Raw genomic sequence first — 114,171 nt, 5'->3', positions numbered from 1 at the left:
GTGGCGCTCTTCGCCGCCGCGGCGGTCCTCGTCGTGCGGCTGGTCGTGGTGTGGCTGGACCACGCCGGGGGCGCCGGGCCGTTCGTCGTGCTGTGCGCGGCGGCGGTGCTGCCGCTGCTCGTGCTGGCGGTGCAGCCGCCCGAGCATGTGCAGGTCCGGCTGCGGCGCGTGGCCGACCTGGTCGAATCCATCGGCGTGATCGGGCTCTTCCCGCTCGCGGTCGGGGCGTTCGGCGTGTACGGACAGCTGCTCAACAAGTTCTGATGCTCAACACGCTCCATCAAGTTCTGAGTTCGACGCGCAGGCGCTCCGGGCGGGGCAGCAGGGCGGAAAAGAAGGGCTGACATGCCGAACGGAGACAACTGGCAGGGCGATGTGCTGCGTGACCTGCGGGGCGGGGCCGCCCCCCAGGACGCACCGCAGCAGGCCGCACCTCAGCAGACCGGGCCACAGGCCGCGTCTCAGCAGGCCACGCCCCAGCAGGCCGCGCCTCACCAGAGCACCCCGCAGCCGAGCGCGCAGCCGCCCGCCGGGCCGCAGCAGTACCCGCAAGCAACCCCGCACCAGCACTCACCCCAGTACCAGCAGACCCCCCAGTACGACCAGCCCCAGCACTACCCGCAGCAGCATCAACAGCAGTACCAGCAGCAGCTCCCGCCCCAAGCCCCCTACGCCCCGGACGCCCGCCCCCACCGCACCCCCGACTCCCGCCCCGTCGTGGACAAGGGCCTCGCCCGCACCGGGCGCAAGCCGCGGCACGGTGAGTCGTTCGCCGCGCGGGCCACCCGCAACCTGCGCCGTACCGTCTCCTCCTCCGCCGCGCGCGAGGTCGCCGAGACCACCGCCACCGCCGAGGTCCTCCAGCAGCCGGTGACCACCGGCCGGCAGATCGCCGTGACCTCCATCCGGGGCGGCTCGGGCAAGTCGACGGTCGCGGCGCTGCTCGGCACGGCGTACGCGCACTACCGGCAGGACCCGGTCCTGTTCGTCGAGGCCGACCCGTCGCTCGGCTCGCTGCCGCTGCGCCTCGGCGCCGAGACGCTGCGCTGGACCACCGGCGACCTGGCGGGCATCGTCGAGCCGCAGATGTCGCTGCTGGACGTCACCGGGTACCTCGTCCAGCTCCCCAACAACGCCTGGCTGCTGCCCGGCAGCCAGGGCCAGATCGGCGCGATGCTGGAGACCAGGGCGTACGAGCGGGTCATGGTCTCGCTGCGCCGGTACTTCGGCGTCACCGTCGTGGACTGCGAGACGCTGCCCGCCGAGGTCGCCCGCGTGGCGCTCTCCGCCGCCCAGGCCCGCGTCCTGACCGCGCCCGCCACCCTGGAGGGCATCACCAGCACCCACTCGGTACTGCAGTGGATGCAGGGGCTGCCGCCGCACGTGATCGCGGGCACGGTCGTCATGCTCACCGAGCTCGTCCCGCACGGCGGACTCGACCTCGACGAGGCGGTCAAGTCGCTGCGGGCCACGGGGGCGAGCGTCCAGGTCCTGCCGTACGACCGGCATCTGGCGGCCGGCGGCACGATCCGTACCGAGCTCCTCGCGCACTCCACCAGGGAAGCCGCCACCCGCCTCGCCGCGGACGCGTTCCGGCTCTCCCAGCAGCGCCACTGACCCCATGCCGAGCCCGACCGTGAGTGACGGACGCCGATGAGTACCCGACTGATCCACCGCCCGGCCAGGACCGCGCGGCCCCAGGCCGCGCCCGAGGCACGCGTCATTGAAGCCCCGCCCAACCTCCCCGAGGGCAAGTCGGGCAACGTCGCGATGTCGCTGCTGCCCGTCGCGGGTGTCCTGTCGTCCGTCGTGATGATGACGGTCGTACGCAACAGCCAGTTCGCCGGGCTCGGCGCGATCATCGTCGTCGTCACCCTCATCGGCACCCTCGGCCTCGCCTTCTCGCAGCGCGGCAAGGCCCAGCGCACCCGTCGCACCCAGCGCGAGGCGTACCTCGCCTACCTGGAGGACCTGCGCGAGGAGCTGTCCCGCGAGGAGCGCGAGCGGCGCGAGCAGGCCGATGTGCTGAACCCGCCGCCGGACGCGCTGTACGACATCGTGCGCGACCCGGCCCGGCTGTGGGAGCGCCGCCGGCTGGACGGGGACTTCCTGCGGGTGCGCGTCGGCACGGGCGAGATGCCGGTCCGCGATCTCACGGTCGCCCAGCAGGGCTCTTCCGTCCTCACCCCGCCCGACCGCTTCATGCTCAACGAGGCGTCGGCGCTGATGGACCGCTTCCGCACCGGCACCGAACTCCCGCTCACCGTCCCGCTCGACCGGGTCGGCAACATCAGCGTCGTCGGCCCGCGCGAGGACTGCCTGCGCGTCGCCCGCGCCCTGCTCGTGCAGACCGCCGCGACCCACGCGCCGGACGACGTGGCGATGGCGCTGGCGGTACCGGGCGACCGGCTCCCCGAGTGGGAGTGGGCCAAGTGGCTGCCGCATCTGCTCGACACCGAGCAGTTCGACGGCCCGGTGGCGGCCCGCCGGATCGCCCCCTCCGCGCCCCAGCTCGCCCGGCAGATCGGCCCCGAGCTGCGCCGCCGCGCCTCGTACGCGGCCGAGGTGCGCCGCGGCCTGTCCAACAGGGACGCGCTGGCCATGACTTCCCGGCTGCTCGTGGTGTCCGACGGGCACGGCGAGGACGCCGTGGACCTGCCGCGTCCGGACGACGCGGTCGGCCTGCGCGACATGGGCGTCTCCGTCCTGCACCTGCTGGAGCACCGGGTCCAGGAGCCGGGGCAGGTCAGCGTCCGCATCACCGTGAACGGCGACCAGGTCGTCATCGAGGATCTGCGCGAGCAGGAGCCGATCAGCGCGCACGGCACGGTGGACGAGGTCAGCGTCCCGTTCGCCGAGGGCCTGGCGCGGATGCTCGCGCCGATGCGGCTCTCCGCCGAGTCGCTCGTGGACGCCCCGCTGTCCGGTCCCGTCGACTTCGCCGAGCTGCTCGGCATCGACGACGTGGCGCAACTGGACCTGTCGCGGCTGTGGGCACCGCGCGGCGAGCGTGCCTTCCTCCGCGTACCGATCGGCATCAGCGACTCCCACGAGCCGGTGCTGCTGGACCTCAAGGAGTCCTCCGAGCTGGGCATGGGCCCGCACGGCCTGTGCGTCGGCGCGACCGGTTCCGGCAAGTCGGAGCTGCTGCGGACGCTCGTACTGGCGCTGGTCGCCACGCATCCGCCGGAGGACCTGGCCATGGTCCTCGTCGACTACAAGGGCGGTGCGACCTTCGCCCCGTTCGCGGACCTGCCGCACGTCGCCGGTGTCATCACCAACCTGGAGAACCAGGCGGGCCTGGTCGAGCGCGTGCACGCCTCGCTGGCCGGCGAGGTCAAGCGCCGCCAGCAGGTGCTCAAGGACGCGGGCAACGTCGCCGACATCGGCGACTACGCCACGCTGCGCGCCGAGAAACGCCCCGACCTGGACCCGCTGCCGCACCTCTTCGTCGTCATCGACGAGTTCGGCGAACTGCTCACCGCCAAGCCGGACTTCATCGACCTCTTCCTGTCCATCGGCCGCATCGGCCGCTCCATCGGCGTACACCTGCTGCTCTCCAGCCAGCGCATCGAGGGCGGCAAGCTCAAGGGCCTGGACACCTACCTCTCGTACCGGCTCGGCCTGCGCACCTTCTCCGCCGACGAGTCCCGTACGGTCCTGGACACCACCGACGCCTTCCACCTCCCGCCGCTGCCCGGCTTCGGCTACCTCAAGGTCGACACCAGCCACTACGAGCGCTTCAAGGCGAGCTACGTCTCCGGTGCCTACCGCGGCCCCGTGCAGCGCGCCGAGGAGGAGGACACCGGCCCGCTCGCCCTGGAGTACGAGGCGTACAACACCCTCGCCGAGCCGGACACCTCCGCCGAGCAGCAGCCGCAGATGCGCCGCCGCGAGACCGGCCCGACCGAGATGGGCGTCATGGTCGGCCAGTTGGAGGGCGCCGCCGACCCGGTACGCCGCATCTGGCTGCCGCCGCTGCCCGCCGCCATCGCCCTGGACAAGGCCGCGGGCCCGGTGGAGGTCGGCGCGCGCGGCATGCAACTCGCCGCGCGCCGCGGCCCGTTGCAGATCCCGCTCGGCCTCCTCGACGACCCGACGAAGCAGTGGCAGGGCCAGTACGTCCTCGACCTCACGGTCGCCGGCGGTCACGCCGCGATCATCGGCGGCCCGGCCTCCGGCAAGACGACCCTGCTGCGCACCCTCGCCCTCTCGGTCGCGCTGACCCACACGCCCCAGGAAGTCGGCATCTACGGCCTGGACCTGGTCGGCGGCGGCCTCCAGGCGCTGTCGGGCCTGCCGCACGTGGGCGGCGTCGCGGGCCGCGCCGACCGCGAGCGCGCGGGCCGCACGGTCGAAGAAGTACGCAACATGCTGGCCCTGCGCGAGGAACTCTTCCGCCAACACGGCATCGACTCCGTCGACCAGCTCCGCACGCTGCACGCCGCGGGCCGCCTCCCGCAGCTCGCCTCCGCCGAGATCGTCCTCGTCATCGACGGCTTCGGCGCGCTGCGCGACGACTTCGAGGAGCTGGACGAGGCCGTCGTCGACATCCTCAAGCGGGGCAGCGGTTACGGCATCCACGTCGTCGCGGGCATGACCCGCTGGAACGACGTCCGCATCGCCACGCAGTCGCACTTCGGCACCCGTGTCGAGCTGCGGCTGAACGACCCCAGCGAGTCCAGCATCGACCGCAAGCTCGCCGAGACCCTCTCCCCCGACGAGCCCGGCCGCGTCCTGACCGACGGCAAGCTCTTCGCCCAGATCGCGCTGCCGCGTACGGACGGGACGGCCGACACCTCGGAGCTGGGCGCGGTCCTGGAGCGTACGGCCCGTACGGTCCGGGCCACGTGGAGCGGCGAAGTGGCCCAGCCGGTACGGGTCCTGCCGCGCGTCCTGGAACCGCACGCGCTGCCCGGCCCGGCGGCCGAGCCCCAGCGGGTCCCGATCGGCCTGGACCAGACGGCCCTGGCGCCCGTCCTCCTCGACCTCTTCCAGCACGACCAGCACCTGCTGATCCTCGGCGACAGCGAGTGCGGCAAGACCAACCTCCTCAAGACCGTCGCGCAGGGCCTCATCGAGCGCTACGGCGAGGACGACCTGGTCTTCGCGGTCATGGACCCGCGGCGCGGGCTCCGCGGCGCGATCCCTGAGGAGTTCCGCGGCGGCTACGCGTACAACCCCAAGATGTGCGCGGGCCTCGCCCACGGCGTCGCCTCGCAGCTCGAGAAGCGGCTGCCGGGCGACGGCACGGACGTGGAGGACCTGGAGCCGGGAAGCTGGGGCGGCGGCCCGCGGATCGTCGTCCTCGTCGACGACTACGACGTGCTGACGACGGCCGGCCAGGCCCCCCTCGAACCCTTCCTGCCCTACATCCCCTCCGCGGCCGACATCGGCCTCCACTTCGTCCTGACGCGCCGCGTCGCGGGCGCCTCCCGCGGCATGTACGAGCCGCTGATGCTGAGCCTGCGCGAGTCGGGCGCCTCGGCGCTCCTGATGTCGGGCGACCGCAGCGAGGGCCAGCTCTTCCCGGGCACGTACGCCTCGCTGCAGCCGCCGGGGCGCGGCGTGTTCATGCAGCGGGGACGGCCGAACCGGCTGATCCAGACGGTGTACACGGAGGGGTGACAGGGCGCCCGCCCACCCTTCCCACCACCACGACGACTACGACCAGGAACCGGACGGCCACATGACCAAGGACGTCATCGCCCTCACCCAGAAGATGCCGGACCCGCTGACCGTGCTCGCGGGCCTGCTCTCCGGCGGCCCCGACAAGCTGGTCGGGACGACGGGCGAGGACGCCGTCGTGCAGCTCTGCGACGCCGAGGGCCGCCCCCTCGTCTCCATCGAGGCCCCGGTCCTCGTACAGGTCGAGGGCGAGGCCGAGCGGCTGCTCGGGGCCACGCCGCCGCCCGTCCCCTTCTGGTGGACGGAGGCCCGCGCCACGACCGGCGTCGGGGAGGCCGAGCGGCTCGCCGGTACCTTCTCCGCGCGGCTCGCCTCCTTGTCCGGCGGCTCCGCCTGGCCGCCGGAGGCCGCGCGCTCGCTCGCCGTCGTGGACACCGACGGGGTGAGCGTCGCGCCCACGCCCGCCGCCGCGCAGCCCGCCGTCGACGTGCTCACCGACAAGGTCGCCGTCATCATCCAGGACCGCCCGGTGGTCGCCATGACGGCCTGGCTCTCGGACGCGTTCCGGGCTGCCGCCAACGCCGAACTGGGCCTCCAGATCGTCACCAACCCGGGCGCCACCCTCTCCCCCGCCGTACGCAACAGCCTCCCCGGCTGGCCCTCCCGCTGGGTCGTGCAGGACGAACGGGACGGTTACTACGACGGCCTGTCCGGCGCCGTACTCCGCTTCCAGAACGGCCTGTTCGCCCCGATCGAGGGCCCTGGCGCCACTCCCGAGGACGCCCGTACCCCGCTGGCCGCCACCTTCCAGGAGGTCGCCGACACCGGCGAACGCCAGCTCGCCGTCTCCTTCCGTACCGTCCACCCGGCCGACGACCGGCTGGTACTCGGCGGCGCCCTGGAATCGGTATGGCGCGAGCTGACCGGCGAGCCCCCGGCCGGCTGGGGCACCGCCGAACCCGCCAACCTCCCCTGGTCGCTGCGCGGGCTCACCGACCTCGCCCACGACCGCGCCCCCGACCCGACCTGGCTCGTGGTCGTCGGCACCCCGGCCCGCCCCGGCCTGGCCACGGTCCGCATCAACCGCACCACGGCCGGCATCGAGGAGGACATCACCCTCGCCTTCGGCTACGGCCCCGACGAGGAACTGCCGCTGGACGCCCTCCCCCGGGCCGCAGAGGTACTGGCCACCCGCCACCACCTCCAGTCCATGCTGGTCCAGCTCCGCAAGGCCCGCCGCGACCTGGCCGTACCGCCCCGCTTCGAGGGCCCCGGCGTCCCCCTGGCCTTCGTACTGGGCGCGGAGGAGGTCCGCGCGATGCCGGGCGACCGCGCCCGCCGCACCCCCCTCTCCGAGCCCCCCGTCCAGCTCGGCCCGAAAACCCGCCCGGCCCTCTACTACCCCCTCCCCGGCGACCCGTCCGACCTCTCCGGCTGGCAGGACTTCGAACGGCTGATGCGGCATTTGAAGGGGGCTTGAGGGGGGAGGCGTACCGGCCTGGCGAGCCTGGCGGCTCGTCAGCAGGCGCCTCGAAGGCGCGCGGCCTTGAAGACTCGCTGTGTTGAAGACACAGGTCAGACCTTGACCGCCGCGAGCTTCTCCGGGTTGCGGACGCAGTAAATGGCCGTCACGACACCGTCGCGTACCTCGACCGAGGTCACCTGATCGAGTGTGCCGTCAATGAGCACCACGACCGACTGCATCCCGTTGTAGGCACCGACGCGGATGTCGAGTTCGCCCTTGCGGGCGCCCTTGGCCAGCAGCCCGAGCAGCAGCCTGGCGACCTTGTCGGGCCCGACCACGGGGCGCCGCACCGCGTTCACGACCCCGCCGCCGTCGGCCAGGAACACCACATCGGGTGCGAGCAAATCCATGAGGCCCTGGACGTCACCGGTCGCGGCCGCCGCCAGAAACCGTTCGGCGACCGGCTCGGCCTCGGCGGGGGTGGCGACCGCGGTCTGCCGCCTCTCACGCACGCTGCTGCGCGCCCGCTGATTCAACTGCCGCACCGCGGCCTCGGACTTACCCACCGCCTCAGCAATCTCCGCGTACTCGAACCCGAACACCTCACGCAACACGAACACCGCCCGTTGACTGGGCGTCAGAGCCTCCAGCACCAGCAGCATCGCGGTGGTCACGGCCTCGCCGGTGAGTACATGGTCGATACCGTCGGGTGCACTGCCGGCGGCGTCGGTCACCAGCGGCTCGGGCAGCCACGGCCCGACGTACTGCTCCCGACGGCGCGCGGCCGACCGCAGCACGCCGAGCGCCTGCCGGGTGACGATCTGCGCCAGATAGGCCCGCGCGTTCTCCACGGAGGCGTGATCCACCGACCGCCACCGCAGGTAACTGTCCTGCAGCACATCTTCGGCATCGGCCACCGACCCGAGAATCTCGTAGGCAATCGAGAACAGCAGGGGCCTGTGCGCGGTGAACTCGTCCGCGGTGAACTCATCCGTCGTTTCGGGCTGGTCGGTCACTTCGCGCCCCGCAGCCAGGCGTAAGTGGCGGTACGAGCACCGAACTTCGCGAACCGACAGATCCGCTCCTTGACCACGGCCGCGGCGCGCCCCGCGAAGTAGGCCCGCCGTACGGTGTCGTCCCTGCGGCTGGCCTGCAGCACTCCGTCCTGCCGGCCCAGGCTCAACGCCTGTCCGGTGTACCCCATGGAGTACGGCTTCGGCTGACGGCCTTGAATCATCCGCGCCAGCGTATCCGCCGCGTGCGCCCCCTGCGGCATGGCCGTCGCACAGGCCGCCCGAGCCCCAGGAACCGCAGCACAGTCACCCACAACGAAAATCCGCGGATCACTCACACTCCGCAAATACTCATCGACCACCGCCCGCCCGTCACCCTCCACCTCAAGCCCACTCCGAGCGGCCAGATCGGGCACGCTCCCAATAACCCCCCACAGCGTGAGGTCGGAGACAACCGCCGAACCCGACCGCAGAAACACCTCTCCAGGGCCGACCCGCTCGACGGAATCCTCAACGACCTCCACACCCAAGCGATCCAGACCAGCGCGCACCCGCTTCCGTGCTCCCGCCGACAGACTCTCGGCGATCGCCGTCCCCACAATCCGCACACGAAGATCGGGCCGCCCAAAGGCAACCTCGGCTGCCGTCTCGACCCCCGTCAGCCCGCCCCCGATGACGGTGACCACCCTCCCACCACCCAGCCCGGCCAGCGCGATCCGCGCCTCCTCCGCCCCCTCCCAGGTCCCCACGGGAACGGCCCCCGCCAACGGCGCGACCGTACTGCCCACCGCAAGGATCAGGTGGTCGAAGTCCACACTCGCCCCGTCGCCACCAAGGATGACCTCCCCATCCCCGACCTTCTCCACGGCACCCACCCGCACGTCGACCCCGTCCCTCAACATCGACGCCAATGGAGTCGCCGCGCCCCCGGTCCCGGCCACCTGCTCATGCAGCCGCACCCGCTCCACAAACTCCGCCCGGGGATTGATCACCGTAACCCGTGCCCCCGCCACCTTCCCGGCCACCCGATTAGCCGCAATAACCCCCGCATACCCGGCCCCCACCACGACGACCTTCATGTGCACCTCCCATTGCGGATTCAGTCCACACACGAGATGCACCCCACCTCACCCCTGTGACGGCCACGCCGAGTGACCTGCATCACTCGCAAAAAGGCCGTCCGACCCGCGGCAGAGCGGATCGGACGGCCTTTTGCCAAGCGGATCAGACGTTGAAGCGGAACTCCACCACGTCGCCGTCCTGCATGACGTAGTCCTTGCCTTCCATGCGGGCCTTGCCGGCGGAGCGGGCCTCGGCTACCGAGCCCGTCTCGACCAGGTCGTCGAAGGAGATGACCTCGGCCTTGATGAAGCCCTTTTGGAAGTCGGTGTGGATGACGCCGGCGGCTTCGGGGGCGGTGGCGTTCTTCTTGATCGTCCAGGCGCGGGATTCCTTGGGGCCTGCCGTGAGGTAGGTCTGCAGGCCGAGGGTGCGGAAGCCGACGTGGGCGAGGGTCGCCAGGCCCGGCTCCTCCTGGCCGACGGACTGCAGGAGCTCCAGGGCCTCGTCCTCGTCGAGCTCGGCGAGGTCCGCCTCCAGCTTGGCGTTGAGGAAGATCGCCTCGGCGGGGGCGACGAGCGCGCGCTGCTCGTTCTTGAAGTCCTCGTCGGTCAGCTCGTCCTCGTCGACGTTGAAGACGTAGAGGAAGGGCTTCGTGGTGAGGAGGTGCAGGTCGTGGAGGAGCTCCTCGTTGCCCGAGCCCTGGACGATGCCGGCGGAGAAGAGGGTGCGGCCCTCCTCCAGGATGGCCTTGGCCTCTTCGACGGCCTTGACCTTGGGCTGGATGTCCTTCTTGATGCGCGACTCCTTCTGGAGGCGCGGGAGGACCTTCTCGATGGTCTGCAGGTCGGCGAGGATCAGCTCGGTGTTGATCGTCTCGATGTCGTCCTTGGGCGAGACCTTGCCGTCGACGTGCACGACGTTCTCGTCCTTGAAGGCACGGATGACCTGGCAGATCGCGTCGGACTCACGGATGTTCGCGAGGAACTTGTTGCCCAGGCCCTCGCCCTCGGAGGCGCCGCGCACGATGCCGGCGATGTCGACGAAGTCGACGGTGGCCGGGAGGATCTTCTCGGACGAGAAGATCTCGGCGAGCTTGGCCAGGCGGGGGTCGGGGACGCCCACGACGCCGACGTTGGGCTCGATGGTGGCGAACGGGTAGTTGGCCGCCAGTACGTCGTTCTTGGTCAGGGCGTTGAACATGGTCGACTTGCCGACATTCGGCAGACCGACGATTCCGATCGTGAGCGACACGTTGGCGACTCGACTTCCGACGGGAGGTGGGGTGGGCGGGCAGCGGCCCGGGGAGGCCAGCGCCCGGACGGCCAGTGGCCTCGGTGGGCACGGGCCCGGACGGGCGGTGGCCCAGGTGGGCCGATCCACCAGTCTACGGGGAGGGACGGGCGGGCCGTGCGCCGTACCGGTGGCCCTGCCGCCGCTGTGACCGGCGGGGCGCTCCGGAACGGGGGCGGCGGGCGTTCCGGGCCGGGGGCGCCGGACGCTCCGGACCAGGGACCGCTGCGCGCTCCAGACCGGGAGCCGCCGCGCACTCCGGCCCCGGGGGGGGCGCCGCGCGCCGGACCAGGGCGCCGCACGCTCCGGGCCGGGGGGCACCGAGCGCTCCGCTCCGGGGCACCCCAGGCCCCCGTACGTACCCGCTTCCGTACCGGATCCGTACCGCTGTCCAGCGCCATCGTCGTGGAATCCGAGGTCATCGTCGGGGAAAGCGCGTGTCCTACGGGCTATTAATCCCACTTAGCGGCCTACCGTTGGCGAGTGGAGCAACACGAAGCGCGCGCACCTCAGCACACCCCGTCCCGGACCGGGCGGCCGCCCGCGGGGCGGGCCGCCGGGTCCCGCCCCGACGCGGCGCCGCCCACGGCCCGCGGCGGCCGGTCCGCCGCGCACGCCCCCGCGCAGGCCGCGGCGCAGGCCGCCGGTCCCGCCATCGCCGAGACCTCGACCGTCTACCGAGCGGGCGCCCGCCGCGTGCTGCCGGGCCCGCTCGCCGCGCTGGCCCGCAAGGTGCCGGCGCCGAAGCTGACCGGGCTGGGCTGTGCGCTGCTGACCACCCTCGCGCTGCTGGTCCTGGCCTGCCTGGACCGGCTGCTGGCGGGCGGCTCACCGACCGTGTACGGCGTCAGCTTCGTGCTGGCGGGGGCCGCCGGAGCGCTGTGGGTACGCCCGTACGACCTGGTCGTCGCGCCCGTCACGCTGCCGATCTCGTACACCGTCGGCAGCCTGCCCGTCGCGCGCGGCGGGGACGGCGCGGGCAGCCTGCTGATGGGCGTCTTCACCCTGCTCGCGGTCAACGCGGGCTGGCTCTACCTCGGCACGGCCCTCAGCGTGCTGATCGTCCTCGTACGGAAGGGCCTGCTCATCCTCCGGCGGCGGGCGCAGCGTCACGAGGTCCACCGGGGCGGGGGTCGGCGGCCCCGAGACCGGCGTCCTGACCAGGAGCGGGAGCGGCAGCGGCCGGGTGGGAAGCCCGCCGGGCGGCCATTGCGGCCCCCACGATCCCCGCGTTGTTCTGAAGCTGCGCAGGCACGATCTCGGCCCTGACGCCCTCGATCAGCGGCAGGAACTTGTGGGCCTTGCGGCTCACCCCGCCGCCGATCACGAACAGCTCGGGTGTGAAGAGCATCTCGACGTGCCGGAGGTACTTCTGCAGCCGGGGCGCCCACTCGTGCCAGCTCAGGCCCTCTTCGTCCTTGACCCGGGTCGAGGCGCGGGTCTCGGCGTCGTGACCGTCCAGTTCGAGGTGGCCGAGCTCGGTATTGGCGACGAGCTGCCCGTCGGTGAAGACGGCACTGCCGATGCCGGTGCCCAGGGTCAGCATGATGACCGTGCCCATCCGGCCGCGGGCCGCCCCGAAGTGCATCTCGGCGAGCCCGGCCGCGTCCGCGTCGTTCAGTACCGTGACCTCGCAGCCGCCGGCCTCGCCGCCGAGCCGGGAGGTCAGCAGGGAGACGGCGTCGGTACCGATCCAGGACTTGTGGACATTGGCGGCCGACCGGGTCACCCCGCCCATGACCACCCCCGGGAACGTCGCCCCCACCGGCCCCGACCAGTCGAAGTGCTCGACGACCTGCCGGACGCCGTCGGCGACCGCTTCCGGGGTGGCCGGGTGCGGGGTGAGCACCTTGAAGCGCTCCTCCGCGAGCTCGCCGCGTTCCAGGTCCACGGGGGCGCCCTTGATGCCCGAACCGCCGATGTCCACGCCGAATACGTTCATGGGGGAAAGGCTAGGCGGGGCGGGGCCGCTTCACCCCTCAAAAGGCGAACCGGCCGGGTCCACAAGGGAACCGGCCGGTGTGCCGTCGGGTCACTCCGCGGCGGACTCGCCGTCCGTCGCCGCCTTCGCCTCCGCGCGCAGGTCGCGGCGGAGCTCCTTGGGCAGCGAGAAGTGGATGGACTCGGTGGCGGAGGTGACCGTCTCCACGTCCTCGTACCCGCGCTGCGCCAGCCACTCCAGTACGCCCTCGACGAGGACCTCGGGGACGGAGGCACCGGAGGTGACACCGACCGTGCCGACGCCCTCCAGCCAGGCTTCGTCGATCTCTTCGGCGCCATCGACCAGGTGCGCGTCCTTGGCGCCGGCGCCAAGCGCGACCTCGACCAGGCGGACGGAGTTGGAGGAGTTCTTGGAGCCGACGACGATCACGAGGTCGGCCTGGGCGCCCATCTGCTTCACGGCCGTCTGGCGGTTCTGCGTGGCGTAGCAGATGTCGTCGCTGGGCGGCGAGAGGAGATTGGGGTAGCGGCCCTTCAGGGCGTCGACCGTCTCCATGGTCTCGTCGACCGACAGGGTGGTCTGGGAGAGCCAGACGACCTTGTCCGGGTCGCGGACCTCGACGTTCTGCACGTCCTCGGGGCCGTCGACCAGGGTGATGTGGTCGGGGGCCTCGCCGCTCGTACCGATGACCTCTTCGTGGCCCTCGTGGCCGATCAGGAGGATGTCGTAGTCCTCCTTGGCGTAGCGGACGGCTTCCTTGTGGACCTTGGTGACCAGCGGGCAGGTGGCGTCGATGGTGGCGAGCTTGCCGCGCTTGGCCTCGTCGTGGACGGTCGGCGCGACGCCGTGCGCGGAGAAGATGACGATGTTGCCCGGGGGCACTTCCTCCGTCTCGTCGACGAAGATCGCACCCTTCTTCTCCAGCGTCTTGACCACGTATTTGTTGTGGACGATCTCGTGGCGTACGTAGACGGGCGCGCCGTACTGCTGCAGGGCCTGCTCGACGGCGATGACGGCTCGGTCCACGCCGGCGCAGTATCCGCGGGGGGCTGCGAGGAGGACGCGGCGGGAAGTCGGGGTGGTCATGGTTCCCATCGTACGGGTCGGGGTGGCGGCGAACGGAAGGCATGGCCAGGGGTCGGAACACAGCGTTCTCAGGGGAGATGTCGGTACGGTCGCGGGGCGGATGCCTGTACGGCAGGGCGGCTTGCCCGAAACCGCGGTACGGCCGACGATCATGTGAGGCCGTCGATCGCCGGCGGCCCGTTCGTACTGCAGAGGTGTCCGCCATGTCCCCAACGGCCGAGCCGCAGCCCCCGTCCGGCGATGCCCCCGACCCCGGCGGCTCCACAGGCCCCGACGGCCACGCCGGTGCCACCCTGGCCGCCGGGGCCCGGCTGAAGCGGTCCCTGTCCTTCCGGGACCTCATCGTCTACGGCCTGCTCTTCATCGCCCCGATGGCGCCGGTCGGCATCTTTGGGACGCTGCAGGCCAAGTCGCACGGCGCGATCACCATCGTGTACGTCGTCGCGACGATCGCGATGGCCTTCACGGCGTACTCGTACGCGCAGATGGTGCGGGTCGCGCCGCAGGCCGGCTCGGTCTTCACCTATGCCCGGGTCGGCCTGGGCGAGGGCGCCGGCTTCATCGCGGGCTGGATGGCGATGCTGGACTACCTGCTGATCCCGGCGGTCGCGTACCTCTTCTCCGGCATCGCGCTGCACTCCCTGGTGCCGTCGGTGCACCAGTGGATCTGGACGGCGGTCGCGGTCGTCGTCACCACGCTGCTGAACCTGTGGGGCGTACGGACCGCGGCCGTGGTGGGCTTCCTGGTGCTGGCAATGGAGATCGCGGTGCTGGTGGTCTTCGTCGTGGCGGCGGTGTGGGTGCTGGCGACGGACGGCGCGCAGCGCGGCTGGACGGCGCCGTTCACGGGCGAGGGCGCGTTCTCGACGAGCGCGGTGCTGTCCGCGGTGTCGGTGGCAGTGCTCTCGTACCTGGGCTTCGACGCGATCGCCGCGTTCGCCGAGGAGGCGTCCGGGGGCGGGCACCGGGTGGCGCGGGCGGTGCTGACCTGCCTGGTGGTGGCGGGCGTGCTGTTCGCCGTGCAGACGTACCTGGCCGCGCTGCTCGCGCCGATGTCGGCGGCCGAGCTGGCGGCGAAGCCGGCCGAGCAGGGCGACGCCTTCTACGCGACGGCGAACGCGGCGGCCGGCGAGTGGCTGCAGAAGCTGGTCGCGGCGAGCAAGGCGATCGGCGCGGCGTTCGCGGCGCTGGCCGGGCAGGCGGCGGCCGGGCGGCTGCTGTTCGCGATGGCCCGGGACCGGCGGCTGCCGGGGGCGATGGCGAAGGTGGACGCGGGGAGCGGAGTACCGCGCCGGGCGCTGCTGGGCGCGGCGGTGGTCACGCTCGTCGCGGCCGTGTGGGCGGCGCGCCGGGACGACGGCCTGGATCACCTGTCCTCGATCGTGAACGTCGGCGCGCTGACCGCCTTCGGGCTGCTGCACGCGTCGGTGATCGGCTACTTCTGGCTGCGCAAGCGGGCCGCGGCACGGGGCCTGCTGGCCCATGTGATCGTCCCGCTGCTGGGCCTGGCGGTCGTGGTCGCGGTGATCGTCGAAGCGTCCCCGACGGCCCAGGTGGTCGGCGGGGCGTGGCTGGTGGTCGGGTTGGTTGTGCTGGCTGCGCAGTATGCGAAGCGGCGCGGGAACGAGCCCGCGGCACGGGGCTGAGCCGGCGGCACGGGCCGCGCTGTCAGTGCCCGCCGATACCCTCGGCGCATGGCTCTACAGACGTCCGCAGAGACCCCCATCCCGGTGGGCGAGGTATCTCGCCTGATCGGCGGGTGGATCGACCGGCTCGGCGCGGTGTGGGTCGAGGGGCAGATCACCCAGCTCTCCCGGCGGCCCGGCGCGGGAGTCGTCTTCATGACGCTGCGCGACCCGTCGCACGACATCTCGGTGAGCGTGACCTGTTACCGCCAGGTCTTCGACAAGGTCGCGGACGTGATCAGCGAGGGCGCCCGGGTCGTGGTGCACGCGAAGCCGGAGTGGTACGCGCCGCGCGGCCAGCTCTCGCTGCGGGCCGCCGAGATCAAGCCGGTGGGCGTCGGCGAGCTGCTGGCGCGGCTGGAGATGCTGAAGAAGGCGCTGGCCGCCGAGGGGCTGTTCGTGGCGGAGCGCAAGCGCCCGCTGCCGTTCCTGCCGCAGCTCATCGGGCTGGTCTGCGGCCGGGCCAGCGCGGCCGAGCGGGACGTGCTGGAGAACGCCCGGCACCGCTGGCCGGCCGTCCGCTTCGAGGTGCGGAACGTCGCGGTGCAGGGGGTGCACGCGGTCCCGCAGGTGATCGAGGCGGTGCGGGAGCTGGACGCCCGGCCGGACGTGGACGTGATCATCGTGGCGCGGGGCGGCGGCAGCGTGGAGGACCTGCTGCCGTTCTCCGACGAGCAGCTCGTACGGACCGTGGGCGAGGCGCGTACGCCCGTCGTGTCGGCGATCGGGCACGAGCCGGACAGCCCGCTGCTGGACCTGGTCGCCGACCTGCGCGCCTCGACGCCGACGGACGCGGCGAAGAAGGTCGTACCGGACGTGGGCGAGGAGCTGGTCCGCATCCAGCACCTGCGGGAGCGCGCGCTGCGCTCGGTCACCGGCTTCCTGGACCGCGAGGAGCGCGGCCTCGCGGGCGCGCTGAACCGCCCGTGCATACGGGAGCCGCACCGCATGGTGGAGGCCCGCGAGGAGCAGGTCACCGCACTGCTGGAGCGCGGCCGGCGCACGCTGGGCCATCTGCTGGACCGGGCCGACTCCGAGCTGTCGCACACCCTCGCGCGGGTGGTGGCGCTCTCCCCCAAGGCCACGCTGGAGCGCGGCTACGCGGTACTGCAGCGCTCCGACGGCAGCGCGGTCCGCTCGCCGGAGGAGGTCGGCGCGGACGAGGAGCTGCGGGCCCGGGTGGCCGAGGGCGATTTCACGGTCCGCCGCGTGGACGGCGCTGTCACACCCCCCGCTTAGGCTGGGGCGCATGGCCAAGGCGAAGACGGACACGGGCATGGACACGGACGGCGAAGCCGGTAGCGAGGCGGCGGGCGCGCCGGACGTGACGTCCACGCTCGGGTACGAGCAGGCGCGGGACGAGCTGATCGAGGTGGTCCGCGGCCTGGAGGCGGGCGGCACGACGCTGGAGGAGTCGCTCGCGCTGTGGGAGCGCGGCGAGGAGCTGGCGAAGGTGTGCCGGCGCTGGCTGGACGGCGCCCGGGCCCGGCTGGACGCGGCACTGGCGGAGGAGGAGCAGGCGGAGGAGTGACCGGGGCGCGGCCGGGCCCGCCCGAGTACGACCGGATTCCACCGCGTACGGCAGGACCCGCCCCCATCGACCGCCTATGTGAATCGGCTCACAACCGGCGCGTTTTAGTTGAAGGTTAACCTATCGGCGTTAAAGTTGAGGGTGTACGACCGGACCGTTCCCGGCCCGGAACCACCACGAATCACCGAGGTGCCCTCCATGACTCTCGCCCTTGACGCCGCCGCTGCTGACCTCCTCTTCCGTGAGGCCCAGACCGCCAACACGTTCACGGACGAGCCGGTCACCGACGAGCAGGTACAGGCCATCTACGACCTGGTGAAGTTCGCCCCGACCGCCTTCAACCAGTCGCCGCTGCGCCTGACCCTGGTCCGCTCCGAGGACGCCCGCAAGCGCCTCGTCGAGCACGCCATGGGCGCCAACGGCCCGAAGACGCTGTCGGCCCCGCTGACCGTCATCCTCTCCGTGGACCTGGACTTCCACGAGAAGCTGCCGGAGCTCTTCCCGCACGCCCCCGGCATCAAGGACACCTTCTTCGCCGAGGCCGCGGCCCGCGAGGTCGCCGGCACCCAGAACGCCACCCTGCAGGCCGGTTACTTCATCCTCGGCGTCCGCGCCGCGGGCCTGGCCGCCGGCCCGATGACCGGCTTCGACTTCACCGCCGTCGACAAGGAGTTCTTCGGCGACGGCAAGCAGAAGTCCTTCATGGTGATCAACATCGGCAAGCCGGGCGAGGACGCGTTCTTCCCGCGCTCGCCGCGCCTGTCCTTCGAGGACGCCGCCACCACGGTCTGAGCCCCTCGCGTACGACAAGAGGCCGCCGCACCCGCTCCGGGTGCGGCGGCCTCTGCCGTATGCCGTACGGCCGTTACTTCTCGTTCTTCGCCTTGAGCGCGCCCGCCAGCTCCGCGAGCCCGTCGTAGGAGGCGGTGCCGGTGACGACCGTGGTGTGGCCGGACTCCTTGCGCACGAGGGCCTTGTACGTGTCGCCCTTGTACTGGTCCCAGCGGGCGCCGTCGACCTGCTGGTGGCCGCCGGCGGGGGTGGCGTTCAGCGTGACCTTCTTGATGAACTCACGGGCCGGCGCGTCGCTCTGCTCGACCGCCGCGTACTGGTCCTTCGGGTTGAGGAAGCCCAGGTGCCAGGCGCCGCCGCGGCCGTCGTCGCTCGCCTCGTACGAGACGGAGGTGGCGCGCCAGTCCTTGGACAGCCCCTCGGGCGCGGCGACCGGATACGGTGCCGCGCGCCGGGCGGTCGAGAGCTCGACGCGGTAGCCGACCGTCTTCACCGCGCTGTTCTCGGCGCCCTTGCTGTCGTCGTGCGGGATGAAGAAGTAAATCGCCGCGACGACCACGCCGATCACCGCCATCGACAGGACCATGTCCCGCACCGTCTGCTTGCCTCGCATACCAGCCACGCCCTCTATGGTCCCCCATGCCGGGGACGAGCCGGACAAGGCCCCCACCCGTCGCGTCCCGGCCACCGCCTCCGCCGTACCGCGGCCGGGTTGCGGTGCTCATCCGTGGACCCCTCTGCTCATTTTCTCGACATAGCGATAAGGTCGAGCGAACCCTCACCTACCCGGCCGTCGCCGTACAGAAAGGTGCGCTCCGATGACCGAGCATCATCTGCCGTCCCAGCTCGAGGTCAGCCCAGAGGCCCCCGATCGCAACCTCGCACTCGAACTGGTCCGGGTCACCGAGGCCGGTGCCATGGCCTCGGGCCGCTGGGTCGGCCGTGGCGACAAGAACGGCGCGGACGGCGCCGCGGTCAAGGCCATGCGTGCCCTGATTCACACCGTCTCCATGAACGGCGTGGTCGTCATCGGCGAAGGCGAGAAGGACCAGGCGCCGATGCTGTACAACGGCGAGCGCGTGGGCGACGGGACCGGCCCCGAGTGCGACGTGGCCGTGGATCCCGTGGACGGTACGACGCTGACGGCCAAGGGCATGGCCAACGCCGTCTCCGTCATGGCCGTCGCCGAGCGCGGCTCCATGTTCGACCCGTCCGCGGTTTTCTACATGGACAAGCTGGTCACGGGGCCGGACGCGGCCGACTACGTGGACATCAACGCGCCGGTCGGCGTGAACATCCGCCGGATCGCCAAGGCCAAGCGCTCCAGCCCCGAGGACGTCACCGTCGTCGTCCTGGACCGCCCCCGGCACGAGGGCATCGTCAAGGAGATCCGCGAGGCCGGCGCGCGCATCCGGTTCATCGCCGACGGCGACGTGGCCGGCGCGATCATGGCCGTACGCGAAGGCACCGGCGTGGACCTGCTGCTGGGCATCGGCGGTACGCCCGAGGGCATCATCACGGCCTGCGCGATCAAGTGCCTGGGCGGCACGATCCAGGCCAAGCTGTGGCCCAAGGACGCCGAGGAGCGGCAGCGGGCGATCGACGCGGGCCACGACCTGGACCGGGTGCTGCACACCGATGACCTGGTCAGCGGCGAGAACGTGTTCTTCGTCGCCACCGGCATCACCGACGGCGAGCTGCTGCGCGGCGTCCGCTACCGCGCGGAGACCGCCACCACCCAGTCGCTGGTGATGCGCTCCAAGTCCGGCACGATCCGGCAGATCGACTCCGAGCACCGGCTCTCCAAGCTGCGCGCCTACAGCTCGATCGACTTCGAGCGGCCGAGCTGAGACACCGCTCCGGACGCCCGACGGCCCGGTGCCCCGCCGCTCTCGCGGTGGGGCACCGGGCCGTCGCTGTGCGTCGTACGGACGTCAGCCCGCGGCCGGCATCCGGGCCGAGCGCTGGAGCTCGGCGTCCCGGCGCCGGCGGCGGGCCAGGACGACCCGGCGCTCGGCGGCGGTCAGGCCGCCCCAGACGCCGTACGGCTCGGGCTGGAGCAGGGCGTGCTCGCGGCACTCGATCATCACTGGGCAGCGGGCACAGACCCGCTTCGCGGCTTCCTCCCTGGCCAGCCGGGCGGCCGTCGGCTCCTTCGACGGCGCGAAAAAGAGTCCCGCCTCGTCCCGTCGGCACACCGCCTCGGAGTGCCAGGGTCCCGCCTCGTCCCTGGCGGGCACTCGCTGGGCGGGCACGACGGCGGCGTCCTGCAGGGGCTGATGCGGTAGCAGCACGGTCTACTCCTGACGACGGCTCGGCGATTTCAGTCACCACTTGCCCGTCTCGCTGCGCACGACGTTTCGCACACCCCGCAGCCGTACGAGAGACGATGCACCAGCCCTACCCGCTGTACGCGGCTCTATGCACACCGTGGCGTATACGTTGAAAGCAGCGTCGGATGTGGCGCCCCTTACAGGTGTGTATTACATGTGCCCGTGCTGCCGCCTTACATGTGCCCGTGCCGCCGTTCCCTGCGGTCCCGCGTCCGGCCGTGCATCCGGTCCTGCATACGGCCGTGCAGATCGCGTACCCACTTGCCGCGCTTGGGCTTGGCCTCGACGCTGCCGAGCACGGCGAAACCGTGCACCGTGATCACGGGAGCGGCCGGGTCGTCCGACTCGTACGACTCCGCCTCGAAGGCGCCGAGCACGCCGGAGCCCCCGCCGCGCAGCGTCACGTTCTCCGGCACCCGGATCTCGACGCTGCCGAGGACGGAGACGGCGTTGATGTGCAGGTGCTGACGCGTGAAGAGCGCCTCGGTCAGGTCGATCTCCACCGCGCCGAAGACCGCCACCGCGGTCAGCCTCGCCGACGCCCGCCAGCGGCCCTTGCGGACCGCCGAACTGAAGACGCCGACCAGACTGGTGGCCGACGAGTCGGCGGGCGGCTCCGGGGCGTACGCGGCCGCCGTCCTGTGCGCGCCGGCGCCCTCCCGCGCCGCGGGCAGGTCGCCGATCAGCGGCTCCAGTTCGCCCATGGCCTTGGCGCGGTAGACGCCGTCGATGCGCTCGGCGTGCTCCTCGGCGTCCAGCCGGCCCTCGGCCAGCGCCTCGCGCAGGATCGCGGCGATGCGGTCCCGGTCGGCGTCGGACGCCCGGATCGCGGCCTCGGCGGGCGGGGCCTGCGCGGGCTTGGTGAGGTCCACGGGTGCGGGGCGCTGTCCCCCGTTGTCAGATGCGTCCACATCCGTAGCGTAGCGAAACGCGATAGATCGCGAACAGGGCGCGCGGCCCCGGATCTCAGGGGTTGCCGATCTCAGCCCTCCGGGCAGAACCGCTGCGGTCCGTCCAGCCCGCGGCCGGTCGCCCGGACGCAGCCGCCCGGCAGACCGCGGTACGCCGTGCTGCCGAAGTTGGCGGTGATCTTCAGGCCGCCGCGGCCACCGAACGTGGTCCGCTGGACCTGGTGATCGGCGGTGAGCACGCGGAAGTCCGTCATGGCCTCCGTCCCCGCGGCCTTCTGGACACCGGCGAAGAAGCGCTGCATGGCGGCGATCTCCTTGCCGTGCTCGTCCAGCACCTTGCCGTCGAGTGCCAGGTTGACCGGGGTGTTGTAGAGCATGGCGAGCAGCGCGCGGTCCTTCTTCTGCTCCGGCAGCTTGTAGAGGGAGAGCTCCCAGCGGTCGGTGCTGACCACCGAGTCGTGCAGCACCGTCTCGTACAGCGGCACCCGGTACGCGGGGCCGAACATGGCACGGGCGACGGACGTGTCCAGCGTCGCGGGCTTGAAGAACATGCCGGGCCGCCCCTTGGGCCAGTAGCCGCCCCACGTCTTCTTGTCGCGCTCGGCCTTCCACAGGCCGTCGTGGACCGGCGTGCTGGAGCCGTGGCTGAAGTCGATCACCTGGTTCGCCCAGGAGCCGGCCGACTCCGAGCCGAGGACGTACGGGCGACCGCCGACGAGGGCGCCCCCGGACACCCCGCGCATCCGCTGCAGGCGGTTCTTGCGGTCCCCGGCCTGCGTCATCGGGTGGCCCGGCGTGTGGTCCCGGAAGAGCTCGCCGGTGGCGTCGACGTCGAGGAAGTAGCTGTTCACGCCGTTGGCGGTCATGTTCTTGGCGCGGTCGGCGAGGTAGTGGTGCTGGGGCTCGGCGTCGGCGAGCGCCTGCGAGCTGAGGTAGCAGCCGCGGCCGCCGAAGCCGCCCTCCGGCTTGCCGTCCGCGTCGTGCACACAGCCGTCGGGCCACAGCCGGTCCGGCCACTTCGCCACGCCGGTGTCGGCGTTCTTCGGGTCCTGCGCGTTGTCCCAGCTGTCGTACGGGCCGACGAGGTAGCCCGCCTTCTTGGCTGCGGCGACGGCCTCCTTCGACATGGGGTCGCCGTCGGCGTCGTAACCGAGCCACATGCGGGAGATGCCGAGCTTCTTCAGCCGCTCGACGGTCTTCGCGCTGCGGCCGTCGCCCCACACGTAGGCGTGCGGGGCACCGATCAACTTGGCGGCCTCGGGGTTCTTGCGGATCTTCTGCTTCAGGCTGCCGAGCTGCCCCTTGGCGGCGAGGTACCGGCGGTAGTCCTGGGCCGCCGCGACCGGCGAGCCGTCGGTCAGCGAGAAGGCCACCGTGTAGTCGTCCGTACCGTCCGCGCGGCTGAAGTCATGGCTCGCGGCGGTGTGCAGCCGCCCGCCGGTGGAGCGGAACCGCAGATGGGTGCCGAGGTCGGTGGGTACGAGGGTGCTCACTCCGTGGCCGCCCGCCGTGGTGCCCCAGAAGGGCATCGTCAGGTCCTTGAGGTCGATGCCCTCCTCGCCGGTGAGCCCGCCCTGCGCGGAGTTCCAGAACGGGTCGGCGACGGGGATGCGCAGGCCCTCGCCGCGCGGCAGCTCGATCGCGGCGCCCTTCGCGTCCCCGGTGGCGGCCTCGCCCGCCGACGGCCAGCCCAGGCTGCCGTCCTTCGTCGCGTGCAGGCCGACGACGAGCCGCCCGTCGCGGGCGGCCGCCGAGACGGTGAGCCCGCGGTCGGGGTAGGACCAGCTCGCCGAGGTGGCGCCGTGGCGGGAGACCGGGGTCGGGGTGCCCAGCGACTCCGCTGCCGCCGCGGAGAGCACGGACTCCGTACCGCTCGCCGTACGGGCGGTGATCCGCAGCGTGCGGGGGTCGATGTGCGCCTCGCCGCCCTTGATGCGCAGCGCGACCGTGCCCCCGCCGTCACCGGAGTCCGTGGGCCCGGCGTACGCCTGCAGTGCGGTGAAGGTGCTCGCGGTCAGCGCGGTCCCGGCCAGCGCGGCGAGCGCGGCCCGCCGCTTGCGGGTACCGGTCGCGGCTTTCAGGAAACGTGTCATGCGACGGGACCCTGCACACGACTTCTAAGGGAGTTGTGAGAACGGCTACTGAGCCTTACCTCACAGCGGCGGGCCGCACGCGGCGTTCTAGGCTGTTGAGGCTGCCGTTGATGACAGCGAAGTCACCGTCGAGTGAGGATTGGCCGCAATGCCGGAATTCGCCTATACCGACCTTCTGCCCACGGGCGAGGACAAGACCCCCTACCGCCTCATCACGAAGGAGGGTGTCAGCACCTTCGAGGCGGACGGCCGGACGTTCCTCAAGGTCGAGCCGGAGGCGCTGCGCAAGCTGGCGGAAGCGGCGATCCACGACATCCAGCACTACCTGCGGCCCGAGCACCTCGGCCAGCTCCGGAAGATCATCGACGACCCCGAGGCGTCCGGCAACGACAAGTTCGTCGCCCTGGACCTGCTGAAGAACGCGAACATCGCGGCGGCCGGCGTGCTCCCGATGTGCCAGGACACCGGCACCGCGATCGTCATGGGCAAGCGCGGCCAGAACGTGCTGACCCAGGGCCGCGACGAGGAAGCCCTGAGCCGCGGCATCTACGACGCGTACACGAAGCTGAACCTGCGGTACTCGCAGATGGCCCCGCTGACCATGTGGGACGAGAAGAACACCGGCTCGAACCTGCCGGCGCAGATCGAGCTGTACGCGAACGACGGTGACGCGTACAAGTTCCTCTTCATGGCCAAGGGCGGCGGCTCGGCCAACAAGTCCTTCCTCTTCCAGGAGACCAAGGCGGTCCTCAACGAGGGCTCCATGATGAAGTTCCTGGAGCAGAAGATCCGCTCGCTCGGCACGGCCGCCTGCCCGCCGTACCACCTGGCGATCGTCGTCGGCGGCACGAGCGCCGAGTACGCGCTGAAGACCGCGAAGTACGCCTCCGCGCACTACCTCGACGAGCTGCCCGCCGAGGGCTCCCCGACCGGCCACGGCTTCCGCGACAAGGAGCTGGAGGAGAAGGTCTTCGAGCTGACGCAGAAGATCGGGATCGGCGCGCAGTTCGGCGGCAAGTACTTCTGCCACGACGTGCGCGTGGTGCGCCTGCCGCGGCACGGCGCGTCCTGCCCGGTCGCCATCGCGGTGTCCTGCTCCGCCGACCGCCAGGCCGTCGCGAAGATCACCGCCGAGGGCGTCTTCCTGGAGCAGCTGGAGACCGACCCGGCGCGCTTCCTGCCGGAGACCACCGAGGACGAGCTGACCGAGGGCGCGGGCCCGGACCTCGACGCGGTCAAGATCGACCTGAACCGCCCGATGGACGAGATGCTGGCCGAGCTGACCAAGCACCCGGTCAAGACCCGCCTCTCGCTGACCGGCACCCTCGTCGTCGCCCGTGACATCGCGCACGCGAAGATCAAGGAGCGCCTCGACGCCGGTGAGGAGATGCCGGAGTACCTGAAGAACCACCCGGTGTACTACGCGGGCCCGGCCAAGACGCCCGAGGGCTACGCCTCCGGCTCGTTCGGCCCGACGACGGCGGGCCGGATGGACGCGTACGTCGAGCAGTTCCAGGCGGCCGGCGGCTCGAAGATCATGCTGGCCAAGGGCAACCGCTCGCAGCAGGTCACCGACGCCTGCCACGCGCACGGCGGCTTCTACCTCGGCTCCATCGGCGGCCCGGCGGCCCGTCTCGCCCAGGACTGCATCAAGAAGGTCGAGGTCCTGGAGTACGAGGAGCTCGGCATGGAGGCGGTCTGGAAGATCGAGGTCGAGGACTTCCCGGCGTTCATCGTGGTGGACGACAAGGGCAACGACTTCTTCCAGGACCCGGCTCCGGCGCCGACCTTCACGAGCATCCCGGTGCGACAGGGCGCGTAACTCCCTGGCCGATTCTCCGGGGCTCCAGATGTGGTGATCAGCGCTCCGGCGGCGCACTCTGAGAAGAGGGACCGCTGGAGGTGAGCCACCATGCAGACACACACGCTGGTCGGCTGGCACGTCGAAATGGAATTCACGGAGGACGGCAACCGGACCAGGGCCGCCGCCCTGCTGCGGCTCGGCGACGGCACCGAATGCCGCGGCCACGGCCGCGCCGACCGCCACCCCACCGACCCGGAACAGCTCCGGGTCGGTGAGGAGATCGCGGGCGCCCGGGCGCTCATGGACATCGCCGGACAGCTGATGGACAAGGCGCACACGGAGATCGACGAGATCGTGGGGCATCCGACGCACCCGCTGCGGTGGGCGGCGCTGGACGACTCGCGCGACGAGGCCCGCCGCGCCCGCCGCGAGTGGTGAAGCGCCGGAGCGGCGCCGCCGGACGGTGAAGCGCGCCGCATTCGCCGAATTGGATCAGTACCCGGGAACAGATGTCCGTCCCCGGGTACTGACATAGGCATGAGCGACAACGGCACATCCTTGAGCGCGTCGGGCGATTTCCGGATCGAACACGACTCCATGGGCGAGGTACGGGTCCCCGCCGGCGCGAAGTGGCGGGCGCAGACCCAGCGCGCGGTGGAGAACTTCCCCGTCTCGGGACAGCGGCTGGAGCGGGCGCACATCGAGGCGCTGGCCCGGATCAAGGCCGCGGCGGCGAAGGTCAACGCCGAGCTGGGGGTGGTGGACGCGGACGTCGCGCGGGCGATCCAGGAGGCCGCGGCGGAGGTCGCCGAGGGCCGCTGGGACGACCACTTCCCCGTCGACGTCTTCCAGACCGGCTCCGGCACGTCCTCCAACATGAACACCAACGAGGTGCTGGCCACCCTCGCGACCGAGCGGCTGGGCCGGGACGTGCACCCCAACGACCACGTCAACGCCAGCCAGTCCTCCAACGACGTCTTCCCCTCCTCGATCCACATCGCGGCCACCGCCGCCGTCACCGCCGACCTGATGCCGGCCCTGGAGCACCTCGCTGCCGCGCTGGAGCGCAAGGCCGAGGAGTTCAAGGAGGTCGTGAAGTCGGGGCGGACGCACCTGATGGACGCCACGCCCGTGACGCTGGGCCAGGAGTTCGGCGGCTACGCGGCACAGGTCCGGTACGGCGTGGAGCGGCTGACCGCCTCGCTGCCCCGGCTCGCCGAACTCCCGCTGGGCGGCACGGCGGTGGGGACCGGCATCAACACCCCGCCCGGCTTCGCCGCCGCCGTGATCGCGGAGGTGGCGCGGACCACCGGGCTGCCGCTGACCGAGGCCCGCAACCACTTCGAGGCGCAGGGCGCGCGGGACGGCATCGTGGAGACCAGCGGCCAGCTCCGCACCATCGCGACCGGCCTCACGAAGATCGCCAACGACCTGCGCTGGATGGCGTCCGGGCCGCGTACCGGCCTCGCGGAGATCACGTTGCCGGACCTCCAGCCCGGCTCGTCGATCATGCCGGGGAAGGTCAATCCGGTCATTCCCGAGGCGGTGCTGATGGTGGCCGCACAGGTGACGGGGAACGACGCGACGGTCGCGGCGGCGGGCGCGGCGGGCAATTTCGAACTGAACGTGATGCTGCCGGTGATCGCCAAAAACGTCCTGGAGTCGGTACGACTTCTGGCCAATGTCGCGCGGCTGCTGGCGGACCGTACGGTCGACGGGATCACCGCCAACGCCGAACGGGCCCGGGAATACGCCGAGTCCTCCCCTTCCGTCGTCACGCCGCTCAACAAGTACATCGGCTACGAGGAAGCCGCGAAGGTGGCCAAGAAGTCGCTGGCCGAGCGGAAGACCATCCGCGAGGTGGTGATCGAGTCCGGATACGTCGAACGCGGCGCGCTCACCGAGGCCCAACTGGACGAGGCACTGGACGTGCTGCGCATGACGCATCCGTGACGGTCGCTGCGGCCCACGTCACGGCGGTGCGGCGATTCCGCCCCTAAGATCTGCGCATGACAGCGGATACGGTGGAGACCAGGGACGGCCATACGTCCGGTACCGCGCGCTGGGCGCCGGGCGAACACATCCTGTGGCGCTATCGCGGCAATGCCACCGACCGCTTCCACATCTGCCGGCCCGTCACCGTCGTCCAGGACACCGACGAGCTGCTCGCCGTCTGGCTGGCACCGGGCACCAACTGCGTGAAGCCGGTGCTGGCGGACGGCACGCTCGTCCACCGCGAGCCGCTGGCCAGCCGGTACACCAAGCCGCGGCGCGTGGTGCGGGACCGCTGGTTCGGCACCGGCGTGCTCAAGCTCGCCCGACCCGGGGAGCCGTGGTCGGTGTGGCTGTTCTGGGAGCGCGGCTGGCGGTTCAAGAACTGGTACGTGAATCTGGAGGAGCCGCGCCGCCGCTGGTCCGGCGGCGTGGACTCCGAGGACCACTTCCTGGACATCGCGGTCTACCCGGACCGGCACTGGGAGTGGCGGGACGAGGACGAGTTCGCGCAGGCGCAGGCCGACGGGCTGATGCCGGCCGCGCAGGCCGAGGAGGTACGCGCCGCGGGCCGGGCCGCGGTCGAGCGGATCACCGCGTGGGACGCGCCGTTCACGGACGGCTGGGAGCACTGGCGGCCCGATCCGCAGTGGAGCCTGCCGGTGCTGCCGGACGACTGGGACCGGGCGCGGGAGCCGTCCCCTTCATGACACCGCCGCATGACCGGCCGCCAAAAAGCGGCCGCTTGTGCGAAATCCGCACTCGTAAGAGTGGCGAGTCCTGCCCCGGAGGCGACAGAACCGCCCGAAATGCAGCGACTTCGGGGAACATGCGTTCCCTTTGACACCATGCTCAGGGGCGAGCCCCCTTGCTGCACACCACTGGTTCAAACGTAGGATCGTCCTCCGCAAGAGGGCGCAAGAAGGCCGAGAAGGCACAGACGCAACTCCAGAACTGGAAACCGAACTTGACCGCGGTCGCAGGAGGGGCGGGGTCGTGAGCGACAGCTACGACGGGTACGAGGGCCTGAACCGGTTAGCACTGGACCGGGCCGGGCAGGCCGAGGCGTTCAACGCGATCGCCGGGACCTACGACAGCGCGTTCCCCCACAAGGAGGGACAGCGCGCCGCCGGTGCCTGGCTCGCGGCCGCGCTGCCGGACGGCTCCCGCGTACTGGACGTCGGCTGCGGTACGGGCCTGCCCACCGCCGCTCAACTGTCCGGCGCCGGCCACCGCGTCGTGGGCGTCGACCTCTCCGCCACCATGGTCAAGACGGCGCGGGAGAACGTTCCGTCCGCCGAGTTCCACCACCTCGACCTCGCGGACCTGCGGGACGGCCGGCTCGGCGGTCCCGGTTCCTTCGACGGTGCCGCCGCCTTCTTCTCCCTGCTGATGCTGCCGCGCGCGGAAATCCCGTACGCGCTGCGGATGCTGCACTGCTTGCTGCGACCGGAAGGGCTGCTCGCCCTGTCGATGGTCGAGTCCGACGTGGACGACTACCCGATTCCGTTCCTGGGTCACACGATCCGGGTATCGGGTTACCTGCGGGACGACTTGCGCCATGTCGTGCGCGACGCGGGTTTCGAAGTCACCGGGGAGGACTCGTATGCGTATGCCCCGGCCAGTACGGACGTGCCACCCGAAATCCAGCTCTTCCTGCACCTGCGACGCGCTTGAGACGCAGCGCGCCAGGCGCGCAGCCCCGGACGGATGGAATCCCACGCGTGACGGAGCACCCCACCTCCCACCAGCCGCGACCGGCACCCTTGCCGGCCGCGCCCCCGGCCATGCCGCCGCGGGGGCTGCCGGAGACGACGGCGCACGGCGCCGCCGATCCGCGCGACGCCCTGCGGCGGCCCGCCGGCCCCACCCCCGCCGATCTTCCCGGCTCCGGCCTGCCCGGTTCCGGCCTGCCCGGCTCCGTGGCCGCGGGACCGCCGGGGCGTACCGCCGGTGGTCCCGGTGAGCTGCCCGCGCCCCCGGGGCGCAGCGGGAAGAAGCGCCGGCGGCCCCGGGACCGGCGGACCGCCGACGCCGCCGACCGCAATGCCGCGCAGGGCGCCGGCGGCCACACCCAGGCCGGCGGCCCGGGCGGCGACGCCACCGGCCCCACGGGCGTCTCGGACGACGGCGCGGCGCACGGCGCGGCCGGCCGGGCCCGGTCCCGCGCCGAGGAGCCGGACGACGGGCCGGGCCCGCACGACGGCGGCGGCACGGCCGGCATCGGACGGCCGCGCGACGGCGAAGGCCGCGCCCGGCAGCGGCCCCAGGAGCCCGCGGTACCGCCTCCGGGACCGCGCCGCGGCCGCGGCCAGGGCGGCGGCAGCAGCCGGCGTCAGGCCGCGGAGCCGGCGCGCCCGGAGGCGCCGCCGGCCCGGTCGGCACATCCGGCCGAGGGGGGTGAGCCGATGCCGGTCCGGCAGCCCGGCGGCGACCGGCTGCGCTTCGTCGGCGCGGCCACACGGCGGATCGCGCGCGGCATCGACCTGGACGAGATCGTGCTGGGCCTGTGCCGGGCGACGGTCCCGACGTTCTCCGACGCGATCCTGGTGTACCTGCGTGACCCGCTGCCGGTGGGCGACGAGCGGCCGGCCGGCCCCGTCGTGCTGCGGCTGCGGCGCACCGACCGGATCCCCGAGGAGGCCGACACCAACGGCGGCCGGCTGCCCACCCTGCCCGCCCAGCCCGACCTGGGGCCGGCGATGGGCGGGACGGCGGCGGAGCTCGCCGAGGTCGTGCCCGGCGGGCCGCTGGCCGAGGTGCTGCGCGGGGTGCGCCCGCTCTTCGGCGAGGCGCAGGCCGCCCAGGCGGCCCTGCCCGAACTGCTCGGCACCGGCACGCGGATGCCGCAGGGCCAGCGCGTCATCCTGGCGCCGCTGCGCGGCCGCCGCCGGGTGATCGGCGCCGCGGTCTTCCTGCGCCGCCCGGACCGCCCGGCGTTCGAGCCGGACGACCTGCTGGTGGCGGCGCAGCTCGCGACCCACACGGCGCTGGGGGTGGACAAGGCGGTGCTGTACGGGCGCGAGGCGTACATCGCCGACGCGCTGCAGCGCACGATGCTGCCCGACTCCCTCCCGCAGCCCACGGGCGTGCGGCTGGCCAGCCGGTACCTCCCGGCCGCCGAGACCGCGCGGGTCGGCGGCGACTGGTACGACGCGATCCCGCTGCCGGGGTCCCGAGTCGCCCTGGTCGTCGGCGATGTGATGGGGCATTCGATGACCTCGGCGGCGATCATGGGCCAACTGCGCACGACCGCGCAGACCCTGGCCGGGCTCGACCTGCCGCCGCAGGAGGTCCTGCACCACCTCGATGAGCAGGCCCAGCGGCTCGGCTCGGACCGGATGGCGACCTGCCTGTACGCGGTCTACGACCCGGTCGCGCACCGCATCATCGTCGCCAACGCCGGTCATCCGCCGCCGGTCATGCTGCACCGCGGCGGCCGCGCCGAGGTCCTGCGCGTGCCGCCCGGCGCCCCGATCGGCGTCGGCGGCGTGGACTTCGAGGCGGTCGAGCTGGACGCGCCCGCCGGCGCGACGCTGGTCCTCTACGCCGACGGCCTGGTGGAGTCCCGGATACGGGACGTGTGGACCGGCATAGAGCAGCTCCGCGAGCGGCTGACGGAGACGGCCCGGCTGACCGGGCCGAATCCGCCGCCGCTGGAGCCGCTCTGCGACGAGGTGCTGGACATGCTCGGCCCGGGCGACCGGGACGACGACATCGCGCTGCTCGCGGCCCGCTTCGACGGGATCGCGCCGAGCGACGTGGCGTACTGGTACCTCGACCCGAAGGCGCAGACCGCCGGGCAGGCCCGCCGTCTCGCCCGCAGGGCGCTGCAGCGCTGGGACCTGGAAGAGCTGACGGACCAGGTCGAGCTGCTGGTCAGCGAGGTCGTCACCAACGCCGTGCGGTACGCGGAGCGGCCGATCACGCTGCGGCTGCTGCGGACGGACGTACTGCGCTGCGAGGTCGGCGACGACGTGCCGCAGCTCCCGCGACTGCGGCAGGCGCGCCCCTCCGACGAGGGCGGCCGGGGCCTGTACCTGGTCAACCGTCTCGCGCGGCGGTGGGGCGCGACCCGGCTGAGCACCGGCAAGGTCGTGTGGTTCGAGCTGTCGATGCCGCCGGTCGCACGGCGGCTGCCGGGCCGGGAGTAAGCGGTACGGACATGAACGGCGGGCCCGGGGCGTTTCGCGCCCCGGGCCCGCCGTCGTTCACTCCCCGAACATCGGGCGCTTGCCGTGCCCGGTGTCCTGCTCCTCCTCGTCCCCGCCGTCCGGCAGCGGGAGGTCCGAGGACTCGCTCGGCGACGGGGAGGCCGACTCCTCGGGCGGATCGCTGGTCTCCGATTCGCTGGGCGACGGGGACGGCGAGGGCGAGGCGGACTCGGAGGAGCTCTCCGACGGGCTCGGCGACGGGGACTCCGACTCCTCGGTCTCGGTCGGCGTCGGGGTGGGCGTCGGAGCGACCCCGGCACCGAGGTCGGTGTCCAGGTCGAAGCGGGCCGACAGCTCGCCGCCCAGGGCGTTCTGGGTGTAGGCGGCCCAGATCTCCGCGGGGTAGCCACCGCCGTTGACCCGGCCGCCGCCGCCCGCGCCGCGCAGGGTGACATGGCCGTGCGGGGCGTCCGCGTCCTCGCCGAACAGGCCGACCGCGGTGACCAGCCGGGGCGTGTAGCCCACGAACCAGGCGGACTTGTTGTCGTCGGAGGTACCGGTCTTGCCAGCGATGTCGTAGTCGGTGTTGCGGACGGCGGTGCCCGTGCCGTCCTGGACCACACCGGTCAGTACGGAGGTCACGGTGTCCGCGGTCGTGCGGGTCAGGACCTGCCCGCCGATCGGCTCCGGCAGGTCGACCGGCGCCTCCTCGCCGCGCTGCGCGGAGGTCACCAACTGAGGAGTGACCTTTTTGCCGTGGTTGTCGAGGGTGGCGTAGACGCCGGCCATCTGGAGCGGGCTGGCGCCCATCGAGCCGAGCGTCATGGCCGGGCGGGCCGACATCTTCTCCGCGTCCATGCCGAGCTGCCCGGCGGTCTGCCGTACCTTCTCCAGCCCCACGTCCACGCCCATCTGCGCGAAGACGGAGTTGACGGAGTTGTTCATGGCCGTCTGGACGCTGATCGGGCCGTAGTCCTTCTCGTCCTCGTTGGGCGGCGCGAAGCCGATGGCGCTGCCCTTGACGGGGCGGCGGCTGGTGCCGTCATAGACGGTGTCCGGGGTGATCGGCGTGCCGTCCTGGGTGGTGGAGTTCTTCTCCAGGGCAGTGGCGAGGATCAGCGGCTTGAAGGTGGAGGCGGGCTGATAGTCGTCGCGGGTGGCGTTGTTGACGAAGTGCTCCAGATAGCCCTTGCCCCCGTACAGCGCCACGATGTGGCCCGTCTTGGGGTCGACGGAGACCGCGCCGGCCTGGGCGTCGGCGTCCACGTCACGGGTCTTGGGGTCGAGCTTGCTGGTCAGCTTCTCCTTGACGGCCGACTCCAGCGCGCTCTGCCGCTTCTTCTCGACGCCGAGGCTGATCGTCCAGCCGCCGCGCGCGAGGTCGTCCTCGGTGACGCCCTGCTTCTTCAGCTCGTCGTCGGCGAGCTTGACCAGGTAACCCTTCTGGCCCTTCAGGCCGGAGCTGGGCTTGGGCTTGTCCGGCACCGGGAACTTCAGGCCCTGCCGCTTCCCCGGGTCGAGCCACTTCATCTCGACCATGTTGTCGAGGGTGTAGTTCCAGCGCTCCTGGACCCGCTTCCGGCCGGCGTCGGTGGCGACGGCCCAGTCGTACTGGCTCGGCGCCTGGAGCAGCGAGGCGAGGTAGGCGCCCTGCTGGACCGTCAGGTCCCGGGTGTGCACGCCGTAGTACGCCTGCGCCGCGGCCTCGATGCCGTACGCGCCGCGGCCGTAGTAACTGGTGTTGATGTAGCCGGCCAGGATCTCGTTCTTGCCGAGCTTCTGGTCGACCTTCAGGGAGATCACGATCTCCTTGAGCTTGCGGCTGACCGTCTGGTCCTGGGTCAGGTAGTAGTTCTTCACGAACTGCTGGGTGATGGTCGAGCCACCCTGCTTGCCCCGGCCGCGCAGGGTGTTGAGGATGCCGCGCGTGGTGCCCTTCAGGTCGACGCCGGAGTCCTGGTAGAACGTCTTGTTCTCGGCGGCGACGAAGGTGTGCTGGACGTCCTTGGGGATGTCGCTGATCGGCACGGACTCGCGGTTGAAGCCGGTGCGGGCCAGCACGGAGCCGTTGGCGTACTTGTAGACGTTGGCCTGCGCGGTGGCCTGGCCGTTGGCGTTGGCCGGCACGTCGACGACGAGGTACAGGCCGATGAAGCCGAGGATGCCCAGCAGGCAGACGGTGAAGAACGCGCCGAGCAGCTTCTTGAAGGTGAAGAGGCGTCCTATGCCGCCGCCTCTTTTGCGTTTCGCCCGGCGGCTGCCCCGCTTCCGCGCCCGTCTCGTCTCGGCTCGCCCCATCGCTCGTGTCACTCCAGTCGTTCCGCCCCCAAATAACCCAGCCTCCGAAGCTAACCCCCCGGTGTCATCACATAGGCATCGATCAAGCCTTTTTTGGACGTGACAATGAGCACCCCGTTCCTGTGCAACCGTTCGGGAGTTTCCGCGTCCGCCCTTGCGCCGCCTCGCCCGCTCGGCTTAAATAGCTATCACTTTGCTAGACCAGCGAAAGCACGCAAGTACGGCCCGACCGCCGTACGGAACGGGGGAACCCCATGTCCGACCACGCGCCCACTCCGACCACCAGCACCGAGCCCGACACCCCGGCCCTGCCCGCGCCGCAGGTCAGAGAGGTGACGGCGCACAGCATCCCGGGCGGCCTCGGCCTGCTGCTGACCGTCATCGGCGTCTTCGCCGGCATCGCGCTGGCGATCCTCGGCGCCGCCTCCGCCTCGAACGGCAACAAGGCGCTGGGCGGCACGATGATCGGCGTCGGCATCCTGCTGCTGCTCGTCTCCCTCTTCTGCATGGGCGGCGTGAAGATGGTCGCGCCCGGTGAGGCCCGGGTCATCCAGCTCTTCGGCCGGTACGTCGGCACGATCCGTACCGACGGCCTGCGCTGGATCAACCCGCTCACCAGCGCCACCAAGATCTCCACCCGGGTCCGCAACCACGAGACCGCGGTCCTGAAGGTCAACGACGCCTACGGCAACCCCATCGAGCTGGCCTCGATCGTCGTCTGGAAGGTCGAGGACACCGCGCAGGCGCTCTTCGAGGTGGACGACTTCCTGGAGTTCGTCGCCACCCAGACCGAGGCGGCCGTCCGGCACATCGCGATCGAGTACCCCTACGACGCGCACGACGAGGACGCGCTCTCGCTGCGCGGCAACGCCGAGGAGATCACCGAGAAGCTCGCCGCCGAGCTGACCGCGCGGGTCGAGGCGGCCGGCGTCCGGATCATCGAGGCGCGCTTCAGCCACCTCGCGTACGCCCCCGAGATCGCCTCCGCGATGCTCCAGCGGCAGCAGGCCGGCGCGGTCGTCGCGGCCCGCCAGCAGATCGTCGAGGGCGCGGTCGGCATGGTCGAGTCGGCCCTGGACCGGATCAGCGAGCAGGGCATCGTCGAGCTGGACGAGGAGCGCAAGGCGGCCATGGTCTCCAACCTCATGGTGGTGCTGTGCGGTGACCGCGCCGCGCAGCCCGTCCTGAACACGGGCTCGCTCTACCAGTGAGTCCGAAGAGCGAGGAGCCCGGGACGCCGGGACGGCGGCCGCAGCAGCGCAAGCAGATGCTGCTGCGGCTCGACCCGTCGGTGCACGACGCGCTGGTGCGCTGGGCCGGTGACGAACTGCGCAGCGCCAACGCGCAGATCGAGTTCCTGCTGCGCCGCGCGCTGGCGGAGGCGGGGCGGCTGCCCAAGGACGCCGGGGCGATGCGGCGCCGGGGGCGCCCGCCCAAGACCGACGCGCCGCCGCCCCCGGAAGACGAGTGACATCAGGCGAGTGACGCCTATTCACCCGACGTATACATGGCGTGGATAGCCGACGTAAGCTGCTCGCCATGTCTATCGGTCACACCCTGCTGGGCCTGCTGGAGTCCGGACCCCGCCACGGCTACGACCTCAAGCGGGCCTTCGACGAGCACTTCGGCCAGGACCGCCCGCTGCACTACGGCCAGGTCTACTCGACCATGTCCAGGCTCCTGAAGAACGGCCTGGTCGAGGTGGACGGCATCGAGGCCGGCGCCGGGCCCGAGCGCAAGCGGTACGCCATCACCGACGCGGGCGTGACCGACGTCGCCCAGTGGCTGCGGCGCCCGGAGAAGCCCGAGCCGTATCTGCACTCCACGCTCTACACCAAGGTGGTGCTCGCCCTGATGACCGGCCGGGACGCCGCCGAGCTGCTGGACACCCAGCGTGCCGAACACCTCCGGCTGATGCGCGGGCTGACCGAGCGCAAGCGCCAGGGCGACCTCGCCGACCAGCTCATCTGCGACCACGCTCTGTTCCACCTCGAAGCGGACCTGCGCTGGCTGGAACTCACCGCCGCGCGCCTCGACAAGCTCGCCCGGGCGGTACGCGGATGACGCCGGACGGGTCGATACTCGCCGGCGAAGGGCTGCACAAGACGTACGGGCGGACGACCGCGCTGGACGGCGCGGACTTCTCCGTCCACCCCGGCGAGGTCGTCGCCGTCATGGGCCCCTCCGGCTCCGGCAAGTCGACCCTGCTGCACTGCCTCGCGGGCATCGTCCGGCCCGACTCCGGCAGCGTCCGGTACGACGGCCGCGAGCTGACCACCCTGCCGGACGCGGAGCGCAGCGCCCTGCGCCGCACCGACTTCGGCTTCGTCTTCCAATTCGGCCAGCTCGTCCCCGAGTTGACCTGTCTGGAGAACGTCGCCCTGCCACTGCGGCTCAACGGCACGAAGCGGAAGATCGCCGAGGCCACCGCCCGCGAGTGGCTCGCCCGCCTGGAGGCCGATGACATCCACGGCAAGCGCCCCGGCGAGATCTCCGGCGGCCAGGGCCAGCGCGTGGCCGTCGCCCGCGCCCTCGCCGGGCGCCCGCGCGTCCTGTTCGCCGACGAACCGACCGGCGCCCTGGACTCCCTCAACGGCGAACGCGTCCTGACCCTGCTGACCGACGCGGCGCGCGACACCTCCGCCGCCGTCGTCCTGGTCACCCACGAGCCCCGCGTCGCCGCCTACTCCGACCGCGAGATCACCGTCCGCGACGGGCGGGTCAGGGAATCCCTGGCGGGCCTGTGACGACCCTGCACGCCGCGCGGTCCACCGGCTCCCGGTCCGGCCGCCCGCCGCACGGCTCCCCCGGCGGCCCCGCCGCCTGGCTGCGCGACCTCGCCATGGGCGCCCGGTTCGCGGTCACCGGCGGCCGCGAGGGCTGGTTCCGTACGGCACTGAGCGCCATCGGCGTGGGCATCGGCGTCGCCGTCCTGCTGCTCGCCTGCTCCGCGCCGACGGTGCTCGACGCCTGGCACGGCCGCGAGAAGGCCCGCGAGAACCTCGGTCAGATGCACGAGCCGCGCGCCTCGGACCGCACCGTGCGCTACGCCCAGGCCGACACCACCTTCCACGGCGAGCCCGTACGCGGCCGACTGGTGCGGCCCGACGGCGCCCACCCGCCCGTACCGCCCGGCATCGCACACCTCCCCGGGCCCGGCGAGATGGTGGTCTCCCCCGCGCTGCGCGCGCTGCTCGCCGCGCCGGACAGCGCGCCACTGCGCGCCCGCCTGGACTACAAGGTCGTCGGCACCATCGGTGACAGCGGGCTGCTCGGCCCGCAGGAGCTGACGTTCGTCGCGTGGCTGGACGACCGGTCGGCGGGCGAGGCGTACCGCATCAGCCGCTTCGGCAAGATCTTCGACCCGCAGCCGCCGAGCGCCCGGCTCGTACTGCTGACCGTCCTGGCCTGCGTGGTCCTGCTGATGCCGGTCGTGGTGTTCATCGGCACCGCCGTGCGCTTCGGCGGCGACCGCCGCGAGGCCCGGCTGGCCGCGCTGCGGCTGGTCGGCGCCGACATCCCCACCACCCGCCGGATCGCGGCCGGCGAGGCGGTGGTCGGCGCGGCGCTCGGCCTGGCGGCGGGACTGCTGATCTTCCTGGCCGGGCGGCAGGCGGTCGGCGCCGTCACCCTGTGGGGCGTCAACGTCTTCCCCGCCGACGTGGTGCCGTCCCCGGGCCTCGCCGCGCTGGTCGCCGTCCTCGTCCCCGCGGCATCCGTCCTGGTCACGCTGTTCGCGCAGCGTGCGGTGACCGCCGAGCCGCTGGGCGTGGTGCGCAATCGCCCGGTGCGGCGCCGCCGGCTCGGCTGGCGGCTCGCGCTGCCCCTGACGGGCCTCGCGCTGCTCCTCTCGTCGGCCTGGGCCCCGCAGGCGCCCGACGGCTGGTTCCCTGTCGTACGGCTCGCACTCGGCGCCGCGCTGCTGCTCCTCGGCGTGACCGCGCTGCTGCCCTGGCTCGTCGAGGCGGTCGTGGCCCGGCTGCGCGGCGGGCCCGTCGCCTGGCAACTGACAGTAAGGCGGCTCCAGTTGGACAGCGGCGCCGCGCATCGCGCGGTGAGCGGCATCACCGTCGCGGTCGCCGGCGCCCTCGCGCTCCACATGGTCTTCACCACCTACCAGGCCGGTTACGCGCAGGCGTACGAGGAGTCGGCGAGCCGCCCGGTGATCCAGCTCAGCGGCAGCACCGCCAGCTGGGGGCAGGCCCGGGACGCGCTGACGACGCTGCGCCGCACGTCCGGCGTGACCTGGGCGCACGGCACGGTCCGCGCGCCGGCGGGCCGTGAGGGCGACCGCGGCACCCGCGACGCCGACGGCTACCGCTCCGTCCAGACCGCCATGGTGACCGTCGGCGACTGCGCCGAGCTGCGGCGCAAGGCCCGGATCGGCTCCTGCCGGGACGGCGACGTCTTCGTGGCGAAGGACCGGGGCGGCCGCGCCACGGACCCCGCCTTCGTACGCCCCGGCGTACGGCTGAACCTGAACCCGCCGGAGGGGTACGAGGAGACCGGCCCGCCCCGGCCGTGGACCGTGCCGGACACCGCGCGCCGGGTGCAGACCGTCCGCCACCCCGGCGAGGACCTGCCCGGCGACGTCCTCGCCACCCCCGGCGCGCTCCCCACTGGCCGACTGCAGGCCCCCACGACGGAGCTGCTCGTCGGGTACGACAAGGCGCGCGAGTCGGACGCGGTGGAGCGCATCCGTACGGTGGCGTTCCGCGTGAACCCGGGGCTGCGGGAGCTGTCCGCGGTCGACAACCCGCACGACCGGCAGTACGACGGGCTGCGCACCGCGCTCTTCCTCGGCTCGGTGATCGTCCTGCTGCTCATCGGCGCCGGGCTGATCGTCTCCACCGTCGAGCAACTGCGCGAGCGCCGGCGGCTGCTGTCCGTACTGGACGCGTTCGGCACCCGCCGCGCCACGATGGGCTGGTCGCTGCTGTGGCAGACCGCGATCCCGGTGGCGCTGGGCCTCGCGCTCGCGGTGACCGCCGGCCTCGGCCTCGGGGCGGTACTGCTGACGCTGTCCGGCGCCGAAGTGCACCTGGACGGGGCCGTGATCGCCGGCGTCGCGGGCAGCGCCGGTGGCGTGGTCCTGCTGGTCACCCTGCTGAGCCTGCCGCCGCTGTGGCGCATGATGCGGCCGGACGGGCTGCGGACGGAGTGAGCCGCCGCGGCCGTACGCACTTCGTACGGCCGCGGCGGCTCAGTCCACGATCCTTACCGGCAGCGGCCGCAGCGCGGTCCGCAGCGCCTGGGCGAACTCCTCGAACTCGCGCTGCCGGGCCGCGCCCGTGCGCATGGCCAGCGCGATCCGCCGGGAGGGCGCCGGGTCGTCGAAGTACCCGGTGGTCAGCTCCTCGCTGCGGCCGGTCTCCACGCGCAGCGCGGTGCGCGGCAGCAGCGTGACGCCCATCCCGCCGGCCACGAGCTGGACGAGCGTGGAGAGCCCGGCCGCGCTGGTGGTCACCGCGGCCCCTTCCTCGCGCCCCGCCTCCCGGCAGATGTCGAGCGCCTGGTCGCGCAGGCAGTGCCCCTCGTCCAGGAGCAGCAGGTCCAGCTCCCGCAGCGCCTCGCGGGGTATGTCGCCGCGGCCGCCGAGCCAGTGCTCCTTGGGCGCGACGAGCACGAAGTCCTCGTCGAAGAGCGGCAGTTCGGTGACCCCGGCGACGCCGAGCGGCACCGCGAGCAGCAGCAGGTCCAGCCGCCCGTGCGCCAGGCCGTCCAGCAGCGAGGCGGTCTGCTCCTCGTGCACCTGGAGGTCGAGGTCCGGGTACCTGCCGTGCACGAGCTTCAGCACGGTCGGGAGCAGATAGGGCGCGACGGTCGGGATGACGCCGAGCCGCAGTACGCCGGTGAAGGGCGCGCGGGCCGCCTCGGCCTCCTCCATGAGGTCGCCGACCGCCTCCATCACTGTGCGTGCCCGGGCGGCCACCCGCTCCCCCGCGGGCGACAGCAGTACTTTTCGGGTCGTACGCTCCAGGAGCTGGACGCCGAGCGCGTCCTCCAGGGCGGAGACCGCACCGGAGAGCGCGGGCTGGCTCATGCCGATCTCGGCGGCCGCCTCGCGGAAGTGCAGGTGCTCGGCCACCGCGGCGAACGCGCGGAGCTGCGAGAGCGAGGGCTGCCGGGGACGTCCGGCGCCCGGAGCAGTGGGCTGAGCCACTGATAACCACCTCCGATCAACACCACCGAGTCTAGCTATTTCACTGATCAATGCACCCTGTGGCACTGTGGTGAACGTCCAACCCCCAGGAAAACCCCAAAAGGGATTTCCTACCTTGCAAGGAGTGCGTGTGCTCACTGTCGGTGACAAGTTCCCCGAGTTCGACCTGACTGCCTGTGTCTCGCTGGAGAAGGGCAAGGAGTTCGAGCAGATCAACCACAAGACCTACGAGGGCAAGTGGAAGATCGTCTTCGCGTGGCCCAAGGACTTCACCTTCGTGTGCCCGACGGAGATCGCGGCCTTCGGCAAGCTGAACGAGGAGTTCGCCGACCGTGACGCCCAGGTCCTCGGCTTCTCCGGCGACTCCGAGTTCGTCCACCACGCCTGGCGCAAGGACCACCCGGACCTGACCGACCTGCCCTTCCCGATGCTGGCCGACTCCAAGCACGAGCTCATGCGTGACCTGGGCATCGAGGGCGAGGACGGCTTCGCGCAGCGCGCCGTGTTCATCGTGGACCAGAACAACGAGATCCAGTTCACCATGGTGACCGCCGGCTCCGTCGGCCGTAACCCCAAGGAGGTCCTGCGGGTCCTGGACGCCCTGCAGACCGACGAGCTCTGCCCCTGCAACTGGTCCAAGGGCGACGAGACCCTGGACCCGGTCGCGCTCCTCTCGGGCGAGTGATCGAACATGGCACTCGATGAGCTGAAGTCCGCCGTTCCGGACTACGCCAAGGACCTGAAGCTGAACCTCGGTTCGGTGATCGGCAACAGTGACCTGCCGCAGCAGCAGCTCTGGGGCACCGTTCTGGCCTGCGCCATCGCGTCGCGCTCGCCGAAGGTGCTGAGCGAGCTGGAGCCGGAGGCCAAGGCCAACCTCTCCCCCGAGGCGTACACCGCCGCCAAGTCGGCCGCCGCCATCATGGCGATGAACAACGTCTTCTACCGGACCCGGCACCTGCTGTCGGACCCCGAGTACGGGACGATGCGCGCCGGCCTGCGGATGAACGTCATCGGCAACCCCGGTGTCGACAAGGTCGACTTCGAGCTGTGGTCGCTGGCCGTCTCCGCCATCAACGGCTGCGGCATGTGCCTGGACTCGCACGAGCAGGTGCTGCGCAAGGCCGGTGTCGAGCGCGAGACGATCCAGGAGGCCGTCAAGATCGCGGCCGTCCTGCAGGCGGTCGGCGCGACGCTGGACGCCGAGGCGACGCTGGCCGGCTGAACCGGCCGTACCCACGCGAAAGGCCCCCGCGGACATGATGTCCGCGGGGGCCTTCGGCCATCGCCGGCCTCCCGCCGTAGGGGCTCTGCCGGTGCCCGGGCGCGCCACCGTCGTGGCCGTTCGCGCCCACGCGGCGGAGCCGCATATCGACACGCCCCGTGCCCCTTTAGGGGCGCGGGGAACTGCGCGAACAACCAGCGCGGCGCGAGAGCCGGGTGACGGGGCCGGGCCCCACGGCGACTAGCCGTCGGCGTCGCGGGACGGCGCCACGTCGAGGGCCGTCGCACCGCGGGGCGCCGGGGACCTCCGCAGGGCCTGTTCGTGCGCGTACGACCGCAGGTACGACACCACGGTGTTGGTGACGGCCACCAGTGGCACAGCCACCACCGCGCCGCCGATGTCCGCGACCAGCCCGCCCGCGGCCACCGAGAGGATCACGGCCAGCGGGTGCACCCGCACCGCCCGGCCCAGGATGAAGGGCTGCAGGATGTGGCCCTCGATCTGCTGCACGGCCAGCACGACCACCAGCACCATCAGCGCCGTGAACACGCCCTGCGTCACCAGCGCGACCACGCACGCCAGCGCGCCCGAGACCACCGCGCCCACCAGCGGGATGAAGGCGAAGAGGAAGATGAACACCGCGAGCGGCACGGCGAGCGGCACGTTCAGGAAGTACAGCCCGATGCCGATGAAGATCGCGTCGATCAGCGCCACGATCACCGTGCCCCGCACATAGGCGGTCAGCGTCCGCCAGGCCCGCGGCCCGGCCCCCGCCACGCCCTCGCGCGCCGCGCTCGGCACGAGCTTGAGCAGCCACTCCCAGATGCGCCGCCCGTCGTAGAGCAGGAAGAGCGTGGTGAACATCGCCAGCAGGATGCCGGTGAGCATCTCGATGACGACCGTGACGCCTTCCAGGCCCGCGCTGGTGATCTCCTCGGTGTTCGAGCCGATCGCGTCCTGGAGGTTCTTCGCGATGTCGTTGATCTGGCCCTCGGTCACATGGAACGGGCTCTTCAGCAGCCAGTCCTTCAGCTCGCTGATGCCGTCCTGGACCCGGCTGGACACCGAGTCGATGTTGTCCATGACCTGCCAGACCACGAACCAGCCGACCAGGCCCATGATGACGAAGCCGGTGATGAACGTGATGGCCGTGGCCGGGCCCCTGGGCAGCCCGCGGTGCCTGAGCCAGGCCACGGTCGGCTGCAGCAGCGCGGTGATCAGCAGTGCCGCGACGAACGCCAGCACCACGAGCTGGATGCTGGTGATGGCCCGCGCGAGGACGTACACGGTCGCGGCCAGGACGAGCAGCCGCCAGCCCGCCTCGGCGGCGACCCGTATCCCCCACGGCACCGCGTCCACGGGCTCGGGCCTGTGCGGCACGGCGGGCGCGTACGCGGGCGGCGCGGGCACGGACGCCGGTACAGCGGCCGCGGCGGCCTCCTGAGGGGGCGTCGACGGCTTCGGGGATACCGAGGCGGCAGCAGCGGCTTCTGTGGCGTCAGAGGCGTCCGTGGCGCGCGTGGCGCCCCCGTCCTCGGAAGAGGTACCGGCGGCGCTCCCGTTCTCCGAAGGGGTGCCCCCCGGCACGACGGGCGGCTCCAGCGGCATGGGCGGCACCGGGTGGCCGTGCCCCGCGCCGTGCCCCAGCCGGCCGTCGCCGTCGGCTGCCGCGGCCTCCGTACGCCGGCGCCGTTCCTCCAGGCGCGCGGCGAGCCGCGTCAGGCCGGCCCCCGCGCCGCCGACCCACTGAGGCAGTCTGGACATGTCGCTTCCTCTTCCCCCCTCGGTCCCGATCACTGTCGGAACGACGTTACCTGTGCCGAAAGCGCGAAACCCCCGACCCTTGTGCGGTCGGGGGTTTCGCGTCGCTGTACGGCGAGCCGGTCTAGTACCAGCTGTTGGCCTGCCAGAACGACCAGGCGCCGCAGGGGCTGCCGTAGCGGTCGTTCATGTAGCCCAGGCCCCACTTGATCTGCGTGGCCGGGTTGGTCTGCCAGTCGGAGCCCGCCGAGGCCATCTTCGAGCCCGGCAGCGCCTGGACGAGGCCGTAGGCACCCGAGGAGGCGTTGGTGGCGCGGTAGTTCCAGCCGGACTCGTGGTCCACGATGTTGCTGAAGCACTGGAACTGGTCGGCCGGCATCATCTGCCGGGCCATCGCCTGGGTCTCTGCGATCGTGTACGAAGACTTGACGGCGATGTCACCCAGAGCGCCGCGCTCGGCGGAACGGCTGGCGGCCTGCTCCTTGGCCTCCGCGCGATCCTTGGCGGCCTGCTTCTCCGCCGCGAGCTGCTTCTCGGCCGCGTCCTTCTTGGCCTGTGCGCTCTCGGCTGCCGCCTTGCGGGCCGCCTCCTGGGCGGTCTTCAGGGCGGCGGCGTCCGCCTGGGTGGACTGGTCATCCGCCTGCTGCACGAGGGACGCCGTCTCCACCTGGGCCTGCTGGCCCGCGGGGATGTCGGCGATCGTCGCGTCGGCAGCGGTGGCCTCGGTGTTGGCGACCGAGCCCGGCTGAGCGCCCGACGCGACGCCGACAACGGCGCCGACTGTGGTGACCGCGGTGGCGGAGGCCACGGCGAATCCCCGGACCGAAATCCGGCTCACACGTTTTCCTTCCAGCGTCGTCCGCGTAGGTGACCATCGCGGACGCAATCGTGCCCCTGGCGCTGTCCTCCGTATTGCTCCGTCCCCGAAGTGCGGGTGGGGCCGGCTGGTCACAGGAGGCACTGGCCCGGTACGTCCCCCTCGGGGGTCCGCGTGGTGCTCGGGCGGCATACGGCGAACGCTTTTCAGTTCTGTGGTTCTACACCGCTGGGGGTGCCAATGTGCCGTATGCGGGGCCTGACAGGTCCCAGACTCTGCCCGAAGCGGACGCGCGGAATCAATTCTGAGCCGGGTGTGAAAGCTCACACCTCGTTTACGCCACTGAGTTTCCGGATATCTCCGCGCGCGACGACGCCGCCCGGCTAGGCTCTCTGGCTTCGCCGGACGGCGCAGGTCACACAACGGGTCGGAGCCGCGCCGACCTCCTCATTCGGGGCGCGGCCCCTATACAGGATCAGATACGCCCGTCCTCCAGCATTTCGGTCACCAGAGCCGCGATCGGCGACCGCTCCGAGCGGTTGAGTGTGATGTGCGCGAAGAGCGGATGGCCCTTCAGCTTCTCCACGACCGCGACCACGCCGTCGTACCGCCCGACCCGCAAGTTGTCGCGCTGCGCGACGTCATGCGTGAGCACGACGCGCGAATTGGCGCCAATTCGGGACAGAACGGTCAACAGGACGTTCCGCTCCAGGGACTGCGCCTCATCGACGATCACGAAGGCGTCGTGCAGCGACCGGCCGCGGATGTGCGTGAGCGGCAGCACTTCCAGCATCCCGCGCCCCACCACCTCCTCGATGACATCGGACGATGTCACCGAGGTGAGGGTGTCGAAGACGGCCTGCGCCCACGGGCCCATCTTCTCGGCCTCGGTGCCCGGGAGATACCCCAGGTCCTGCCCGCCGACGGCGTACAGCGGCCGGAAGACCATCACCTTTCTGTGCTGCCGGCGCTCCAGCACGGCCTCCAGGCCCGCGCAGAGCGCCAGCGCCGACTTGCCCGTGCCGGCCCGGCCGCCCATCGAGACGATCCCGACCTCCTGGTCGAGCAGCAGGTCCAGCGCGATCCGCTGCTCGGCGCTGCGGCCGTGGATGCCGAACGCCTCGCGGTCGCCGCGCACCAGCCGGACCCGGCCGTCGGCCGTGACCCGGCCGAGCGCCTTGCCGCGCTCGGACTGGAGCACAAGCCCCGTGTGCACGGGCATTTCCGCCGCCTCGGGGACGTACGCGCTCTCCACGGCGAAGAGGTCGTCGACCTGCTCTGCGGTGATCGTCAGCTCCGCCATGCCGGTCCAGCCGGAGTCGGTGATCGCCAGCTCGGCGCGGTACTCCTCCGCCAGCAGGCCGACCGAGGACGCCTTGATGCGCAGCGGCAGGTCCTTGGAGACGACCGTGACGTCGTACCCCTCGGCCTGGAGGTTGCGGGCCACCGCAAGGATCCGTGAGTCGTTGTCCCCCATCTGATAGCCGGCGGGGAGGACCCCCGGATCGGAGTGGTTCAGCTCGACCCTCAGTGTGCCGCCGACCTCCCCGATCGGGATGGGGGCGTCCAGGCGACCGAACCGCACGCGGTACTCGTCCAGCAGGCGCAGCGCCTGCCGGGCGAAGTAACCGAGCTCGGGATGGTGCCTCTTGGCTTCCAGCTCCGTGACCACTACTACCGGGAGCACGACTTCGTGCTCCTCGAAGCGGGCCATGGCGCCTGGATCCGCCAGCAGGACGCTGGTGTCGAGGACGTAGGTGCGCCGGTCGGCCTCACGGCGCTGCTTGCTGTTCACCACGGGTGGACGAACCCCCTCGGATGAGGTCGGGGTGCGACGGCGTCGCGGGGGATGGAGCCGGGCTCGGGCCGCGATGCGCGGGCCGTGCGCCGGCCCTCCGCGTCGGCCGTGCGGTCCGCACGATCGTCCGTGATGCGCAAAGGGCCTCCCGGGCGGACGGCCCCATGCCGTCCGCTGCAGAGCGGCACCCATCTGGATCAGGCTTTTCGGGTGCCGTCCTGGAAGGGATATTCCCGCGAACACCTGCTGCCATGCCCCGGCATATGACGCACGGCCAGTGAATTCGTGGTTACCGGTGAGCGGCAGGCCCCATGTGACGTGTCACGCCCCGGCCCTGACAGGCCGTCGTCGTCCCCGGAGGGGCGTCCTAGACGCCGTACCGCCGGTGCCGGTAGGCGTAGTCCCGCAGCGCACGCAAGAAATCCACCTTGCGGAACGCGGGCCAGAAGACCTCGCAGAAGTAGTACTCCGAGTGGGCGCTCTGCCACAGCATGAAGCCGGACAGCCGCTGCTCGCCGCTCGTGCGGATCACCAGGTCCGGATCGGGCTGGCCGCGGGTGTACAGGTGCTCGGAGATCTTCTCGACGTCGACGGTCTCGGCGATCTCCTCGACGGAGGCGCCGCGCCCTGCCTCGTCCAGCAGCAGCGAGCGGACCGCGTCCGCGATCTCCTGCCGGCCGCCGTAGCCGACCGCGACGTTGACGACGATGCCGCCGATGTGGTCCGTGGCCTCCTCGGCCTCCTTCAGGACCCGCTGCGTGCCGGCGGGGAGGAGGTCGCGGTTGCCGACGTGGTGCACCCGCCAGCGGCCGTCGGCCGCGAGCCGCCGCACGGTGTTCTCGATGATGCCGAGGAGCGGCTTCAGCTCCTTCTCCGGCCGGTCGAGGTTGTCCGTGGAGAGCATCCACAGGGTGACGACCTGGACGTCGGTCTCCTCGCACCAGCCGAGCATCTCTTCGATCTTCGCGGCGCCCGCCTGGTGCCCCTGCTCGGTGGTCAGACCATCGGCCCGGGCCCAGCGGCGGTTGCCGTCCAGGATGACGCCGATGTGCTTGGGCACCTGGGAGTGGTCCAGCCGGCGCTCCACCCGGCGCTCGTACAGCTTGTACACGAACTCCCGCACAACAGGGGGATACGGGATACCCATCCCGGAAGATCGCAGCATGTGTGGTCCAGCCCCTCCGTGCCTATTTGGCGGTCGCCCCCGTCGCCTCAAGTCCGCAACTTTACTTCTCGGGAGTGGCAATGACCCAATCAGGTGTGTCACAACTCCGTGATAAGGAGATGCTCATGACTGGCACCTCTGACTACCGCGCAGCCGATTCGCGCTACGACTCCATGGAGTACCGCCGCACCGGCCGCAGCGGCCTGAAACTCCCGGCGATCTCCCTCGGGCTCTGGCACAACTTCGGCGACGACCGCACGCTGGAGTCGCAGCGCGCGATCCTGCGGCGCGCCTTCGACCTGGGCGTCACCCACTTCGACCTGGCGAACAACTACGGCCCGCCGCCCGGCTCGGCGGAGCTGAACTTCGGCAAGATCTTCGCGCAGGACTTCCGGTCCTACCGGGACGAAATGATCCTTTCCACGAAGGCCGGATATCTGATGCACCCCGGTCCGTACGGAGAATGGGGTTCCCGGAAATACCTGCTCTCGTCGCTGGACGCGTCGCTTCGGCGGATGGGCGTCGATTACGTCGACATCTTCTACTCGCACCGATTCGACCCGGACACTCCGCTCGAGGAGACGATGGGCGCGCTGGCTTCCGCGGTACAGCAGGGCAAGGCCCTGTATGTGGGCGTTTCCTCCTACAACTCCGCGCAGACCCGCGAGGCGGCCCGCATTCTGCGGGAAATGGGCGTACCCGCGCTGATCCACCAGCCCTCGTACAGCATGATCAACCGCTGGACCGAGGACGACGGGCTGCTGGACACCCTGGAGGCGGCGGGCATGGGCTGCATCTCCTTCGCGCCGCTGGCGCAGGGGATGCTCACCGACAAGTACCTGCACGGCATCCCCGAGGGCTCGCGCGCCTCCCAGGGCAAGTCGCTCGACCCGGGCCTGCTCTCCGAGGACGTCGTGCGGCGGCTGCGCGGCCTGAACGAGATCGCCGAGCGTCGCGGCCAGTCGCTGGCGCAGCTCGCGCTGTCGTGGGTGCTGCGGGACGAGCGGATGACCTCGGCGCTGATCGGCGCGAGCAGCGTCGCGCAGCTCGAGGCGAATGTCGCGGCGCTCGGCGGCGACAAGCTGACCGACGCCGAGCTGGCCGAGATCGATGAATTCGCGACCTCGACGGAGGGCGTGAACATCTGGGCGCGGCGCTAGGGCGCACCGGAACAAAAAAGCGGGCCGGTCCGTGGGGGGGATACGGACCGGCCCGAGGGGGGGTTTCCACCATAACCCCGGACGGGGTGTGCTGCGCGCATCAGCGGCGGTCAGCCCGCGTGTCACGGAGTCGATCAAGGTGCGGCGGGGCGGCCGTGACGGTGGACGAATTCTCTTAATGATCTTGAATTCGCGGGCCGCCACCCGCTCCATACCGGGCCTGCGGCCTTAATGATCTCGTTCCGTACGGTGTCGGACCTGTCCCCCTCCGCCACATCGCCGGCGTGACGGACCTCTCGTCCCGCCGGTCACGGATACCCCGCAGGAGCGACACCCGTATGGTCGCCGGCTTGACGGACCCGCGGGCCGGCCGCGGAAGGCCCGCGGGAAAAGGGAAGCGCCCCGAGTGCGGCGCGGCGCACCCGGAGCGCGAGGCAATGACCGGACTTTTCCGGTCCTCGTAGCGGACTTCACCGGTCGTCGTGCGATCGTTCCGTCTCGGTCCTCCGCGGCCCCCAATCCTCACGGTCCTCGGTCCCAGTGGCGTCCGCCGCGCCGCACACCGGCTGGTGGCTCGTCACCCCGGGCCCTGCCGCCCCCGGCTGCGGGGTCGGGCGGCCCGGGTGATGCGCTTCCAGCCGATCGCCGCGGGCGGTGCGGAAACGACCATAGAGCACATACCGGTCAAGCAGCGCCGTATCCCCCGAGGAGCAGGCCGAGCAGCGCGCCGAGGACCATGAACGGCCCGAAAGGCATCGCGGACTTCCGGTCCGCGCGCCGCGCGATCATCATCCCGATCCCGTACACCGAGCCCAGTACGAAGCCGGCGAAGGCACCGAGGAAGAGCACGGCCCAGCCGTACCAGCCCAGCACGATCCCCAGCGTCAGCGCCAGCTTGACGTCGCCGAAGCCCAGCCCGTCCGGCCGGATCAGGAAGAGCACGAAGTACGCGGCGGCCAGCGCGAGGCCGCCCAGGAGCGCGCCGGTCCAGGACCCGCGGTGGCCCGGCAGCAGCGCGGCGGCCCCCAGGAGCGCGGCGGCGGCGCCGGCCGCCGGCAGGGTCAGCACGTCCGGCAGCCGGTGCACGGCCGCGTCGACCGTCGCGAGCAGCACCGCGACCGGAGCGAGCAGCAGCCAGACGCCCAGTTCGGGCCGGGGCCCGGCGGCCACGGCCAGCAGCGCGCAGGCCGCGGCGGTGACAAGGGGCGCGGTGGTGCGCGCGAGGCCGTAGGCCGGGCAGGGGGCGGGAGGTGAGGAGGGTGGTGCCGACGCGGGGACCGCGACGAGTGCGGCGGGCTCCATGGCCGGGCAGCGCGCACGGCCCAGCCAGCCGCGTGCCACGCCGGTGATCGGATGGCCCTGCGGGCACGCCGTACGCCGGCTCTCCTCGGGCTCGACGGCCAGACGGTAGGCGGCGCGCGGCACGAGCAGCCCGGCGGCGGCCCCGTACACGGCGGCGAGGGCGATCAGGAGCGGATGCACCCCTCGACGGTACGGGCGAGCGCCGCACCGGTCATGGGCCCGGGGGCCCAACAACGGGCCACGCGGCCCTCGTACGGACCGCGGCGGCGGTAACATCCCGGCGGCGTACGGGAGGGGACACCATGGGCAGATGGCAGGACGGCCGGGGGCGGCTCCGGATCGTGGACGACGAACGGACCGGGGGCGGGGACGCGTCCGTCCCCGTGGAGATCGCGGCGTCCTACCGCGCCAGGACCCGCGGGCTGCTGGGCCGGGACGGCATCGAGGGGGCCGTGCTGCTGACGCCCGCGAGCAGCATCCACACCTTCCGGATGCGCTTCACGATCGACGTCGCGTACCTGGACCGGCACCTGACCGTCCGCGCCGTCCGCACCATGCGGCCGAACCGGCTCGGCCGCCCCCGGCTGCGCGCCCGCCACGTCCTGGAGGCCGAGGCGGGCGCGATGGCCGGCTGGGGCCTCCGGCCGGGCACCCGTCTGACGGTCGAGACTCCGTAGGCGGTCAGCGCGTCACCGCGAGACCGCGTTCACCACTTCGCGCGGTCCATCGGGTACGGCAGTTCCTCCAGCGCACCGGCCTTGCGGAGCAGGCCGTTGACCGCGAGGACATGGTCGGCGTCCGGCGCCGTGCCGTCCGGCCTGCCGAGGTCGATGACCAGGCCGCCGTGCTCGGTGTGCGACCGGCGCCCCGGTACGTCCTCCGGGACCAGCGCCCGGCGGCCGCTGGAGAGGTACACCGCCCGGCCGCAGCGCGGCGTGGAGTTGTCGAGCTCGTACTCCTTCTCCAGCGCGCCGAGGAGGTCGTCGTCGGCGATGTCGCCCCAGTCCGCGTCCCACTCCTCCGCGATGGCGGTGAGGACCTCGGGGAGCCTGGTGACCAGCGGTGCGGAATCGTTCAGGTCGGCGGAGCGGACCGTGATGACGGCGGTCTGCGGTGCGAACGCCGGGGTTCCGCCGGCCCCCACGCTCAGGGTGATGATCGGCCGGCCGGGCCGGGCCGCGACCAGGACGGCGGAGTACCCGATCGTGGCGGCGTCGTCCTGGGGGTTGACGCGCGAGAGGTATGAGGCGAACCAGGCCGCGTCGACGTCCTCGGGCAGCTGCTCCGCCTGTCCGACCGCCTCGGCCCGCCAGCCCGCGAAGTCCTCCGGCGCGATCCTCGCCAGCCGCCGCAGGAGTCGCAGCCAGCGCTCGGCGAGCTGGTCCGGGCTCTCCTGCCGCGGGCCCCAGACACCGCCGACCGTCAGATCCAGTGTCACGTCAGCTCCCACTCCGGTGTTCCGTATATTGCCTTTCCTCGCCGCACCCGCGGGCTGTTGCCGCAGGTACGCCGGCCGGCGCGTACGGCAGCCCATCAGGCCGGCGCCCGCCCGGTCCGGATGCACGCTGTCATCCGTCCCCGGGCCGCGTCGAGTCCGGCCTGCGGCTTCTTCACCACCTTCACGGGGATATGTGGTGTCTCTTCACATCGAGGCGCCCGTCACGGACGCCGGGACGCTCACTCGGCCCGCGGGAAGGAGACCTCCACCCGGCGGTTCTTCTTGCGGCCGTCCTCGGTGTCGTTGCTCGCGACGGGCGCGTCCTCGCCGTAGCCGCGGATCTCGAAGGTGATGCCGCTGCCGTCGAGGTCCTCGTTCAACTCCCGCTGGACGGCGTCCGCGCGCCGCTTGGACAGCTTCAGACCGTGCGCGGAGGAGCCGAGGTCGTCGGTGAAGCCGGCCACGGTCACGGTCGTGGCGTGCTGCTTCTCGATCTCGTCGGCGATCTGCCCGATCCGGTCGTTCGCCACGTCCGACAGCTCCGCGCTGTCCTTGCCGAACAGCACCTCGGCCTGGAGCTGGAACTTCACATCGGAGTTGGAGTCCTCGCGCTGCTCCGTGCCGCGCTCGTCACCGACGACGGTCTTGATGTCCAGCACCTTGGGCGCGGCGAGGGTCTTGCCCTCGGGGAGCTTGAGGTCGGGGTCGTCGACGTCGATCCTGCCGCGGAAGACGGAGGGCGCCGCCGGCACGTCCTCGTCGGCGAGCGCGGCCGGCCCGCCGGCCAGTGTCAGGCCCGCCGCCAGCGCCGAGGACAGCAGCAGTACGGGCCCGCGCACGCGGTAGCGGTGAGGGGTCCTCATCGGATCACGCGTCCGTGAGCGTGAGGGAGACGGCCTGGAAGGTCGGGATCTGCAGGTCCACGTCGGTCGTGCTCTTGGGCGGCGCGGGGAACTGCATGAAGACCTTCTGGTCCGAGTTGGCCGCGACGATGCCGAGCCCGGTGGTGGCCAGCGGGCGGTTCTCCGTGTCGCGCAGCGTGTAGTACCGCTTCTTCTCGGCCTTGTCGACGAGGGTGGCGCCGCCGAGGGAGTCACCGGCGGCCCGCTTCATGGCCAGCTCGGGACCGGTCCACTGGGCGGTGTCGGTGAAGTCCTCGTCCGAGGAGTTCTTCAGATTGCCGTTGACGGTGACGAATCCGCTGGAGTCGCGCGTCGCGGACGTCACGTCCAGGGTGATGCCCTGCGGGCCTTGCAGCGTGGCGATCACCGTGTCGTCGGCCGGCTGCTCGGGTTGGCGCGCCCGCTCGCCGCCGCCCTGGTCACTGGTGTGCTGCTGGCTGGACGACGGTATCTGCGTCTCCGTCTTCGCCGGGTCGTCACCGCACGCGGACAGCGTTAAGGCGAGCGCCGCCGCGAGGGAAGCGGCGGCCACCGTCCGTCGCGCCGGGGTGATCTGCCACATACTCATGAACTCGTCCTCTACTCGTCTTCGCGCCGTCAGCCGTGAGAGGGCTTCAGTCGGCAAGCTTTACGGAGAACAGATCGGCCGCGCGCGGGAAGTCCGGGTGCGCGGGATCCGGTTCCTCGGGATCGATGGACCACTCCTGGCCGTCGCACATCAGGTTCAGGTGCCGGGAGTCGCGGTCCTTGTCCTTGTCGCCCGCACCGGGCTCCGGCTTCGGGTCGTCGCCCGCGCCGGGCTCCGGCTCCGGAGGCTCGTCGCCGGTACCGCCCCCGCCCGGCTCCTCGTCCGGCCGCAGGGCGCACTTCGGCTCGATGACCGCGGTGGCCCGCGCCTTGGCCTGCTCGTTCTCGGTGCCCGGGATGACCGAGGCGCCCATGCCGCCGGTGGTCCGCACCTGGACGGTGAAGCCCTGCCGGTCGTCGCTCAGTTGCCGGCAGCCGTCGCCCGCCACGGCGGCGTCGTTGCGCTGCGCGAAGCCGCCGGCCGCCAGACAGGCCCGCACCGCGTCGTAGCGCTGTCCCTCTAGGAGTACGGGCCAGTCGGCGGGCTCGTCGAGGGAGCCGAGCAGGGCCTCGCGCACCTGGTCGCGGGCATCCTGCGCGGCCGCCAGCGCCGCCGCGTCGGCCGCGGACTGGGCCCCGTTGCGGGCGGCGCCCGCCTGCCCGACCGCGAAGTACGCGAACGCGAGAAAGAGCAGGCCCGCCACCACCGTGATGTAGATGGGGAGGGCCTGCCCTGAATCGCGGCACGTCCGCAGCGCCGCGCGCGAAATGCGCGGCGCGGGCAGGTTCAGCCGGTCTTCACGCTGTTGATCGCGGCCTTGATCTTGTTCTTGATCGTGTCGCCGATGTCCGTGAAGCCCGCGATCGCCGCCATGATCGCCACGACCACCACGATCATGCCGATGTACTCCACCGCGGTCTGCCCCTTCGAGCGCTCCCGCCCGTACATCCGCTCGATGCAGGCGTCCCGCCAGGAGCCGATGCGCACCTGGGTGGCGGTCGTGGCCTTGAGCATCCGCTGGTTCATGATGGTGGTGTTCCCCTCCGGGTCCGGCCGGCCGGATTCGGGCCGGCGCGCAGGCTTCCACGCCGTACGTGGCACCTGCTTCCCCCCGGCCGGTACCGCCGGCGTCCCCGGAAACGTACGCCGGGGCCCAGGCGCCCGACATGGGTCCCCGGGCCCAATCCCGGGCCCAAACCTCCCCGCGGGCCCAAATTTTGGTGCGGACCGCGCCGGGCACCCGTCGGACCGGGCGGCCCGTCCCCCCTTCAGCCATGGCTCTGCGTTCCCCTTCGGGCGGTACCGAGCCAGACCGCGATGGCCTGGCTCCGGCTGGTGGCGTGCAGCTTGGTGAAGATCCGGTTGATGTGGTTCTTGACGGTCTTCTCGCTGATGAAGCAGGTGGCGGCGATCTGCGCGTTGGTCATGCCTGCCGCGATCAGTTCCATCACCTCCGCCTCGCGATGGCTCAGCCCGAACCGGTCCGTGCCGTTTCCCTGCTGCGCCCACCGGGCACCGTCCCGCTGTGCGGGGACGGCAGCGGCCGCTCGGTGCGGCCCAGTCGCAGACTGTGCCATATCGACTTGCGGTTGCGAAGTGCTTTGCACCGGACGCGATGAATTCGAGACCCACTCCACCCCGCAATACTGCGAACTCGCAGCAGCGGCGGCGCCATTCTGACCGGAATTGCCATTTGCAGCAGCAGCGCGTTCGTCCGGTGCGCCGTCGCGGTGGCCGGAAGGTGAAGCCCCGGCTCCTTGGCCGGTTCCGTACGGCGCGCCGCCCGCCGGCTCCGCCCCGTACGCCGTCCCCAGCCCCTCCGGGAGGGACTGTTGAGGGACGCCCGGAGCGGGCGGCGCCGAACGGACGTGGGCGAGCAGGGCGTTGCAGGCCGTCGCGGTGAAGCGGGCGCGGCCCGCCGTGATGTCGCGCACCGCGTCGGCCAGTTCGTCCGCGGTGAACTCGCCGTGCACGAGATAGCCGCCCGCGCCCAGCCGCAGCGATTCCCGTACGAGCTCGCTCTCCCGGCTGTACGTCAGCATCATGACGGGCGCGAGGCGGGCGAGGTGGGGCAGCGCCGAGATGCCGTCGACGCCGGGCATCCGGACGTCGAGCAGGACGACGTCGGGGCGGTGCTGCCGCGCCGCTTCGTACGCCTGGCGGCCGTCGGCGGCCTCCGCGACGACCTGGAGGTCCGGGCGCCCGGAGAGGAGGACGGTGAGCCCCGCGCGGACGACGGGGTTGTCGTCCGCGACGAGGACCCGCAGGGGCGCGCCCCGCTCGGGCAGCGGGCCGTCCGGGAAGACGGCCGGGGCGGCCGGGGCCTCCCCGAAGGGCGACGGCCCGTCCCCGAAGGCGAACGGGCCGTCGTCCAGGACGAACATCTCGTCGTCGAAGGGGAACATGTCGTCGAAGGCGAACGGGTCGGTGGCGGGCGCGCCGCCCGGTTTGCGGAACTCCGGCATGGTGCGGCCTCCTCTCACGGCCTGGCGGGGGGACGGGACGGCGGTACGGGGAGCGGCGCGAACGGCGCCTTCGGCAGGACGGCCGCCAGCGGCAGTTCCACCCGAACCTCCGTCCCCTTGGTGGCGCGGCCGCGGCCGATGCGGATGCGGGCGCCGATGCCGGCCGCCCGCTCCACCATGCCGACCAGGCCGAAGTGCCCGGCCCTGCGCAGGCCGTCCAGGGTAGTGCCGGGCGGCAGGCCGCGGCCGTCGTCGTACACGCTGATGCGCAGGCTGCTCTCGACCACGCCCGCCGTGACGTCCAGGCGGCTGGGTGCCGCGTGCCGGCGGGCGTTGTCCATCGCCTCGGTGACGATGGTGAGCAGCTGGCGGGCGATGGCCTGCGGTACGGGGGGCGCGGGGGCGTCGCCGAGCGGGCGGTAGCAGGCCGTGAAGCCGGTACGCCGGGCGAAGTCGGCGACGCGCGCGGACAGTTCGCCGAAGACGTCGACGCCGCCGTCCAGGCCGGTCTCGCGCCGCAGGTCGGAGAGGAGTTCGCGGGACTCGGCCGCGGCCCGGCGCGCCGCACGGGAGACCAGTTCGGCCCGGCGCTTGACCGTGGTGGGGTCGGTGCGGTCGGCGGAGCCGGCCAGGCCGTCGGCGGCCAGCGCCAGGCCGTGCAGGGTCTTGGCGACCGAGTCGTGCATCTCGCGGGCGAGCCGGGCCCGTTCGGACTCGACGGCCTCGTTGACGGCGAGCCGGGAGCGGGTCTCGGTGAGCGCCTGGCTGGCCGCGCCGAACCGCAGCATCAGATTGCGCAGGGTGACGCCGACCGCGCCGGCCAGGACGCAGACGCCGGGCAGCAGGGTGGAGCCGGCGAGCGTGACGTCGAGGTCCGCGTCGCCGATGTACGCCAGCAGGACGATGCAGACGGTCAGCGAGGCGAAGACGCCCGCGCCGCGCCAGCCGTAGGCCAGGCCCGCCAGCAGCGGCGTGCACATCGTGACGTAGCTGAGCGGGCTGGCGGGCGAGGCCGTGAAGAGGAGCAGGGCACCGAAGGCGGCGTCCAGGGCGAGCAGCCAGTGGTGGCGCAGCAGCAGCGGCCCGAAGCGTTCCCAGTCGCGGAAGAGCATGTAGGAGGCCATGAAGGTGAACAGCACGGCGGAGCAGACCAGGACGGTGGGCCAGCCGCGCTTGGTGCCGTAGATGGCGAACGGGGTGGCGAGAGCGATCATCGCCAGCCGGAAGCCGAAGACCTGCCGGCACAGCGCCTGGAGGGCGCTGAGCTGGAGGCGGAGGGTGGGCTCGGCAGTGGGCGCGGCCGGGTCCTCGGGGCCGTGCGGCGGCAGCGGTCCGCCCGCGGTGATGGGCGCGGCGGCGCGCCGCCGGAACATACCGTTCCGCCGGTCCCGCCGGTCCGCCGCGCCGCGCTTCACCCCAGCAGCCCCGATCCCAGGAACATCCCCGCGCCGATCAGCAGGATCGTGGCCGGGACCATGACCATCGTGATCGTCGTGGTGGCCTTCGGCACGGCCCTGGCCGCCTTGCGGCGGGCGTTCTGGGCGTCGGTGCGCCGCATGTCGTTGGCGATCGCGATGAGCGTGTCGACGATCGGCGCGCCCAGCTCCTCGCCCTGCTGGAGCGCGGTGACGAACATCGCGACCTGCTCGGAGTCGTTGCGCCGGCGCAGCTCCTCGAACGCCTGGCGGCGGCTGACGCCCATGTCCATCTGGCGCAGCGTGATGCGCAGTTCGTCAGACCAGGGGCCCTGGTACTTCTCGGCGGTACGGTCCAGGGCCTGGCGGAAGCCGAGGCCCGCCGAGACCACGACGGCGAGCACGTCGAGGAAGTCCGGGAGGGTGCGCTCGATGGCCTCCTTGCGCTGCCGGACGGCGGACCAGAGGGCGACCTCGACCCAGAAGAGGCCGAACGCGATCATCAGGAGCGCCAGGACCGGCTGGCCGTTCGCCGCCATCGCGAGGGCGCCGAGCGCGCCGGTGACGCCGTAGACGAAGCGGCGGGCCGCGTACCGGTCGACGGTGAGGCCGCCGGGATTGCCCGCCATGTCGATGCGCTTGCGCAGCCGGTCGACGCGCTGGGGGCCCATCATGCGCAGCACCATCGGCGCGTAGCGCATGCCGAGCCGGTCGATGGCCGAGCCCGCCGCGCTGGTGCGGGAGGAGCCGACCTCCAGCGCCACGACGAGGTCGCCGGGCAGCTTGGCCTCGGAGCGGTAGAGCCGCCAGCCGTACACCGCGCCGAGGACGGCGAGGCCGAGGAGGAGGGCGAAGAGGAGTCCCATGGTGCGCCTCTCAGACGTCGATCTTGCCGAGCCGGCGGACGAGGAAGAAGCCCAGCGCGTACAGGGCGAGCGAGACGAGGATCGTGCCCTGGCCCAGTACGCTGCCGGTGATCTTGTCCAGCGCGCCGGGCCAGATGCCGTTCATGACGAGCAGCGCGCCCAGGCCCAGCAGCGGGACGACGTACCCGGTGGCGGTGACCTGCGAGAGCTGCGTACGGACCTCGCGGCGGGTCTCCTTGCGCTCCTCCAGCGTCTCGGTGAGGTTGCGCAGCGAGCTGACGACCGTGCCGCCGGCCCGGTTGGCGAGTACGAGCGTGGTGACCAGGACGACCAGCTCGCGCGAGGGCAGCCGTTCGGCGAGCGCGCCGAGCGCGTCGTCGATGGAGTGGCCGATGGCGAGCTGGTCGGCGACCTTGCCCAGCTCCTCCCCGGCCGGGGCCTCCAGCTCCTCGGCGGCCATGGCCAGCGCGGTACGGAGCGCCAGGCCCGCCTGGGTGGCGTTGGCGAGGACCCGGGAGAGCTCGGGGAGCTGATTGATGAACCGCTCGGTGCGCTTCTGGCGCTGCCAGTTGAGGTACGCGAACGCGCCCCACAGGCCCGCGGCGCCGGCGATCGGTCCGAAGAACGGCGCGAGCAGCACACTGGCGAGCAGCCACAGGCCGAGCACCCCCGCGACCATGGCGGCGAAGAACGCGCCGGGCGTGAGGTCCAGGCCGGTCGCGGCGAGCCGGATCTCCAGCCGCTTGCCGAACCGCGTCCCGCGCAGCCGGCGGTCCAGGCCGTCGAAGCCGCGGCGGTGGCCCGGCGCCCGGAACTGCCCGGTCCGGTCGAGCCGGTCGACCAGCGCGGCGTGCTGGGCCCGGCCCGAGGCGACGGCGTACACGCCGAGCACGGCGAGCACGCAGCACAGCAGCGTGGCGCCGATCGTCAGGAGCGCGAGGTTGTCCATGGCGGCGGGGGTTTCCTCCGTGAGGGGGCGGGGTGGACGGGCGGAGGGTCAGGCGGGGTACTCGCCCTTGCGGACGACGAGCTGGCCGGCGTCGGAGGCGACGCCGAAGGCGGCCGGGAGCGGTTCGTTCTTCATGTAGAGGCGGTCAGCGACACGGCGCGGCAGCGGGTAGTACTCGAAGCTGCCGTGCACCGTGCCGTCCGCGCCCATCGGGCGGGGCAGGAACTTGGCGACCGAGACGAGCCGGTAGTCCTCGCGGCCGTAGGAGTCCACGATCGCGATCTCGCTGATCTTGCGGGTGCCGTCGGCGTGCCGGGTGAGCTGGACCAGCACGTCCAGCGCGCTGTTGATCTGGTCCTTGATCGCCACGAACGGGATCTCGACCTCGGACATCGACGCCAGGGTCTGCAGCCGCATCAGCGCGTCCTCCGCGCTGTTGGCGTGCACGGTGGCCAGCGAGCCGTCGTGGCCCGTGGACATCGCCTGCAGCATGTCCAGCGTCTCGCCGCCGCGCACCTCGCCGACGATGATCCGGTCCGGGCGCATGCGGAGGGAGTTGCGCACCAGGTCGCGGATGGTGATCCGGCCCTTGCCCTCGACGTTGGCAGGGCGGGCCTCCAGGGTGATGACGTGCGCCTGCTGGAGCTGGAGCTCGGCGGAGTCCTCGATGGTGATGATGCGCTCGCCCTCGGGGATCAGCCCGGAGAGCGCGTTGAGCAGCGTGGTCTTGCCGGAGCCGGTCGAGCCGGAGACGACGATGTTGAACTTCGCCCGGACCAGCCCCGAGAGCAGCATCAGCATGTGCTCGTCCAGCGAGCCGAGGCCGATCATCTCCTGCAGGGTGTAGGAGCGGGGGAAGCGGCGGATGGTGAGCGCGGCGCCGGACAGCGCCAGCGGCGGGATGATGACGTTGACCCGCTCGCCGGAGGGCAGCCGCGCGTCGACCATCGGATTGGTCTCGTCCACCCGGCGGTTGACCGTGGAGACGATGCGCTCGATGGTCTGCATGAGCTGCTCGTTGGAGGCGAACCGCAGCGGCAGCAGCTCGACCTTGCCGGCCCGCTCGACGAAGATCTGGTCGGGCCCGTTCACCATGATCTCGGTGATCGAGGCGTCCTCCAGGAGCGGTTCGAGGATGCCCAGGCCCAGCGCCTCGTCGACGACGCGCCGGATGAGCATGGCGCGCTCGTGGGTGGAGAGGACCGGGCCCTCGCGGCTGATGATGTGGCCCAGTACGCGCTCCAGCCGGGCCCGCCGCTCGGCGGCGGCCAGCGAGGACATCTCCGCGAGGTCGATCTCCTCCAGCAGCTTGCCGCGGTAGACGGCGACGAGGTGATTCTCCTCCTGCTGCCCGTTGGGGGCCTCGGGAGCGTTGATGCGCGCCCTCAGGCTCATGGTCCGGACTCCTTCGTACGCGGCATGGTGACGGTCTTCTCGGTGGCGCCGAGGTCGTCGACGAACGGGATGATCGAGGGGATGCGTACCGTGGCGGTCACCGTCACCGCGCCCGGCCCCCCGGAGCCCGGTGAGAAGGTGGCCCCCTTGGCGAGCCAGCCGCTCATCGCCGCCCGCCCGGCGGCGTCCGGGGTGATCTCCGGCTCGTCCAGCCCCGCGGTGCGGGCCGCGGCGCGCGCTCCCGTACCGGTCTGCTGGATCGCGTACGCGGCGATGCCGAACTGGACCAGCGCCAGCCCGACCAGGATCAGGACCGGCAGCATGCCGACGAACTCGACGGCCGTCTGGCCCCGGTCGGCCCGCCGCCGTGCGCCGGGGCGTGTCCGATGCGCCATGGCTCAGTCCTCCTTCACGGCGGCGGCCTCGCCGGTGACCCGGAAGGGGAAGGCGAGCGAGCCGGGGAAGAGGACGGGCACCTTGAGGGCGACCTCGGCCTTGACGAGGCCGGGCGCGGGCGTGCAGGAGACCGTGGCGCCCGCGCGCCAGCTCGCGCCCAGGTCCTCCGTACCGCCGCGCTCGCACGCCCCCGGGCCGCCGGAGCTGCCCGCGCGGGCCGCCCGGTCCGCGGCGTTTCCGGCCAGCGTGTACGTGAAACCGACCAGCGCGCACTGCCACAGCAGCACCAGGGTGGTCACGATGAGCGGCAGCATGCCGAGGAACTCCACCACGACCTGCCCCCGGTCCTCCCGCGTCCGCCGCGCGACACGTACCCGCCAGGGCGTCATCGGTCAGCCCTCCCCGCCCGGTCTGTCCGCGGCGGCCGCGCCGCCGCGGTCCGCACCGCGGCGGCGCCGGAAGCCGATCGAGCCCCGGTCGTTGCGGTACTTGCCGCGCCTGCTCCGGCCGTGCCCCACCGGCCCGTCCTCCGGCCCCCGGCCCAGGCCCAGTTCGCCGGCCAGCGCCCACATCGCCTGCTTGACCTGGCCCCGGTCGTCCAGGTCCTGCATCCGGCCCGCGTCGACCGCGGGCTGCAGCTCCTTGAAGCCCGCGGGCACGGCCGTACGGGCCACGCGGGTGCCGACGATCCGCTCGACCAGCGGCGGCTGGATCTCGGTGGTGCGGGTGTGCCGGTTGACCACCGCCAGGGTGTCCTCGGCCTTGCGCACCTGGAGGCGGTCCCACATCCGTACGGTGCGCTTGGCGGCCCGTACCGTGACCACGTCCGGGGTGACGACCAGCAGCGCGCCGTCGGCCATCTCCACCGCCGCCGCGTTCGCGCCGGTGAGCTGGGACCCGCAGTCGACGATCACCACGTGGTACCGGCTGCGCAGCGCGCCGATGACCTGCCGGGTGGTCCGCTCGTCCACCTCCTCGCCGCGCTCCCCCTCCCCGGGCGCGAGCAGCAGCCCGACGCCCGTCTCGTGGTGCAGCACCACGTCCTGCAGGACGCGCGGCGAGATGTCCTTGATGCCGGCCAGGTCGGCGATGGACCGGCGGAACTGCACGTCCAGGTAGGACGCGACGTCGCCGCTCTGGAGGTCCATGTCGACCAGCGCCACGTGTTGGCCCACCGCCCGGGCCGCCAGCGCGAGCTGTACGGAGAGCGTGGTGGTCCCGACGCCGCCCTTGGCGCCGCTGACCGTGATGACCGTGCCGCCGGGGCCGGTCGGCAGCCCGGAGTCCGCGCCCAGGTGGCGGCGCACCCCGGCCGCCCAGTTCCCCGCCGCGTGCACGCGCGCCGACAGCTCGTCGTACGACAGGGGCAGCCCGACGACGCCGCGGGCGCCGGAGTCCATGGCGGCGGCGTACACCCCGGAACCGGTGTCGGCGGTTATCAGAATCACCCCGACCGCCGGGAAACGGAGGGCGACCTCGCGGATCAGCTCCAGCGCCGGCACCGGGCCGACGCGCTCGTGGACGAGGACGACCTCCGGCAGGTCGGCGAGCGATTCCTCGGCGAGCTGCGCGAGGGTGTCGAGCAGCAGCGTCGAATTGCCGACGGGCGGCGCCGGCTCGGTGTCCGGAAGCTGGCTCAGCAGCGTCGTCACCGCGCGGGCCGCTTCGGCGTCGCCGACGGCCGGGAGGATTCGTGTGACCATCCGTTACCTCACTTGTCCCCGGCCAGGGTGTAGTCCCGCTGGTCGTCCGGGATAGCAGCGTCGCTGCCCGGCGCGACCAGCGCCAGGCGTACGTGGGTGGCGAAGGACTCCGCGTACGCGACGCGCTGCGCGTCCAGCGTCTTGAGCGCGAACGTGATCGGCACCGCCTCGCCGCCGTTGGCCGTCTCGCCCGGCCGGGGCTTGAGCGCGGTGAGCCGGCCGACGTCGATGACCTTGGCGTTGCTGACGATCACCTTGGAGCTGTTGGCGTCGCCGTCCTCCCCGGCGAAGGTGGCGTAGATGTTGACCGAGGAGCCGGGGGTGATCTTGCCGGCCACGCCGGTCGCCGCGTCGATCATGATCGCGATCTCCTGCTGGCCCGGCTTCAGGGCCGGCCGGTCGGCGACCATGTCGGACTGGAGCAGCGAGCCCTTCCGCAGCGGATTGACCGCGATCCTGCCCACCACCTGGTCCAGGTCCCGCACCGCGGTGCTCGGCAGCCAGCGCTCGGGCACCTGGACCTTGCGGAACTGCCCCTCGCTCAGGGTCTTGTACGCGGCGACATCGGTCCGCAGCTCGTACGCGGAGACCTCGGGCCCCACCTTGGACTGCACGTCGCTGATCACCGACAGGACGCCGGCGAAGGCGCCGAATGCGCACAGGACCGACAGGAGCAGCAGGACGATGCCGCGGCGCTGGCGTGAGTTCATGGTTGCGGACTACCTCGTTCAGGGCGATTACGGTGAGCGGGGCGGGGCATGACGCAGGGGTGGTGCGGGTGCGACGGGGCCGTGAGCGGGTCGTGTGCCGCCCCCGTCGCCGAGTAATCCGTCCATGTGCCCACTGTGACCGCCGCACCGGGTGGCCGCTACCGCGACCGGCCGGACGGTCCGGCTCCGCGGGTGGCGGCGGTGCCGGAGGGACTGGAGTGCTCCGCGGGGAGCACCGGGGCAGCACAGAACGCACAGCGGTCGCCGATCAGTTCCAGACCGCACCAGGGGCAGGGGAAGCGGTGCACGGAGGCCACGAGCCGGGCGAGTACGTCGGTGTCCGCGATGCCGGCCGCGAACTCGGTCAGCCGGCCGGTCCCCCACCAGCGAGCCGACTCGGCGGGCAGTTCGGCCTGCTGCACGGCCTGGACGGACCACTGACGGGCCAGGGACCGCGGCCACTCGGAGACGAACTGCCCCTGCGCCACCGTCAGGTGGGTGGGGAAGTCGGGGCCGGGCAGCCGGGCGCCGTCCGCGCCGAGCATGACCAGCTCCGGGGTCGGATGGGCCAGCACGGCGAACTGCGAGCCCGGCACCCAGGATCTGGCGTGCGCCTTGAGGCTGACGGGCACGGCGTCGAGGCGGGTCACGCTGTTCAGCAGCGCGCCCGCGTGGATGTAGTACGTGAGCAGCTTCGCGGCCGCGCCGAGCACGCCGGGGCCCACGTCGCACGCCGAGAGCTGGCGTAACTGACGGACCAGCAGGCCGGCGCCGAGCGGCGGCAATGCGCTACTGATCAACGCGATCCGGTCACTTTCCAGGACGGCACGGAGGGTCTGCAGACGGCGCACGTGCTCCTGCGGCGCCGCGTGGGAGTGGACCACCAGGACATGGCCGTGCTGCTCCAGGAGGAAATACATCTGGGAGAGCGCGTCGTCCAGCGACTGGCGTTCCGGAGGGCCGAGCACATGCGCGGGGGGCGTCACCCTGTCGGGCGGCGCCAGCACCAGATCAGGGCTGGTGACGGCTATCGCGGTCGGCATGTGTGTGTCCCCGTTTCACCACGTCAGTCGCTCCACAACTTCCCTCGCTGCGGTGTCTTGTCCTGCGCAGACTTTAGCCCCGTCCCGGGCAACAGAAAACACTCCGCCGCCTCCGGCGACCGCCACCACAACGCTCTCACGGTAGCCATTCCGGAGATCATTTACCGATCAACGGCGATCTATCCACAGCCGTTACTGTTGAATGCTCAAGTTTACAACTCGTCACGTGGTTGGATCCGGACAAGGGGCGCGATCCAGCCACAAGTACGGGCATATGACGCTCAGTTGCCGCGTATCCGCCCGCAACGACCCACCCACGACCCGCCATTCCGTACCGATCCGGGCAGCCCCGCGCCCTGTTCGCTCCCAGGGGAATTCCGCTCTCCGCAGCACACACCCGAACGGCGTTCGCCCGCCGGGGAATTCGGCCCCCTGTCCCGGAAATGACGCCCCGAAACGTGATCTGCGCCAATTCCCGTTCCGCTCGGACCCTTGACAGAATTATTGGTCTGGACCACGTTGTAGGGCAGCAACAGGGGCCCCTGAACACGCACTCCGTCACACCCCACACCCCCCACCGGAGGCTGCCGTGGTACGCCCACGCACCCGCACGTTCACGCTCACGAAGAGACTGCTCGGCACTCTCGCCGCCGCCGCGCTGACGGCCGCCGGACTGACGGCGGCCGGCGCCGTCCAGCCCGCCCAGGCCGCCCCACCTGCGCACGCGGTCACCGGCTACTGGCAGAACTTCGACAACGGCGCCACCGTCCAGAAGCTCGAGGACGTCCCCGACGCCTACGACATCATCGCCGTCGCGTTCGCCGACGCCACCGGCACACCGGGCCAGGTCGGCTTCACCCTCGACCCGGCGCTCGGCTATGCCTCGACGGACGACTTCAAAGCGGACATCAAGGCCAAAAAGGCGGCCGGTAAATCCGTCATCCTCTCGGTCGGCGGCGAGAAGGGCGCCGTCTCCGTCGCCGATGAGGCTTCCGCGAAGAACTTCGCCGATTCCGTCGGCCGGCTGATGGACGAATACGGCTTCGACGGCGTCGACATCGACCTGGAGAACGGCCTCAATTCCACGTATATGACCCAGGCGCTGAAGTCCCTGCACGCCGCGCACGGCGACCTCGTGGTCACCATGGCGCCGCAGACCGTCGACATGCAGTCGCCGGAGAACGAGTACTTCAAGACCGCGCTCGGCATCAAGGACTTCCTCACGGCGGTCAACATGCAGTACTACAACAGCGGCTCGATGAACGGCTGCGACGGCAAGGTCTACAGCCAGGGCTCGGTGGACTTCCTCACCGCACTGGCCTGTATTCAACTGGAGAACGGCCTGGACGCGTCGCAGGTCGGCATCGGCGTCCCGGCGTCCCCGAAGGCCGCCGGCAGCGGATACGTCGCACCGGACGTGGTCAACGCCGCCCTGGACTGCCTCACCAAGGGCACCGGCTGCGGCTCCTTCAAGCCGTCGAAGACCTACCCCGGGCTGCGCGGCGCCATGACCTGGTCGACCAACTGGGACGCGGCGAACGGCAACGCCTTCGCGAACGAGGTCGGCGGCCACGTCCACGGTCTGTGACCTCCTGAGCGCCACCCCCCCACGCGCGCGGGTCCATCCCACCGCTCGCGTACGGGCCCGCCGCCGGCTCTCCCCGGCGGCGGGCCCACGCCCGGTTACTCCCCGGCCGGCCTGGGCAGCGTGCACCCCTCCCTCGCCAGGTCGAGCTTGTTGCCCGTACCGAAGCACTTGGGGATGGTGTAGGTCTGCTGGGCGTAGTTGATGCCCTGCCGGACCGTCACGGTGCCGTTCTCGTCGACCTCGCACGGGTTGTTCACCGTGCACCGGCCGCCGTCCTCATTACCGGTGTTGTTGATCGCCGCGACCTTGCCGGTCGCCGTGTCGATCACCGGTGAACCGGACGTGCCGCCAATGGTGTTGCACGCGGAGGTGTAGCGGACCGAGTCCTTCCAGGTCCACTCCCCCTCCTTCAGCTCATGCACGAACCCGTCGATGCTGCACGAGTAGATCTTCTTCCAGTACCCGGAGACGACCTTGATGCCGGCTCCCTGCACGGGGTGCTCGGTCGCCAGCGGCAGCGCCTTGATGCCGTACTTCTTCTGGATGTCGGCGTAGGTGGAGGTGAGTTCGTACAGCGAGACGTCGGTGTCCGTCATCGTCGCGTACGCGATCTTGCTGGCCCGCACCGTGCCCTTGTTGCCGCCGGAGGAGCTGAGCACCGTGAAGCTGCGGCTGGACGGCTGGTCGACGAGGACCTCGCCGGCCCCCGGCATCCCCGACTCCACGCAGTGCCCGTTGGACATGACCAGTGCCTTGTCGGTGTCCGCCGAGTCCGGCATCCGCACCAGCGAGCCGGAGCAGTTGCTGAGCGCCACGGTCCCGGCGAAGTCCACTGCCTTGGCGCGCGGCGCATCGGCCGCGGCGGGCGCGGCGCCCGCCCCTATGAGAGCGGTGCTGCCGAGTACGGCGCTGGCGAGAGCGCCGACGAGAGGTCTGTGCATGTGGGGTCCTCTCCGATATGCGAACCAGAGATCTCACTCTCCGGCGTTGTCATGCACATAGTCGAGGCACCGGGGCGCCAAGGCAATGACCGTGCACGGCAATCACCGTGCACGGCCATGACCGCTTCAGACCACGAGGAGCACTGTCAGACCACGAGGCTCACCAGTGCCGCGACCACGAAGCCCGCGACGGAGAGCACGGACTCCAGGACCGTCCAGGTCTTGAGGGTGTCGCGTTCGGAGATCCCGAAGTACTTCGCGACCATCCAGAAGCCCCCGTCGTTCACATGCGAGGCGAAGATCGAGCCCGCCGAGATGGCCATGATGACCAGGGCCAGGTGCGGCTGGGAGAGGTGCTGGGACTCGACCAGGGGGAGCACGATGCCGGCGGTGGTGACGATGGCGACCGTGGCGGAGCCCTGCGCGACGCGGAGGACGACGGAGAGCAGCCAGGCCAGCACGATGACCGGCAGGCCGACGTTCTGGAAGGTGTCGGAGAGGGCGTCGGCCACGCCGCTGCCCTTGAGGACCGCGCCGAAGATCCCGCCCGCGCCGACGACCAGCAGGATGTTGCCGACCGGCTTCAGGGACGCGGTGGAGACCGTCTCCAGGGACTTGCGGGACCAGCCGCGGCGGATGCCGAGGAGGTAGTACGCCAGGATCAGCGCGATGGTCAGGGCCGTGAAGGGGTGGCCGAAGAACTCGATGACCGAGCGGCCGGAGGACGGTTGCAGCGCGATGGAGGAGAAGGTCGCGAGGAGGATGAGGACCAGCGGGGTGCCGATGATGGCGAGGACGGTGCCCAGCGGCACGGGCTTCTCGTCGGCGCCGGCGCCGGTCGCCGCCTTCTCCGCGGCGACCGCGGCCTTGGCCTCCTCGGCGGCCTCGACCATGTCGTGCGGGACGGGCACGAAGACGCGCTTGCCGATCCAGGCGGCGTAGGCCCAGGCCGCCAGCACGGCCGGGATGCCGCAGATCAGGCCCATCAGGATGATCCAGCCGAGGTCGACCTTGAAGAGTCCGGCCGCGGCGACCGGACCCGGGTGCGGCGGCAGGAAGGCGTGCGTCATCGACAGGCCGGCCAGCAGCGGCATGGCGTACAGGACGATCGACTTGCCGGACCGCTTGGCGGCCGCGTAGACGATCGGCGCGAGCACGAAGATGCCGACGTCGAAGAAGACCGGGATACCGAAGATCAGGCCGGTCAGGCCCATGGCGAGGGGCGCGCGCTTCTCACCGAAGAGACGGAGCAGACGGGCGCTGAGCACCTCGGCGCCGCCGGAGACTTCGAGTATCGCGCCGAGCATCGTGCCCAGCCCGATGATGATGGCGACGTGGCCGAGGATGCCGCCCATGCCGCTCTCGATCATCGAGACGACGTCGGACTTCTGGACGGTGCCGAAGAGTTCGGTGACGGAGAGCCCGGCGGCCAGGCCGACCACGATGGAGACGGAGAGCAGCGCGACGAAGGGCTGCAGCCTGACCTTGATGATCAGGACGAGGAGGAGGGCGATGCCGAGGGCCGCGACGGTGAGCAGGCCGGGCGTGCCCGGGATCAGGGCGAGCAGACCGCCGGTGTGCGGTGGTGGTGGCGGTGGGGTGGGGGCCGCGGCGAGGAGCTGGGGGGACATGGCGGGACTCCGTTGTCAGGCAGGGGGGTTCCAGGCAGGGGGGACCGCGGCACGGCGCCCCGTCGGCACGGGACGCCGCGCCGTGCGGCAGGTCGTGCGGGTGGGGAAGGACTCGCGCTAACGGCAAGGGGGCCGACGCCTCTTTCCGTGAAGTAGCGGGAGGGCGGGGGTACGGATCGGCGGGGGTGCGGCTCAGCCGAGGACGGCGAGCGCGTCGATCTCGATGAGCAGGCCCTTGGGCAGGCCGACGTACACGGTGGTACGGGCGGCCGGCGCCTCCTTCAGGCCCTGCTCCTCGAAGTACGCGTTGTAGATCTCGTTCATCTCGGCGAAGTGGTCGACGTCGGTGAGGTAGACGCGCATCATCATGACGTCGTCCCAGGTCGCGCCGCCCTCTTCGAGGATCGCCTGGACGTTGGCGAAGGTCTGCAGGGTCTGCTCGCGCAGGGTCGGGCCCGCGGGGGTGGGGGCCTTGCCCTCCTCGGCCGGGAGGAAGCCGACCTGGCCGGCGACCTGAAGGATGTTGCCCTTCTTGACGCCGTGGGAGAACTTCGCGGGCGGGGTGGTGTGGGTGGCCGGGGTGAGGGCGGTCTTCTCGGTCATGGTGGTTCTCAGGCTTCCTTGTGGTCCTGCGGGGTTCTTACCGGTGCGTTGCCGGAGTACTCCCGGCTGATGGCGTCCGCGGTACGGCGCACCAGCGGGAGCAGTGCGAGGAGTTCCTCGGCGGAGACGACGACGTTCGGCGCGGAGACCGACATCGCCGCGACCAGCCGGCCGTCCGCACCGCGGATGGGTGCCCCGATGCAGTTGATGGACTCCTCGTGGCCACCGAGGTCGGTGGCCCAGCCCTGTTCGCGCACCTTGGCCAGCTCGGCCAGGAAGGCCGTGGCGTCGGGGGTCGAACGGGCCGTGTACTGGGGATAGTCGAGCCGCTCGGCGACGGCGCGGCGCTCGGGCTCGGGGAGGTCGGCGAGCAGCAGCTTGGCGACCGCGGCGACGGTGATCGCGACGGGCTTGCCGATGCGCGAGTACATCCGGACCGGGTAGCGGCTCTCGACCTTGTCGATGTAGAGGACCTCGTTCTCCTCATACACCGCTAGGTGGACGGTGTGGCCGACCTTTTCGTTGAGCTCGGCGAGGTGGGGATGCGCGATCTCGCGCACGTCCAGGTTCTCGACGGCTTCCTGGGCGAGGGCGAAGAGCCGGGCGCCGAGGCGGTAGCGCTGGTCGGACTGGCGGTACACCATGCCGTGCTCGTGCAGGGTGCGCAGCAGCCGCAGGGCGGTGGACTTGTGCACGCCGAGCCGGTCGGCGACCTGCTCCAGGTTGGCAGGGCCCTGCGCGAGCAACGGCAGGATGCTCAAAGCGCGGTCGACTGTCTGACTCATGAGGGGACCTCCACCCGTACGTTCACGGCCCCGTCGTCCGTCCAGCCGGGGCCGAGTCGCAGTGTCTCCCAGGCGGCCGCGTCGAGTGCGACGAGGTGGTCGGTGAGCTCGCGGGCCGGTGGGGTGCCGAGGTCGCCGGGGACGGTGAGGGAGGCGGCGGCCATGAGGTGGCCGTGCCGGATGCGGTCGAAGACGGGCAGGCCGCGCAGGGTCGCGGAGAGGAAGCCGGCGGCGAAGGCGTCGCCGGCGCCGACCGGGGCCGCCACCTCGACCTTGAGCGCGGGCGCGAAGGTCATAGTGTCGGTGCCGTCGGGCTGTCGTTCGTACACCGTGGCGCCTTCGCCGCCCTGCTTGACGACGAGGACGCCGGGCTCGGGGAGCGCCGCGCGTACGGCGGCGGGGCCGTGCACGTCCCAGGCGGCCGCGGCCTCGTCCTCGCCGACGAAGACCAGGTCGCAGCCGCGGGCGAGACCGAGGAGGATGCCGGGCGCCTGCTCGGCGCGGTCCTGCCAGAGGCCGACGCGGTAGTTGAGGTCGAAGGAGACGAGCGGGCGGCCCGGGCGGCGCTCCGTGATCGTCTTCAGGACGTCGAGGCAGCCGTCGGAGAGGGCGGCGGTGATGCCGGTGACGTGGACGACGCGGGCGTCCCAGAGGGCCTGTTCGTCGAGGAGGGCGGGGGTCATCGCGGAGGCGGCGGAGCCGGCGCGGTAGTAGACGACCTCGGCGAGGTCCTGCCCGTCCTCCCCCGACTCGGCACCGGTGGCGCGCTCGCCCGCGGTACGGAAGTAGATGCCGGTCGGGCGCTTGGGGTCGCGCTGGACATGGGTGACGTCGACGCCGTGGGCGGCGATCGCCTCCAGGAGGTGGTCGCCGAAGCCGTCGGTGCCGACCCGGGAGATCCACCGGGCGGTGTGCCCGATGGCGGCCAGCGCGCAGGCGACGTTGGACTCGGCGCCGCCTATACCGCGGTCGAAGGAGGGCACGTCGGCGAGTCTGCCGGGGCGTGCGGGCAGGAAGGTGACCATGGACTCGCCCAGGCAGACGACGTCGGCGGTGACGTGCGGTGGCGTGGTCGCTGTGGTCACGGTGTTTCCCTGCTCCTTGCGGTGGGTGGGGCGGGGCCGTGGTGGTGGTGCGGGGGCGTGTTCAGCTCCCTGTTTCCCACCATTGACCCGACGATGAAACGGATGCTAGACAGCATTCAGCGATATGCGCAATGGGCGTTGCAGATGATGCAACAGGAAATTTGAGGAGACATCCCATGGCCGCCGATCCCCAGTCCGACCACCCCATCGGACAGCTCGCGGACGAACGGGTGGACCACCGCTTCAAGGCCCTCCCCCCGGACGCGGAAGGACTCACGGTCGGCGCCCTGGCGGCCCAGCGCCGCAACCTCTTCACCGGCGGCTTCACCACCCCTGTCCTGGCCCTGTCCGCCGAGTCGGTCGAGCACAACCTCGCCCTGATGGAGGACTACTCCACCCGGCACGGCCTGGCCTTCGCGCCGCACGGCAAGACCTCGATGTCCCCGCAGCTCTTCGCGCGCCAGGTGGCGCACGGCGCCTGGGGCATCACCGTCGCCGTGCCGCACCAGGCCCGCGTCTGCCGTGCCTTCGGCATCCAGCGGATCTTCCTCGCGAATGAGCTGGTGGACGCCGCCGCGCTGCGCTGGCTGGCGGGCGAGCTGGCCGCCGACCCGGACTTCCGCTTCGTCTGTTACGTCGACTCGCTGCGCGGCATCGAGCTGATGGACGCCGCGCTGCGCGAGGCCGGCGCCAACCGCCCGGTGGACGTCGTCATCGAGCTGGCCGCGGGCGACGCGGCCCGTACCGGCGTCCGTGACGAGGCCACCTGCCTGGACCTGGCCAACGCGATCGCCGCCGCCGACACCCTTCGGCTGGTCGGCATCGCCGGGTACGAGGGCGAGGTACCGGACGCGAACGCCGAGCGGGTCGCCGCCTGGCTGCGCCGCCTCGTGGCGCTCGTCGTCGACTTCGACAAGGCGGGCCGCTTCGCCGACCTGGACGAGATCGTGCTGAGCGCGGGCGGCAGCGCGTGGTTCGACACGGTCGCCGAGGTCTTCGCCGAGGTACCGGAGCTGTCCCGGCCGGTACTGAAGCTGCTGCGCTCCGGCGCGTACGTCTCGCACGACGACGGCCACTACCGCCACCTCACCCCCTTCAACCGCCACCCCGACGAGGGCGCCCTGCAGCCCGCCTTCCGGCTGTGGGCCCAGGTCGTCTCGCGCCCCAACGGCACGCAGGCGTTCGCCAACGCGGGCAAGCGGGACGCGGCGTACGACCTGGACCTGCCCGAGGCGCAGGTCGTCCGGTCCGCGCGGGACGGCTCGGTGCGCCCCGCCGACGGCATCGCCGTGACCGGCCTCTCCGACCAGCACGCCTGGATCAGCACCGAGCCGGGCACCGAGCTGGAGGTCGGCGACTGGGTCGGGATGGGCCTGTCCCACCCGTGCACGTCCTTCGACAAGTGGCAGCTCATCCCGCTGGTCGAGGCCGACGGCACGGTGTCGGACTTCGTCCGTACGTTCTTCTGAGGAGACCGGCCATGGATCTCGTCCTCCGCGACGTACGCGTCATCGACGGCACCGGCGGTGCCTCGTACCGGGCCGACGTGGCCCTGGACGGCGGCCGCATCGCCGCCATCGTGCGGGAGGGCGCGGGCGACCGTCCGACGGCCGCGCGCGTGATCGACGCGCACGGTCTCGCCCTCTCCCCCGGATTCATCGACATGCACGCCCACAGCGACCTCGCCCTGCTGCGCGACCCGTCGCACGAGGCGAAGGCCGCACAAGGCGTCACCCTCGAAGTGATCGGCCAGGACGGCCTGTCGTACGCACCCGTCGACGACCGCACGCTCGCCGAGGTCCGCGCCCAGATCGCGGGCTGGAACGGCGGTGCGCCCGGGGATACGGCCATCGACTTCACCTGGCGCTCGGTCGGCGAGTACCTCGACCGGCTGGACCACGGCTTCGACGGCCACGGCATCGCGGTCAACGCCGCGTACCTGATCCCGCAGGGCACGGTCCGGATGCTGGCGATGGGCTGGGACGACCGCCCGGCGACCGACGCCGAGCTGGCCCGCATGAAGCGGCTGGTCGCCGAGGGCCTGGAGCAGGGCGCCGTCGGCCTCTCCTCGGGCCTCACTTACACACCCGGCATGTACGCCTCGGACTCCGAGCTGGCCGAGCTGTGCCGGGTGGTGGCCCGGTACGAGGGGTACTACTGCCCGCACCACCGCTCGTACGGCGCGGGCGCGCTCCAGGCGTACGAGGAGATGGTCGGCCTCACGCGCGAGGCGGGCTGTGCGCTGCACCTCGCGCACGCCACCATGAACTTCGGCGTGAACAAGGGCCGCGCCCCCGAGCTGCTGGCCCTGCTCGACAAGGCCCTGGCCGACGGCGCGGACATCAGCCTGGACACCTATCCGTACACCCCCGGCTGTACGACGCTGGTCGCGATGCTGCCGAGCTGGGTGAGCGAGGGCGGCCCGGAGGCGATACTCGCGCGGCTGCGGGACGACGCCGAGGCGGCCCGCATCCGGCACGTCGTGGAGGTCGAGGGCGCGGACGGCTGCCACGGCGTCCCGATGGAGTGGGACACGATCGAGATCTCCGGCGTCTCGAACCCGGACCTCGCGGAGTACGTCGGGAAGACGGTCGCGCAGAGCGCGGCCGAGCGCGGCGAGGAGCCGTGGGTCACGGCCCGCCGGCTGCTCATCGAGGACCGGCTCGGCTCGACGATCCTGCAGCACGTCGGGCACGAGGAGAACGTCCGGCAGATCATGCGGCACCGTGTGCACACGGGCGGCAGCGACGGCATCCTGCAGGGCGCCAAGCCGCACCCGCGCGCGTACGGCACGTTCCCCCAGTACCTGGGCAAGTACGTCCGTGAGCTGGGCATTCTCTCGCTGGAGGAGTGCGTCGCGCACCTCACCGGGCGGGCCGCCGCCCGGCTGCGGCTGCCGGACCGGGGACTCGTCCGCGAGGGGTACCGCGCCGACCTGGTGCTGTTCGATCCGGAGACGGTGGCCGCGGGGGCGACCTTCGAGGTGCCGCGCACGCTCCCGACGGGCATCCCGCACGTGCTGATCGACGGGCGCTTCGTGATCGAGGACGGCAAGCGGACGGACGTCCTCGCGGGCCGGTCAGTGCGGCGCACCCCCGCGGCGCGCGGCTGACCAGCACCGCGGCGGGCGCATCGGCGGGCATGTCTGCGTGCACGGCTGCGTGCACGGCTGCGGACATACCCGCGGGCATGTCGAAGCTCACACCCGCCCGGGTGCCGCTCCGCACCGTCCTGCGGATTCCGTTGCCGGGCTTCGATGACGAAGCACTCGATGGTGACGACTTGCGAAAAATCGGTGGCAAGTCGCCGAGGGCTTGGAATGCACAACGAAGGGGCGGAGCGCCGGCCGGGCGCGCCGCCCCGCACCGCCTCCCACGTGCGCAATAACACCGCGCGCCCCCTGTTACGCCCCCGTAAGGTGGCGGACATGCAGGTGATCCAGTCAACCAAGCTCGCCAATGTCTGCTACGAGATCCGTGGCCCGGTTCTTGAGGAGGCGATGCGGCTGGAGGCGGCAGGTCATCGCATACTCAAGCTCAACACCGGCAACCCCGCCGCGTTCGGCTTCGAGTGCCCGCCGGAGATCCTGGAGGACATCCTCCGCAGCGTCGGCACGGCGCACGGCTACGGCGACGCGAAGGGCCTGCTCTCCGCGCGGCGCGCGGTCATGCAGCACTACCAGACCCGCGGCATCGAGCTGTCCGTCGAGGACATCTACCTCGGCAACGGCGTCTCCGAGCTGATCCAGATGTCGATGCAGGCGCTGCTCGACGACGGCGACGAGGTGCTGGTCCCGGCCCCGGACTATCCGCTGTGGACGGCGTCGGTCTCACTCTCCGGCGGCACGGCCGTGCACTACCGCTGCGACGAGCAGGCGGACTGGATGCCGGACCTGGCCGACATCGAGCGCAAGGTCACCGACCGCACCAAGGCCATCGTCGTCATCAACCCGAACAACCCCACGGGTGCGGTGTACGACGAGGAGCTGCTGCGCGGCATCGCGGAGATCGCCCGCCGGCACAACCTGATCGTCTGCGCCGACGAGATCTACGACAAGATCCTCTACGACGGCGTGACGCACACCCCGTTCGCGTCCCTCGCCCCCGACCTGCTGACGCTGACGTTCAACGGCCTGTCCAAGGCGTACCGGGTGGCGGGCTACCGCAGCGGCTGGCTCGCGGTGTGCGGCCCGAAGGCGCATGCCACCTCGTACATCGAGGGGCTGACGATCCTCGCGAACATGCGGCTGTGCGCCAACATGCCGGCCCAGCACGCGGTGGCCACCGCGCTCGGCGGCCGCCAGTCGATCAACGACCTGGTGCTGCCGGGCGGCCGGCTGCTGGAGCAGCGGGACGCCGCGTTCGACCTGCTCTCCCAGATCCCGGGCGTGAGCTGCGTGAAGCCCAAGGGCGCGCTGTACGCGTTCCCGCGGCTGGATCCGAAGGTGTACAAGATCAAGGACGACCGGCAGATGGTGCTGGACCTGCTGCGCGCCGAGAAGATCATGATCGTGCACGGCACGGGCTTCAACTGGCCGGAGCCGGACCACTTCCGCCTCGTCACGCTGCCGAACAAGGACGATCTGACGGACGCGGTGACCCGGATCGGCACCTTCCTGGACGGTTACGGTCAGTACTGAACGGATCCTTTTTCTGTACGTGGGACAACTTTAGACTCAGTCCAAGGTAGGATGGTCTCCTGACGTTGCCAGGAGGCCATTCCATGTACGAGCCGATCCGCACCAAGTCGGTCCACACCATGGCCGAGCAGGATGACTTTCCGCACCGCTCCCGCGAGGAGGAGCTGGACATCCGGCTCGCCGGGCATCTGACCGCACTGCTGACCACCCTCGACGAGCTGCGCGCGCTGACGCCGGACGGCTCGCTCGACGACGCCGCCGACCGGCTCGCCGAGCAGGTCGCTCGGCTCCGCGGCGGCGACTTCCCGCTGCGCGCCCGGCCGTCCGGCGGCGACCCGGAGCGGGCTCCCTCGCTCCACCGCCGCGCCCACACCCTCGCGGGGCACGCCCTGGTCGTGGCGAATTCCCGGTCCGACAAGGCGGCCGCGGAGCTGGCCGCCGAGCTGCTGCGACGCCACGCCGACGCGGGGAAGCTGGCCACGGCCTGACCCCCGCCCCCATTCCTCCGGGGGCGGCCGTGGTGCTCATCCCGTCCGCCCCTGGAGCTCCACCACGCGGAAGGGCCCCGTCACCCACCGGTGACGGGGCCCTTCCGTGAACCGTTCCTGCCGGCTGTGCCGGCCGGCCGCTCCCGCTAGCCCAGGCGCTTGACCAGCGCGCGGTACTCGTCCCACATCTCCTTCGGCGTGTGGTCACCGAAGGTGTTGAGGTGCTCGGGGACCAGCGAAGCCTCGTCGCGCCAGACGTCCGCATCGACGCTGAGCAGGAAGTCCAGGTCCGCCTCGGGCAGGTCCAGACCCTCGGTGTCCAGGGACTCCTTGGTCGGCAGGATGCCGATGGGGGTCTCGACGCCCTCGGCCTTGCCCTCCAGGCGCTCCACGATCCACTTCAGGACGCGGCTGTTCTCACCGAAGCCGGGCCAGACGAACTTGCCCGCGTCGTTCTTGCGGAACCAGTTGACGTAGTAGATCTTGGGCAGCTTGGCCGCGTCGGCGTTCTTGCCGACCTTGACCCAGTGACCCATGTAGTCGCCCATGTTGTAGCCGCAGAACGGCAGCATGGCGAACGGGTCGCGGCGCAGCTCGCCGACCTTGCCCTCGGCGGCGGCGGTCTTCTCGGAGGCGACGTTGGCACCGAGGAAGACGCCGTGCTGCCAGTCGAAGGACTCGGTGACCAGCGGTACCGCGCTGGCGCGGCGGCCGCCGAAGAGGATCGCCGAGATCGGCACGCCCTTGGGGTCTTCCCACTCGGGCGCGATGATCGGGCACTGGCCGGCCGGGGTGGTGAACCGGGCGTTGGGGTGCGCCGCCGGCGTCTCCGACTCCGGCGTCCAGTCGTTGCCCTTCCAGTCGGTCAGGTGGGCGGGGGTCTCCTCCGTCATGCCCTCCCACCAGACGTCGCCGTCGTCGGTGAGCGCGACGTTGGTGAAGACGGAGTTGCCCCACAGGGTCTTCATGGCGTTGGCGTTGGTGTGCTCGCCGGTGCCGGGCGCGACGCCGAAGAAGCCGGCCTCGGGGTTGATCGCGTACAGCCGGCCGTCCTCGCCGAACCGCATCCAGGCGATGTCGTCGCCGATCGTCTCGACCGTCCAGCCGGAGATCGTGGGCTCCAGCATCGCGAGGTTGGTCTTGCCGCAGGCGCTCGGGAACGCGGCCGCGACGTACTTCGGCTCGCCCTGCGGCGGGGTGAGCTTGAGGATCAGCATGTGCTCGGCGAGCCAGCCCTCGTCGCGCGCCATGACGGAGGCGATGCGCAGCGCGTAGCACTTCTTGCCGAGCAGGGCGTTGCCGCCGTACCCCGAGCCGTAGGACCAGATCTCGCGGTCCTCGGGGAAGTGCGAGATGTACTTCGTGGAGTTGCAGGGCCACGGCACGTCCTGCTCGCCCTCCGCGAGCGGGGCGCCGAGGGTGTGCACGGCCTTGACGAAGAAGCCGTCGGAGCCCAGCTCGTCCAGGACCGGCTGGCCCATCCGGGTCATGGTGCGCATCGAGACGGCGACGTATGCCGAGTCGGTGATCTCCACGCCGAGTGCGGAGAGCGGCGAGCCCAGCGGGCCCATGCAGAACGGGACGACGTACATCGTCCGGCCGCGCATCGCGCCCCGGAAGATGCCCTGCTCACCGGAGAAGCTGTTTCCTTTTTCCCCGGTAAAGATGGCGCGCATCTCGGCGGGAGCTTTCCAGTGGTTCGTGGGGCCCGCGTCCTCCTCCTTCTCGGAGCAGATGAAGGTGCGGTCCTCGACACGGGCGACGTCCCTCGGGTCGGAGGCCGCGTAGTAGGAGTTGGGACGCTTGATCGGGTCGAGCTTCTTGAACGTTCCCTTGGCGACCAGTTCCTCACACAGGCGGTCGTACTCCGCCTCCGAGCCGTCGCACCACACGATGCGGTCCGGCTGGGTGATCGACGCGATCTCATCGACCCAGGCGATGAGCTCCTGGTGGTTGGTCGGTCGCTTGAGGGAGGGAGCCGCGTTGTCGCGCGCCACGATCGCTCCTAGATGAGGGGTTTTTACGAACATCAGCACAATGTCCGCTTTTGAAGATGTTGGCCCCTTGGGGGCTGCGACCCGGATGCTTCGTGACCGCTCATCCGGTGCCGACCGCACTCATATGATCATCCGTCCCCGACCGGATTCTGTCCAGAGGGCCCCCTCGTGACCGTCACCACTCAGCGGACTGATCCGTAACTTACGGTGGCGTAGATAGGGTGGCGCCCATGTCTTCCGCGCCCGAAGCCGCCGACAGCCGCACTGCCGAAAGCCCTGCTCAGGCCGTGACCTCCGCGGTCTCCGCGCTGGCTACCCCCCTCAAGCCCAAGCTCCGGGGGTGGCTGCACGCCGGGATGTTCCCGGCGGTCCTCTTCTCGGGAGTCATGCTCACCGCATTGGCCGACAGCCCCCGCGGCCGGGTGGCGTGCGGCGTCTACACGCTCACCGCCTGCCTGCTCTTCGGCGTCAGCGCCATATACCACCGGGGCAATTGGGGCCCACGAGTGCTGGGCATCCTGCGCCGGCTGGATCACGCCAATATTTTTCTGATCATCGCGGGCACCTACACCCCGCTGACGATCCTGCTGCTCCCGGACGGCCGCCGGGACCTCCTGCTGTGGGGCATCTGGGCGGCCGCCGCCCTCGGCATCGCCTTCCGCGTCTTCTGGGTCGGCGCGCCGCGATGGCTCTACACGCCGTGCTACATCGCGATGGGCTGGGCGGCGGTCTTCTTCCTCCCGGACTTCCTGCAGAAGGGCGGCATCGCCGTCCTCGTGCTCGTGATCGTCGGCGGGCTGCTCTACAGCGCGGGCGGCGTGATCTACGGGATCAAGCGCCCGAACCCGTCACCTCGGTGGTTCGGCTTCCATGAGGTCTTCCACTCCTTCACCCTCGCCGCCTTCGTCGTGCACTACGTGGGCATCTCGCTGGTTGCCTATTCGCACGCCTGACACGGGCCCGGGACCGCCCGCCGCGGTCCCGGCACCCCCGGCGATCCGGCCCCACCGTGGCCGCGGCCTCGACGCCGCGGCCACTTGCCATGTCAGGGCCGCCACTCCGGCCAGTACCAGCGCGAGGACCACGGCCGTGCCGCCCACCAGGAAGCCGCCGACATACACCGCGGCGGCCAGGACGACCGCTCCGTGCATCGCTCTACGCATCCGCAACACCCCCTCCAGCTCTCACTGAATGTGACTGTGCGCTCTTAGAGCGTTACACATCCCACTGACAACGGGGAGACCGCCTGAGTCGGCCGGGGCGGCCGTGGGAGGTCGCGGAGGCGGGCCGGGCCGCCCTACAGATCCACCAGTACCGCGCCGAGGTGGCGGCCCTCGGTCAACTCCCGCAGTGCGCGCGGGGCCTGCTCGATTCCCTGGAACCGCACATGCGGGAAGGTGAGCGTGCCGTCGCGCAGCCCCTGGCCGAACTGGCGGTTCCACTCCGAGATCAGATCCAGGTGGTCGAAGAGGGCCATGCCGCGCAGCGTGATGCCGCGCGAGAGGAGCGACAGCGTGTCGATCTCGGTCGTGGCCGTCTCGGTGGCGGACATCTGCGCTGCCAGCGCGCCGACGATCGCTATCCGGGCGCCGCGGTTGGCGAGCGCCAGCGCCGCCTGCAACTGCTCGCCGCCCACGTTGTCGAAGAGCGCGTCGACGCCGTCCGGCGCCGCCTTGCGGAGCTGGTCCAGGATCGGCCCCTCACCCCGGATCACCACGGCGTCGTAACCGAGCCCGTCCATGAGGCGCTCGGCCTTGGCGCGGGAGCCCGTACTGCCGATGACGCGTACCGCGCCGCACTGCTTGGCGAGTTGCCCGGCCAGCGAGCCGACGCCGCCTGCGGCCCCGGTGATGAACACGGTGTCCCCGGGGCGCACGTCCGCGCCCCGCCCGATCCCCATCAGGGCGGTGGGCCCCTGCGAGAGGTAAGCGCCGGGGTCGGGCAGCAGGTCGGGCTCCAGGCGCTGTGCCTGAGAGGCGTCCATGACGGCGAACTCGCGCCAGCCGAGACGGTGTTCCACCAGGTCGCCGGGGGCGAAATCGGTACCGGGCGCGGCCACGACCTCGCCCACGGCGGAGCCGTGCAGCGGGGCGCCGACCTCGTAGGACGGCATCGGTACGGCGCTCTGTTCGTCCATGAGGGTGCGCATCACGGCGGCGACGCCCATGGCGGTGGTGCGGACGAGGATCTGACCGGGCGCCGGTTCCGGTACGGGTACTTCGGCGATCTCGAAGAGGTCGTCGGTGACCGCGCCCGTGGGACGGGCGGCCAGCCGGACTTCGCGGTGGGTGGTGGGCACTTCACTGCGGATGGTCATGGATCCGACGCTAGCGCCCGTCTGCGTACAGCGGGCCCATCTCCGTACGGCGGTACGGAGACGGGCCCGCTCCCCGGCGGTCAGTGCTGCTTCAGACGCTCCGCCAGTTCGCCCGGGTCGGCGGTGGGCCGCTCGCAGGTGAAGTCGCGGCATACGTACGCGGCGGGGCGGCCGTCCAGCAGCGGCCGGTCCTTCAGGAGCGGCACCTCCTCGCTCCCTGGCTCGCCGACCGCGACCACCGTGCCGGGCGCGGTGCCCAGCAGCGCGGTGCGGTGCAGTTCGCGGGTGGCCTCGTCGTCGTACGAGCCGACCACCGCGACCTCCCGCGGGCCGTCCAGCAGCGCCTCGGCGGCCGCGAGCCCCCAGCCGATGAAGCGCGGGGCGCGGCCGCTGAGCGCCTTGACGATGCCGAGCGCCTGCTCGGCGGCCTCCCGGTGCGGCGAGCTGCCGGTCAGCGCCGCATACGAGAGCAGGGCGCCGGCCGCCGCGGTCCACCCCGAGGGCGTGGCGTTGTCGGTCGGGTCCTGGGGGCGGCGGATCAGCGTCTCGGCGTCGTCCGCGGTGTCGTACAGCGAGCCGTCCTCGCCCCGGAAGTGGACCAGCACGGTGTCCAGGAGCAGGCCGGCGAAGTCGGCCCACACGCCTTCGCCGGTGACCTGGGCGAGCGCGAGGAAGCCCTCGGAGACGTCCGCGTAGTCCTCCAGGACACCGGAGTTCGTGCCGGGGATGCCGTCGCGCGAGGTGCGGTGCAGCCGCGCCCGGCCGTCCATGTGGACGCGGACCAGCAGGTCGGCGGCGTCGGTCGCGGCCTGGACGAGGTCCGGGCGGTCGAAGTACGCGCCGGTCTCCGCGAGCGCGGCGATGGCCAGACCGTTCCAGGCGGCCACGACCTTGTCGTCCCGGCCGGGGCGGGGCCGCTCCTCGCGCGCTGCGAGCAGCCGCTCCTTGATGCCCGCGATCCGGTCGGCGTCCAGGAGGCCGTCGGTGTCGGGGAGCTGGAGCACGGAGGCGCCCTCCTCGAAGGTGCCCTCCTCGGTGACGCCGAAGTACTCGGCGGCCACCTGCGCGTCCTTCTCCCCCAGCACCTCGGCCAACTGCTCGGGCGTCCAGACGTAGTACGCGCCCTCCACGTGGCGGCCCGACCCGTCGTCGCTGTCGGCGTCCAGCGCGGAGGCGAAGCCGAGCTGGTCGGTGCGGAGTTCGCGGACCATGAAGTCGGCGGTCTCCAGGGCGATACGGCGGGCGAGACCGGAGCCCGTGGCGCGCCACAGGTGTGCGTACACCCGGCACAGCAGCGCATTGTCGTACAGCATCTTCTCGAAATGCGGAACCACCCATTCCGCATCCACGGAATAGCGCGCGAATCCGCCGCCGAGCTGGTCGTAAATGCCGCCGCGCGCCATCGCCTCGCAGGTGGCCGTCACCATTTGCAGCGCGCCTTCGGAATCGGTACGCGCGTGGTGGCGCAGCAGGAATTCCAGCACCATCGACGGCGGGAATTTCGGCGCGCCGGCGAATCCGCCGCGGGTCGCGTCGAATTCCCGGGTGAGCTGCATGAGGGCGGCGAGCAGGTCCTCGCGCTCCGGCGGCTGCGCCCCGCCGACGGCCAGCGAACGGCCGGCGAGATCGCGCACGATCTTCCCCGCGACCTCGCCGACCTCCTCCCTGCGGTCCGCCCAGGCGCTCTTCACGCCCTCCAGGACCTGGGAGAACGAGGGCATGCCGTGGCGGGGCGCCGGCGGGAAGTAGGTACCAAAGTAGAACGGCTCGGCGTCCGGCGTGAGGAAGACCGTCATCGGCCAGCCGCCGTGCCCCGTGGCGGCCTGGACGGCCTCCATGTAGACGGCGTCGACGTCCGGACGCTCCTCCCGGTCCACCTTCACCGACACGAAGTTCTCGTTCAGCAGCGCGGCGGTGGCCTCGTCCTCGAACGATTCGTGCGCCATGACGTGACACCAGTGGCAACTGCTGTACCCGACGCTGAGGAGAACCGGGACACCGCGCCGCCGCGCCTCCTCGAACGCCTCGGTGGACCACGGCCACCAATCCACCGGATTCTCGGCGTGCTGGAGCAGGTAAGGGGACTGGGATTCAGCCAGTCGATTCATACCGGCATCGTCTCACGACGAGGACCGCTCAGCCCAACCCCGCAGGCGTTTCGCCGGCCGGGGCGGAGTCGGTCCGGTGACATGCTGTGCGCGTCTTTCCGCTCCTGCATTCCGGCCACGCTGTGCCCGATGGGGCCCTGGCACCGGTCGCCGGGGCGTCCGGGGCGGGGAAAACTGGGAGGCGGGATCCGACGCGGAGCGGAGGCGTTCATGGTGAGCGGTGACGGCGCAGCGCCGCGGACAGGGCCGGGACCGGCATGCCTGGTGACCGGCGCGACGGGCTATATCGGGGGCCGGCTGGTGCCGGAACTGCTGGCGGCCGGCTACCGGGTGCGGTGTCTGGCCCGGTCGCCCGGAAAGCTGCGTGACCACCCGTGGGCCGAGCGCGCGGAGGTGGTCCGCGGCGATGTGACCGACGAGGCGTCCGTCCGGGCGGCCATGCAGGGCATCGACGTCGCGTACTACCTGGTCCACGCGTTGGGCACCGGCTCCGGCTTCGAGGCGACCGACCGGAAGGCCGCGCGCGTCTTCGGCGAGCAGGCGGCCGCCGCGGGTGTGCGCCGCATCGTCTATCTGGGCGGTCTCACTCCCCAGGACGTGCCCGAGCGGGAGCTGTCGCCGCACCTGCGCTCGCGCGCCGAAGTGGGCCGGATCCTCCTGGATTCGGCGGTGCCCGCCACCGTGCTGCGCGCCGCGGTCATCATCGGCTCCGGCTCGGCGTCCTTCGAAATGCTGCGCTACCTGACCGAACGGCTGCCGGTCATGGTCACCCCCAGGTGGGTCCGCACCCGGATTCAGCCGATCGGTGTGCGGGACGTGCTGCGGTACCTCGTAGGCAGCGCCGCCATGCCCCCCGAGGTGAACCGCGCCTTCGACATCGGCGGGCCGGACGTCCTCACGTACGTGGAAATGATGCGCCGCTATGCCAAGGTCGCCGGCCTGCCCCGGCGTCTGATCGTGCCCGTCCCGGTCCTGACGCCGCGGCTGTCCAGTCTCTGGGTCGGCCTGGTCACGCCCGTGCCGGGTGCGATCGCCCGGCCGCTCACCGAATCCCTGCGCCACGAGGTCATCTGCCGCGAGCATGACATCGCCCGGTACGTACCCGATCGGCCAGGACGTCCGGTCGCTTGCGACACCGCACTTGAGCTGGCGCTCCGTCGCGTACGGGACGCTCAGGTGACCACTCGCTGGTCGTCCGCCGCGGTGCCCGGCGCCCCCAGCGATCCGCTGCCCACCGATCCCGAGTGGGCCGGCGGCAGCCTGTACACGGACCAGCGGGAACTGACCGTCAATGCCTCGCCGGAAGCGCTGTGGCGCGTGATCGAGGGCATCGGCGGGGACAACGGCTGGTACTCCTTCCCGCTCGCCTGGGCCGTACGCGGCTGGCTGGACCGGCTGATCGGCGGCGTCGGCCTGCGCCGCGGCCGGCGTGACCCCCACCGTCTGCGGGTCGGCGACTCCCTGGACTTCTGGCGTGTCGAGGAGATCGAACCGGGACGGCTGCTGCGGCTGCGCGCCGAGATGCGGCTTCCCGGTCTCGCCTGGCTGGAGATGCGCGCGGAACGCGACGAAGCCGGCCGCACCTGCTACCGGCAACGTGCCCTCTTCCACCCCCGCGGCCTGCTGGGACACGCGTATTGGTGGAGCGTTTCCCCCTTCCATACCGTGGTGTTCGGCGGCATGGCCCGCAACATCGCGCTGGCCGCGACCGGTGGCACGACCGGTCGCGGAGGCCACGGAACGCACCGCGCGGTGCAGGAATGACAGCCGCGGCCGCCGATGCTGCACGATCGCCCGCTCAGTTGGCAGCAGGCCGTCCCCTTGCCCAGCACCGACCAGGAGTGGCGCGATGACCGTCGCGATCGTTTTGTTCACCGCCGATCTGCGGGTGCACGACCACCCGCCGCTGCGCGCGGCGCTCTCGTCCTCGGACGAAGTGGTACCGCTGTTCGTCCATGACGCCGCCATCGAAGCGGCCGGTTTCGCCGCGCCGAACCGCCGGGCGTTTCTCTCGGACTGCTTGACCGACCTCGATGAGGCGCTGCGTGACCGCGGCGGCCGGCTTGTGGTGCGCTCGGGCAGCACAACGGAAGAGGTGTGCCGGGTCGCCGGGGAAGTGGATGCGCACGAGGTGCACATGGCGGCCGGGGTGAGCCGGTTCGCGCTGCTGCGGGAGGCACGGCTTCGGCAGGCCCTGGCGTCGGCGGGCCGCCGCCTGCGGGTTCACGATGCGGTGACCACCGTGCTCCCGCCCGGCGAGGTGACTCCGGCGGGGAGGGACCACTTCGCGGTGTTCACGCCGTACTTCCGCCGCTGGTCGCAGGTGTTCCCGCGGTCCCCCTTGGCCGCTCCGGGAGCGGTGCGCGTACCCAGTGACGTCGCGTCGGAAGACCTGCTGTCCCGCAGGTCGGTGACCGGTGTGTCGGAGGGGCTGGCCACGGGCGGGGAGACCGAAGGACGCAAACGCGTGACGGCCTGGTGGCGGGCGTGCCTCGCGGCGTACGAAGACCGCCACGACGATCTGGCCGGGGACGCGACCTCCCGGCTCTCGCCGCATCTGCACTTCGGCACGCTCTCCCCGGCGGAGCTCGTCCACCGTGCGCGCAAGGCGGGTGGAGCGGGCGCCGAAGCGTTCGTCCGCCAACTGTGCTGGCGGGACTTCCACCATCAGGTGCTGGCGGCCCGGCCGACGGCGGCCGTCGCGGACTACCGGCCCCAGCACGACCGCTGGCGCTCAGGGCGGGCGGCGTCGCAGGAGATCGCCGCCTGGAAGGAAGGACGTACGGGATACCCGGTGGTGGACGCGGCGATGCGCCAACTCTCCCACGAGGGCTGGATGCACAACCGCGGACGGCTGCTCGCGGCGAGTTTCCTGACCAAGACGCTGTATGTCGACTGGCGGATCGGCGCCCGTCATTTCCTGGACCTACTGGTGGATGGAGACATCGCGAACAACCAGCTCAACTGGCAGTGGATGGCCGGCACCGGCACGGACAGCCGGCCCAACCGTGTGCTCAACCCCGTACTTCAGGGAAAGCGGTACGACCCCGACGGGGCGTATGTACGCCGCTGGGTGCCGGAGCTGGACGGGATCGCGGGGGCGGCCGTGCACGAGCCGTGGAAACTGCCGGCCCCGGAGCGGGCCCGGTACGACTATCCCGATCCCGTCGTCTCGCTCGCCGAAGGCCGGGACCGTTTCCAAAGGGCGCGCGGCCGGGCCGATTGAGCGCGACCGGACCCATGTCGCATCAGGCGTCCCGGCTCAGCCATTTGTACACCCGCGGCGGTACGGGGTCCGCGGGGACGGGGCGGTGGCCTGAGGGAACCGGCCTCGGCCGGCCCGGTCATCGTCTGCGGGGCGGTGACACGTCCGGGCGGAGTTATCCACAGGGCTGCCGGATTCGACGGAGAGACGGAACACTGGGCGTACAAAGCGATCATCGCTGGAGGGGGATCCAGATGACGGGCTCACCGGCTGTCCTGCGCGACGCCCATCGCGCGGACGCGGACGCGCTGTTGGCGCGCGCGGTCGAGGAAGAGGTACGCCGCTCGGGCGGACGCGTCGACGGGGGCGTCCTGCTCGGCAGGGCCCGCGACGCGCTGGACCAGCTCGCGGCCGGCGCCGCCGAGGAGTACGGCGCGTATGTGCGCGCGCTGGACGAGGCGGCGGCGGCGCGCCGGCCGCTGACGGAGCGGCTGACCCGCAAGGAGACGGGCACGCCCGCGGTGGTCACGCTGGTCGCGGCGGTCACCGCCGTCGCCGCCGACCTGGCGTACGGCACGGGCCCGGGGCCCGCGCTGGGCACGGGGGCCGCGGTCGCGGTCGCGGGGGCCGCGGCGACAGTCCTGAAACTGACGGCGGGGCACTGGCCGGCCGCGCACCAGCAGGCGGGGATGCGCGGCCAGCCGGGCGGCCCCGAGCAGCTCCGGCTGCAGTGGCTGACGGCCCTGGAGGTGCGCGGCATCCGCCCGTTCCTGGACCAGCAGCGCATGCTGGCGGCGGCGCGGAACAGCGGGGCGGGCAGCGGCAAGAGCGCCGGGACGGCCGGGCGCGGGCCGCAGCTCCGCGGCGGCGACCGCAGCGCGGCGGCCCGACGGCGGTCGGTGCTGGCCGAGTCCTTCCACCATCTCCCGGACCCGCAGGGACCGTTCGCCGGCCGCCGGTCCCAGCTCACGCAGATCACCCAGTGGGTGCACGCCGCCCGCGCGAGTACGGAGACCAAGCCCACGGTGGTGGTGCTGCACGGCGAGCCGGGCTCGGGGCGGACGGCGCTCGCGGTGCGCGCCGCGCGGCAGTTGCGCGACCAGTTCCGCGGGGCGTGCGTGGTGGACCTGCGCGGCGAGACCCCGGGCGAGACCCCGCTGCCCACCCGGGACGCGCTGCTGCACCTGCTGAACCGCCTCGGGGCACCGCGCGAGCAGTTGCTGTTCCGCGAGCGGCCCTCGCCGGAGCAGCACGTGAAGCGGCTGACGGAGCTGTACCACCAGCATCTGACCAATCTCCCCGTGGTGGTCCTGCTCGACGACGCGACCGACCCGGAGCAGGTCCGCACGCTGGTGCCGGACCGTTCGGAGTCCCTGGTGCTGGTGACGGCGCGGGAGCCGCTGGAGCTGCCCGACGGACTGCCGGCGTGGGTGCATCAACTGCCGGTGGGCCCGCTGGACACCGCGGGCGTCGAGGAGCTGCTGCGGGCCGCCGGCACGGAGGCGGGGGACGCGGCCGGGCCGTACGACTCCCAGGCGCTGGACCGGATCGGCGAGCTGTGCGCGGGGCTGCCGCTGCCGCTGCGGGTGGCGGGCTCCGCGCTCGGCCCGCGCGACCCGGCGAGGCTGGCGGCGGACCTCGCGGCCTACGGCCCGGTCACGCCCGTCGAGCGGGCCCTCTGGCTGCGGTATGCCGATCAGTCCGAGACGGAGCGGCGGCTGCTGCGTCGGCTGGCGCTGGTCGGCCGGGCCAGCCTGGGCACGGCAGCGGCGGCGGCGCTGCTGGGCGTCGAGGAGGAGGAAGCGGAGCGGCGGCTGGGCCGGCTGGCCGAGGCCGGGCTCGTCGAGCACGTCCGCGGCAGCCGGTACCGCCTGCACTCCCTGGTGCACCACTTCGCGCACGCCCGGCTGCTGGACGAGGAGGACCCGGCCGAGCGGTCCACCGCCCAGGAGCGGCTGATGCGCAGCTACGCCGAGCTCGCGGACTCCGTCATCCGCCTGGTGGACGGCAACACCTCCACCCGCGCCGACCGCTTCGGCTCGCATGGCTTCACCTCGCTCGACGCGGCGCTGCAGTGGCTGGACGACGAGACCAGCTTCATCACGGCGGCGCTGCGCCACGCCGACCAGGACGTGGACCAGGCCACGCTCTCCCACCTCCTCGGCGCGCTCGCCGACTACTGCCTGCTCCGCGGCGACCTGTACCGCCTCGGCGAGCTGAACGAGCTGACGAAGGCCGCCGACAAGGGCCTGCTGGCCCGCTCGGTCCAGTGGCGCACCGGCGTCGCGGCCCGTCAGCTCGGCGAGCTGGACAAGGCACGCACGACGCTGTCCTCCGTGGTCGACCTGTACTTCGAGGCGGAGCACCCGGCGGGCGCGGCGCGCGCCCTGCGCGACCTGGGCATCACCCTCCAGCAGCAGGGCAATCTCACCGAGGCCGCGGCGAAGCTGCGGGAGGCCCTGGCGATGCAGAGCGGGGACGACATGCGCGGCGACCGCGCGTGGACGCTGCACGCCCTGGCGGCGGTGGAGCGGGACCGGGCGCAGCTCGCCGAGGCGTTCGCGCTGCTCGACGAGGCGCTGGAGCTGCACCGGGAGAGCGAGAGCCTGCACGGCCAGGCGTGGGCGCACTTCCAGCTCGGCCAGGCGTGTCTGCGCCAGGGCGATGTGCCGCGGGCCGAGCGCGAGCTCCAGGAGGCGCTGGAGCTGTACGGCCGCACGCACGACGAGCGCGGCGAGGCGTGGGCGATGACCCAGCTCGCCCGGGCCCGGCTGGTGGACGGCGACCCGGGCCCCGCGGTGGACCAGTTGCGCCAGGCCCTCCCGCTGCACCGCCGGCACGAGGACGCCCGGGGCGAGGCGTGGACGCTGTACTACCTCGGCCAGGCCCTCGAGGAGGACGGCGACAAGGACGGGGGCGTGCGGCAGCTCGACCGGGCGCGCACGATGTTCAACCGGATGCAGGACGGGTACGGCCTGGCGTGCGCCCGGCACCACTCCGGGCGGATCACCCGTGACCTGCGGGCGGCGCAGACCGGCTCGCTGCGCAACAGCGGCTTCGCGCGCCAGCTCCTGCAGGACGCCCGCCGGGACTTCCAGCGGATCGGGGTGCCGCACAGCGAGGCGTGGTCCTGCCTGGAGCTGGCGGTCATCGACGCGGGGAACGGCCGGAGTGCGCAGGCCCTGGAGCTGGCCGACGAGGCGGCGGAGATCTTCGCGGGCTACGGCGACCGGCGCGGCGAGGACTGGGCCCGCTTTCTGCGCTGCACACTGCTGCCGCTGGCCTCGCCGGGCGGCTCGGTGGTGGGCACGGCCGTCGCCCAGGAGGAGCTGGCGGAGCTGCGGCGCTCCCCGCACCCGGCCCGCGACTCCAAGCTGGAGGACTGCGCCGAGGCGTTCGCGGTGCTGCTGGACCGCGGCGTGGAGCCGGAGGCCGGCTGGCAGGCGTGGCGTCTGGGCATGGTTCCGACCCGGCACGCCCGCGAGATCATGGGCGTCCCGCTGGAATCCATACGCAGGACGGACCCGCCGCGGACGACATCCGCGTAACGGGCCACCGCGCGGCCGGCACGCAGCCCACCTGGGCAGCGCAAAGCCCGCCCGGGCCGCATGGCGGACCGGCCGGGCGGCGCGGGGCCGCGCGGAACGGGACAGGCGGCAGCCACCGGGGCAGCCGCCCGCCCCGCTCAGGTGGTCTTCGGTGCGCCCTTCGCCGGGGCGGCCGGGGCCGCGGTGCTCTTGGCCGACGGCTCCGGGCCGTCACCGCCGTCGGCGCCGTCGCCGGCGTCGCTCTTGGCGGCCGTGTCGGGCTGCTGCTCGAAGTCGACCTTCCGCATGTGCTTGTTCATCGACTTCATCAGCAGCCAGACGGCGCCGCCGATGACCGCGAAGACGATGAAGCCGAGGACTCCGGGGGTCACCTTGTTCTCGTCCAGGTCCTTGGCAAGGGGGACGAGATGAGTCATGGCGAGGGTGCTGGTCGCGCTCATCATGAGGTCAATTGTTGCGGATGCCCGCGAAGAGGTCGTCCTCGGGGAGGGAGGTGTCCACCAGAGACTTGGCGAGCTCGTACTCCTCGGTGGGCCAGACCTCCTTCTGGATCTCCATCGGGACGCGGAACCACCCGCCGTCGGGGTCGATCTGCGTGGCGTGCGCGATCAGCGCCTTGTCCCGGATCTCGAAGTAGTCCGCGCACGGGATGTACGTGGTCAGCGTGCGCTCGGCGCGCTCGAAGGACTTCCAGCGCTCCAGCCACTCGCCGTAGGGCGACTCCATGCCTCGCTCCAGCAGCGCCTCGTGCAGCGCGACCGTGCGCGGCCGGTTGAAGCCCTGGTTGTAGTAGAGCTTCAGCGGCTGGTAGGGCTCGCCCGCGTCCGGGTACTTCGAGGCGTCACCGGCCGCCTCGAAGGCCACCATGGAGATCTTGTGGGTCATGATGTGGTCGGGGTGCGGGTAGCCGCCGTTCTCGTCGTACGTCGTGATGACCTGCGGCTTGAACGAACGGATCAGCTTCACCAGCGGCTCGGCCGCGGCCTCGACGTCCTGCAGCGCGAAGCAGCCCTCGGGCAGCGGCGGCAGCGGGTCGCCCTCGGGCAGCCCGGAGTCCACGAAGCCCAGCCATTCCTGCTTGACGCCCAGGATCTCCCGGGCCTCGTCCATCTCCTTCTTGCGCACCTCGTGGATGTGCTCCTCGATGTACGGGTCGCCCTGGAGTTTGGGATTGAGGATGTCGCCGCGCTCTCCCCCGGTGCAGGTAGCGACCAGCACGTCCACCCCCTCGGACACGTACTTGGCCATGGTGGCCGCGCCCTTGCTCGACTCATCGTCGGGGTGGGCGTGCACCGCCATCATTCGCAGCTGCTCAGTCAAGACTCGATCCTCAGTCAAGGGTCATGGGACGCCGTGGAACGACGCCTTCTATAGTGACCGAAGCGAGGGGGCATTTAATTCCAGGTCCCCCTTACCAGGAGGAAGATCATGGCCGCGGTGCGCGACGGACTGCCCGACGGACGGTACGGCCGTACCGCCGACGAGCGAGCCGACCGCAAGCTCAAGGTCATCGGCGCGGTGCTCGGCGCCGCGCTGGTCGCCGTGATCGCCTGGTTCGGCATCTCCTACATCACCGGGCAGGACCTCAGCGGCCGCCTGGTCTCGTACAAGGTCGTCTCCGACACCGCGGTGCAGGCGCATCTGGAGGTCGTGAAGGACGCCGACGCGAAGGGCGTGTGCACGCTGCGCTCGCAGTCCGCCGACGGCGCCGAGGTCGGCCGCAAGGACGTCCCGGTGGATCAGGCGAAGGGCCAGGTCGACACGGTGATCACGATCCGGACCACGGCCCGGGCGACCAACGCCGAACTGGTCGGCTGCACGGCCTCGGACGCCTCGGGCGCAAGCACCTGACAGCCGGCGGCCGACGCCCGTTCCGGGACTCGCCCGAAATCGCCTCCCGGCCACGCTGACCAGCGGTGACGTGTTTTTTGCGGTTTACCGCTCCCCCTTTTGTGCCGTAATTGTTAGGCTCGTGGTTTCGCCCACCCGAGAAGGCGCAAGCCTTCCTGGTAGGGCGTTTGATTTATCCCCAGTACCGACGAGGAGCACCTGTGACCCAGACCAGCGACAACGTCACCTGGCTGACCCAGGAGGCGTACGACCAGCTCAAGGCCGAGCTGGAGTACCTGTCTGGTCCCGCACGCGCCGAGATCACCGAAAAGATCGCGGCGGCCCGCGAGGAAGGTGACCTGAAGGAGAACGCCGGGTACCACGCGGCCAAGGAAGAGCAGGGCAAGCAGGACCTTCGCATGCGCCAGCTCAAGCAGTTGCTGGAAACGGCGAAGGTCGGCGAGGCGCCCGCCGCCGCCGGTGTCGTGGCCCCCGGCACGGTCGTCACCATCGCGTTCGACGGAGACCCGGACGACACGCTGACGTTCCTGCTGGCTTCGCGGGAGTACGCGAGCTCGGACATCGAGACCTACTCCCCGCAGTCCCCGCTGGGCACCGGGGTCAACGGGAAGAAGATCGGCGAGACCGCTGAGTACGAGCTGCCCAACGGCAAGAAGGCGGCCGTGAAGATCCTGGAGGCCAAGCCCTACACGGGCTGAGCCGCACGGACCACGGCCGCGCCGCGACACGCGCCGGCCGCATCGCACCACCGAGGGCCCGGGTCTGCCGACCCGGGCCCTCGACGTGTCCGCGCGCGCCCGCTCACGCCGTCGCCGACCGGTACTTCCGTACCGCCAGCGTGCGGAAGGCCGCGATGATGGCGACCGACCACAGCACCGAGGCCAGGACCGGGTGCTGCATGGGCCAGGCATCCGGCACCGGATAGCCGGGCGGCAGATTGCCGAAGAGCTCGCGCGCGGCCTGCACCGTGGCGCTGAAGGGGTTCCACTCGGCGATGTGCTGCAGAAACGCCGGCATGGAGTCCGAGGGCACGAACGCGTTCGAGACGAAGGTCAGCGGGAACAGCCAGATCAGGCCGCCGGAGGTCGCCGCCTCGGGGGTCCGCACGGACAGCCCGATCAGCGCGCCGATCCACGAGAAGGCGTACCCCAGCAGGAGCAGCAGGGCGAATCCGGCCAGTACCTTGCCGAGGTTCTCGTGCGTGCGCCAGCCGATGATCAGCGCGACGACCGAGATGACGACGAGGGTGAGCGCGGTCTGTACGAGGTCGGCGAGCGTGCGCCCGGTAAGGACCGCGCCGCGGGCCATCGGCAGTGACCGGAAGCGGTCGATGAGGCCCTTGTGCATGTCGTCCGCGATGCCCGCGCCCGCGCCCGCCGTGGCGAAGGTGACGGTCTGCGCGAAGATGCCCGCCATCAGGAAGGCGCGGTACTGCGCGGGGTCGATGGGCCCCTGCTGCCCCGGCAACTGGATCGCGCCGCCGAAGACGTAGCTGAACAGCACCACGAACATGATCGGCTGCACCAGCCCGAAGATCACCACCTCCGGGATGCGCAGCATTCTGATGAGGTTGCGCTGGGCGACCACGAGCGAGTCCCGTACGGACCGTCCGATGCCGCCCGGCTGCGGCGCACCGGCCCGCCGGGACGCCTCCGTCATGACGCTCATGCGACCTCCTCCTCTTCGGCCGGCGTCTCGGCCGCGTGGCCGGTCAGCGAGATGAAGACGTCGTCCAGGGTCGGCCGGCGCAGCCCGATGTCGTCGATCTCGACGCCCCGGGCGTCCAGTTCGCGGATGACCTCGGCGAGCAGCTTCGCGCCGCCGCTGACCGGCACGGTGATTCTGCGGGTGTGCGGCTCGACCTTGGTCCCGCCCTTGCCGAAGCCGCGCAGCACCTCGTCGGCGGTGCCGAGCTGTTCGGGGGCGTGCACGACGACCTCGACGCGTTCGCCGCCGGTCTGCGCCTTGAGCTGGTCGGACGTGCCGCGTGCGATGACCCGGCCGTGGTCGACCACGCAGATGTCGTGCGCGAGGTGGTCGGCCTCTTCGAGGTACTGGGTGGTGAGCAGCAGCGTCGTACCGCCCGCGACCAGCTCCTGGATGACGTCCCAGAGCTGCTGGCGGTTGCGCGGGTCCAGGCCGGTGGTCGGCTCGTCCATGAACATCACGGGCGGGCTGACGACCAGCGCGGCGGCCAGGTCGAGGCGGCGCCGCATGCCGCCGGAGTAGGTCTTCGCGGGCCGGTCGCCCGCGTCGGCGAGGTGGAACCGGTCGAGCAGTTCGCCGGCCCGGGCCTTCGCCGCCTTCGCGCCCATCTGGTACAGCCGGCCGACCATGGTCAGGTTCTCGCGGCCGGTCAAGTACTCGTCCACGGCGGCGAACTGGCCGGACAGGCCGATCGCGCGCCGCACCTCGTCGGGGTGTTTCAGTACGTCGATCCCGGCCACCTCCGCCGTGCCGCGGTCGGGCCGCAGCAGGGTCGTCAGGACCCGGACGGCGGTGGTCTTGCCGGCGCCGTTCGGGCCGAGCAGACCGAGGACGGTTCCTTCGGGGACGTCGAGGTCGACGCCGTCCAGAGCCCTGACTTCGCCGAAGGTCTTCACGAGACCCTCGGCGTGAATAGCGCCTGGCATCTAGGCACTCCCGGGGTTGGTTTCGAGGGAAATCTTACGTTTGCCGGACTTCACCCGCTCGGCGGACGGCCGGCGTCACAGGACGCCACGATTGCGCCACAGGAAGAGACCGTTCCGGCGCGCCTTTCGCCGACCGTTCCACGGATGTTACCCAGAACGCGATACATCGCGATAGTCGAGCCACCTTCGGGTACGCACGCCAACGGCCGATGCCCCAGGGGACATCGGCCGCAGCGGTATATGCCGTGTTCCGGCGGTCAGGCGATCACGGTGTACCCCGCCTCGTGGAGCGCCGTGCCGACCTCCGTGCAGTGCTCCGGCCCCTGCGTCTCCAGGTGCAGTTCGACCTCGGCCTCCGTGATGCCGAGCCGGGGATCGGTCCGTACGTGGCTCACGTCGAGCACATTGGCGTCCGCCTCGGACAGCACGCCCAGCAGCGTCGCGAGCGCGCCCGGGCGGTCCGTCAGGCGCAGCCGCAGCGACAGGTAGCGGCCGGCCGCGGCCATGCCGTGCCGCAGGATGCGCTGCGTGAGCAGCGGGTCGACGTTGCCGCCGGAGAGCACCGCGACCACCGGCCCCTGGAACGCCGCCGGCTCCGAGAGCAGCGCGGCGACCGGGCTCGCGCCGGCCGGCTCCACGACCATCTTCGCCCGCTCCAGGCAGAGCAGCAGGGCGCTGGAGAGGGCGTCCTCTGAGACCGTACGGACCTCGTCGACCAGCTCGCCGATGATCCCGAAGGGCACGTCGCCCGGCCGCCCGACCTTGATGCCGTCCGCCATCGTGGCCGGGGACTCGATCGAGACCGGGCGCCCGGCGGCCAGCGAGGGCGGGTACGCGGCGGCGCCCGCCGCCTGCACGCCGATGATCCGCACGTCGGGCCGTACCGCCTTCACGGCGACCGCGACGCCCGCGGCGAGCCCGCCGCCCCCGATGCCGACCACGATCGTGCGGACCTCGGGACACTGCTCCAGGATCTCCAGGCCGACCGTGCCCTGCCCGGCGATGATGTCGCGGTGGTCGAAGGGGTGGATGAAGACCGCGCCCGTCTTACGGGCGTACTCCTGCGCTGCGGCCAGCGTCTCGTCGACGACCTGACCGTGCAGCCGCACCTCGGCGCCGTAGTCGCGGGTCGCGGCGACCTTGGGCAGCGGTGCGCCTTCCGGCATGAAGACGGTCGAGCGGACGCCCAGCAGGGACGCGGCCAGCGCCACGCCCTGCGCGTGGTTGCCGGCGCTCGCCGCCACCACTCCGCAGGAACGTTCCTCCGCAGAGAGCCCCGCGATCCGCACATAAGCGCCGCGGATCTTGAACGAGCCGGTGCGCTGGAGGTTCTCGCACTTGAAGTGCACCGGCGCGCCCACCAGCCCGGACAGGTAACGGCTGCCCTCCATGGCGGTGGACCGGCTCACCCCGGACAGCAGCTTCTGCGCTCCGATGATGTCGTCAAGCGTGACGGCGGGAAGCACCCCTGTGTCTGCGGCGGCCCGCGGAACGGTGGCGGCCGCCGCGGGACCGGGGGCCCCGGATGCGGCGGAAGCGGGCGTCTGCGGCGTGTGATCGGCCATGGCGCCAGTCTTACAGCTCGCGCCGCCGCGGGCGCCCGCGGCCCGGAGAGCCGCCCCGCGGCCGTACATCTTTGGTCAGCGCCGGTACGGTCCCCGCGCGGGCCGCGTACTCTGTCCCCCAATCCGTACGCACCCCCATGAAGCGAGCAACCGGCCATGCCCACCTCTTCGGACATGACGACCCACACCGACCCCGCTCTTCTTGACGCGCTGCAACATCAAGTGGCCGTCTTCGCCCGCCGCGCCGAGCAGAGCCGGCTCGGCGGGGTCGGGCAGGCGCGCAACTCCATGGACCGCGCCGCCTACCTGCTGCTCAACCGGCTCGACCAGGAGGGCGCGATGGGCGTCAAGGCCCTGGCAGCCGGCATGGGCATCGACTCCTCCACGGTCACCCGCCAGGTCGCGCCGCTGGTCGACGCGGGGCTGGTCACCCGCGCCTCGCACCCCGAGGACGGGCGCGCGGTCGTCCTGCAGCTCTCCGAGCGCGGCCGGGCCCGCCTGGAGGAGGTACGCGCCTCGCGCCGCGAGCTGATGGCGCTGGTCACGGAGGAGTGGAGCGAGGAGGAGCGCAACGCCTTCACCACGCTCCTGACCCGCTTCAACACCTCGCTCTCGACGGTGACGGCGTCGCTGTCCCCGGGGGCACCGGCGTCCTGAACGAAGCCCGGGAGCGGCTTCCCGGGTGGTACCGCCTGCCGCACGGCTCTTGACCTCCCGCCCGCGCTGCCGTGCCATGGAGCCATGGCCGGGCCGCCGGGCCCGCGAGCCGGGAGGCGCTGTGCGAGAGCGGCGGGCAGCACTGGAGCACCGCCGCGCCCAGGAATTCGAAGCCTTCGTGGCGGGCGCGGCGGGCCGGCTGCTGCACACGGCCACGCTGCTGACGGCCGAACCGTCCGGCGGCCCCGCGCCCGCCGCCGAGGAACTGCTGACCAGCGCGCTGGCCCGTACGTACGCGTCCTGGGACCGGCTGCGCGGCGAGGACCCCTACGACCGCACCCGCCAGGAGCTGGCCGGGCACTTCGCCCGTACGGCGTGGCGGCACCGGCGGCCGCGCGGCGGCCTGCTGGACCGGCTCACCCCGCAGGAACGGCTGGTTCTCGTCCTGCGGCTGTACGAGGGCGTCGCCGAGGAGCAGACCGCGGCCCAACTGGGTCTCCCCGCCGAGCGCGTGCACGCCCTGTGCCTGCACGCGATCGCGGAGCTGCGCAGCACCGGGCACGGCGCCGGGCCGCCGCCCGCCGCCGCGGGGACCGGGGCGGTGGCCTCGTGAGTGCGCACGTCGCGGCCGGGGCGGTGGTGCCGTGAGTCCGCCCGACCGCAAGGAGGCGGAGGTGCGGCGGATGCTCGACGGGCCGCACCCGTTCGTCCCGCCCGACCTCGCGCTGCGGGCCGCCGCACGCGGGCGCCGGCTGCTGCTGCGGCGGCGCCGGCTGGAGCGGGCCGGCTGGCTGCTGCTGTTCCTGGCGGCCGTGGCGTTCACGTGCTGGGCCGTCACCCAGCAGCCGTGGATGCCGCCGCCCACGCGGACGACGCCTCCGCTGGAGGGGTGGTGACGCGCCCGCTCCGAGCCCGGCCGGGCGCCGCCGCGCGCTGGGCGGCGCCCCGGAGCACCGGTACCGCCTAGCCCAGCGCCTGCGTCAGGTCCGCGAGCAGGTCGTCGACGGACTCGATGCCGACCGAGAGCCGTACGAGGTCGGCCGGTACCTCCAGCGCGGAGCCCGCCGCCGAGGCGTGCGTCATCCGGCCGGGGTGCTCGATCAGCGACTCCACGCCGCCCAGCGACTCGCCCAGCGTGAACAGCTTCGCCCGGTCGCAGACGTCCACCGCGGCCTGCTCACCGCCCGCGACCTGGAAGGACACCATGCCCCCGAAGGACCGCATCTGCTTGGCGGCGGTCTCGTGGCCGGGGTGGTCCGGCAGCCCCGGGTAGTACACCTTGGTCACCTTCGGGTGCGCGGCCAGCAGCTCGGCGACCCGCGCCGCGTTGGCGCTGTGCCGGTCCATCCGTACGGCGAGTGTCTTGATGCCGCGCATCACCAGCCAGGCGTCGAACGGCCCGGCGATCGCGCCCATCGCGTTCTGGTGGAAGGCCAGCTCCTCGCCCAGCGCTTCGTCGTCGACGACCAGCGCGCCGCCCACCACGTCCGAGTGGCCGCCCATGTACTTGGTCGTCGAGTACACGACCACGTCGGCGCCGAGCGCGAGCGGCTGCTGGAGGTAGGGGCTGGCGAAGGTGTTGTCGACGACGAGCTTCGCACCCGCGGTGCGCGCGACGTCGGCGAGGGCCGCGATGTCGGTGATGCCGAGCAGCGGGTTGCTGGGCGTCTCGACCCAGATCGCCTTCGTACGCGGCCGGACCGCCTCCCGTACGGCCCGCGGGTCGGAGGAGGAGGCGACCGACCACTCCACGCCCCAGCGCTCGGCGACCTTGGCGAAGAGGCGGAACGTGCCGCCGTACGCGTCGTCGGGGATGACGACGTGGTCACCGGGGACGAGCAGGGTCCGCAGGAGGCAGTCCTCGGCGGCCAGGCCGGAGGCGAAGGCCAGGCCGCGGCGGCCGCCGTCCAGAGCGGCGAGGTTCTCCTCCAGGGCCGTGCGGGTCGGGTTGGCGCTGCGGCTGTACTCGTAACCGCCGCGCAGCCCGCCCACGCCGTCCTGCTTGTACGTGGAGACCTGGTAGATGGGCACCGATACCGCGCCGGTCGCCTGGTCGGCCTCCTGACCTGCGTGAATGGCAAGGGTTTCGAAGTGCTGATGGCGCTGTCCGCGCTGATCACTCATGGCTGACGAGGGTAGTCGTCCACAGGCTTGCACGCGGCCAGGAACTTTCTGCTTCGCTGGAGAGTGGAAAGAGAACAAGACACCGTGCCGCATCCGCCCTACGCGACGCGACCGACCGACCCATGCACCGATCCGACCTAGCCGCCCCGTCCCGACCGACCTGGAAACGACTGACTGCTCATGGAAGCACTGCTCGCCCTTATCGCCCTCCTCGCCATCGCGGGGCTGATCGGCTATCCCCTGGCGCGGCGCCGGCGCACGCTCCAGCAGGCCGGCCATGGCCTGGCGTCGGTCGCCGACCCCATGGCCGGGTACGGCTTCGTCCCCGCCGAGCAGCTCGACCCGCGGCTGCCCGGGCCCGACCCGGAGCTGGCGGAGGCGCTGGCGGAGATCGCCCGCACACAGGACTGGCGGCCGGCGTCCCGGCTGCTGGCCGGCACCCCCGAGGGCGACGAGCGGCGCTGGCAGCGCGTGCAGTCGCTGGCGGGCGCCGCGGCGTTCGCGTCGGCGCACGAGGGTGACGGTGCGCCGGGTCCGCACAGCGAGGCGCCGGGCGGATCGCCGGGTGGCATCTGGCTGCGCACGTGGCGCTCCGAGAAGCCCAAGGACTCCGGCGGCGCCCAGACGCACGCACAGTTCCTGGTCGTCCAGGCCATGCGCGACCCCGGCTCGCAGGACTTCCGCATGATCCTGGAAGAGGCCCGCACGGTCTGCCACGAGGCACGGCTGCTGGCCCCCGGCAGCCCGGTCCCGTACATCATCGAACTGGCCGCGGCCCGTGGGCTGGGCGACCGCCGCCCCGATTACGAAGAGCTCTGGTCCAAGGTCGTCCAGCGCGCCCCGCAGCACATGGGCGCGCATCTGGCCGCGCTCCCGTACTGGTCGGAGAAGTGGCACGGCTCCAAGGAGGACGCCGACGCGTTCACCGAGCGCGCGGCCGCCGGCGCGGCCGCCGATTCGCTCCTCCCCGCCCTCCCGCTCTTCTCGGTGTACGACCACCTGCCCGAGGCGAACATGGTCCGCAGCCTCTTCCAGAGCACGGTCGTCGAGCGCGCCATCGAGGGCGCGCACTACGCGCTGAGCAAGGCGCCCGCCGCCCATCCGGTGGCGCCGCACGTCCGCCACCTCCTCATCTGGTTTCTCGTCCAGGCGGAGCGGTACGCCGAGGCCATGGAGCAGCTGCGCCTGGTGGACGGCCATGTCGGCGCGGTGCCCTGGTCGTACCACCCGCAGCCGGCCGCCGCGTACGCCACCTACCGCGCGCTCGCCGTCGCCGGCTGGGAGTCCCAGGGCGGCACCCCGGCGACGCTGCCGCCGGACCGCCCCCCGTTCTGAGCGGAATTCCCGCCGCCTTCGAGACGTTCCCCGGTCACCGAGTCACCGCCCGCCGTCGTCCCCTCCTCTTCCCCTTCCTCGTCTCTCCGGAGCCTGATCACGATGCTGTTCTCCCGCTTCAAGAACCACCTCCCGTCCGCCGACGAGGCGCTGAAGGGCCGTCCCGAGCCGGAGTTCACGGTCCCCGACCGCCACACCGTCCTCGGCAACGCCCTGCTCGGCCCGTACCCGGAGGGCCTGGAGGTCGCCGACTTCGGGCTGGGCTGCTTCTGGGGCGCCGAGCGCAAGTTCTGGCAGACGGAGGGCGTATGGACCACCCTCGTCGGCTACCAGGGCGGCCACACTCCGAACCCCACGTACGAAGAGGTCTGCAGCGGCCACACCGGCCACACGGAAGCGGTCCGCGTCGTCTTCGACCCCGCCAAGGTCTCCTACGCCGCCCTCCTCAAGGTCTTCTGGGAGTCCCACGACCCCACCCAGGGCTTCCGCCAGGGCAACGACGTCGGCACGCAGTACCGCTCCGCGATCTACACCCACTCCCCGAAGCAGGCAGCGACGGCCGAGGCGTCCCGCGCCGCCTACCAGAAGGTCCTGACCGCCTCCGGCTACGCCGACATCACCACCGAACTCCTCCCCGCGGGCCCCTTCTATCCGGCCGAGCCCTACCACCAGCAGTACCTCGACAAAAACCCCGCGGGCTACTGCGGCATCGGCGGCACGGGCGTCAGCTGCCCGGTGGGGGTGGCTCAGGCGGAGGACTGACGGTCGCCGGCGCTGGTCCCGCGCCGGCCCAGCGCAAAATATCCGCGCCAACTACGGCCCGAAGAAAAGGCATGGTGCGTTGGTAGGGTCATTGACCGCCGTTCATGTCGGCTGCGGCTTCCATGCGGCGAGCTTGGCGATCCACGGGCCTTACCATTGAGGGGAATTCCCACTCCATGTCGGAAAAATCGCATCAGGGCGCATTTCACGATCCGGAGACCCTGCGAGCATGGCGCAGGGCAAGACGGAAAGTCCTGTGGTCGTTGATCCTGTTGACCGTCGCGACCTTCGCGCTCGTTTTTCTTGCGGTGGAGATCTTCAGCGATACGCCCACGCTCCTGCTCTGCCCTCTGGCGATCCCGCCGGTGCTGTGGATCGCCGCGCGCTCGCGCCGTCAGGATGAGCTGAAGGGCATGAAGCCGATCCTGGAGATCTATCCCTGGCAAGACGTCACGCCCGCGCCTGCCCGCATCTCCAAGAGGGGCGGCTCGACATCCGGGGCTCAGCGCAAGGCCCTTGAGATCCCCAATCCGGATGAGCCGGGGAAGAACGTCACTGTGATTGCCCGGCGCACCACGCTGGGAACGAAATGGCGCCGCACCTTGGCCGAGGCGTCCGAGCAGGGTTTCCAGTTCGCCGGTGATCCACGGTTCGGTGGAGTGATCGCACTGCGCGGGCGGCCGGATTACCTGATCGCCGTGCTTCCGCGGCACGAGTTTCTGAACGTTCAGGGCCGCCCGAAAGGCGTGAGCGAAGCCGCGTGGCACCGCGCCAGGTCGGCCTGGATCAGCGGTGAGCCGATCACTGCTGAATTGGTCCGAGAATTCGACCGCAAAGGTGGCCGCAATGCCTGAATTCCGCTTCACCGTACATCCTGGTCAGGACGAGATCACCGACGGGATGTTCATGGGCCACCTCGACGTGGTGGGCAACTCGGGAGAGATCACGACGCGAGAGAGCAAGCACGCCGACGGCGGCGCCGGCCTGGTCGTATTCCAAGTGCTGCTCGAACTGCTCGACGGAGTAGGAAAGATCATCGAGCGCGGGCGCGGGACGTATCGGCACAACTTCATGGTCACGATCACGTTCAAGCTCAAGAGAGATGGGACCATGGTGATCAGCCGCCGGGGAAAAACGATCGACGAATCGCCGTCGAGGGAAGTCGCGCACGCGCTGCTGGCGGCAGGTCGAGAGGTGGCGAGGACCCACCTCTCGCGCATCAGCGAGCCGACCGACTACGTGGATACCGCGGAGGACGGAAGCCTCGAATACCGCGACTACCGCCCCCGCACCGAAAAGGCGTTGGCTCGCTTCGAAGCCATCGCAAGGTAAGTCAGCGGAGGGGCCTGGCCGCCAACAGGCCGGGCTGGTAAGCCAGGCCCTTGCCGCCGGCCCCGCTGGCCGTATCGGCGATGAGGGTATTCGAATCGAAGGATTCGCCGAAGACCATCGTGTTGAACGTGGCCTTGCCGACGCTGGTCACCAGACCGGCCGTGGTGCCGATCACCACCTTCGCCCCGAGGTCACCCTTGCCGGCGTAGTCCATGCTGATCCTGCCGTACTCGCTCTGGCTCCAATTCGTCAGGGGGGTCTTGTTGAGGAGGCTCGGGGCCTTCTCGAATCCCTTTTCGACGGCGAAGCCGCCTCCGGCGCCGATCGCGGAGCCGGCAAGATTCATCTTCCAGTTCTTCTTGACTTTGTCCACGCCGCCGTTCAGGAAGTCCTGGGCGGTACTCCTGGCCTCGAGCTTGCCGAATACCAAGGCGGCGCTCTTGTACCCCTTCAGATTCCCGCCGGCGCGCCAGACCTTCAGCACGCCGGACATCCTCTGTTCGATCTTTGCCACCCGCAGTGCCGTCTTCATCCCGCCCAGCAGCTTGCCCGCCTTGGCCACCATGGCGATCTTGCCCACCACCGGAATGCAGTCGAGCACGGCAAAGACCAGGTCACCCCAGCCCGCCTTCCCCTGGGCGACCTTTTTGATGGTGTCGGCCAGAACGATCAGGGCCGCGGCGAGGAAGAGGGCCACCAGCCAGCCACCGCTGACGAAGAGCAGCACGAGGCCCACGATGGCGACGAAGATCTTGCAGGCGGTGACGATGGCGTCCCAGTGGTCGGCGACGAAGTCGCCCACCTTCTCGTACCACTTCTTGTTCTGGATACCGGCGTCCGACGCCGCCTGGACATCGCGCACGAAGTCATCGGTGGCCTTGCTGTGGTCACTGCCCGCGTTCTCGGCCTTTGTCTTCAGGTCGGCGAGTTGCGCGTGAAGGCTGTCCACCTGGCCTTGCGCGGCACCCTTTTGACTATTGGCGTACGAGGCGTCACGCGTCGCCTGCCGCACCTGCGCCGAGTCCGGTGGCGGCGGGTCGCCGGACTCGGGTTTCTGCACGCGCTTTTTCGCTGCTGATGTCCGGTCAGCCGCTGAGGAAGCACGTTCGAGGCGGCCTTCGGCCGACCGCAGATCGCCGCGCAGTGTGCGGGCCTTGGACAGCGCACTGTCCGCTTCCGACTGCGCCATATCCATTTTGTGCGCGTACGAAAGCAAGGCGTCGGCCAGCTTGTCGTAGCTCGCGTGCAGCTTGTCGAGCTGTCCCGGCAGCGTGTCGACTTTTTCCTTGAAGGAGTCCATGGCCTTGCCGACCGCTTCGGCGAGGACGGAGTCCTTGGAGGCCGTCTTGAGCCCTCGACGAACCTCGTCGATGTCCTGGACGAAGGTCTTGTACTCCTTGCCCTGGCGCTGCAGCTCGAAGTGGTCTCCGGGAGTCGGGTCGCCGGTGAGGTCAAGGTGGTGCCAGTCAGTTGGGCGTGCCATGTCCGTCCCTCAGCTCGGCGTCTCGCCGTCGGGCTCCGCGTAGACGAAGCTGAATGTGTCGGTGATGGCTCCGAAGAGCTCCAGCATCGGCTCCACCAGGGCGAGTTGCGGAGTGCTCGCACTGATCACGGCGACTTTCGGGTTGTTGCCGGGGTAAGGGACGAGGGTCTGCATCATCACCGCGCGGTAACTGCGGCCGTCGTTCGGCACCTCGATCTCCTCGATGCCCTCGCTGCGGGCTGCCGGACCGGCGTCCGGCAGCTCGACGACGCTCACCCGGCGCCACACGTCGGTGGGCCGCGGGCCTCGGGGAATCGGGTTGAAGGTGGCGAGCAGCGTGTCCAGACCGGTCTTGGCCACCTTCCCGGTCTGCTTGTCCTCGGCCTGCGAAACGCTCACCGTCAGGTTCGCCGTCATCGGCTCGTCGTCGATGATCTCCAGCATGGAACCGGCGTAGACGACATTCGCATCGCGCGCCTCCGCGGCCGCCCTGCGCAGCATCTTCTTCAGCGCCGAACGATGTTCGGCGAGCTCCGGCCGCTGCTCGATCCGGGCCGCGACAACATCCCGGATGGACTTGTCGACCATCGCCGGATGGATGTCGAACTCGTACCAGGAACTGGGAACGAGGATGTTCAGTCCGAGCACCTCGCGGGCCGCCGCGGTCGAAGTCCCGGCTGCCGCCGTCGAAGAACCCTCAAGAGGCTCGCTCACTTACGCCCCTTCTCGAGCTGATTCTTGAGGTCCAGGTCGAGCTTGGTGAATTTCTCCACGATGTCGCCGGCCTGCTTTGCCGCGCCGTCGATGCCGTTGTCGATCTCCTTGCGGCCGTCCTTCCAGCCGTCCAGGAATTCCTGCAGCGCGTCAAAGGCCCGGCTCGCCCCGAGTTCGTCGTGGCCCAGCTCGCGCTTGAAATTTCCGGTGTCATCCATGCGCCGCTTGATCGAACGCAGCTGGCCTGCCAGATGATCCAGCCCGACGAGACTGATGGCGAGTTTGCCCTCTGACCCCATGTCCGCTTTTCCCCCAAAGTCGCAATACCGACCTGCCCGTTACGCGGGAGACCGCGCATGCCTGTCAGATCATAAACAACCGTAGGACATGGTTCCGGTGCAGTAGTAGGCGCCTACGCAGCCGCCTCCAGCAACCGGTGCGGGACGAAGAGGGTTCGTGCGGACGGGCGTCAACTGCCCGGTGGAGGTGGCTCAGCCGGAGGAGTGAGAGGTGACGGTTCCCATCGGGCCGATGGTCGCTTCGGCCGGGGTGCGGGACTCGTGCAGCGCGTAGTAGCGCGCGCCGACGCTGTCGGACTCCGTGGTGGTCGTGGGCGGAGCCGTCAGCGTGACCGCGGAGACGTGGATGCCCTGCGGGTGGAGTTCGGCGTGCAGGCTTCGGGCGTAGTGGTGGAGGGCTGCCATGGCCAAGCCGGTGTTGGCCTGGGACGGGGCGGGGGTGGTCGCCGCGGCTCCGGTGGTGATCAGGAGGGTGCCGGAGCCGCGGTTGAGCATGTCCGGGAGGACCTGGCCGACGGCTGTGACCGCGCCCAGGATGTACAGGCCGAGTTGGGCGGTGGCCGAGGCGGCGGTGGTCTGGGCGGCGTGGGTGACCGGGCCTGAGGGGCCCGGGGCGTAGTCGAGGACGTCCACCGGGCCCAGTGCTTCGGTCGCCTGGGCGAGTGCGGCGGCCAGCGCGTCGCGGTCGCGGATGTCCGCGGGGAACGCGGCGGCGGGGATGTCCAGCCCGGCCAGCTCGGCGACCTGGGCGTCCAGCCGGTCCTTCGTACGGGCGATGAGCCCGACCCGGTAGCCGTGGCGCCCGAACGCGCGGGCCACTCCCATGCCCCGCCCCGGCCCGGCACCGATCACCACGAGCGTCTTGGCCACCGCTGCTCCTCTCCGCGCCGGCGGGCCCGTACTGCCGCAGCCGCGCCGGCTGATCACTTGATCACTTGTCGGGTGCGTTTCCTTGGTGTGCCCGCTCAACGCCCGGTGACACCAGACCGTCAACGTCCGGGGTCAAAGAGAGGGAGGGGAGGGAGAAGGGGGAGGAGGATCAGGGCTTGCGGGCCACCAGGGCGTACTGGGCGACCTGTGGGGGTTCGGTGAGGCTGCCGTCCGGGGTGGGGTCCGGGCGCCAGCGGGTGCAGGAGACCAGGCCGGGCGGGAGCAGCTCCAGGCCCGCGGCGAAGCGGGCGATCTCCGCGCCGCTGCGGGCGGTGATCGGCGGGGTGGCGTTCTCGTTCCAGAAGCGCATGGCCTCGGCGTTGCCCTCGCCGCCCAGTTCGAGGGTGGGGTGGGTGAGGACGAGGTGGCTGCCGGACGGTACGCCGGCGAGCAGCCGGTCCACGGTCCGCTGCGCCCGCTCGGTGTCGAGGACGAAGTTGAGGATGCCGAGGAGCAGGATCGCGACGGGTCGGCCGAGGTCGAGGGTCCGGGCGGCCGCGTGCAGGATCGCGTCCGGGTCGTGCGCGTCCGCGTCGATGTAGTCGGTGGCGCCGCCCGGTGCGCTGGTCAGCAGCGCGCGGGCGTGGGTGAGGACGTTGGGGTCGTTGTCGACGTAGACCACGTGGGAGTCGGGCGCGACGCGCTGGGCGACCTCGTGGGTGTTGTCGGCGGTGGGCAGGCCGGTGCCGATGTCCAGGAACTGGCGGACGCCTGCCTCGCCCGCGAGGTGGCGCACGACCCGGCCGAGGAACGCCCGGTCGGCGCGGGCCACCTCGCCGATGCTCGGGTACAGGCCGGTGATGTGGTCCCCGACCTCGCGGTCGACGGCGTAGTTGTCCTTGCCGCCGAGCCAGTGGTTCCAGACCCGGGCGTTGTGCGCGACCCCGGTGTTGATCCCGGTGTTGATCCGGGACATGTCCGCTCCGTGTCCGCCGCCGTCCGCCATGCCGTGTGTCCGTTCCCCTTCGGGCCGGTACCGGTGCGTACCGGGCCACCGGTAAGTGACGGTACCAGTGGGGTAGTTGGGGCCAGAGAGGCGGCAGTCCTACGGCCCGCCGGGGGGGCAGTCCTACGGCCCGCGGGATGGCAGTCCTACGGCCCGCGGAGGCAGCCCAACGAGCCCTACCGCCCGCCGCGGTCCAGCCGGGCCCGATCCGCCGCCGCCACGCCCTGGTGGAGGCCCTCCGCGTCCCGTGCGCCCCGCATCCGTACGGCCGTGGTCTCGGGGAAGAGCGCGCCGGTCCGCTCCTGGACCGCGAGGTCGCGGGCGGCCAGTACCGGCAGCAGGTCAGGTGTGCCCTCGGCGGCCTCGGCGGTGACGTGGTCGGCGGCGTCGGTGAGGCGGTCGCGGATGCGCGAGGCGTAACCGGCGAGGAAGGACTGACGGAAGTCCTTGGTACGGCGGGACTTGCCGCGGGTGTGGTGGGCGTCGGCGGCGCGGTTCATGGCGGTGGTGGCCTGGACGAGGAGGGAGGTGTAGAGCAGCTCGGCGGCGTCCAGGTCCGGCGCGAAGCCGACGAGGGTGGTGAAGGCGGCGTCGGGCGACCAGACGGCCCGGCAGCGGTTGGCGACGGCCACCGCGTCCAGGAGCAGCGCCTTGGCGTTCTCGTACGGGCCCTCGACGCCGATGCGCAGGGTCTCCGGGCCGCCGGCGGGGGCGGCGCCCGCGAGCAGCGCCTCGGAGACGCTGTGCCGGGCCATCAGCTCCTGGGCCTTCGCGGAGAGCGCCTCGGCCTCCTCGGGGAAGGCGGTGGACTCGGCCTTGGCGAGCAGGCCGCGGATGCGGCCGAGGACGCGCGGCTCGCCGGCCGGGGCGCCGCTCCCCGCGCGCATACCCGCGTGGGCCGTACCGGTTGCCCGGTCACCGGGGACCGGCCCCGTCGGCGTGACGCGGGGCAGCCGGCCGAGGACGCGCAGCACCTCCAGGACGGCGCAGAGCGCCTCGAAGCGGGTGGTGCGGCGGCGCCGGGCCAGCGCGTCCGGGTAACCGCCGTCGTCCGGCCACCAGACCTCGGCGCCCGCCTCGCGCACCTGAGCGGGCCAGCGCGGCGGGAGCTCCTCGGTGGAGTAGCGGCGCAGCTCGGCGGCGACGAAGTCGGCGGCGAGCTCGGGGGCCGCGCCCGCGCGCCGTACGAGGCGTACCAGGTCGGCGGGGTGCCAGCCGCCCTCCCAGCAGCCGCGCACGGTGGCCGCCGCGGCGGTCAGCAGCGCCCGGCCCACGGCCTCGGGGCCGGCCGGGTCCGCGCTCAGCGCCGACGCGCCGGCCTCGACGGCGTCCTCGGCGGGCCTGCCGTCCGCGGCGTACCGGACGGCGCCCAGTACGCGTGCCACGGTCTCCTCGGCGCCGTGCGCCGCCCCGCTCTCCCGGCGCCCGCCGCGCCCCTCGCCCTTGTTGCCCACCGGGTCACTGTACGGACGCGTACGGTGCGGCCGGAAACGGCGGCGGGCGGCACCCGGACCGGTGTCCGGAGTGCCGCCCGCACGCGGCTCGGGGAAGCCGTCGGGTCGGTGAGCCGTCGGGTCAGGTCACCCGGGTCACTGCAGTGCGCTGCCCGCCGTCCATTGGGACCAGTCCATGTTCCAGCCGTTCAGGCCGTTGTCGGGCCGGATGGTCTTGTCCGGGGAGTTCTTCATGACCACGACGTCACCGAGCAGGGAGTTGTCGTAGAACCAGGCGCCGTCGGTCTTGTCGTCCTTGGCACCCTTGGCGTCCTCCAGGCCGATGCAGCCGTGGCTGGTGTTGGCCTTGCCGAAGATGCCCTTGCCCCAGTAGTTGCCGTGGATGAAGGTGCCGGAGTCCGACAGCCGCATGGCGTGCGGGACATCGGGGATGTCGTACTCGCCCTTGCCGCCCTTCTTGGTGAAGCCGACCGTCGAGCCGTCCATGCGGGTCTGGAGGTACTTCTCGGAGATCACGAGCTGACCGTTGTAGGTCGGGTTCTCCGGGCCGCCGGCCGAGATCGGGATCTGCTTGACGGTCTTGCCGTCCCGCACCACGGTCATCTGATGCGTCTTGGCGTCGACGGTGCTCACCTGGGAGCGGCCCACGTCGAAGCTGACGGTCTTGTCCTGGATGCCCTGCACGCCGGGCGACGCCTCGACGCCGTCCAGGTCGAGGTCCATGGTGACCTTGGAGCCGGCCTTCCAGTACTCCTGCGGGCGGAAGTCCAGGCGGGTGTCGCTGAACCAGTGGCCGACGACCTTCTGGTTGCTGCTCGCCGCGACCTTGATCTTCGACTCGACGGCGGCCTTGTTCTTGACCGGCTTGTCGAAGTTCAGCGACACCGGCATGCCGACGCCGACGGTCGAGCCGTCCTCGGGGGTGAAGTTGCCGATGAAGCTGTTGGTGGGCGAGACGGTGCTGAACGTGGAGTGCTCGACCGCCGTGCGGCCCTTGGAGTCCTCGGCGTGCGCGGTGATCCGGTACTGCGTGGAGCGCTTCAGCGGGGACTGCGGCTTCCAGGACTTGCCGTCGGGCGCGATCGTGCCGGCCACCTGCTCCTTGGACTCCAGGGAGGTCATCGTGACGTCGGTCAGCTTGCCGTGCGCGACGCTGACCTTGGTGTCGCTGTTGATGCCCGCGTCGTCCGTGCCGTTCTTCGGCGCGATCTTGATCGTGGCGTCCGAGGCGTCCTTGGCGGCCGCCCTGTCGACCTGCTCCTGCTTCTGATGCTTCTCGGGCGGCCCGGAGCCACCGCTGTCGCCGCTCGCCTTGTCAGCACCGCTGCCGCAGGCCGCGAGCGTCAGTGCCCCGCCTAGCAGCGCGGCGCCGGCTATGAAGCCCTTGCGGCGCTTGCTGTCCGTCATCAGTCACTTCTCCATTGCTACGGAACCTGAGGTCCTCCCCGAGCCATCTGGGCACACTTGGTCCCAGTCGCTCCCATGATGAACGCCTGTTCCCCTTTTGCCGTTCCATGCACAGGAAAGTGTGGGAAAGGACACCCAGGCTCCGCGCCGGAGAAACGGGCCTCAGACGAGCTCTTCGTCGTCCCCCGCATCCCCGAGATCCCACTCCTCGGCCTCGGGGTCGTACTCGGTCTCCTCGCTGGTCCAGGACGCCTGGGTGAGCTCGACGCCGGGTACGTCGTTGACGAGGTCGAAGGGGTCGACGAGATGCGCGACGGCCTCGGCCGGCTCCGCCTGGACCGCTTGCCGCGCGTAGCTGCGCTCCTGATCGGAGAGATGGTCCTCGTCGCTGATCCCGTCGAGGGCCGCGCCGGTCAGCAGGTCGGGATCCGTGATCTCCATGACCAGGTCGACGCGCAGCCGGACAAAGCGTGATGTGTCACCGTTGCTCATGCCACGGAGCGTAAGCACGTCGGGCCCCTGGCTTCCCCGCGACCCGCGGCTGTTACTAACATCTGGGTAACGGCCAACGCGCCGAGCCGTGAAGGGGGATCGTTCCGTGACCGCACGCCGACCACTGGTGACTGCCGCTGCGGCCGGTTCGGTGCTGATCGCGCTCTGTTTCGTGCCGTCGGCGAATGCCACGGCCGAGCACGACGACGGAATGAGGCGCTCCGCCGTCCCGGCCGTGGGCCAGGACGTACGGGCCGGTACGGACACGGCCGCGGGCGCCGGTCAGCAGGGGCGGGTCGCCCCCGGTACGCAGGTCGCCGCGGGCACGGACGGCGCACAGGGCACCGGCGAGGTCCGGCTCGCCGACTCCGGCTCCCTCGACACCACCCCGTACGCCGTCGGCGGTACGGCCTTCCTCGGCATCGGGGCCGCCCTGGTCACCCTCGCCGTGCGCCGCTCGCGCGGCGAGACGGCCTGAGAGCCCACGGGACCTCGCGAGACTTCCAGGCCGCCCGCTCCGCGCGTCAGTCCAGCTTCCCCGTGACCGCCTCCACGGCCGCGACCAGCTTGCCGCCGCGCACGAACTCGTACGCCGCCGCCAGGTCGGGCGCGAGGAAACGGTCCTCCCCCGGCCCCTGCACGCCCTCGGCCCGTACGGCGTCCAGCACCGCGCGGGTGGCGGGCGACGGGGCCAGCCCCTCGCGCATCTCCACCGCGCGGGTCGCCGCGTACATCTCGACGGCGACCACCCGGGTCAGGTTGTCGATCGCGGTCCGCAGCTTGCGCGCCGCCGACCAGCCCATCGAGACATGGTCCTCCTGCATCGCGGAGGACGGGATGGAGTCCACCGAGGCCGGGGCCGCGAGCCGCTTCATCTCGCTGACCAGCGCGGCCTGCGTGTACTGGGCGATCATCAGCCCGGAGTCCACGCCCGGGTCGCCGGCCAGGAAGGCGGGCAGGCCGTGCGAGCGGTTCTTGTCCAGCAGCCGGTCGGTGCGGCGCTCGGCGACCGAGCCGAGGTCGGCGGCGGCGATGGCGAGGAAGTCCAGGACGTAGGCGACCGGGGCGCCGTGGAAGTTGCCGTTGGACTCCACGCGGCCGTCCTCCAGGACGACGGGGTTGTCCACGGCGGCCGCCAGCTCGCGCTCGGCGACGAGGCGGGCGTGCGCGAGGGTGTCCCGGCCCGCGCCCGCGACCTGTGGGGCGCAGCGCACGGAGTAGGCGTCCTGGACGCGCGGCGCGTCGTCCTGGTGGTGGCCGGTGAGCTCGGAGCCGGTCAGCACCTTGAGCATGTTGGCGGCCGAGGCGGCCTGGCCCGGATGCGGGCGGATGGCGTGCAGCTCGGGCGCGAGGACCTTGTCCGTACCGAGCAGCGCCTCCAGGGAGAGCGCGGCGGTGATGTCGGCCGAGGTGAACAGGCGGGCGAGGTCGGCGCAGGCCATCACGAGCATGCCGAGCATGCCGTCGGTGCCGTTGAGGAGGGCCAGGCCTTCCTTCTCGCGCAGCTCGACGGGCTCGATGCCGTGGGCCGCCAGCAGCTCGCCGGAGGGCCGCACGACGCCGTCGGGGCCCTCGGCCTCGCCCTCGCCCATCAGGGTCAGCGCGCAGTGCGAGAGCGGCGCGAGGTCGCCGGAGCAGCCGAGCGAGCCGTACTCGTGGACGACGGGGGTGATGCCCGCGTTCAGCAGCTCCGCCATCGTGTCGACGACCAGGGGGCGTACGCCCGTACGGCCCGAGGCCAGGGTCTTCAGGCGCAGGAACATCAGCGCGCGGACCACCTCGCGCTCCACGCGCGGGCCCATGCCGGCCGCGTGCGAGCGGACGATGTTGCGCTGGAGCTGGGCGCGGAGCTCGGGGCTGATGTGCCGGACGGCGAGCGCGCCGAAGCCGGTGGAGACGCCGTAGACGGGGTCCGGCTTGGCGGCGAGGTCGTCGATGAAGGCGCGGGAGGCGGCGACGGCCGCGCGCGCGTCGGCAGAGACCTCGACCCGGGCGGCGCCACGGGCCACGTCGATGACGTCCTGAGCGGTCGTGCCGGTCGTCCCCAGCACCACGGTGTGCATATCCATATTCAGGCACCCTAGAGAGTGAAAGCGCAGATGTCATCAGCGGGGTACGGCTGCACCCCTTACCTCGCAGAACGCACGAGTTCAGCGGCGGAACCGGCGGCGCTCCCCGTGCGGCGCCACCGGGCCGCGGTCCGGCGCGTCGGCCATGCGGACGACCGGATCGTCCTCGCCCCCGTCCCGGCCCGCCACCACCGGGCCCCGCGAGCGTGCCTCCTTGGCGCGGTACTGCGCGGCGTCCGCGAGCCGGAAGAGGCGGCGCGCCGACCGCACCTCACCGACGGGGTCGCCGGTGGAGGCCACGCCGACCGCCACGCCCTCACCGAGGTCCAACGCGCCCGCGCGGCGGCACAGTTCCGACGCGACCCGCTCCACGTCCCCGGCCGGCGGCCCGACCGCGAGCAGGCAGAACTCGTCGCCGCCGAGGCGGGCCGCGAGGGCGCCCGGCAGTATCGCGCCGCACAGTGACAGCACCGACCCGAACCGCTCCAGCAGCCGGTCGCCCGCCGCGTGCCCCTGGGTGTCGTTCACCCGCTTCAGTCCGTTGAGATCGCAGATCATCAGGCTGACGACCGTGCCCTCGGCGCGGTGCCGCTCCAGCGCCTCGTCCAGCCGCATGTCGACCGCGCGCCGGTTGGCCAGGCCGGTCAGCGCGTCGGTGAAGGCCAGTCTGCGGGCCTCGGCCAGCCGCTCGGTCTGCGCGATGCCGGCCGCCGCCACGGCCGCGAGGACGGTGGCGAAATCCGCGTCGTCCCGGGCGAAGACCGGCGCGCCGCGCGGCCGGGCCACGTACAGCTCGCCCCAGGCCCGGCCGTGCAGCACGATCGGCGCGACCACGCAGCTTCCCCGGCCGCGGCGGCGCAGGGCGGCCACGCGCTGATGGCAGTACGAGCCCTCCTCGTGCGGCCCGTCGGCGGTCTCCACCCAGGCTTCGGGCTCGCCGCCGCCCGCCCACCGCTCGTGCAGGAAGCCGACGATCTCGGGGAACTCGTGCACCGGATAGGACTCGTCGTCCGGGTACTCCTGCTCGCCTTCGGCCAGGTCACCGACGTTGACCAGGACCCGGAGCCGGCCGAGCTGGCGCTCCCAGACGGAGACCGCGGCGAAGGAGCCGCCCAGCGCCCGGCACGCGCCGTGCGCCGCGGCACGCGCCGACTCCTCGGGGTGGTGGGCGGCGGCCATGGCCTGCGCGAGCGCCACGACGGCCCGCAGCCGGGCGTCGCACCCGTATTCGCTCCCGCCCACCGCTTCGCCCGTCACCGGCCCTCACAATCCGTCACCGTAGGCGCGCCTTGACCTTACAGAGTAGGAAGGTTTGCCACGGTCCGCCCCTTATGGGGTCACGGACGGCTACGGGGTACGGGCGCGAGTACGGCCGGGATCACTCCCCCGGCCAGTCCGGCGTCCGCTTCTCATTGAAGGCGGCCACGCCCTCGGCCCGGTCGCCGGAGAACGCGACGCTGCGCCAGGCGCCGTCCTCCAGGTCCAGGCCGGTCCGCAGGTCCAGGCCGTGCCCCAGGCGCATGGCGCGCTTGGCGGCGCGCAGCCCGACCGGGGAGTTGCGGGCGATGCGCGCGGCCAGCTCCAGCGCCTCCGTGCGGTCCTCACCCGCGCCGACGAGCTGGTCGACCAGGCCCAACTCGGCGGCCTCGGCGGCCTCGACGCGGCGCGCCGTGAAGACCAGCTCGGCCGCGCGGGCCGCGCCCACCCGGCGCGGCAGCAGCTGCGTACCGCCGCCGCCGGGGATCACGCCGACGGAGACCTCGGGGAGGCCCACGACGGCGGTGGGGTCGGCCACGATCAGGTCGCAGGAGAGCGCCAGCTCGAAGCCGCCGCCGAGCGCGAAGCCGTGCACGGCCGCGATGGTGGGCATCGGCAGCTCCAGCACGCCGGTGTAGGCGGCGCGGGTGTACGGGCGCTGGCGCATCAGGTCGGCGTCGGTGAAGGAGTTGCGCTCCTTCAGGTCGGCGCCGACGCAGAAGGCGCGGTCGTGGGTGGAGGTGAGGACGACGGTCCGTACGGAACGGTCCGCGGCGAGGGCGTCGCAGGCGGCGGTGAGGGCGCGGGCCATGTCCGTGGAGACGGCGTTCATCGCCTTGGGGCGGTCCATGGCGAGCTCGGCGACGTTTTCGCCGTGGCGCCTGACTACGACGTGCTCGCCGTAGCGCTGTTCGTGCTGGTCGTTGCCCATGGCCGCCCTCCCGGTTAACGGTCGCTTACGCGCGATCGTAACCGGGAGGGGAGAGCGCCCCTGTCCCGCCCCTTCCCGACCGTGACGTTGTGCGGCTCCGCCGCGGGGGGGGGCTCCGCCCCGGACCCCGGTCCTCAAACGCCGGACGGGCTTGAATTCATCTGGACGAACGCCGCGTCAGCAGCCAGGGCTCGACGACTCCCAGGCCGCGGACCGGGCGCTGCCACATGGGCTGGAGCGCGAAGCGGTACGCGGGGACCGGGCCGTCGCCCTCCTTCTCCGCCGCTGCCGCCTCGGCCTCGGAGACCGGGGCCTCGCCGGTCCGGCTCAGCTCCTCGGCGAACGCCTCGTCGACCAGGACGGTGTCCTTCGGCGCTATGGAGGTGAGCCGGCTGGCCAGATTCACCGTGGTACCGAAGACATCGCCCATGCGGGTCGTGACCGTGCCGAAGGCGATGCCCACCCGCAGCTCGGGCATGGTCTCGTCATTGGCCATGGTCTCGATGAGGCGCAGCCCGATCTCGGCGGCGATGCCCGCGTCGTCCGCGGCGTACAGCACCTCGTCGCCCAGGGTCTTGATGAGCCGGCCGCCGTGCGCGGCGACCAGGTCGGCGGCCGTGGTCTCGAACGCCTCGACCAGCTCGCCCAGTTCCTCCTCCTCCAGGCGGCGGGTGAGGCGGGTGAAGCCGACCAGGTCGGCGAAGCCGACGGCGAGCCGACGGTCGACCATCTCGGCGTCGTCCTGGGCCTGCACCACCCGGCCGGTCGCGGCGGCGAGCTGCCGGCGCCAGACGTAGACCAGGAACTCCTCCAGCTCGGGCAGGAGCAGCTCGACCAGGGGGTAGGTGATCTCCGTACGGGTCAGCCCGGAGTCCTGCGGCTCGGTCAGGCCCTCCAGGAAGGAGTCGATCTGCCAGTCGGCGAGCCGCGCCGTGGTCTGCCCGGTCGAGCGGGCGACCTGTACGGCCATCGCCTCGCTCAGCAGTCCGGCCTCCACCAGACCGGAGAGCCGGCGCAGCGCCAGCACGTCGGCCTCGGTGAGCGCCTTGACCTGGCCGATGTCCGCGAAGCCCATGGCCCGCCAGAAACGGGAGGCCAGGTCCATGGAGACGCCGGCGCTGCGGGCCGCCTGGAACGGCGTGTAGCGCCGCTCGGAGCCGAGGATGAGCTGTTCCAGGCGGAGGGCGATGGTGTCGTCGCCGGACTCCCCGTCGGAGCCGTCGTCGGCGGTGTCGGCGGCACGCGGCGCCGCTTCCGCGTCGCGCGGCGATGCGCCCGAGTCGTCGAGGGTCACCGCGCCCTCCTCTTCCGATCCCTGCGCACTGCCCTTCCGATCACTGTTCGCCCGCGGCCCGCTGCCGGGCCGATCGCGTCAACGATACGGCAGGTGTGCTCTGGCTCACTCTCACATTCCACACATAACGCATCATTCGCAGGTGTCGAATGTCGTCAAGAACCACTTGCCGTCTCCCGTCGCCCCGTTCCGTGGCGGCCCGCCCCGGTCAGCCCTCGTCCGCGGCCGGCCGCAGATGGACGATGTCACCGGCCGCCACCGGGAGCTGCACGCCGTCGGCGGTGGCCAGAACCAGCCGCCCGTCGCCGTCCAGCGCCACCGCCTCGCCGCGGATCTCCCGGTCGCCGGGGAGCAGCGCGCGGACCCTGCGGCCGAGCGTCGCGCAGCCCGCCGCGTACGCCTCCTGCAGCCCGCAGGCCGCCGGGTCGCCGCCGGCCGCCTGCCAGTCGCCGTACCACTGCTCCAGCGAGCGCAGTACGGCACGGAGCAGCGGGTCCCGGTCGGTTCCCTTCGCGCCGGCCAGGGCGAGCGAGCCGGCGCCGGGCACCGGGAGCTCGTCGGCGCGCAGCGAGACGTTCAGGCCGATGCCCAGGACGACGCCGCCGGCGGCCGCCTCGGCGAGGATGCCACCCGCCTTGCGCTCCTCCCCGTCCACCGTGAGGAGGAGGTCGTTGGGCCACTTCAGGGCGGTGTCCACACCGGCCGCGCGGGAGAGCGCGGTGGCGGTCGCGACGCCGGCCAGCAGCGGCAGCCAGCCCCACCGCTCCGTGGGCACCTCGGGCTTGAGGTGGACGGAGAAGAAGAGCCCGGAGCGGGGCGGCGCCGACCACTGGCGGTCCAGCCGGCCGCGGCCCGCCGACTGCTCCTCCGCGACGAGCACGCTGCCCGCCGCCGCCTCGCCCTTGGCCGCGCGGACCGCCAGGTCGGTGTTGGTGGAGCCGGTGGCCTGGACCACGTCCAGGGAGGTCCACAGGGAACCGTCGCGCACGAGGGCCTTGCGCAGCGCCGTCGCGTTCAGCGGAGGACGGTCGAGGTCGGCCCACCGGCCGCCATGGCCTTCGTCGGGGTTTTCGGGGTTTACGGGGTTTACGGGCGGTTGAGGCGTCATGGTGCCCAGCCTATGAGGCTTCCGGGCGCCGGAGTGTGGCCAACGACGCAGTGCCGGTGAGCAGTGCCGCGGATACGCTACGAATCGGTAGCCAACCCCTGAGCGAAGCGCCCCACGTACGAGCACCAGTCCAGGACGAGCAGGAGCCGCATCCCGATGTCCGAGCCGGAAGCACACATCCACACCACCGCGGGCAAGCTGGCGGATCTTCAGCGACGCATCGAAGAAGCCACCCACGCCGGCTCCGCGCGGGCGGTGGAAAAGCAGCACGCC

General features: G+C 71.7%; 101 protein-coding genes and 1 pseudogene (1 of these 102 only partly in view). 44 read left to right on the top strand and 58 right to left on the bottom strand.

Features of this window, described 5'->3' with window-relative positions:
* The 4 genes from eccD to IG84_RS0127270 form a co-directional block, all read left to right on the top strand.
* Positions 1–264: the 3' portion of a type VII secretion integral membrane protein EccD gene (gene eccD / locus IG84_RS0127285; protein ID WP_031062536.1), read on the top strand. The gene continues 1,092 nt to the left of window position 1, outside the view; 264 of the gene's 1,356 nt are visible here — the last part of the coding sequence; its start codon lies beyond the left edge, outside the window; the stop codon is at positions 262–264.
* A gap of 81 nt (positions 265–345) precedes the next feature.
* Positions 346–1,617, top strand: a complete 1,272-nt coding sequence (locus IG84_RS0127280; protein ID WP_031062534.1) for a nucleotide-binding protein — start codon at positions 346–348, stop codon at positions 1,615–1,617.
* Positions 1,618–1,653: 36 nt separating this feature from the next.
* A complete protein-coding gene (locus tag IG84_RS0127275; RefSeq protein ID WP_031062532.1) occupies positions 1,654–5,628 on the top strand; it encodes a type VII secretion protein EccC in 3,975 nt (1,324 codons plus the stop codon).
* A 61-nt stretch (positions 5,629–5,689) separates the two neighbouring features.
* Positions 5,690–7,108, top strand: coding sequence for a DUF6177 family protein (locus tag IG84_RS0127270; RefSeq protein WP_031062530.1), 1,419 nt, complete (start codon positions 5,690–5,692; stop codon positions 7,106–7,108).
* Between the two features lie 95 nt (positions 7,109–7,203).
* Here IG84_RS0127270 and IG84_RS0127265 read toward each other — a convergent pair whose 3' ends face one another.
* The 3 genes from IG84_RS0127265 to ychF form a co-directional block, all read right to left on the bottom strand.
* On the bottom strand, positions 7,204–8,109 hold the full coding sequence (locus tag IG84_RS0127265; protein WP_031062529.1) for an RNA polymerase sigma-70 factor: 906 nt from the start codon (positions 8,107–8,109) through the stop codon (positions 7,204–7,206).
* Positions 8,106–9,185, bottom strand: a complete 1,080-nt coding sequence (locus tag IG84_RS0127260) for an NAD(P)/FAD-dependent oxidoreductase (protein WP_031062527.1) — start codon at positions 9,183–9,185, stop codon at positions 8,106–8,108. The genes IG84_RS0127265 and IG84_RS0127260 overlap by 4 nt, the downstream gene beginning before the upstream one ends.
* A 145-nt stretch (positions 9,186–9,330) precedes the next feature.
* Positions 9,331–10,419, bottom strand: coding sequence for a redox-regulated ATPase YchF (gene ychF, locus IG84_RS0127255; protein WP_031062526.1), 1,089 nt, complete (start codon positions 10,417–10,419; stop codon positions 9,331–9,333).
* 522 nt (positions 10,420–10,941) lie between these two features.
* Here ychF and IG84_RS42825 point away from each other — a divergent pair.
* Positions 10,942–11,523 (top strand): annotated as a pseudogene (locus tag IG84_RS42825) (DUF6542 domain-containing protein); the annotation flags it as partial.
* A 19-nt stretch (positions 11,524–11,542) separates the two neighbouring features.
* On the opposite strand, the gene ppgK reads toward IG84_RS42825, so the two are convergent.
* Both ppgK and IG84_RS0127240 read right to left on the bottom strand, forming a co-directional pair.
* Positions 11,543–12,400: a polyphosphate--glucose phosphotransferase gene (ppgK, locus tag IG84_RS0127245; protein ID WP_037800925.1), complete on the bottom strand. Its 858-nt coding sequence runs from the start codon at positions 12,398–12,400 to the stop codon at positions 11,543–11,545.
* 90 nt (positions 12,401–12,490) lie between these two features.
* Complete coding sequence (locus IG84_RS0127240) at positions 12,491–13,495, bottom strand: 4-hydroxy-3-methylbut-2-enyl diphosphate reductase (protein ID WP_031062523.1); 1,005 nt, start codon at positions 13,493–13,495, stop codon at positions 12,491–12,493.
* Positions 13,496–13,689: 194 nt separating this feature from the next.
* Between IG84_RS0127240 and IG84_RS0127235 the strand changes: the two genes are divergently transcribed.
* From IG84_RS0127235 to IG84_RS0127220, 4 genes are all read left to right on the top strand, one after another.
* Positions 13,690–15,132 (top strand): APC family permease, encoded by a 1,443-nt coding sequence (locus IG84_RS0127235; RefSeq protein ID WP_037800923.1) that lies wholly within the window; start codon positions 13,690–13,692, stop codon positions 15,130–15,132.
* Between the two features lie 48 nt (positions 15,133–15,180).
* Positions 15,181–16,410, top strand: coding sequence for an exodeoxyribonuclease VII large subunit (gene xseA, locus IG84_RS0127230; protein WP_078649447.1), 1,230 nt, complete (start codon positions 15,181–15,183; stop codon positions 16,408–16,410).
* 10 nt (positions 16,411–16,420) lie between these two features.
* Positions 16,421–16,702 carry an exodeoxyribonuclease VII small subunit gene (locus tag IG84_RS0127225; protein WP_031062517.1) on the top strand — a complete coding sequence of 94 codons (282 nt, stop codon included), beginning with the start codon at positions 16,421–16,423 and terminating at the stop codon, positions 16,700–16,702.
* A gap of 198 nt (positions 16,703–16,900) precedes the next feature.
* A complete protein-coding gene (locus IG84_RS0127220; protein WP_031062515.1) occupies positions 16,901–17,494 on the top strand; it encodes a malonic semialdehyde reductase in 594 nt (197 codons plus the stop codon).
* Positions 17,495–17,567: 73 nt separating this feature from the next.
* On the opposite strand, the gene IG84_RS0127215 is transcribed toward IG84_RS0127220, so the two are convergent.
* On the bottom strand, positions 17,568–18,107 hold the full coding sequence (locus IG84_RS0127215) for a DUF4245 domain-containing protein (protein ID WP_031062513.1): 540 nt from the start codon (positions 18,105–18,107) through the stop codon (positions 17,568–17,570).
* Positions 18,108–18,312: 205 nt separating this feature from the next.
* On the opposite strand from IG84_RS0127215, the gene glpX reads away from it, so the two are divergent.
* Positions 18,313–19,344 (top strand): class II fructose-bisphosphatase, encoded by a 1,032-nt coding sequence (gene glpX, locus IG84_RS0127210; protein ID WP_031062511.1) that lies wholly within the window; start codon positions 18,313–18,315, stop codon positions 19,342–19,344.
* Between the two features lie 84 nt (positions 19,345–19,428).
* Here glpX and IG84_RS0127205 read toward each other — a convergent pair whose 3' ends face one another.
* From IG84_RS0127205 to IG84_RS0127195, 3 genes are all read right to left on the bottom strand, one after another.
* On the bottom strand, positions 19,429–19,788 hold the full coding sequence (locus IG84_RS0127205; RefSeq protein WP_030265320.1) for a WhiB family transcriptional regulator: 360 nt from the start codon (positions 19,786–19,788) through the stop codon (positions 19,429–19,431).
* 212 nt (positions 19,789–20,000) lie between these two features.
* Positions 20,001–20,738, bottom strand: coding sequence for a DUF1707 SHOCT-like domain-containing protein (locus IG84_RS0127200; RefSeq protein ID WP_382467357.1), 738 nt, complete (start codon positions 20,736–20,738; stop codon positions 20,001–20,003).
* A gap of 71 nt (positions 20,739–20,809) precedes the next feature.
* Positions 20,810–22,831, bottom strand: coding sequence for a glycoside hydrolase (locus IG84_RS0127195; RefSeq protein ID WP_031062507.1), 2,022 nt, complete (start codon positions 22,829–22,831; stop codon positions 20,810–20,812).
* A gap of 139 nt (positions 22,832–22,970) precedes the next feature.
* Between IG84_RS0127195 and IG84_RS0127190 the strand changes: the two genes are divergently transcribed.
* The 6 genes from IG84_RS0127190 to IG84_RS0127165 all read left to right on the top strand — a co-directional run bounded on the left by IG84_RS0127190 (position 22,971) and on the right by IG84_RS0127165 (position 30,781).
* Positions 22,971–24,653 (top strand): fumarate hydratase, encoded by a 1,683-nt coding sequence (locus IG84_RS0127190; protein ID WP_107053969.1) that lies wholly within the window; start codon positions 22,971–22,973, stop codon positions 24,651–24,653.
* Between the two features lie 90 nt (positions 24,654–24,743).
* A complete protein-coding gene (locus IG84_RS0127185; protein WP_051862480.1) occupies positions 24,744–25,073 on the top strand; it encodes a DUF1876 domain-containing protein in 330 nt (109 codons plus the stop codon).
* Positions 25,074–25,172: 99 nt separating this feature from the next.
* A complete protein-coding gene (locus IG84_RS0127180; RefSeq protein WP_051862478.1) occupies positions 25,173–26,588 on the top strand; it encodes a class II fumarate hydratase in 1,416 nt (471 codons plus the stop codon).
* Positions 26,589–26,644: 56 nt separating this feature from the next.
* Positions 26,645–27,337, top strand: a complete 693-nt coding sequence (fomD, locus tag IG84_RS0127175) for a cytidylyl-2-hydroxypropylphosphonate hydrolase (RefSeq protein WP_031062499.1) — start codon at positions 26,645–26,647, stop codon at positions 27,335–27,337.
* A 286-nt stretch (positions 27,338–27,623) separates the two neighbouring features.
* Complete coding sequence (locus tag IG84_RS0127170; RefSeq protein ID WP_031062497.1) at positions 27,624–28,304, top strand: class I SAM-dependent DNA methyltransferase; 681 nt, start codon at positions 27,624–27,626, stop codon at positions 28,302–28,304.
* A 110-nt stretch (positions 28,305–28,414) separates the two neighbouring features.
* Positions 28,415–30,781 (top strand): SpoIIE family protein phosphatase, encoded by a 2,367-nt coding sequence (locus IG84_RS0127165; protein ID WP_425424067.1) that lies wholly within the window; start codon positions 28,415–28,417, stop codon positions 30,779–30,781.
* Between the two features lie 57 nt (positions 30,782–30,838).
* Here IG84_RS0127165 and IG84_RS0127160 read toward each other — a convergent pair whose 3' ends face one another.
* The gene (locus IG84_RS0127160) at positions 30,839–33,079 is read right to left on the bottom strand and encodes a transglycosylase domain-containing protein (protein ID WP_051862475.1); all 2,241 of its coding nucleotides are present in this window, start codon (positions 33,077–33,079) and stop codon (positions 30,839–30,841) included.
* A 254-nt stretch (positions 33,080–33,333) separates the two neighbouring features.
* Here IG84_RS0127160 and IG84_RS0127155 point away from each other — a divergent pair, with 254 nt between their 5' ends.
* The 5 genes from IG84_RS0127155 to IG84_RS0127135 all read left to right on the top strand — a co-directional run bounded on the left by IG84_RS0127155 (position 33,334) and on the right by IG84_RS0127135 (position 38,243).
* Complete coding sequence (locus tag IG84_RS0127155) at positions 33,334–34,290, top strand: SPFH domain-containing protein (RefSeq protein WP_031062492.1); 957 nt, start codon at positions 33,334–33,336, stop codon at positions 34,288–34,290.
* A gap of 56 nt (positions 34,291–34,346) precedes the next feature.
* A complete protein-coding gene (locus IG84_RS0127150) occupies positions 34,347–34,550 on the top strand; it encodes a type II toxin-antitoxin system antitoxin (protein WP_425424066.1) in 204 nt (67 codons plus the stop codon).
* Positions 34,551–34,618: 68 nt separating this feature from the next.
* The gene (locus tag IG84_RS0127145; RefSeq protein ID WP_031062488.1) at positions 34,619–35,143 is read left to right on the top strand and encodes a PadR family transcriptional regulator; all 525 of its coding nucleotides are present in this window, start codon (positions 34,619–34,621) and stop codon (positions 35,141–35,143) included.
* Complete coding sequence (locus IG84_RS0127140; protein ID WP_031062486.1) at positions 35,140–35,826, top strand: ABC transporter ATP-binding protein; 687 nt, start codon at positions 35,140–35,142, stop codon at positions 35,824–35,826. Before IG84_RS0127145 ends, IG84_RS0127140 begins: the two co-directional genes overlap by 4 nt.
* On the top strand, positions 35,823–38,243 hold the full coding sequence (locus tag IG84_RS0127135) for an ABC transporter permease (protein ID WP_342668465.1): 2,421 nt from the start codon (positions 35,823–35,825) through the stop codon (positions 38,241–38,243). The genes IG84_RS0127140 and IG84_RS0127135 overlap by 4 nt, the downstream gene beginning before the upstream one ends.
* A 39-nt stretch (positions 38,244–38,282) precedes the next feature.
* Here IG84_RS0127135 and IG84_RS0127130 read toward each other — a convergent pair whose 3' ends face one another.
* Positions 38,283–39,242, bottom strand: a complete 960-nt coding sequence (locus IG84_RS0127130) for a hydrogen peroxide-inducible genes activator (RefSeq protein ID WP_078649446.1) — start codon at positions 39,240–39,242, stop codon at positions 38,283–38,285.
* A 130-nt stretch (positions 39,243–39,372) separates the two neighbouring features.
* Between IG84_RS0127130 and IG84_RS0127125 the strand changes: the two genes are divergently transcribed.
* Positions 39,373–39,927, top strand: coding sequence for a peroxiredoxin (locus tag IG84_RS0127125; RefSeq protein ID WP_023419267.1), 555 nt, complete (start codon positions 39,373–39,375; stop codon positions 39,925–39,927).
* Between the two features lie 6 nt (positions 39,928–39,933).
* On the top strand, positions 39,934–40,467 hold the full coding sequence (locus tag IG84_RS0127120) for an alkyl hydroperoxide reductase (protein ID WP_031062478.1): 534 nt from the start codon (positions 39,934–39,936) through the stop codon (positions 40,465–40,467).
* 240 nt (positions 40,468–40,707) lie between these two features.
* Here the strand turns inward: IG84_RS0127120 and IG84_RS0127115 are convergent, their stop codons facing one another.
* The 4 genes from IG84_RS0127115 to IG84_RS0127100 all read right to left on the bottom strand — a co-directional run bounded on the left by IG84_RS0127115 (position 40,708) and on the right by IG84_RS0127100 (position 45,990).
* Entirely contained in the window at positions 40,708–42,231 is a 1,524-nt protein-coding gene (locus tag IG84_RS0127115) for an AI-2E family transporter (protein WP_037800922.1), read from the bottom strand.
* Positions 42,232–42,352: 121 nt separating this feature from the next.
* Entirely contained in the window at positions 42,353–43,066 is a 714-nt protein-coding gene (locus tag IG84_RS0127110) for an aggregation-promoting factor C-terminal-like domain-containing protein (protein ID WP_031062473.1), read from the bottom strand.
* Positions 43,067–43,520: 454 nt separating this feature from the next.
* Entirely contained in the window at positions 43,521–44,843 is a 1,323-nt protein-coding gene (gene phoH2, locus IG84_RS0127105; protein WP_031062472.1) for an RNA 5'-3' helicase PhoH2, read from the bottom strand.
* 367 nt (positions 44,844–45,210) lie between these two features.
* Complete coding sequence (locus tag IG84_RS0127100) at positions 45,211–45,990, bottom strand: isoprenyl transferase (RefSeq protein WP_031062471.1); 780 nt, start codon at positions 45,988–45,990, stop codon at positions 45,211–45,213.
* A gap of 143 nt (positions 45,991–46,133) precedes the next feature.
* Between IG84_RS0127100 and mgrA the strand changes: the two genes are divergently transcribed.
* The gene (gene mgrA / locus IG84_RS0127095; protein WP_031062470.1) at positions 46,134–47,168 is read left to right on the top strand and encodes an L-glyceraldehyde 3-phosphate reductase; all 1,035 of its coding nucleotides are present in this window, start codon (positions 46,134–46,136) and stop codon (positions 47,166–47,168) included.
* A 684-nt stretch (positions 47,169–47,852) separates the two neighbouring features.
* Here the strand turns inward: mgrA and IG84_RS0127090 are convergent.
* A complete protein-coding gene (locus tag IG84_RS0127090) occupies positions 47,853–48,650 on the bottom strand; it encodes a prepilin peptidase (RefSeq protein WP_031062469.1) in 798 nt (265 codons plus the stop codon).
* 122 nt (positions 48,651–48,772) lie between these two features.
* On the opposite strand from IG84_RS0127090, the gene IG84_RS0127085 reads away from it, so the two are divergent.
* Positions 48,773–49,147 carry a DUF192 domain-containing protein gene (locus tag IG84_RS0127085; RefSeq protein WP_031062468.1) on the top strand — a complete coding sequence of 125 codons (375 nt, stop codon included), beginning with the start codon at positions 48,773–48,775 and terminating at the stop codon, positions 49,145–49,147.
* Between the two features lie 29 nt (positions 49,148–49,176).
* Here IG84_RS0127085 and IG84_RS0127080 read toward each other — a convergent pair whose 3' ends face one another.
* From IG84_RS0127080 to IG84_RS0127010, 15 genes are all read right to left on the bottom strand, one after another.
* Positions 49,177–49,908 (bottom strand): Imm52 family immunity protein, encoded by a 732-nt coding sequence (locus tag IG84_RS0127080; RefSeq protein WP_051862473.1) that lies wholly within the window; start codon positions 49,906–49,908, stop codon positions 49,177–49,179.
* A 239-nt stretch (positions 49,909–50,147) separates the two neighbouring features.
* Positions 50,148–50,771, bottom strand: coding sequence for an OmpA family protein (locus tag IG84_RS0127075; protein WP_031062465.1), 624 nt, complete (start codon positions 50,769–50,771; stop codon positions 50,148–50,150).
* 4 nt (positions 50,772–50,775) lie between these two features.
* Entirely contained in the window at positions 50,776–51,378 is a 603-nt protein-coding gene (locus IG84_RS0127070) for a hypothetical protein (protein ID WP_031062464.1), read from the bottom strand.
* A gap of 46 nt (positions 51,379–51,424) precedes the next feature.
* A complete protein-coding gene (locus IG84_RS0127065) occupies positions 51,425–52,132 on the bottom strand; it encodes a pilus assembly protein TadG-related protein (RefSeq protein WP_051862498.1) in 708 nt (235 codons plus the stop codon).
* Positions 52,133–52,164: 32 nt separating this feature from the next.
* Positions 52,165–52,404 carry a Flp family type IVb pilin gene (locus tag IG84_RS0127060; RefSeq protein ID WP_031062462.1) on the bottom strand — a complete coding sequence of 80 codons (240 nt, stop codon included), beginning with the start codon at positions 52,402–52,404 and terminating at the stop codon, positions 52,165–52,167.
* 242 nt (positions 52,405–52,646) lie between these two features.
* Positions 52,647–53,762, bottom strand: coding sequence for a response regulator (locus IG84_RS38250; protein WP_382467381.1), 1,116 nt, complete (start codon positions 53,760–53,762; stop codon positions 52,647–52,649).
* Between the two features lie 95 nt (positions 53,763–53,857).
* A complete protein-coding gene (locus tag IG84_RS0127050; protein WP_078649450.1) occupies positions 53,858–55,216 on the bottom strand; it encodes a sensor histidine kinase in 1,359 nt (452 codons plus the stop codon).
* A gap of 38 nt (positions 55,217–55,254) precedes the next feature.
* The gene (locus IG84_RS0127045) at positions 55,255–56,124 is read right to left on the bottom strand and encodes a DUF5936 domain-containing protein (protein WP_031062456.1); all 870 of its coding nucleotides are present in this window, start codon (positions 56,122–56,124) and stop codon (positions 55,255–55,257) included.
* Between the two features lie 10 nt (positions 56,125–56,134).
* Positions 56,135–57,073 carry a type II secretion system F family protein gene (locus IG84_RS0127040; protein ID WP_031062454.1) on the bottom strand — a complete coding sequence of 313 codons (939 nt, stop codon included), beginning with the start codon at positions 57,071–57,073 and terminating at the stop codon, positions 56,135–56,137.
* A gap of 48 nt (positions 57,074–57,121) precedes the next feature.
* On the bottom strand, positions 57,122–58,468 hold the full coding sequence (locus IG84_RS0127035) for a TadA family conjugal transfer-associated ATPase (RefSeq protein ID WP_031062452.1): 1,347 nt from the start codon (positions 58,466–58,468) through the stop codon (positions 57,122–57,124).
* Positions 58,465–58,863 (bottom strand): TadE family protein, encoded by a 399-nt coding sequence (locus IG84_RS0127030; protein ID WP_037800921.1) that lies wholly within the window; start codon positions 58,861–58,863, stop codon positions 58,465–58,467. Before IG84_RS0127030 ends, IG84_RS0127035 begins: the two co-directional genes overlap by 4 nt.
* Before the next feature lie 3 nt (positions 58,864–58,866).
* A complete protein-coding gene (locus tag IG84_RS0127025; RefSeq protein WP_031062448.1) occupies positions 58,867–59,253 on the bottom strand; it encodes a TadE/TadG family type IV pilus assembly protein in 387 nt (128 codons plus the stop codon).
* Between the two features lie 3 nt (positions 59,254–59,256).
* Positions 59,257–60,567: a CpaE/TadZ family protein gene (locus IG84_RS0127020; RefSeq protein WP_051862469.1), complete on the bottom strand. Its 1,311-nt coding sequence runs from the start codon at positions 60,565–60,567 to the stop codon at positions 59,257–59,259.
* 8 nt (positions 60,568–60,575) lie between these two features.
* Positions 60,576–61,277, bottom strand: a complete 702-nt coding sequence (gene cpaB / locus IG84_RS0127015) for a Flp pilus assembly protein CpaB (protein ID WP_031062444.1) — start codon at positions 61,275–61,277, stop codon at positions 60,576–60,578.
* A gap of 158 nt (positions 61,278–61,435) precedes the next feature.
* Positions 61,436–62,320 (bottom strand): hypothetical protein, encoded by an 885-nt coding sequence (locus IG84_RS0127010; protein WP_037800920.1) that lies wholly within the window; start codon positions 62,318–62,320, stop codon positions 61,436–61,438.
* Between the two features lie 589 nt (positions 62,321–62,909).
* On the opposite strand from IG84_RS0127010, the gene IG84_RS0127005 reads away from it, so the two are divergent.
* Complete coding sequence (locus IG84_RS0127005) at positions 62,910–63,908, top strand: chitinase (protein ID WP_031062439.1); 999 nt, start codon at positions 62,910–62,912, stop codon at positions 63,906–63,908.
* A gap of 95 nt (positions 63,909–64,003) precedes the next feature.
* Here the strand turns inward: IG84_RS0127005 and IG84_RS0127000 are convergent, their stop codons facing one another.
* The 5 genes from IG84_RS0127000 to IG84_RS0126980 all read right to left on the bottom strand — a co-directional run bounded on the left by IG84_RS0127000 (position 64,004) and on the right by IG84_RS0126980 (position 68,893).
* Positions 64,004–64,849 carry a S1 family peptidase gene (locus tag IG84_RS0127000; RefSeq protein WP_031062438.1) on the bottom strand — a complete coding sequence of 282 codons (846 nt, stop codon included), beginning with the start codon at positions 64,847–64,849 and terminating at the stop codon, positions 64,004–64,006.
* Between the two features lie 146 nt (positions 64,850–64,995).
* Positions 64,996–66,480: a GntP family permease gene (locus IG84_RS0126995; RefSeq protein WP_031062436.1), complete on the bottom strand. Its 1,485-nt coding sequence runs from the start codon at positions 66,478–66,480 to the stop codon at positions 64,996–64,998.
* A gap of 192 nt (positions 66,481–66,672) precedes the next feature.
* On the bottom strand, positions 66,673–67,083 hold the full coding sequence (locus IG84_RS0126990) for a RidA family protein (RefSeq protein WP_031062435.1): 411 nt from the start codon (positions 67,081–67,083) through the stop codon (positions 66,673–66,675).
* Positions 67,084–67,091: 8 nt separating this feature from the next.
* Positions 67,092–67,868, bottom strand: coding sequence for an IclR family transcriptional regulator (locus IG84_RS0126985; RefSeq protein WP_031062433.1), 777 nt, complete (start codon positions 67,866–67,868; stop codon positions 67,092–67,094).
* Positions 67,865–68,893 (bottom strand): sugar kinase, encoded by a 1,029-nt coding sequence (locus IG84_RS0126980; protein ID WP_107053971.1) that lies wholly within the window; start codon positions 68,891–68,893, stop codon positions 67,865–67,867. Before IG84_RS0126980 ends, IG84_RS0126985 begins: the two co-directional genes overlap by 4 nt.
* Before the next feature lie 236 nt (positions 68,894–69,129).
* Between IG84_RS0126980 and IG84_RS0126975 the strand changes: the two genes are divergently transcribed.
* The 4 genes from IG84_RS0126975 (at position 69,130) to IG84_RS0126960 (ending at position 74,080) form a co-directional block, all read left to right on the top strand.
* Positions 69,130–70,422, top strand: a complete 1,293-nt coding sequence (locus tag IG84_RS0126975) for an amino acid deaminase (RefSeq protein ID WP_031062430.1) — start codon at positions 69,130–69,132, stop codon at positions 70,420–70,422.
* Positions 70,423–70,433: 11 nt separating this feature from the next.
* Positions 70,434–72,065, top strand: a complete 1,632-nt coding sequence (locus tag IG84_RS0126970; RefSeq protein WP_031062429.1) for an N-acyl-D-amino-acid deacylase family protein — start codon at positions 70,434–70,436, stop codon at positions 72,063–72,065.
* A gap of 315 nt (positions 72,066–72,380) precedes the next feature.
* Complete coding sequence (locus IG84_RS0126965) at positions 72,381–73,592, top strand: pyridoxal phosphate-dependent aminotransferase (RefSeq protein ID WP_031062426.1); 1,212 nt, start codon at positions 72,381–72,383, stop codon at positions 73,590–73,592.
* Positions 73,593–73,675: 83 nt separating this feature from the next.
* Complete coding sequence (locus IG84_RS0126960) at positions 73,676–74,080, top strand: SCO4983 family protein (protein ID WP_031062424.1); 405 nt, start codon at positions 73,676–73,678, stop codon at positions 74,078–74,080.
* Between the two features lie 146 nt (positions 74,081–74,226).
* On the opposite strand, the gene IG84_RS0126955 is transcribed toward IG84_RS0126960, so the two are convergent.
* On the bottom strand, positions 74,227–76,077 hold the full coding sequence (locus IG84_RS0126955; protein WP_031062422.1) for a phosphoenolpyruvate carboxykinase (GTP): 1,851 nt from the start codon (positions 76,075–76,077) through the stop codon (positions 74,227–74,229).
* A 230-nt stretch (positions 76,078–76,307) separates the two neighbouring features.
* Here IG84_RS0126955 and trhA point away from each other — a divergent pair, with 230 nt between their 5' ends.
* The gene (gene trhA, locus IG84_RS0126950) at positions 76,308–77,030 is read left to right on the top strand and encodes a PAQR family membrane homeostasis protein TrhA (protein WP_031062420.1); all 723 of its coding nucleotides are present in this window, start codon (positions 76,308–76,310) and stop codon (positions 77,028–77,030) included.
* Positions 77,031–77,374: 344 nt separating this feature from the next.
* Here trhA and IG84_RS0126945 read toward each other — a convergent pair whose 3' ends face one another.
* The gene (locus IG84_RS0126945; RefSeq protein ID WP_031062418.1) at positions 77,375–78,394 is read right to left on the bottom strand and encodes an MDR family NADP-dependent oxidoreductase; all 1,020 of its coding nucleotides are present in this window, start codon (positions 78,392–78,394) and stop codon (positions 77,375–77,377) included.
* A gap of 80 nt (positions 78,395–78,474) precedes the next feature.
* On the bottom strand, positions 78,475–80,502 hold the full coding sequence (locus tag IG84_RS0126940) for a thioredoxin domain-containing protein (protein ID WP_031062417.1): 2,028 nt from the start codon (positions 80,500–80,502) through the stop codon (positions 78,475–78,477).
* 210 nt (positions 80,503–80,712) lie between these two features.
* On the opposite strand from IG84_RS0126940, the gene IG84_RS0126935 reads away from it, so the two are divergent.
* From IG84_RS0126935 to IG84_RS0126925, 3 genes are all read left to right on the top strand, one after another.
* Positions 80,713–82,266 carry an SDR family oxidoreductase gene (locus IG84_RS0126935; protein WP_051862466.1) on the top strand — a complete coding sequence of 518 codons (1,554 nt, stop codon included), beginning with the start codon at positions 80,713–80,715 and terminating at the stop codon, positions 82,264–82,266.
* Positions 82,267–82,351: 85 nt separating this feature from the next.
* The gene (locus IG84_RS0126930; protein ID WP_031062415.1) at positions 82,352–83,728 is read left to right on the top strand and encodes a cryptochrome/photolyase family protein; all 1,377 of its coding nucleotides are present in this window, start codon (positions 82,352–82,354) and stop codon (positions 83,726–83,728) included.
* A gap of 233 nt (positions 83,729–83,961) precedes the next feature.
* On the top strand, positions 83,962–87,255 hold the full coding sequence (locus tag IG84_RS0126925; protein WP_031062413.1) for a tetratricopeptide repeat protein: 3,294 nt from the start codon (positions 83,962–83,964) through the stop codon (positions 87,253–87,255).
* 137 nt (positions 87,256–87,392) lie between these two features.
* On the opposite strand, the gene IG84_RS0126920 is transcribed toward IG84_RS0126925, so the two are convergent.
* Both IG84_RS0126920 and mca read right to left on the bottom strand, forming a co-directional pair.
* Entirely contained in the window at positions 87,393–87,695 is a 303-nt protein-coding gene (locus tag IG84_RS0126920; RefSeq protein WP_107053970.1) for an RAMP4 family protein, read from the bottom strand.
* A 7-nt stretch (positions 87,696–87,702) separates the two neighbouring features.
* Positions 87,703–88,575 carry a mycothiol conjugate amidase Mca gene (gene mca / locus IG84_RS0126915; RefSeq protein ID WP_031062410.1) on the bottom strand — a complete coding sequence of 291 codons (873 nt, stop codon included), beginning with the start codon at positions 88,573–88,575 and terminating at the stop codon, positions 87,703–87,705.
* A 108-nt stretch (positions 88,576–88,683) separates the two neighbouring features.
* On the opposite strand from mca, the gene IG84_RS0126910 reads away from it, so the two are divergent.
* Together IG84_RS0126910 and greA are read left to right on the top strand one after the other, a co-directional pair.
* On the top strand, positions 88,684–89,106 hold the full coding sequence (locus tag IG84_RS0126910) for a DUF4307 domain-containing protein (protein ID WP_031062408.1): 423 nt from the start codon (positions 88,684–88,686) through the stop codon (positions 89,104–89,106).
* A gap of 200 nt (positions 89,107–89,306) precedes the next feature.
* Positions 89,307–89,804: a transcription elongation factor GreA gene (gene greA / locus IG84_RS0126905; RefSeq protein ID WP_031062407.1), complete on the top strand. Its 498-nt coding sequence runs from the start codon at positions 89,307–89,309 to the stop codon at positions 89,802–89,804.
* Positions 89,805–89,907: 103 nt separating this feature from the next.
* Here greA and IG84_RS0126900 read toward each other — a convergent pair whose 3' ends face one another.
* The 3 genes from IG84_RS0126900 to ilvA all read right to left on the bottom strand — a co-directional run bounded on the left by IG84_RS0126900 (position 89,908) and on the right by ilvA (position 93,304).
* Positions 89,908–90,774: an ABC transporter permease gene (locus IG84_RS0126900; protein WP_031062405.1), complete on the bottom strand. Its 867-nt coding sequence runs from the start codon at positions 90,772–90,774 to the stop codon at positions 89,908–89,910.
* Entirely contained in the window at positions 90,771–91,739 is a 969-nt protein-coding gene (locus tag IG84_RS0126895; protein ID WP_031062404.1) for an ATP-binding cassette domain-containing protein, read from the bottom strand. Before IG84_RS0126895 ends, IG84_RS0126900 begins: the two co-directional genes overlap by 4 nt.
* 257 nt (positions 91,740–91,996) lie before the next feature.
* A complete protein-coding gene (ilvA, locus tag IG84_RS0126890) occupies positions 91,997–93,304 on the bottom strand; it encodes a threonine ammonia-lyase (protein WP_078649441.1) in 1,308 nt (435 codons plus the stop codon).
* 156 nt (positions 93,305–93,460) lie between these two features.
* On the opposite strand from ilvA, the gene IG84_RS0126885 reads away from it, so the two are divergent.
* The 3 genes from IG84_RS0126885 to IG84_RS41885 all read left to right on the top strand — a co-directional run bounded on the left by IG84_RS0126885 (position 93,461) and on the right by IG84_RS41885 (position 94,857).
* A complete protein-coding gene (locus IG84_RS0126885; RefSeq protein ID WP_031062401.1) occupies positions 93,461–93,961 on the top strand; it encodes a MarR family winged helix-turn-helix transcriptional regulator in 501 nt (166 codons plus the stop codon).
* A 121-nt stretch (positions 93,962–94,082) separates the two neighbouring features.
* On the top strand, positions 94,083–94,574 hold the full coding sequence (locus IG84_RS41890; RefSeq protein ID WP_031062399.1) for a sigma factor-like helix-turn-helix DNA-binding protein: 492 nt from the start codon (positions 94,083–94,085) through the stop codon (positions 94,572–94,574).
* Between the two features lie 31 nt (positions 94,575–94,605).
* Positions 94,606–94,857 carry a hypothetical protein gene (locus IG84_RS41885; protein ID WP_031062398.1) on the top strand — a complete coding sequence of 84 codons (252 nt, stop codon included), beginning with the start codon at positions 94,606–94,608 and terminating at the stop codon, positions 94,855–94,857.
* 67 nt (positions 94,858–94,924) lie between these two features.
* Here IG84_RS41885 and IG84_RS0126870 read toward each other — a convergent pair whose 3' ends face one another.
* Entirely contained in the window at positions 94,925–96,085 is a 1,161-nt protein-coding gene (locus IG84_RS0126870) for a cystathionine gamma-synthase (RefSeq protein WP_031062395.1), read from the bottom strand.
* Positions 96,086–96,265: 180 nt separating this feature from the next.
* Between IG84_RS0126870 and IG84_RS0126865 the strand changes: the two genes are divergently transcribed.
* The 4 genes from IG84_RS0126865 to IG84_RS0126850 all read left to right on the top strand — a co-directional run bounded on the left by IG84_RS0126865 (position 96,266) and on the right by IG84_RS0126850 (position 99,514).
* On the top strand, positions 96,266–97,420 hold the full coding sequence (locus tag IG84_RS0126865) for a hypothetical protein (protein ID WP_031062393.1): 1,155 nt from the start codon (positions 96,266–96,268) through the stop codon (positions 97,418–97,420).
* Positions 97,421–97,522: 102 nt separating this feature from the next.
* The gene (gene msrA / locus IG84_RS0126860) at positions 97,523–98,182 is read left to right on the top strand and encodes a peptide-methionine (S)-S-oxide reductase MsrA (RefSeq protein ID WP_031062391.1); all 660 of its coding nucleotides are present in this window, start codon (positions 97,523–97,525) and stop codon (positions 98,180–98,182) included.
* 176 nt (positions 98,183–98,358) lie between these two features.
* Positions 98,359–99,036, top strand: coding sequence for a hypothetical protein (locus IG84_RS0126855; protein ID WP_157848950.1), 678 nt, complete (start codon positions 98,359–98,361; stop codon positions 99,034–99,036).
* Positions 99,029–99,514 carry a hypothetical protein gene (locus tag IG84_RS0126850; protein WP_031062387.1) on the top strand — a complete coding sequence of 162 codons (486 nt, stop codon included), beginning with the start codon at positions 99,029–99,031 and terminating at the stop codon, positions 99,512–99,514. Before IG84_RS0126855 ends, IG84_RS0126850 begins: the two co-directional genes overlap by 8 nt.
* A 1-nt stretch (position 99,515) precedes the next feature.
* Here the strand turns inward: IG84_RS0126850 and IG84_RS0126845 are convergent, their stop codons facing one another.
* From IG84_RS0126845 to IG84_RS0126810, 8 genes are all read right to left on the bottom strand, one after another.
* A complete protein-coding gene (locus tag IG84_RS0126845; protein ID WP_051862465.1) occupies positions 99,516–100,997 on the bottom strand; it encodes a putative T7SS-secreted protein in 1,482 nt (493 codons plus the stop codon).
* Between the two features lie 9 nt (positions 100,998–101,006).
* Positions 101,007–101,711 carry a hypothetical protein gene (locus IG84_RS0126840; RefSeq protein ID WP_157848949.1) on the bottom strand — a complete coding sequence of 235 codons (705 nt, stop codon included), beginning with the start codon at positions 101,709–101,711 and terminating at the stop codon, positions 101,007–101,009.
* The gene (locus IG84_RS0126835) at positions 101,708–102,010 is read right to left on the bottom strand and encodes a hypothetical protein (RefSeq protein ID WP_031062381.1); all 303 of its coding nucleotides are present in this window, start codon (positions 102,008–102,010) and stop codon (positions 101,708–101,710) included. The genes IG84_RS0126840 and IG84_RS0126835 overlap by 4 nt, the downstream gene beginning before the upstream one ends.
* Before the next feature lie 192 nt (positions 102,011–102,202).
* Positions 102,203–102,880 (bottom strand): SDR family NAD(P)-dependent oxidoreductase, encoded by a 678-nt coding sequence (locus IG84_RS0126830; RefSeq protein ID WP_031062379.1) that lies wholly within the window; start codon positions 102,878–102,880, stop codon positions 102,203–102,205.
* Positions 102,881–103,049: 169 nt separating this feature from the next.
* Entirely contained in the window at positions 103,050–103,856 is an 807-nt protein-coding gene (locus IG84_RS0126825; RefSeq protein ID WP_031062377.1) for an SAM-dependent methyltransferase, read from the bottom strand.
* A 206-nt stretch (positions 103,857–104,062) separates the two neighbouring features.
* Positions 104,063–105,340, bottom strand: coding sequence for a DUF2786 domain-containing protein (locus IG84_RS0126820; RefSeq protein WP_107053967.1), 1,278 nt, complete (start codon positions 105,338–105,340; stop codon positions 104,063–104,065).
* Positions 105,341–105,475: 135 nt separating this feature from the next.
* Positions 105,476–106,747 (bottom strand): L,D-transpeptidase, encoded by a 1,272-nt coding sequence (locus IG84_RS0126815; protein ID WP_031062373.1) that lies wholly within the window; start codon positions 106,745–106,747, stop codon positions 105,476–105,478.
* Between the two features lie 162 nt (positions 106,748–106,909).
* Positions 106,910–107,239 (bottom strand): hypothetical protein, encoded by a 330-nt coding sequence (locus tag IG84_RS0126810; RefSeq protein ID WP_031062371.1) that lies wholly within the window; start codon positions 107,237–107,239, stop codon positions 106,910–106,912.
* Positions 107,240–107,345: 106 nt separating this feature from the next.
* Between IG84_RS0126810 and IG84_RS0126805 the strand changes: the two genes are divergently transcribed.
* The gene (locus IG84_RS0126805; protein WP_031062368.1) at positions 107,346–107,717 is read left to right on the top strand and encodes a hypothetical protein; all 372 of its coding nucleotides are present in this window, start codon (positions 107,346–107,348) and stop codon (positions 107,715–107,717) included.
* Between the two features lie 46 nt (positions 107,718–107,763).
* Here IG84_RS0126805 and hutH read toward each other — a convergent pair whose 3' ends face one another.
* The 5 genes from hutH to IG84_RS0126780 form a co-directional block, all read right to left on the bottom strand.
* The gene (gene hutH, locus IG84_RS0126800; protein WP_078649439.1) at positions 107,764–109,308 is read right to left on the bottom strand and encodes a histidine ammonia-lyase; all 1,545 of its coding nucleotides are present in this window, start codon (positions 109,306–109,308) and stop codon (positions 107,764–107,766) included.
* Positions 109,309–109,389: 81 nt separating this feature from the next.
* Positions 109,390–110,487: a GGDEF domain-containing protein gene (locus IG84_RS0126795; protein WP_051862491.1), complete on the bottom strand. Its 1,098-nt coding sequence runs from the start codon at positions 110,485–110,487 to the stop codon at positions 109,390–109,392.
* 199 nt (positions 110,488–110,686) lie between these two features.
* A complete protein-coding gene (locus IG84_RS0126790; protein WP_031062362.1) occupies positions 110,687–111,496 on the bottom strand; it encodes an enoyl-CoA hydratase/isomerase family protein in 810 nt (269 codons plus the stop codon).
* A 157-nt stretch (positions 111,497–111,653) separates the two neighbouring features.
* Positions 111,654–112,790 (bottom strand): adenylate/guanylate cyclase domain-containing protein, encoded by a 1,137-nt coding sequence (locus tag IG84_RS0126785; protein ID WP_031062359.1) that lies wholly within the window; start codon positions 112,788–112,790, stop codon positions 111,654–111,656.
* 208 nt (positions 112,791–112,998) lie between these two features.
* A complete protein-coding gene (locus IG84_RS0126780) occupies positions 112,999–113,898 on the bottom strand; it encodes a biotin--[acetyl-CoA-carboxylase] ligase (RefSeq protein WP_031062357.1) in 900 nt (299 codons plus the stop codon).
* Positions 113,899–114,171: the final 273 nt, after the last annotated feature.

Source organism: Streptomyces ochraceiscleroticus, from assembly GCF_000720485.1.
Lineage (GTDB): Bacteria > Actinomycetota > Actinomycetes > Streptomycetales > Streptomycetaceae > Streptomyces > Streptomyces ochraceiscleroticus.
The sequence above is the reverse complement of the archived record's forward strand: the minus strand, read 5'-3'. Positions and strand labels throughout refer to the sequence as shown.

Coding starts and splice junctions, on each gene's coding strand:
- IG84_RS0127280 (WP_031062534.1), top strand. CDS start 346: ATGCCGAACGGAGACAACTGGCAGGGCGATGTGCTGCGTGACCTGCGG.
- IG84_RS0127275 (WP_031062532.1), top strand. CDS start 1,654: ATGAGTACCCGACTGATCCACCGCCCGGCCAGGACCGCGCGGCCCCAG.
- IG84_RS0127270 (WP_031062530.1), top strand. CDS start 5,690: ATGACCAAGGACGTCATCGCCCTCACCCAGAAGATGCCGGACCCGCTG.
- IG84_RS0127260 (WP_031062527.1), bottom strand. CDS start 9,185: ATGAAGGTCGTCGTGGTGGGGGCCGGGTATGCGGGGGTTATTGCGGCT.
- ppgK (WP_037800925.1), bottom strand. CDS start 12,400: ATGAACGTATTCGGCGTGGACATCGGCGGTTCGGGCATCAAGGGCGCC.
- IG84_RS0127240 (WP_031062523.1), bottom strand. CDS start 13,495: ATGGGAACCATGACCACCCCGACTTCCCGCCGCGTCCTCCTCGCAGCC.
- IG84_RS0127235 (WP_037800923.1), top strand. CDS start 13,690: ATGTCCCCAACGGCCGAGCCGCAGCCCCCGTCCGGCGATGCCCCCGAC.
- xseA (WP_078649447.1), top strand. CDS start 15,181: ATGGCTCTACAGACGTCCGCAGAGACCCCCATCCCGGTGGGCGAGGTA.
- IG84_RS0127225 (WP_031062517.1), top strand. CDS start 16,421: ATGGCCAAGGCGAAGACGGACACGGGCATGGACACGGACGGCGAAGCC.
- IG84_RS0127220 (WP_031062515.1), top strand. CDS start 16,901: ATGACTCTCGCCCTTGACGCCGCCGCTGCTGACCTCCTCTTCCGTGAG.
- IG84_RS0127215 (WP_031062513.1), bottom strand. CDS start 18,107: ATGCGAGGCAAGCAGACGGTGCGGGACATGGTCCTGTCGATGGCGGTG.
- glpX (WP_031062511.1), top strand. CDS start 18,313: ATGACCGAGCATCATCTGCCGTCCCAGCTCGAGGTCAGCCCAGAGGCC.
- IG84_RS0127195 (WP_031062507.1), bottom strand. CDS start 22,831: ATGACACGTTTCCTGAAAGCCGCGACCGGTACCCGCAAGCGGCGGGCC.
- IG84_RS0127185 (WP_051862480.1), top strand. CDS start 24,744: ATGCAGACACACACGCTGGTCGGCTGGCACGTCGAAATGGAATTCACG.
- IG84_RS0127180 (WP_051862478.1), top strand. CDS start 25,173: ATGAGCGACAACGGCACATCCTTGAGCGCGTCGGGCGATTTCCGGATC.
- fomD (WP_031062499.1), top strand. CDS start 26,645: ATGACAGCGGATACGGTGGAGACCAGGGACGGCCATACGTCCGGTACC.
- IG84_RS0127165 (WP_425424067.1), top strand. CDS start 28,415: ATGCCGCCGCGGGGGCTGCCGGAGACGACGGCGCACGGCGCCGCCGAT.
- IG84_RS0127160 (WP_051862475.1), bottom strand. CDS start 33,079: ATGGGGCGAGCCGAGACGAGACGGGCGCGGAAGCGGGGCAGCCGCCGG.
- IG84_RS0127155 (WP_031062492.1), top strand. CDS start 33,334: ATGTCCGACCACGCGCCCACTCCGACCACCAGCACCGAGCCCGACACC.
- IG84_RS0127150 (WP_425424066.1), top strand. CDS start 34,347: ATGCTGCTGCGGCTCGACCCGTCGGTGCACGACGCGCTGGTGCGCTGG.
- IG84_RS0127145 (WP_031062488.1), top strand. CDS start 34,619: ATGTCTATCGGTCACACCCTGCTGGGCCTGCTGGAGTCCGGACCCCGC.
- IG84_RS0127140 (WP_031062486.1), top strand. CDS start 35,140: ATGACGCCGGACGGGTCGATACTCGCCGGCGAAGGGCTGCACAAGACG.
- IG84_RS0127120 (WP_031062478.1), top strand. CDS start 39,934: ATGGCACTCGATGAGCTGAAGTCCGCCGTTCCGGACTACGCCAAGGAC.
- IG84_RS0127115 (WP_037800922.1), bottom strand. CDS start 42,231: ATGTCCAGACTGCCTCAGTGGGTCGGCGGCGCGGGGGCCGGCCTGACG.
- IG84_RS0127100 (WP_031062471.1), bottom strand. CDS start 45,990: ATGGGTATCCCGTATCCCCCTGTTGTGCGGGAGTTCGTGTACAAGCTG.
- mgrA (WP_031062470.1), top strand. CDS start 46,134: ATGACTGGCACCTCTGACTACCGCGCAGCCGATTCGCGCTACGACTCC.
- IG84_RS0127085 (WP_031062468.1), top strand. CDS start 48,773: ATGGGCAGATGGCAGGACGGCCGGGGGCGGCTCCGGATCGTGGACGAC.
- IG84_RS0127075 (WP_031062465.1), bottom strand. CDS start 50,771: ATGAGGACCCCTCACCGCTACCGCGTGCGCGGGCCCGTACTGCTGCTG.
- IG84_RS0127070 (WP_031062464.1), bottom strand. CDS start 51,378: ATGAGTATGTGGCAGATCACCCCGGCGCGACGGACGGTGGCCGCCGCT.
- IG84_RS0127060 (WP_031062462.1), bottom strand. CDS start 52,404: ATGAACCAGCGGATGCTCAAGGCCACGACCGCCACCCAGGTGCGCATC.
- IG84_RS38250 (WP_382467381.1), bottom strand. CDS start 53,762: ATGTTCGTCCTGGACGACGGCCCGTTCGCCTTCGGGGACGGGCCGTCG.
- IG84_RS0127050 (WP_078649450.1), bottom strand. CDS start 55,216: ATGTTCCGGCGGCGCGCCGCCGCGCCCATCACCGCGGGCGGACCGCTG.
- IG84_RS0127045 (WP_031062456.1), bottom strand. CDS start 56,124: ATGGGACTCCTCTTCGCCCTCCTCCTCGGCCTCGCCGTCCTCGGCGCG.
- IG84_RS0127040 (WP_031062454.1), bottom strand. CDS start 57,073: ATGGACAACCTCGCGCTCCTGACGATCGGCGCCACGCTGCTGTGCTGC.
- IG84_RS0127035 (WP_031062452.1), bottom strand. CDS start 58,468: ATGAGCCTGAGGGCGCGCATCAACGCTCCCGAGGCCCCCAACGGGCAG.
- IG84_RS0127030 (WP_037800921.1), bottom strand. CDS start 58,863: ATGGCGCATCGGACACGCCCCGGCGCACGGCGGCGGGCCGACCGGGGC.
- IG84_RS0127025 (WP_031062448.1), bottom strand. CDS start 59,253: ATGACGCCCTGGCGGGTACGTGTCGCGCGGCGGACGCGGGAGGACCGG.
- IG84_RS0127020 (WP_051862469.1), bottom strand. CDS start 60,567: ATGGTCACACGAATCCTCCCGGCCGTCGGCGACGCCGAAGCGGCCCGC.
- cpaB (WP_031062444.1), bottom strand. CDS start 61,277: ATGAACTCACGCCAGCGCCGCGGCATCGTCCTGCTGCTCCTGTCGGTC.
- IG84_RS0127010 (WP_037800920.1), bottom strand. CDS start 62,320: ATGCCGACCGCGATAGCCGTCACCAGCCCTGATCTGGTGCTGGCGCCG.
- IG84_RS0127000 (WP_031062438.1), bottom strand. CDS start 64,849: ATGCACAGACCTCTCGTCGGCGCTCTCGCCAGCGCCGTACTCGGCAGC.
- IG84_RS0126995 (WP_031062436.1), bottom strand. CDS start 66,480: ATGTCCCCCCAGCTCCTCGCCGCGGCCCCCACCCCACCGCCACCACCA.
- IG84_RS0126990 (WP_031062435.1), bottom strand. CDS start 67,083: ATGACCGAGAAGACCGCCCTCACCCCGGCCACCCACACCACCCCGCCC.
- IG84_RS0126985 (WP_031062433.1), bottom strand. CDS start 67,868: ATGAGTCAGACAGTCGACCGCGCTTTGAGCATCCTGCCGTTGCTCGCG.
- IG84_RS0126980 (WP_107053971.1), bottom strand. CDS start 68,893: ATGGTCACCTTCCTGCCCGCACGCCCCGGCAGACTCGCCGACGTGCCC.
- IG84_RS0126975 (WP_031062430.1), top strand. CDS start 69,130: ATGGCCGCCGATCCCCAGTCCGACCACCCCATCGGACAGCTCGCGGAC.
- IG84_RS0126970 (WP_031062429.1), top strand. CDS start 70,434: ATGGATCTCGTCCTCCGCGACGTACGCGTCATCGACGGCACCGGCGGT.
- IG84_RS0126965 (WP_031062426.1), top strand. CDS start 72,381: ATGCAGGTGATCCAGTCAACCAAGCTCGCCAATGTCTGCTACGAGATC.
- IG84_RS0126960 (WP_031062424.1), top strand. CDS start 73,676: ATGTACGAGCCGATCCGCACCAAGTCGGTCCACACCATGGCCGAGCAG.
- trhA (WP_031062420.1), top strand. CDS start 76,308: ATGTCTTCCGCGCCCGAAGCCGCCGACAGCCGCACTGCCGAAAGCCCT.
- IG84_RS0126945 (WP_031062418.1), bottom strand. CDS start 78,394: ATGACCATCCGCAGTGAAGTGCCCACCACCCACCGCGAAGTCCGGCTG.
- IG84_RS0126940 (WP_031062417.1), bottom strand. CDS start 80,502: ATGAATCGACTGGCTGAATCCCAGTCCCCTTACCTGCTCCAGCACGCC.
- IG84_RS0126935 (WP_051862466.1), top strand. CDS start 80,713: ATGGTGAGCGGTGACGGCGCAGCGCCGCGGACAGGGCCGGGACCGGCA.
- IG84_RS0126930 (WP_031062415.1), top strand. CDS start 82,352: ATGACCGTCGCGATCGTTTTGTTCACCGCCGATCTGCGGGTGCACGAC.
- IG84_RS0126925 (WP_031062413.1), top strand. CDS start 83,962: ATGACGGGCTCACCGGCTGTCCTGCGCGACGCCCATCGCGCGGACGCG.
- IG84_RS0126920 (WP_107053970.1), bottom strand. CDS start 87,695: ATGAGCGCGACCAGCACCCTCGCCATGACTCATCTCGTCCCCCTTGCC.
- IG84_RS0126910 (WP_031062408.1), top strand. CDS start 88,684: ATGGCCGCGGTGCGCGACGGACTGCCCGACGGACGGTACGGCCGTACC.
- IG84_RS0126900 (WP_031062405.1), bottom strand. CDS start 90,774: ATGAGCGTCATGACGGAGGCGTCCCGGCGGGCCGGTGCGCCGCAGCCG.
- IG84_RS0126895 (WP_031062404.1), bottom strand. CDS start 91,739: ATGCCAGGCGCTATTCACGCCGAGGGTCTCGTGAAGACCTTCGGCGAA.
- ilvA (WP_078649441.1), bottom strand. CDS start 93,304: ATGGCCGATCACACGCCGCAGACGCCCGCTTCCGCCGCATCCGGGGCC.
- IG84_RS0126885 (WP_031062401.1), top strand. CDS start 93,461: ATGCCCACCTCTTCGGACATGACGACCCACACCGACCCCGCTCTTCTT.
- IG84_RS0126870 (WP_031062395.1), bottom strand. CDS start 96,085: ATGAGTGATCAGCGCGGACAGCGCCATCAGCACTTCGAAACCCTTGCC.
- IG84_RS0126865 (WP_031062393.1), top strand. CDS start 96,266: ATGGAAGCACTGCTCGCCCTTATCGCCCTCCTCGCCATCGCGGGGCTG.
- msrA (WP_031062391.1), top strand. CDS start 97,523: ATGCTGTTCTCCCGCTTCAAGAACCACCTCCCGTCCGCCGACGAGGCG.
- IG84_RS0126855 (WP_157848950.1), top strand. CDS start 98,359: ATGTCGGAAAAATCGCATCAGGGCGCATTTCACGATCCGGAGACCCTG.
- IG84_RS0126850 (WP_031062387.1), top strand. CDS start 99,029: ATGCCTGAATTCCGCTTCACCGTACATCCTGGTCAGGACGAGATCACC.
- IG84_RS0126845 (WP_051862465.1), bottom strand. CDS start 100,997: ATGGCACGCCCAACTGACTGGCACCACCTTGACCTCACCGGCGACCCG.
- IG84_RS0126835 (WP_031062381.1), bottom strand. CDS start 102,010: ATGGGGTCAGAGGGCAAACTCGCCATCAGTCTCGTCGGGCTGGATCAT.
- IG84_RS0126825 (WP_031062377.1), bottom strand. CDS start 103,856: ATGTCCCGGATCAACACCGGGATCAACACCGGGGTCGCGCACAACGCC.
- IG84_RS0126815 (WP_031062373.1), bottom strand. CDS start 106,747: ATGACGGACAGCAAGCGCCGCAAGGGCTTCATAGCCGGCGCCGCGCTG.
- IG84_RS0126810 (WP_031062371.1), bottom strand. CDS start 107,239: ATGAGCAACGGTGACACATCACGCTTTGTCCGGCTGCGCGTCGACCTG.
- hutH (WP_078649439.1), bottom strand. CDS start 109,308: ATGGATATGCACACCGTGGTGCTGGGGACGACCGGCACGACCGCTCAG.
- IG84_RS0126795 (WP_051862491.1), bottom strand. CDS start 110,487: ATGGCCGCCGCCCACCACCCCGAGGAGTCGGCGCGTGCCGCGGCGCAC.
- IG84_RS0126790 (WP_031062362.1), bottom strand. CDS start 111,496: ATGGGCAACGACCAGCACGAACAGCGCTACGGCGAGCACGTCGTAGTC.
- IG84_RS0126780 (WP_031062357.1), bottom strand. CDS start 113,898: ATGACGCCTCAACCGCCCGTAAACCCCGTAAACCCCGAAAACCCCGAC.